Annotated in this window: 102 protein-coding genes, 2 tRNA genes, 2 pseudogenes and 1 riboswitch (2 of these 107 cut by a window edge); of the genes and pseudogenes, 25 read left to right on the plus strand and 81 right to left on the minus strand. The window is 49.9% G+C overall.

The window, feature by feature from the left end:
* From NYE29_RS33445 to NYE29_RS33565, 25 genes and pseudogenes are all read right to left on the minus strand, one after another.
* Nucleotides 1-139: the beginning of a hypothetical protein gene (locus NYE29_RS33445; protein ID WP_340899402.1), read on the minus strand. The gene continues 683 nt to the left of window position 1, outside the view; 139 of the gene's 822 nt are visible here — the first part of the coding sequence; the start codon lies at nt 137-139; its stop codon lies beyond the left edge, outside the window.
* A 364-nt stretch (nt 140-503) separates the two neighbouring features.
* The gene (locus tag NYE29_RS33450; protein ID WP_340899403.1) at nt 504-2,858 is read right to left on the minus strand and encodes a M13-type metalloendopeptidase; all 2,355 of its coding nucleotides are present in this window, start codon (nt 2,856-2,858) and stop codon (nt 504-506) included.
* A gap of 112 nt (nt 2,859-2,970) precedes the next feature.
* Complete coding sequence (locus NYE29_RS33455; RefSeq protein WP_340899404.1) at nt 2,971-3,159, minus strand: hypothetical protein; 189 nt, start codon at nt 3,157-3,159, stop codon at nt 2,971-2,973.
* Nucleotides 3,160-3,180: 21 nt separating this feature from the next.
* The gene (locus NYE29_RS33460) at nt 3,181-3,660 is read right to left on the minus strand and encodes a DUF6985 domain-containing protein (protein ID WP_076110602.1); all 480 of its coding nucleotides are present in this window, start codon (nt 3,658-3,660) and stop codon (nt 3,181-3,183) included.
* Between the two features lie 134 nt (nt 3,661-3,794).
* A complete protein-coding gene (locus NYE29_RS33465) occupies nt 3,795-4,151 on the minus strand; it encodes a hypothetical protein (RefSeq protein WP_076110603.1) in 357 nt (118 codons plus the stop codon).
* Between the two features lie 93 nt (nt 4,152-4,244).
* Nucleotides 4,245-4,424, minus strand: a pseudogene (locus tag NYE29_RS33470) (SMI1/KNR4 family protein); the annotation flags it as partial.
* 220 nt (nt 4,425-4,644) lie between these two features.
* Nucleotides 4,645-5,145: an SMI1/KNR4 family protein gene (locus NYE29_RS33475; protein ID WP_076110604.1), complete on the minus strand. Its 501-nt coding sequence runs from the start codon at nt 5,143-5,145 to the stop codon at nt 4,645-4,647.
* A gap of 407 nt (nt 5,146-5,552) precedes the next feature.
* Complete coding sequence (locus NYE29_RS33480) at nt 5,553-6,017, minus strand: hypothetical protein (RefSeq protein WP_076110605.1); 465 nt, start codon at nt 6,015-6,017, stop codon at nt 5,553-5,555.
* A 17-nt stretch (nt 6,018-6,034) separates the two neighbouring features.
* Nucleotides 6,035-8,659 (minus strand): zincin-like metallopeptidase toxin domain-containing protein, encoded by a 2,625-nt coding sequence (locus NYE29_RS33485; RefSeq protein ID WP_340899407.1) that lies wholly within the window; start codon nt 8,657-8,659, stop codon nt 6,035-6,037.
* A gap of 22 nt (nt 8,660-8,681) precedes the next feature.
* A complete protein-coding gene (locus NYE29_RS33490) occupies nt 8,682-9,167 on the minus strand; it encodes a DUF4280 domain-containing protein (RefSeq protein ID WP_076110607.1) in 486 nt (161 codons plus the stop codon).
* A 69-nt stretch (nt 9,168-9,236) separates the two neighbouring features.
* A complete protein-coding gene (locus NYE29_RS33495) occupies nt 9,237-9,797 on the minus strand; it encodes a hypothetical protein (RefSeq protein ID WP_340899408.1) in 561 nt (186 codons plus the stop codon).
* Nucleotides 9,794-11,032, minus strand: a complete 1,239-nt coding sequence (locus NYE29_RS33500) for a pentapeptide repeat-containing protein (RefSeq protein ID WP_340899409.1) — start codon at nt 11,030-11,032, stop codon at nt 9,794-9,796. The genes NYE29_RS33495 and NYE29_RS33500 overlap by 4 nt, the downstream gene beginning before the upstream one ends.
* A 95-nt stretch (nt 11,033-11,127) precedes the next feature.
* The gene (locus tag NYE29_RS33505) at nt 11,128-12,552 is read right to left on the minus strand and encodes a contractile injection system protein, VgrG/Pvc8 family (protein ID WP_076110610.1); all 1,425 of its coding nucleotides are present in this window, start codon (nt 12,550-12,552) and stop codon (nt 11,128-11,130) included.
* Nucleotides 12,545-13,180 (minus strand): hypothetical protein, encoded by a 636-nt coding sequence (locus NYE29_RS33510; protein WP_340899411.1) that lies wholly within the window; start codon nt 13,178-13,180, stop codon nt 12,545-12,547. Before NYE29_RS33510 ends, NYE29_RS33505 begins: the two co-directional genes overlap by 8 nt.
* A gap of 42 nt (nt 13,181-13,222) precedes the next feature.
* The gene (locus NYE29_RS33515; protein WP_340899413.1) at nt 13,223-13,999 is read right to left on the minus strand and encodes a DNA and RNA helicase; all 777 of its coding nucleotides are present in this window, start codon (nt 13,997-13,999) and stop codon (nt 13,223-13,225) included.
* 30 nt (nt 14,000-14,029) lie between these two features.
* A complete protein-coding gene (locus NYE29_RS33520; RefSeq protein WP_038589071.1) occupies nt 14,030-16,681 on the minus strand; it encodes a molecular chaperone in 2,652 nt (883 codons plus the stop codon).
* Nucleotides 16,682-16,743: 62 nt separating this feature from the next.
* Nucleotides 16,744-17,433 carry a hypothetical protein gene (locus NYE29_RS33525; RefSeq protein ID WP_038589069.1) on the minus strand — a complete coding sequence of 230 codons (690 nt, stop codon included), beginning with the start codon at nt 17,431-17,433 and terminating at the stop codon, nt 16,744-16,746.
* Nucleotides 17,430-18,722, minus strand: coding sequence for a normocyte-binding protein (locus tag NYE29_RS33530; RefSeq protein ID WP_340899417.1), 1,293 nt, complete (start codon nt 18,720-18,722; stop codon nt 17,430-17,432). Before NYE29_RS33530 ends, NYE29_RS33525 begins: the two co-directional genes overlap by 4 nt.
* On the minus strand, nt 18,719-20,515 hold the full coding sequence (locus NYE29_RS33535) for a PP2C family protein-serine/threonine phosphatase (protein WP_340899418.1): 1,797 nt from the start codon (nt 20,513-20,515) through the stop codon (nt 18,719-18,721). Before NYE29_RS33535 ends, NYE29_RS33530 begins: the two co-directional genes overlap by 4 nt.
* A 61-nt stretch (nt 20,516-20,576) precedes the next feature.
* The gene (locus NYE29_RS33540; RefSeq protein WP_340899419.1) at nt 20,577-21,446 is read right to left on the minus strand and encodes a PP2C family protein-serine/threonine phosphatase; all 870 of its coding nucleotides are present in this window, start codon (nt 21,444-21,446) and stop codon (nt 20,577-20,579) included.
* The gene (locus NYE29_RS33545) at nt 21,443-21,976 is read right to left on the minus strand and encodes an FHA domain-containing protein (protein WP_038589064.1); all 534 of its coding nucleotides are present in this window, start codon (nt 21,974-21,976) and stop codon (nt 21,443-21,445) included. The genes NYE29_RS33540 and NYE29_RS33545 overlap by 4 nt, the downstream gene beginning before the upstream one ends.
* A 27-nt stretch (nt 21,977-22,003) precedes the next feature.
* Nucleotides 22,004-22,552 carry an FHA domain-containing protein gene (locus tag NYE29_RS33550; protein ID WP_340899421.1) on the minus strand — a complete coding sequence of 183 codons (549 nt, stop codon included), beginning with the start codon at nt 22,550-22,552 and terminating at the stop codon, nt 22,004-22,006.
* 48 nt (nt 22,553-22,600) lie between these two features.
* Complete coding sequence (locus NYE29_RS33555; RefSeq protein ID WP_076110618.1) at nt 22,601-23,023, minus strand: J domain-containing protein; 423 nt, start codon at nt 23,021-23,023, stop codon at nt 22,601-22,603.
* Nucleotides 23,024-23,148: 125 nt separating this feature from the next.
* Nucleotides 23,149-23,574, minus strand: coding sequence for a hypothetical protein (locus NYE29_RS33560; RefSeq protein ID WP_038589056.1), 426 nt, complete (start codon nt 23,572-23,574; stop codon nt 23,149-23,151).
* Between the two features lie 121 nt (nt 23,575-23,695).
* Nucleotides 23,696-25,864, minus strand: coding sequence for a transcriptional regulator (locus NYE29_RS33565; protein WP_076110619.1), 2,169 nt, complete (start codon nt 25,862-25,864; stop codon nt 23,696-23,698).
* A gap of 396 nt (nt 25,865-26,260) precedes the next feature.
* Between NYE29_RS33565 and NYE29_RS33570 the strand changes: the two genes are divergently transcribed.
* Entirely contained in the window at nt 26,261-28,297 is a 2,037-nt protein-coding gene (locus NYE29_RS33570; protein ID WP_340899884.1) for a vWA domain-containing protein, read from the plus strand.
* A gap of 112 nt (nt 28,298-28,409) precedes the next feature.
* Here NYE29_RS33570 and NYE29_RS33575 read toward each other — a convergent pair whose 3' ends face one another.
* Nucleotides 28,410-29,363: a serine/threonine protein kinase gene (locus NYE29_RS33575; RefSeq protein WP_076110621.1), complete on the minus strand. Its 954-nt coding sequence runs from the start codon at nt 29,361-29,363 to the stop codon at nt 28,410-28,412.
* A gap of 470 nt (nt 29,364-29,833) precedes the next feature.
* On the opposite strand from NYE29_RS33575, the gene NYE29_RS33580 reads away from it, so the two are divergent.
* The 4 genes from NYE29_RS33580 to NYE29_RS33595 are packed head-to-tail and all read left to right on the plus strand — an operon-like array spanning nt 29,834 to nt 33,657.
* Nucleotides 29,834-31,027 carry a serine hydrolase domain-containing protein gene (locus NYE29_RS33580; RefSeq protein WP_340899427.1) on the plus strand — a complete coding sequence of 398 codons (1,194 nt, stop codon included), beginning with the start codon at nt 29,834-29,836 and terminating at the stop codon, nt 31,025-31,027.
* Nucleotides 31,027-31,845 (plus strand): ABC transporter permease, encoded by an 819-nt coding sequence (locus NYE29_RS33585; protein WP_076110623.1) that lies wholly within the window; start codon nt 31,027-31,029, stop codon nt 31,843-31,845. Before NYE29_RS33580 ends, NYE29_RS33585 begins: the two co-directional genes overlap by 1 nt.
* Before the next feature lie 28 nt (nt 31,846-31,873).
* Nucleotides 31,874-32,656, plus strand: a complete 783-nt coding sequence (locus NYE29_RS33590) for an ABC transporter permease (protein ID WP_076110624.1) — start codon at nt 31,874-31,876, stop codon at nt 32,654-32,656.
* Nucleotides 32,656-33,657, plus strand: coding sequence for an ABC transporter ATP-binding protein (locus tag NYE29_RS33595; protein WP_340899428.1), 1,002 nt, complete (start codon nt 32,656-32,658; stop codon nt 33,655-33,657). The genes NYE29_RS33590 and NYE29_RS33595 overlap by 1 nt, the downstream gene beginning before the upstream one ends.
* Nucleotides 33,658-34,099: 442 nt before the next feature.
* Here NYE29_RS33595 and NYE29_RS33600 read toward each other — a convergent pair whose 3' ends face one another.
* Nucleotides 34,100-34,507, minus strand: coding sequence for a calcium-binding protein (locus NYE29_RS33600; RefSeq protein WP_340899430.1), 408 nt, complete (start codon nt 34,505-34,507; stop codon nt 34,100-34,102).
* Nucleotides 34,508-34,561: 54 nt separating this feature from the next.
* The gene (locus tag NYE29_RS33605) at nt 34,562-35,149 is read right to left on the minus strand and encodes an RQC-minor-1 family DNA-binding protein (protein ID WP_340899432.1); all 588 of its coding nucleotides are present in this window, start codon (nt 35,147-35,149) and stop codon (nt 34,562-34,564) included.
* Between the two features lie 167 nt (nt 35,150-35,316).
* Between NYE29_RS33605 and NYE29_RS33610 the strand changes: the two genes are divergently transcribed.
* A complete protein-coding gene (locus tag NYE29_RS33610) occupies nt 35,317-35,880 on the plus strand; it encodes a hypothetical protein (protein WP_076110628.1) in 564 nt (187 codons plus the stop codon).
* Between the two features lie 52 nt (nt 35,881-35,932).
* Nucleotides 35,933-37,237, plus strand: a complete 1,305-nt coding sequence (locus NYE29_RS33615; protein ID WP_340899433.1) for a TerD family protein — start codon at nt 35,933-35,935, stop codon at nt 37,235-37,237.
* Between the two features lie 259 nt (nt 37,238-37,496).
* On the opposite strand, the gene NYE29_RS33620 is transcribed toward NYE29_RS33615, so the two are convergent.
* The 20 genes and pseudogenes from NYE29_RS33620 to nrdR all read right to left on the minus strand — a co-directional run bounded on the left by NYE29_RS33620 (nt 37,497) and on the right by nrdR (nt 59,977).
* Entirely contained in the window at nt 37,497-39,338 is a 1,842-nt protein-coding gene (locus NYE29_RS33620; RefSeq protein WP_340899434.1) for a glycoside hydrolase family 127 protein, read from the minus strand.
* Nucleotides 39,339-39,364: 26 nt separating this feature from the next.
* Nucleotides 39,365-40,195 (minus strand): carbohydrate ABC transporter permease, encoded by an 831-nt coding sequence (locus tag NYE29_RS33625; RefSeq protein WP_076110630.1) that lies wholly within the window; start codon nt 40,193-40,195, stop codon nt 39,365-39,367.
* Nucleotides 40,192-41,079, minus strand: coding sequence for a carbohydrate ABC transporter permease (locus tag NYE29_RS33630; protein ID WP_340899436.1), 888 nt, complete (start codon nt 41,077-41,079; stop codon nt 40,192-40,194). The genes NYE29_RS33625 and NYE29_RS33630 overlap by 4 nt, the downstream gene beginning before the upstream one ends.
* Before the next feature lie 42 nt (nt 41,080-41,121).
* A complete protein-coding gene (locus tag NYE29_RS33635) occupies nt 41,122-42,531 on the minus strand; it encodes an ABC transporter substrate-binding protein (RefSeq protein ID WP_340899438.1) in 1,410 nt (469 codons plus the stop codon).
* Between the two features lie 121 nt (nt 42,532-42,652).
* Entirely contained in the window at nt 42,653-44,425 is a 1,773-nt protein-coding gene (locus NYE29_RS33640; RefSeq protein ID WP_340899440.1) for a sensor histidine kinase, read from the minus strand.
* Entirely contained in the window at nt 44,422-46,017 is a 1,596-nt protein-coding gene (locus NYE29_RS33645) for a response regulator transcription factor (protein WP_340899441.1), read from the minus strand. Before NYE29_RS33645 ends, NYE29_RS33640 begins: the two co-directional genes overlap by 4 nt.
* Nucleotides 46,018-46,170: 153 nt before the next feature.
* Nucleotides 46,171-47,253, minus strand: a complete 1,083-nt coding sequence (locus tag NYE29_RS33650; RefSeq protein ID WP_340899442.1) for a Gfo/Idh/MocA family protein — start codon at nt 47,251-47,253, stop codon at nt 46,171-46,173.
* A gap of 11 nt (nt 47,254-47,264) precedes the next feature.
* A complete protein-coding gene (locus NYE29_RS33655) occupies nt 47,265-48,161 on the minus strand; it encodes an AraC family transcriptional regulator (protein WP_340899443.1) in 897 nt (298 codons plus the stop codon).
* Nucleotides 48,162-48,172: 11 nt separating this feature from the next.
* Nucleotides 48,173-49,177: a Gfo/Idh/MocA family protein gene (locus NYE29_RS33660; RefSeq protein WP_340899444.1), complete on the minus strand. Its 1,005-nt coding sequence runs from the start codon at nt 49,175-49,177 to the stop codon at nt 48,173-48,175.
* Between the two features lie 203 nt (nt 49,178-49,380).
* Entirely contained in the window at nt 49,381-50,844 is a 1,464-nt protein-coding gene (locus NYE29_RS33665) for a glycoside hydrolase family 1 protein (protein ID WP_340899446.1), read from the minus strand.
* Between the two features lie 22 nt (nt 50,845-50,866).
* Complete coding sequence (locus NYE29_RS33670; protein ID WP_340899447.1) at nt 50,867-52,159, minus strand: PTS sugar transporter subunit IIC; 1,293 nt, start codon at nt 52,157-52,159, stop codon at nt 50,867-50,869.
* A 3-nt stretch (nt 52,160-52,162) separates the two neighbouring features.
* Entirely contained in the window at nt 52,163-52,468 is a 306-nt protein-coding gene (locus NYE29_RS33675) for a PTS sugar transporter subunit IIB (RefSeq protein ID WP_038588997.1), read from the minus strand.
* 2 nt (nt 52,469-52,470) lie between these two features.
* Entirely contained in the window at nt 52,471-52,809 is a 339-nt protein-coding gene (locus NYE29_RS33680; protein WP_038588994.1) for a PTS lactose/cellobiose transporter subunit IIA, read from the minus strand.
* A gap of 20 nt (nt 52,810-52,829) precedes the next feature.
* Nucleotides 52,830-54,749 carry a BglG family transcription antiterminator gene (locus tag NYE29_RS33685; RefSeq protein WP_340899448.1) on the minus strand — a complete coding sequence of 640 codons (1,920 nt, stop codon included), beginning with the start codon at nt 54,747-54,749 and terminating at the stop codon, nt 52,830-52,832.
* A 556-nt stretch (nt 54,750-55,305) separates the two neighbouring features.
* Nucleotides 55,306-56,015: pseudogene (locus NYE29_RS33690) on the minus strand (SDR family oxidoreductase).
* Between the two features lie 24 nt (nt 56,016-56,039).
* Entirely contained in the window at nt 56,040-57,203 is a 1,164-nt protein-coding gene (locus NYE29_RS33700; protein WP_340899454.1) for an SMP-30/gluconolactonase/LRE family protein, read from the minus strand.
* A 32-nt stretch (nt 57,204-57,235) separates the two neighbouring features.
* Nucleotides 57,236-58,159, minus strand: coding sequence for a zinc-dependent alcohol dehydrogenase family protein (locus tag NYE29_RS33705; protein WP_340899455.1), 924 nt, complete (start codon nt 58,157-58,159; stop codon nt 57,236-57,238).
* A gap of 1,012 nt (nt 58,160-59,171) precedes the next feature.
* Nucleotides 59,172-59,244 (minus strand) — tRNA-Lys (locus NYE29_RS33710).
* A 10-nt stretch (nt 59,245-59,254) separates the two neighbouring features.
* Nucleotides 59,255-59,330, minus strand: a tRNA-Ala gene (locus NYE29_RS33715).
* A gap of 170 nt (nt 59,331-59,500) precedes the next feature.
* A complete protein-coding gene (gene nrdR / locus NYE29_RS33720) occupies nt 59,501-59,977 on the minus strand; it encodes a transcriptional regulator NrdR (protein ID WP_038599232.1) in 477 nt (158 codons plus the stop codon).
* A 166-nt stretch (nt 59,978-60,143) separates the two neighbouring features.
* Between nrdR and NYE29_RS33725 the strand changes: the two genes are divergently transcribed.
* Nucleotides 60,144-60,362: an alpha/beta-type small acid-soluble spore protein gene (locus NYE29_RS33725; RefSeq protein WP_038588982.1), complete on the plus strand. Its 219-nt coding sequence runs from the start codon at nt 60,144-60,146 to the stop codon at nt 60,360-60,362.
* 89 nt (nt 60,363-60,451) lie between these two features.
* On the opposite strand, the gene NYE29_RS33730 is transcribed toward NYE29_RS33725, so the two are convergent.
* From NYE29_RS33730 to pnpS, 9 genes are all read right to left on the minus strand, one after another.
* Complete coding sequence (locus NYE29_RS33730; protein WP_340899886.1) at nt 60,452-61,015, minus strand: lytic transglycosylase domain-containing protein; 564 nt, start codon at nt 61,013-61,015, stop codon at nt 60,452-60,454.
* On the minus strand, nt 61,015-61,608 hold the full coding sequence (gene coaE, locus NYE29_RS33735; RefSeq protein ID WP_340899456.1) for a dephospho-CoA kinase: 594 nt from the start codon (nt 61,606-61,608) through the stop codon (nt 61,015-61,017). Before coaE ends, NYE29_RS33730 begins: the two co-directional genes overlap by 1 nt.
* Before the next feature lie 9 nt (nt 61,609-61,617).
* Nucleotides 61,618-62,373: a manganese efflux pump gene (locus NYE29_RS33740; protein ID WP_340899457.1), complete on the minus strand. Its 756-nt coding sequence runs from the start codon at nt 62,371-62,373 to the stop codon at nt 61,618-61,620.
* 184 nt (nt 62,374-62,557) lie between these two features.
* A complete protein-coding gene (gene mutM, locus NYE29_RS33745) occupies nt 62,558-63,400 on the minus strand; it encodes a DNA-formamidopyrimidine glycosylase (protein WP_340899458.1) in 843 nt (280 codons plus the stop codon).
* A 51-nt stretch (nt 63,401-63,451) separates the two neighbouring features.
* Nucleotides 63,452-66,115, minus strand: a complete 2,664-nt coding sequence (polA, locus tag NYE29_RS33750; RefSeq protein ID WP_340899460.1) for a DNA polymerase I — start codon at nt 66,113-66,115, stop codon at nt 63,452-63,454.
* A gap of 319 nt (nt 66,116-66,434) precedes the next feature.
* The gene (gene phoU, locus NYE29_RS33755) at nt 66,435-67,094 is read right to left on the minus strand and encodes a phosphate signaling complex protein PhoU (protein WP_076110645.1); all 660 of its coding nucleotides are present in this window, start codon (nt 67,092-67,094) and stop codon (nt 66,435-66,437) included.
* Between the two features lie 68 nt (nt 67,095-67,162).
* Entirely contained in the window at nt 67,163-67,918 is a 756-nt protein-coding gene (gene pstB / locus NYE29_RS33760) for a phosphate ABC transporter ATP-binding protein PstB (RefSeq protein WP_038588967.1), read from the minus strand.
* A 179-nt stretch (nt 67,919-68,097) separates the two neighbouring features.
* Nucleotides 68,098-68,826: a response regulator transcription factor gene (locus tag NYE29_RS33765; RefSeq protein ID WP_038588964.1), complete on the minus strand. Its 729-nt coding sequence runs from the start codon at nt 68,824-68,826 to the stop codon at nt 68,098-68,100.
* Between the two features lie 204 nt (nt 68,827-69,030).
* Nucleotides 69,031-70,824 (minus strand): two-component system histidine kinase PnpS, encoded by a 1,794-nt coding sequence (pnpS, locus tag NYE29_RS33770; RefSeq protein WP_076110647.1) that lies wholly within the window; start codon nt 70,822-70,824, stop codon nt 69,031-69,033.
* 201 nt (nt 70,825-71,025) lie between these two features.
* Between pnpS and NYE29_RS33775 the strand changes: the two genes are divergently transcribed.
* Nucleotides 71,026-72,042 (plus strand): LacI family DNA-binding transcriptional regulator, encoded by a 1,017-nt coding sequence (locus NYE29_RS33775; RefSeq protein ID WP_340899462.1) that lies wholly within the window; start codon nt 71,026-71,028, stop codon nt 72,040-72,042.
* Nucleotides 72,043-72,243: 201 nt separating this feature from the next.
* Here the strand turns inward: NYE29_RS33775 and NYE29_RS33780 are convergent, their stop codons facing one another.
* Together NYE29_RS33780 and NYE29_RS33785 are read right to left on the minus strand one after the other, a co-directional pair.
* Nucleotides 72,244-75,231 (minus strand): carbohydrate binding domain-containing protein, encoded by a 2,988-nt coding sequence (locus tag NYE29_RS33780; protein ID WP_340899463.1) that lies wholly within the window; start codon nt 75,229-75,231, stop codon nt 72,244-72,246.
* A 264-nt stretch (nt 75,232-75,495) separates the two neighbouring features.
* Complete coding sequence (locus tag NYE29_RS33785) at nt 75,496-77,151, minus strand: fumarate hydratase (protein ID WP_340899887.1); 1,656 nt, start codon at nt 77,149-77,151, stop codon at nt 75,496-75,498.
* Nucleotides 77,152-77,256: 105 nt separating this feature from the next.
* Here NYE29_RS33785 and yfbR point away from each other — a divergent pair, with 105 nt between their 5' ends.
* Nucleotides 77,257-77,892 carry a 5'-deoxynucleotidase gene (yfbR, locus tag NYE29_RS33790; RefSeq protein ID WP_038588956.1) on the plus strand — a complete coding sequence of 212 codons (636 nt, stop codon included), beginning with the start codon at nt 77,257-77,259 and terminating at the stop codon, nt 77,890-77,892.
* Between the two features lie 27 nt (nt 77,893-77,919).
* On the opposite strand, the gene thiH is transcribed toward yfbR, so the two are convergent.
* The 5 genes from thiH to NYE29_RS33815 all read right to left on the minus strand — a co-directional run bounded on the left by thiH (nt 77,920) and on the right by NYE29_RS33815 (nt 82,158).
* Nucleotides 77,920-79,077, minus strand: coding sequence for a 2-iminoacetate synthase ThiH (gene thiH / locus NYE29_RS33795; protein WP_340899464.1), 1,158 nt, complete (start codon nt 79,075-79,077; stop codon nt 77,920-77,922).
* A gap of 29 nt (nt 79,078-79,106) precedes the next feature.
* A complete protein-coding gene (locus tag NYE29_RS33800; RefSeq protein ID WP_340899465.1) occupies nt 79,107-79,871 on the minus strand; it encodes a thiazole synthase in 765 nt (254 codons plus the stop codon).
* Between the two features lie 188 nt (nt 79,872-80,059).
* The gene (gene thiS, locus NYE29_RS33805) at nt 80,060-80,263 is read right to left on the minus strand and encodes a sulfur carrier protein ThiS (protein ID WP_076110653.1); all 204 of its coding nucleotides are present in this window, start codon (nt 80,261-80,263) and stop codon (nt 80,060-80,062) included.
* Between the two features lie 52 nt (nt 80,264-80,315).
* Entirely contained in the window at nt 80,316-80,924 is a 609-nt protein-coding gene (locus tag NYE29_RS33810) for a thiamine phosphate synthase (RefSeq protein WP_340899466.1), read from the minus strand.
* Between the two features lie 113 nt (nt 80,925-81,037).
* A riboswitch (TPP riboswitch) is annotated at nt 81,038-81,140 on the minus strand.
* Between the two features lie 148 nt (nt 81,141-81,288).
* Nucleotides 81,289-82,158 (minus strand): SDR family oxidoreductase, encoded by an 870-nt coding sequence (locus tag NYE29_RS33815; protein WP_076110654.1) that lies wholly within the window; start codon nt 82,156-82,158, stop codon nt 81,289-81,291.
* A gap of 256 nt (nt 82,159-82,414) precedes the next feature.
* Here NYE29_RS33815 and NYE29_RS33820 point away from each other — a divergent pair, with 256 nt between their 5' ends.
* On the plus strand, nt 82,415-82,840 hold the full coding sequence (locus NYE29_RS33820) for an NUDIX hydrolase (RefSeq protein ID WP_076110655.1): 426 nt from the start codon (nt 82,415-82,417) through the stop codon (nt 82,838-82,840).
* Between the two features lie 144 nt (nt 82,841-82,984).
* Here the strand turns inward: NYE29_RS33820 and NYE29_RS33825 are convergent, their stop codons facing one another.
* The 4 genes from NYE29_RS33825 to NYE29_RS33840 form a co-directional block, all read right to left on the minus strand.
* The gene (locus tag NYE29_RS33825; protein ID WP_038588945.1) at nt 82,985-83,410 is read right to left on the minus strand and encodes a hypothetical protein; all 426 of its coding nucleotides are present in this window, start codon (nt 83,408-83,410) and stop codon (nt 82,985-82,987) included.
* A 122-nt stretch (nt 83,411-83,532) separates the two neighbouring features.
* Nucleotides 83,533-84,474: a malate dehydrogenase gene (gene mdh, locus NYE29_RS33830; protein ID WP_076110656.1), complete on the minus strand. Its 942-nt coding sequence runs from the start codon at nt 84,472-84,474 to the stop codon at nt 83,533-83,535.
* Between the two features lie 18 nt (nt 84,475-84,492).
* Nucleotides 84,493-85,788: an NADP-dependent isocitrate dehydrogenase gene (gene icd / locus NYE29_RS33835; protein WP_076110657.1), complete on the minus strand. Its 1,296-nt coding sequence runs from the start codon at nt 85,786-85,788 to the stop codon at nt 84,493-84,495.
* 97 nt (nt 85,789-85,885) lie between these two features.
* The gene (locus NYE29_RS33840) at nt 85,886-86,998 is read right to left on the minus strand and encodes a citrate/2-methylcitrate synthase (protein ID WP_076110658.1); all 1,113 of its coding nucleotides are present in this window, start codon (nt 86,996-86,998) and stop codon (nt 85,886-85,888) included.
* A 389-nt stretch (nt 86,999-87,387) separates the two neighbouring features.
* Here NYE29_RS33840 and ytvI point away from each other — a divergent pair, with 389 nt between their 5' ends.
* Nucleotides 87,388-88,503, plus strand: a complete 1,116-nt coding sequence (ytvI, locus tag NYE29_RS33845) for a sporulation integral membrane protein YtvI (RefSeq protein ID WP_076110659.1) — start codon at nt 87,388-87,390, stop codon at nt 88,501-88,503.
* 156 nt (nt 88,504-88,659) lie between these two features.
* Here ytvI and NYE29_RS33850 read toward each other — a convergent pair whose 3' ends face one another.
* Genes NYE29_RS33850 through NYE29_RS33860 form a run of 3 tightly spaced genes read right to left on the minus strand, consistent with a single transcriptional unit; the run spans nt 88,660 to nt 90,816 of the window.
* On the minus strand, nt 88,660-89,058 hold the full coding sequence (locus tag NYE29_RS33850) for an FxsA family protein (RefSeq protein ID WP_076110660.1): 399 nt from the start codon (nt 89,056-89,058) through the stop codon (nt 88,660-88,662).
* Nucleotides 89,055-89,594: an acyl-CoA thioesterase gene (locus NYE29_RS33855; RefSeq protein WP_076110661.1), complete on the minus strand. Its 540-nt coding sequence runs from the start codon at nt 89,592-89,594 to the stop codon at nt 89,055-89,057. Before NYE29_RS33855 ends, NYE29_RS33850 begins: the two co-directional genes overlap by 4 nt.
* 40 nt (nt 89,595-89,634) lie before the next feature.
* Nucleotides 89,635-90,816, minus strand: coding sequence for an MFS transporter (locus NYE29_RS33860; protein WP_076110662.1), 1,182 nt, complete (start codon nt 90,814-90,816; stop codon nt 89,635-89,637).
* Between the two features lie 101 nt (nt 90,817-90,917).
* On the opposite strand from NYE29_RS33860, the gene NYE29_RS33865 reads away from it, so the two are divergent.
* Nucleotides 90,918-91,661: a G1 family glutamic endopeptidase gene (locus NYE29_RS33865; protein ID WP_076110663.1), complete on the plus strand. Its 744-nt coding sequence runs from the start codon at nt 90,918-90,920 to the stop codon at nt 91,659-91,661.
* 133 nt (nt 91,662-91,794) lie between these two features.
* Here the strand turns inward: NYE29_RS33865 and pyk are convergent, their stop codons facing one another.
* The 6 genes from pyk to NYE29_RS33895 form a co-directional block, all read right to left on the minus strand.
* Nucleotides 91,795-93,219: a pyruvate kinase gene (gene pyk, locus NYE29_RS33870; RefSeq protein ID WP_038588922.1), complete on the minus strand. Its 1,425-nt coding sequence runs from the start codon at nt 93,217-93,219 to the stop codon at nt 91,795-91,797.
* A 331-nt stretch (nt 93,220-93,550) separates the two neighbouring features.
* Nucleotides 93,551-94,552 (minus strand): acetyl-CoA carboxylase carboxyltransferase subunit alpha, encoded by a 1,002-nt coding sequence (locus tag NYE29_RS33875; RefSeq protein ID WP_076110664.1) that lies wholly within the window; start codon nt 94,550-94,552, stop codon nt 93,551-93,553.
* A 1-nt stretch (nt 94,553) separates the two neighbouring features.
* On the minus strand, nt 94,554-95,447 hold the full coding sequence (gene accD, locus NYE29_RS33880; protein ID WP_340899468.1) for an acetyl-CoA carboxylase, carboxyltransferase subunit beta: 894 nt from the start codon (nt 95,445-95,447) through the stop codon (nt 94,554-94,556).
* 75 nt (nt 95,448-95,522) lie between these two features.
* Nucleotides 95,523-95,711 (minus strand): hypothetical protein, encoded by a 189-nt coding sequence (locus NYE29_RS33885; protein WP_038588919.1) that lies wholly within the window; start codon nt 95,709-95,711, stop codon nt 95,523-95,525.
* A gap of 145 nt (nt 95,712-95,856) precedes the next feature.
* Nucleotides 95,857-96,357, minus strand: a complete 501-nt coding sequence (locus NYE29_RS33890; RefSeq protein ID WP_076110666.1) for a phosphatidylglycerophosphatase A family protein — start codon at nt 96,355-96,357, stop codon at nt 95,857-95,859.
* Between the two features lie 74 nt (nt 96,358-96,431).
* Nucleotides 96,432-100,160, minus strand: coding sequence for a DNA polymerase III subunit alpha (locus NYE29_RS33895; protein ID WP_340899470.1), 3,729 nt, complete (start codon nt 100,158-100,160; stop codon nt 96,432-96,434).
* A gap of 143 nt (nt 100,161-100,303) precedes the next feature.
* Between NYE29_RS33895 and NYE29_RS33900 the strand changes: the two genes are divergently transcribed.
* From NYE29_RS33900 to NYE29_RS33910, 3 genes are all read left to right on the plus strand, one after another.
* Complete coding sequence (locus NYE29_RS33900; RefSeq protein WP_038588909.1) at nt 100,304-100,627, plus strand: YtrH family sporulation protein; 324 nt, start codon at nt 100,304-100,306, stop codon at nt 100,625-100,627.
* Nucleotides 100,628-100,634: 7 nt separating this feature from the next.
* Nucleotides 100,635-101,138 carry a hypothetical protein gene (locus tag NYE29_RS33905; protein ID WP_038588905.1) on the plus strand — a complete coding sequence of 168 codons (504 nt, stop codon included), beginning with the start codon at nt 100,635-100,637 and terminating at the stop codon, nt 101,136-101,138.
* 96 nt (nt 101,139-101,234) lie between these two features.
* Nucleotides 101,235-101,552 carry a YtpI family protein gene (locus tag NYE29_RS33910; RefSeq protein WP_340899472.1) on the plus strand — a complete coding sequence of 106 codons (318 nt, stop codon included), beginning with the start codon at nt 101,235-101,237 and terminating at the stop codon, nt 101,550-101,552.
* A gap of 127 nt (nt 101,553-101,679) precedes the next feature.
* Here NYE29_RS33910 and NYE29_RS33915 read toward each other — a convergent pair whose 3' ends face one another.
* Both NYE29_RS33915 and NYE29_RS33920 read right to left on the minus strand, forming a co-directional pair.
* The gene (locus tag NYE29_RS33915) at nt 101,680-103,014 is read right to left on the minus strand and encodes a DRTGG domain-containing protein (RefSeq protein WP_340899473.1); all 1,335 of its coding nucleotides are present in this window, start codon (nt 103,012-103,014) and stop codon (nt 101,680-101,682) included.
* 272 nt (nt 103,015-103,286) lie between these two features.
* Nucleotides 103,287-103,568, minus strand: a complete 282-nt coding sequence (locus tag NYE29_RS33920; protein WP_076110670.1) for a hypothetical protein — start codon at nt 103,566-103,568, stop codon at nt 103,287-103,289.
* A 177-nt stretch (nt 103,569-103,745) separates the two neighbouring features.
* Between NYE29_RS33920 and NYE29_RS33925 the strand changes: the two genes are divergently transcribed.
* Entirely contained in the window at nt 103,746-104,321 is a 576-nt protein-coding gene (locus NYE29_RS33925; RefSeq protein ID WP_218642521.1) for a hypothetical protein, read from the plus strand.
* Nucleotides 104,322-104,438: 117 nt separating this feature from the next.
* Here the strand turns inward: NYE29_RS33925 and NYE29_RS33930 are convergent, their stop codons facing one another.
* A complete protein-coding gene (locus NYE29_RS33930) occupies nt 104,439-104,780 on the minus strand; it encodes a YlbF family regulator (protein ID WP_340899474.1) in 342 nt (113 codons plus the stop codon).
* Between the two features lie 260 nt (nt 104,781-105,040).
* On the opposite strand from NYE29_RS33930, the gene NYE29_RS33935 reads away from it, so the two are divergent.
* The 7 genes from NYE29_RS33935 (at nt 105,041) to NYE29_RS33965 (ending at nt 113,330) form a co-directional block, all read left to right on the plus strand.
* A complete protein-coding gene (locus NYE29_RS33935; RefSeq protein WP_340899475.1) occupies nt 105,041-106,042 on the plus strand; it encodes an IS110 family transposase in 1,002 nt (333 codons plus the stop codon).
* 594 nt (nt 106,043-106,636) lie between these two features.
* Nucleotides 106,637-108,004 carry a YheC/YheD family endospore coat-associated protein gene (locus NYE29_RS33940; RefSeq protein WP_076110673.1) on the plus strand — a complete coding sequence of 456 codons (1,368 nt, stop codon included), beginning with the start codon at nt 106,637-106,639 and terminating at the stop codon, nt 108,002-108,004.
* Between the two features lie 10 nt (nt 108,005-108,014).
* Nucleotides 108,015-109,181, plus strand: a complete 1,167-nt coding sequence (locus NYE29_RS33945) for a YheC/YheD family endospore coat-associated protein (RefSeq protein WP_076110674.1) — start codon at nt 108,015-108,017, stop codon at nt 109,179-109,181.
* Between the two features lie 13 nt (nt 109,182-109,194).
* Complete coding sequence (locus NYE29_RS33950; RefSeq protein ID WP_076110675.1) at nt 109,195-110,565, plus strand: YheC/YheD family endospore coat-associated protein; 1,371 nt, start codon at nt 109,195-109,197, stop codon at nt 110,563-110,565.
* Nucleotides 110,562-111,674 carry a YheC/YheD family endospore coat-associated protein gene (locus NYE29_RS33955; protein ID WP_340899479.1) on the plus strand — a complete coding sequence of 371 codons (1,113 nt, stop codon included), beginning with the start codon at nt 110,562-110,564 and terminating at the stop codon, nt 111,672-111,674. Before NYE29_RS33950 ends, NYE29_RS33955 begins: the two co-directional genes overlap by 4 nt.
* Nucleotides 111,675-111,699: 25 nt before the next feature.
* The gene (locus NYE29_RS33960) at nt 111,700-112,218 is read left to right on the plus strand and encodes a hypothetical protein (protein ID WP_038588879.1); all 519 of its coding nucleotides are present in this window, start codon (nt 111,700-111,702) and stop codon (nt 112,216-112,218) included.
* Nucleotides 112,200-113,330 (plus strand): YheC/YheD family endospore coat-associated protein, encoded by a 1,131-nt coding sequence (locus NYE29_RS33965; RefSeq protein WP_076110677.1) that lies wholly within the window; start codon nt 112,200-112,202, stop codon nt 113,328-113,330. The genes NYE29_RS33960 and NYE29_RS33965 overlap by 19 nt, the downstream gene beginning before the upstream one ends.
* A 769-nt stretch (nt 113,331-114,099) precedes the next feature.
* On the opposite strand, the gene NYE29_RS33970 is transcribed toward NYE29_RS33965, so the two are convergent.
* Nucleotides 114,100-114,537, minus strand: a complete 438-nt coding sequence (locus NYE29_RS33970; RefSeq protein ID WP_076110679.1) for a hypothetical protein — start codon at nt 114,535-114,537, stop codon at nt 114,100-114,102.
* 226 nt (nt 114,538-114,763) lie between these two features.
* On the opposite strand from NYE29_RS33970, the gene NYE29_RS33975 reads away from it, so the two are divergent.
* Nucleotides 114,764-115,343 carry the 5' portion of a bleomycin resistance protein gene (locus tag NYE29_RS33975; RefSeq protein ID WP_083675615.1) on the plus strand. The gene runs 143 nt beyond the window's last position, so only the first 580 of its 723 coding nucleotides appear in the window; the start codon lies at nt 114,764-114,766; its stop codon lies beyond the right edge, outside the window.

The raw sequence follows: 115,343 nt of genomic DNA on the forward strand, positions 1-115,343 counted from the left end.
TCTCACTGTTTCCCCATGAGGTTGGTTTAAAATAATCTTTTGTCTCGAAAACATTTAATATACTGTTTATTACATCCATATCTTCTACATCAACACTCGGAAACATGGAGATGCCAAAAATTTTCGGAAATGCACTCATAGTTTCAAATACCTCCAACTCTATTTAAAGCTTCTTCATGTACCTTTCCCCGTCCCCTAAGTTGTAACTAAACTTGGGAATAAACAAGGCCGTAACTGGTTCTGCCAATTGTCACCATTATATCAGCTTGCTTGACATTCTGTTCGATCTGCCGCCGGATACTCTGTCTTATGCTTCATCATGCTATGCTGTTTCTTCAATTCTGCCGTCACAATCTGTACACGTTTTGCCATTTGTTTCATCCTTCTTTGATTTTGGTAAGTAAAAAAGCTCATTCCTACTCATGGTTCAAGTGGGAAAGAGCTTTGGAGAGTCCATCGAGTTTGTGCCAAGTTGTTTAGTGTTTGGTTTGTTGCTTGTAAGTCTACCAGATACTCACACGCTGCTCTGGCGCTACATACATCGTATCTTTTTCTGTAATTCCATAGGTATCATAAAATTCTTTAAAGCTGGCAACTGTGCGATTCACACGAATTTTGTTAGCGGAATGTGTGTCATTGCTAGAAAGATAAGCAACCACTTCCTTACTCATTGTTGTACGCCAAATCGTTGCATAGCCTTCAAAGTAAGCTTTGTAATCAGCATTTTTCGTTTGAGACAATACTTGCAAGGAGGCGGCCATACCACCAAGATCAGCAATATTTTCGCTCACAGTCAAGCTACCATTATTATATACACCAGGAATGACTTCCAGTCCGTTATAATAAGAAATCACTCGCTCCGTTTTTTCTTGGAACTTCTTATAGTCTTCAGGTGTCCACCAGTTTACAGCATTTCCATTTTCATCATAGGAAGAGCCGAGATTATCAAATGCATGGCTGATTTCATGGGCAATCACCATACCAATTGCACCTAAATTTGTTTCGTGCTTCGCATTAATATCATAAAATGGTGCTTGAAGAATACCTGCTGGGAATACAATTTCATTATTGAGTGCGTTGTAATAGGCGTTAACATTGTAAACACTCATTTGCCATTTACTTTTATCCACAGGTTGACCCAATGTTGCTACTTCTGTTTTCCATGATGCTTTGCGAATAGCTACAAAGTTATCAAATAATGTTCCACCCTCTTTAATGGATACGATGGATACGTCTTTAAATCTGTCATCCCATTTATCAGGATAACCGATCTTGTAGGTCATTTTATCTAGCTTCAGCATAGCTTTAGCTTTAGTGGTTTCAGACATCCAGTCGAGCGCTTTAATACGCTCCTTGTACACCGCAATAAATTCCTTCACCATTTTTTCCACGTCTTGCTTCGCTTCAGCTGTAAAATGGCGTTTTGCAAACATTTGACCTAAGTAATCACTCATTACACTTTGTGTTAATTGAATTGCAATTTCATCTTGTGTTTTTTGACCTTGAATACCAAATAGATTAGCTTGGAAATCCAACGATGCTTGTTGCAACTCTTCACTTAATACGCTACTGGTATTAATAAGCCAAATCGCTTGCATATAGTTTTTAAAATCTTGCACATGCTCATCAGTCATTAATTGTGACAGCTTATTGGCTTGCCCCTTGTCCATTACAATTAATTTATCCACGGAACCAAGCTGTAGCTGCTTCAAATAATTAGCCATATCCAGTGAAGGGAACAGCGCATCAAAGTCTTGGATCGTATATGGATTATAATATTTATTTACATCATTCTGGTCTTGAACGTCCATCGTTGCTGCTGCTATTTGCTTCTCAAACTCATACAATGAGTTTGCCTTTTTCTCGGCAACTTCCTTGCTGTCACCAACAAGTTGGTATAACTTGCTCAAATACGAGACATACACTTGTTTTGCTTGAGCATTGTTAGAAACATAACTCGTCTTGTCTAAAATCAAGCCTACACCTGCATAATATAATGCATTAATGTCACTTTTTTTAGCATCTGCCATGATACCAAATGATAAAATAGAGCCAAAGCCGAGCTCTTTCTCCATCTTCAAGCCTACATTCATTACCTCCTGGATTGTAGAAGCTTGATTCAAGGATGCAATATAAGGTGCAATTGGCTTAATTCCCAAAGCATTACGATGCTTCAAATCTTGTGCATTCGTATAAAAGTCTGCAATTTTCTGTTCTACTGATCCTTTAGCATGTGTGTCCTTCACAACTTCTTGCAGCATATCTTTAATTCGTTCTTGATTTTGTTTATCCAATTCGTTAAATGCACCGTTGGTCATTTCTCCAGCATCAATGGTAGATGCATTCAGCCACTTTTTATTTACAAACTCATAATAATCATCACGAGGGTTTGTCCCCTTTAACGCTACCATTCTTTTAACTAGTGCAGTTAATTGTTCAAGTGTAACTTGATCCTTAGCTCCAAGTTTGCCATCCGTATAACCGTTAACGATACCTGTCGCAGCAATTTTAGTCATCTCATCTTGTGCCCACACCGGGATGTCACTAAAGGAAGACGCTGTATTTAAGCTACGCAAATCGTTTCCTTGCGGCTTCGGTAGGTCTGAGAATGCTCTACTTAGCATAATTAATGCTTCGGTACGAGAGACATACTCACCGTCTTTGGTTTTGCCTTGATCATCCCCCTTCAAAATGTCTTCTTTCTTCAAGCCAGGGTTGTAATCATCTGCAACATTTAATAAATAAGTAACAACCTCTTCTCGTGTCATTGCTGCTTTCTCATCCTTAGCCAGTGCATGTGGCGCTAGTGAAGTAAGTATCAAGGATGAAGACAACAAAAATGCTAATAATTTCTTCAAAGCTTCCCCTCCTCGGATAAAATAAAATCTAATTGGTATTATTTTCATATATCATTTTGTTATTACGTGGTGTTCGTTCTGAAGTTTCACTTTGCTATGTGTCAGCATTAAGTTACATATTGGGGAAATCAACAGGCCTGGGCTGGTAACTATATTGCTTCGCTAAAGCCAATAAATCATCTTCTATCCCACGAAGTAAGTCTTCAGTAAATTGGGATATCCAATAGGAAGCCGTAATTGAAGCACCCATTGAATAATCATCCAGCGCAAATTCCACCAATACATCTAGTAATATGTTCATTCGGCACTGGATAGCCCCAGATTATAGGACTATATCCTGGAAGCCTACATCAACTATTTTTTCATCCTCAATTTTCACAGCAAGCCCATGTTCTATTTCCCAAGTGCAATTAAAAAGCAAACCAATTCTTCTAATTCCATTCTTACGTACTCTTCTTATAATCAATTGAGTAGGTTCAACTAATTTGCCCATTTCTTCTTTATTTTCTATAATGGGAGCAATCTTGTCAGCTACATCCTCCCCCACCATATCTCTATACTCCACATAACTTTCTTGATAATAGTCAAAGATTGCATCCTCTATTTTCGTTATCATATTTTCCATATTACCAACAAAATTAATATACGCTTCTTCTTGAGCACCTTGAAACTCACCTTCTTCGTTTCCATCAATACTTAAAATAACGATTCTCTCTTGTCCAAAGATCTTTACCTTCTGCTTTCCACTCCAGTATAAGTCGTATGTAATTCCACCAAATAATTCATGGTTAAGTCCAGCCATTATGTCATTCTCCTAAATTTTACTTAATAGTTGAGATATATTTGAAAAAACCGAGATAAAACGAAGGTAGCGAAAAACAGACCAATCATGGTAACGGAAAAGCGTTATTTAGGTTATAAAATTAAAACATTTCTCTATGCCTTATATGATTCTGATTTAATAAAGTTATCTACTAGAAATTTATCATTTTCACTTAGACTCTCAAAAAGTTCATAGAATTTATCCTTGGCATTTTCATTGTCTAAAAGTGCTAACGTTGCTAAAGCAACGTGTCCCATTTGCCATGGCCCAAGAAATTTATTGTGTTTCAACAGTTCACTGAGTTCAGCTAATCTATCAACTATTCTTTGATTACAATAATTTCTTTCTATCGCTTTAAACATCGCCATAACAACAACTCTATAACTGTAAGCCTTCATACAAACAATTAAATCTTCATTTTGGATTGTATCATTTTCAAGTTCTTTTACTAATTCAGCTATTAAAGCCACTGTTCTTTTCCCTTCTAGGTTTTAGACTAGGCTCGCCTTCCTTCTCAACTTTCCGGCCAGCTTCTTCCAGGTTTGGTAACGTAATCACCTTATTTATGTATAACCCTGAGCGTATTCTGAAACCTCATATGTTTGATTTCTTTCAAAAATAACATCAGTACCAAAAATTATGACACCTTCTTTTGTTTCAAAGCCGTTAGTTAACTTTAGGAGATCCCTAAATACTTTGGGGAATTTAAAACCTATTTCTATCCCAATCTTGTTGATTTCATTTTCATCAACTGGAGGATAAAGATTAAAACTTGCTTAAGATTGTAGATTTGTCATTTAAAGCCTCCTAGTCCAACAAAGAATCTGTATGCTTCCCCAATTACCTCATTACCACTAAAAGTTGGAAACTGGAGGTAACCAAAAATTTGCATACGACATGCATACACCTGTCAAAATATCAGGGTCATTACTCAGAGTGCTATAAAATTCATTTCAATATCAATTAATAACGCGGAAGTTCACCATTATATTTCTTTATCAAAAACTCTGAAAAGGTCTCACTTAATTTCGTGAAGTCATTTTGAATGTAAGACTCATCATAGCTTTCTTCAAAAAAGTAGACGGGAGGATTGTCTCCATCATCAAGATTGAAAAACCAATACATGTATCCTTGATGCCCCATAAAAACAAATTGATTATCACCGATTCTTTTATTAAAATTACATTCTTCTAATAGCTCCAATGCTCCTTCTTTAAATCCATTAAATCTCTCCATATTCCTAATACTATAATCCGAACCACTGAACATCACATAACCCCTGCCAGCGCATTCCATAAACTTCAAATATGCTTCAGGCAATTTTTTGTTATCTGCTAATTGTGTTATTAGTATCATGTCATTTTCATCACAAGGTTTAAGTTCGTTACTATAATGCTCCTTTAGGAAAATTAAAAATGAATCAATATTGTCTTCTTCCAAGTATTGCTTTTTAATATTATTCATCAAATACAACTCCTCTTAATATTTTTGAATTCTTCTTGAAATTGCTTTTATAAACATCATTGTCTCTAAATACACGGTAGGTATTATTTACAGAATTGCCTGTCCCCTTATTAAAAATCTTAAACTCTACTAAGGAAAGATGGTAGTTTATTCCGGTACAATATCCATCGAGGTATCTATTCGTTAAGTTGCGACCGATTTCAAAAACTGTGGAAAAAAAAGATAATAAAAACAGGTCAATCATGGGGTTATCTGACCATAATCGACCTGTTCTAAGTACGCTCTTACGTTATTATCCTTATACTTTCCAAAAATGTGTTATTGATTGATAATGAGTTCCTTCTATACCTACCCACTAAAATCACTACTTAAAAAATAAAATAATAGGATTAAAAATGATTTCAATATTATTCCTCATCATCTTCTAGGTCTTCACCACTCATAATATACTCTATATCTTCATCAGTGAACTCGTTACCTTCTGATACTGGATGTCCATTAGGATCTAACATCCCCATTACCGCTTTATCTCGGTCTGATACCATTATAGTATAATCTTCAAACAAAAATGGATTTGGTGGTAAATCTACAGTAACTCTCCAAGCAGGTCGAATATCATCATTCTCTCTATTTTCTAAATCTACTTTAAACGTATAGGCTTCGTCAAAAAACAAACTTTCTATTTGCTCATTAACCGTCCCATCCAATTCATGTTCTTGATGGTACTTTTTTGCGATTTCAATGGCTTCTTCTGGGGTCGAAACGACATCAATCGGGATTTCTTCTATTTTACGATGATGTCTAGGAAAATCTTTATTTACTGATTCTATCAACTTTTCAAGTTCTTCTTTAGTTCTAATGTATTTTTCCACTTCTGTACTCCTTTCAACTATTTAAATTTTAATCGTAATCTGTTGATATACTCAATTGAATGTTTAATTGACGCATCATCGAACAAATGTTGATTTTTCATTATTTGTTCAAATACATATTCTTCTCTGTCTAGACGACTCAACTTCATATAAGCGTCTTTCCCTATACCCAACCATTGTTCAGCGTGATAACCTTCGTGGTATATATTCACAACCGTAGGGTTTTTCTTTATAAATATCCTCCCTTTTCCATAATCGAATGCCGCTTCGTGATTACCTGTGAGTACCTTCCCTTTTTTATCCATTTTTACAGGTATCCCTAATTGTCCCCATTTCTCCTTGAATTGTTTCACCTGTTTCTTTGTTGCGAGTGTTTCTCCTATATCATTAGTTTGTTTATTTACTTTTCTATAATCATAACTTTCATTAGCTCTCTTATCACCTTCTCCGGTTCCCTTAGAACCCCCACCCTTCCCTTTCTTCAACCTACTCCGGCCCATAAGCATACTCAGGGTAAACACCGCTGCCTTCACAATATTCGAATCTGCATGTTCGCTCAGTGCATCTACCCCGGAGCCCATCGCCAAAGTTGCCAGGTAGTTGACTCCCATTCCACCTGCTAGGTGTAGCACTTTTTTCAGCTTTGAGTGTTTTTCCAGGAGGGTATTCATGCCGCTCTTCAGCTTGCCAGCTAGATCGAACGCGCTCACATTGCTCGCCAGCTTCTTCGCTTTTGTCAGCACTTTCCCTAGACCGGCATTCAGCGCATCCCCTGCGGTATCCGCTATTCTTCCGATCGCCTTCGCGACATCGGCTCCCTTGCTTGCCACGGTTTTGATTGCGCCGTAGGCTTTGCTCGCCTGCCCTGCCAGGTCTATTTTCTGCAGTACTCTCCTGACTTTGTTTCCCAGCTTCACTCCCGTCGGCCCCCAGCCTGCAAAGGGAACTGAAGCACCTACCGAAAGGAGGGCACTCGTATAATCCCCGCGTAGCGCATAGATCCCCGCATTCGCCAAATCTGCGATTTCTCCTACACCCGGGATCAGGCCCGCCACATCCAGCACCGTCTGGCTTACATCCAGCACCTTGCTCCAGAAGCCTTTTTTCTTCTTCTTTGGTTGCTCTTCGGGGGCGGCTTCTTCCGGCACGGCCACTTCGCTCACGAACGGGGCTTCGTATTGCGGCTCCAGGTCTTCCACCTGCACGGGCAGCTTTATGATGCCATTCATCGTCAGGCTGCTTCCCCGCAGGTCCGACATCCCGTCTAGCACCAGACTGCTGTCTCCGCATTGCAGGAACAGAATTTCCTTCGCTTCGATCTCTATACTTTTCTCGCTGTCCAGTACCAAATCCTGCACGGTGTTCATCTGGATGCCGCTATTACTCGTGATCGAGATGCCTCCGTCGTCCAGTGTGATGAACAGGCTCCCTTCGGTCGCAATCAGCGACATCTCCGCATCGGTCATCCGCATCTCTTTCCCGAAGTTCGTTCCCCAGCTCTTGGTCGCCGGATCTGCGGTCTTCGGTGACGGACTGCTGCCCCGCCTCACCGATCCCATCGCGAACGCGTCTTGTTCACGCCCGCTTCCGAAATACACCTGCACCGAATCTCCAGCTTGCGGCATGCAGTAGAAACCTCCACCGTCACTCGCGTAGACCGCGGAGTACGGCATCCAGCTCGCTTCGTGTTCCGCTTGGGTCGCATCCACGTCCAGATGCACTTTTACGGTATCCTTCTTGACCGCCAATATCTTGCCTTCCAGCGAGGCTCCTGCCAGTTCATCGTTGCGGATTTCATTTTCCCGGATCCCGCTGTGGGGACTGAGGGTATACGTATGTATGAGCATGCCCTGCATAAGCCTGCTCTCTGCCGCTGCTACCCGCAGCTCCTGTCCTTGAAATTGTACGGTATCTCCGAGTCCGAACCAGCGCCGCGTCTGTACCCGGTAAGAGGTAAAGTCGGCTTCTCTTACGTCTGCGGCTCCCGCCGACCAGGACATCTTCAGCGCGTGCAGATCTCTTGTTACTGTATAATTCTGATCCTTAAGCTCATGATATCCGCCATCCGGGACACCAAAATACAGCTTCGGCGCATCCGCAGTCACCTCCGGGATCACCACCGCTCCGAACCGGGATGCGATTCGCCGCAGGAACTGCCAATCCGTCTCGCGGTACTGTACCGTCAGCCCTCCCAGCTTCGTGCCGCTGCTCACGTAGTCGATGAGGTCAGACTTTGGGTAGGCTGATAATACCTGACGGATCACGTCCTCACATTCCATCTCGCTATGCTGAAACGAACGAATTCGCGGCTCGATGTCCAGCAGATACGAATAGGAAACAGCCTCCAGTTCCAGGATGTATACCCCCTGAACATCCCGGACACCAACCTCCTGGATGATCCCCTGAAACAGCTTGCGTATTTCTTGGCCCCGTTCACCAGTCTCGATGAGGGAGATATTCTCTCCGTTTGCGGTCATATCGATTTCCCGGTCCTGTTGTTCTTCGGGAAGAACAGCGGTCAGGAACAAGCGTGCATGTCCGCCTGCCTTCCGCTCCATATGTATGCTCTGGATGCTGTGCACGGGATAGGGCGAATGGCACTTGAGGTTCCATGTGCCTGTTGCGGCTTTCACAATGCCCATTGTCTCACTCCTCTCCTTTACATTACCGGATGGCCCCGCCGAACCCGCTCGTCGTCCCCTCCAGGCTCGATCCCCCAAGCTCCTGACCGTCATCCTCGATCACAATCCGTCCCCCATAAACACACTGGTTCACACATGTGCTGAGCAGCGCGGGATGTCCATCCACAAGCACATCTGTTTTTCCGTCCATCCACGAAGTCGAAATCCCCGGAACACACGGCGCCTTCTTCCGCCCTTCAATATCGAGTTTCCCGATCTGGACAGCCGGGTTCAATAAGCTGGTACAATTCCCGAATGGCATAATGTGGATCATCGGGTTCTTGTCCTCCACATTCAGCTGTGCTTTTTCTTTCAGGTGTACGCCGTGGCTGTAAGGGACTTTCAAGCGATTCAGCTGAGTTCCGCATGTACAGCTTAAGATTGCCCCGGCAACCACGTAGCTCGGCTCTGCCCCTCCTCCGTCCTGTTCCACAACATCCGGTCTCGTGATTCCTTTGATTTCTGCCATAGAGCTTCCCTCCTAAATTCAACTGCCTATGTTAGTTGAAGTGCCTACAATAAACGATTTCCATTTGCCTCACACCATCGGCTCCGCTGTTGTCATCTCTACCCGCTGCATACATAACCCGGTAAAGTCCCTGCGCAAAATGGCTTCCGCGAGGGCGAGGTTGATCAGGAACACATTCTCGTGCAGCCGATTATCCACGGCCAGGACAATCGGCCAGATGCAGGTCTGCAAGCAGTCCGCATCTACCTTCAGCCGGGTAAGGCGGCCGCTGCTGTCGAACTGGCTGTCTTCGTTCAGACAGGCAAGCTGCGGTGGAACCAGGAACCAATAGGGGTACAGCTGCTCTCGTTCGGCGTCCATTAGTCCGGCCAGACGGAAGATCAGGCGCGGGGCAAAGGTCTGAAGCAGCTGCTTCAGAGGATCAGACCACAGCGGATAAGGCCGCTCAATGAGGTCCACAGCCACCGGCTGGTGACTGGGCTGCAGCGCAAAATGCAAATTAGCCCGCTCCAGTTCCCGTAAATCCTCCCCCTTCAGCCATTCCGGACGGATGGCTTCTTTTACACCACGCGGTTCAAGTGCCCCCCGCACACGCATGTCCTGTGAGAGCTGGAACCAGTCGTTTCTCATTGCTGTTCCTCCTTCAGCCAATCCGTAATGGCTTCTTCAGTGAACGGAAGTTCCGGCATTTCCGGACGTTCGCTGAGCAAGCTGCACGCGCCCGTGTCCATCTGCACTCCCATTAAGCAGGAGCCTGAGAAGTTCGTTCCACGCAGATCAGCTCCCCGGAAATCCGCATCGGTCAGATCGCACCATCCAAGGATCGCTCCGGTCAGCTTCGCCCCCGTGAATCTTGCACCCCGCAGCTTGGCCAGAACAAATTCAGCCTCGCTTAAGTCTGCTCCGGCAAAGGATACTTCTTGGAAGCCCGGAATCTCCCAATTCCCTGGATCAGGAAGCCCGCAATCCGCCTCCACCCGATGAAATAATGCCCCCACCAGACGACAATTCTCGAAGCTTGCACCGTGCAGCCACCCCTGATTCCATTCCGTATCCGTCAAATCGCAGCCTTCCCAGACTGTACCCACCAGATTGCTCTCTGCGAAGCTGCTACCGCCAAAAGCGCTCTCGCGAAAGGCAGAATAACGAAAATCCATTTCACTGTAATCTCCGCCTGCCAGATCCAGCCGCTCCAGCGCGCCGTATCCGTAAGCACCTTCGATCCGCTCAGCCAGCCATTTCCGAATCTCGGTCTCATCCGTAGGGTCGCTATCCTTGCGGTAGACAGACTCGCTGATATCGAGATACTCGCCCACACGCACTTCAACAATTCCGCATTGCTCCAGCTCACGGAATCCCTCGGTAAGCATCGCCTCCGGCATCGCCGAGCGGAGCAGTGCAATGACATATTGATGCCCATGCTGCGATTCACGCAACAGCAGCTTCTCCAGGTCGGGACGGCTGATACCTCCGGTATACGGGGAACCCGGGCGTTGTCTTTCCTCCTCCAGCAGCAGCTGGAGCTCATCCAGATAGCCGAATGCCCAAGAAGCATCATACTCACCCGCCACAGAAGCAGGATCAAACAGCCACGTCTCATCCGAAGCCTCCACCAGATAGACTCCGTGTCCTTCCTGCAGCCGGGTCCGAAGCATCGAATAGGTGAAATGCCCGATGGCTCCTTTCTCTCCTATGCTCTGCAGCTCCGCCACCTCCCGGCACAGCTTGTCAAAGTGGCGGATGAACGCCTCCTGTAGAGGCTTGCGGTTGGCCTGATACAGCTGCTCCCAATGCAGCAGCACCCGGTTACGGACCGGTTCCACAATTTCTTCCATAAACATCTCCATCACGGCAGTCTGAGCCAACAGCTTCCCCTCCTGTTATCGCTTGCTCCAGTTTAGGCTTTCCTTCATAGCGAAACTAAACCGTTGTTTATAGGATGTTATCTGCACATCTTTGCTTAGTTCGTACGTACTTCAGTTCCGCTTAAAGCAGTCGTGCCGTCCATCTTCAGGCTGCTGTCCTTACAGATCAGGCTGAGCTGATCCTTGGCGGAAATGACAATGCTTTTATCCGCGCTCATCATGATATCTTCCTTAGCATTGAGCTTGATCAGCTTGCTGCTGATAATCTCGATCCCGCCGCCCTCACTAAGCCGGATATAGATCTCTCCGTCCTTGCCGGTCACAATTACCTCATCCGGCGTCATCTTCAGCTCCTTGCCGGCCGGTGTGCGGAAGAACTTGTGGTCAGGGTTGCTCAGCTTGTTGCTCTCGCCTTCTTCGGCATTCTGCCGCACCGAGCTGGTTGCTACCCCTTCTTCCTCCTTGTTCCCCGGAAAATACACCCGAACATGATCGCCCTTCTCCGGCATAACGTACCAGCCGCTGTTGCCTTCTGCCGTGTACACAGATGAATACGGAAAGTCATGCGCCTCTCCTGCCTGCTGCTCCGAATCGATGTAGAGATGAATTTTGAGCTTGTCCTTGTTGATCCCGATTACCTGGCCTTGCAGCGAAACTCCGATAATTTTGTCATTATAAAAAGTGTTCTGGCGAAGTCCATGACGCGAGCTTAAAATATAGCGGTGACGAAGCAGGCCCTTCTTCATTTCAGTGTAAGCTTCGTATACATACAGCAGCTTGCCTTTGAATTCGATCGCATTGCCCAGATCCAGTACCCGGCCCGTCTCGACCTCATAATATATGAAGTCATCCTCGCCTACCTTGGCTGACGTATTCTGCGTAGTGTAACGGAATTTGTCCATTCTTTTGCGAACCCGGTAGTTAAAATCCTGCAGCTTGCCTTTCGAGGAGGTATCGAACACGCCAAAATAGAACTTCGGCGTATCAAAGACCGATGCAGGCATCAGACCGGTACGCAGACGTGAAGCGATCCGCTTCAGAAACTGCCAGTCTGTCTCTTCATACTGGAGCGTGAACTTGCCGATAGCCGCTCCATCCGTTGCCGCGTCCATAATATCAATATTGGAATAACCCTCCGCGATCTGATCCAGAAGCTGCGGGTAAGTCATGCTGTGGTTCTGGAAGGAGCGGCTTTTCTTGCGAATGTCCAGCTCATGGGTATGGGAGACCCCCTCTACTTCAAGGATATGGACACCGCGGTTCACCGACACACTCAAATTCAGAATAAGTCCACTGAACAGCACCCATTTGCCGCCTTCTTCATTCACCTGGGTGATCTCCACCACTGTATTCGATGAGCTCAACCGGACATAGCTGTCCTTCTTCTCTTCATCCACAATACCGGTGAATTTCACATAGGTGTGCTCATTCATTTGTTTCGTAATGGTTAACTCCTGCAGACTGACCAGTTCAAACGGGCTAACCCGCAGATTATCGTAAGATAAGGCTGGTTCACTCATGAGACTCGCCTCCTTCCTTCTGTGGAATGAACTGAATGGATTTCATCATGGCCAGTGCGACCGGCTTCCAGTCATCAAGCTCCTCGTCCGTACAGTTAAAGGTACACATCAGTGCCCGATCCTCAAGTGAAGCGAACAGAATCAGATTATACAGATTGGCATTAACCGCCGGGGTCAAAAATTCACAAGTGGCGACCGGCTTGCCGTTAATGCTGAACTCATGGTCTCCATACCATTTCGTCAGCTTCTGCGTCCGGCGCAGCATCTGGATCATGGCCTGCTTGAAATCGGACAGCTCGTCCTCCGGCAGCGGGTTCATGGTGTGATTGATGGCAATGTTAATTCTGGCATTGGAAGTTGTATATATAACACTGGGTCGATGCTCAGAAGGATATTTCCGCTTTGCCATCTCCTTACTCATGAGCTTTAATGTCTGCGGGAGCAGCATGCGCATCGCACCGTCCAGCAGCTCCGTTTCCACAAAGGTGTGCGGCTCGTCTCCAATCTGCACCACGGGTGCGGTTAAATCCGGTCCAGCCTCTTCCGGAATCACTCCGTAATTATCCGTAGGCTGTCCGCCTGTATTGCCGTTAAGCATGGACACAATCTTCTCATCCCAATGCTCCATCTTCACCCCATCCTTCCAATAGTCGATTGATGCGCAGCCGCTCTACTCCACCAGCATCCGCTGCATACCCCCGTGGGCTTGCCCCTTATGTCCCTGTCCTCCGCGCGCATTTGTGAGAATCCGGTCCAGATAGCGGTGAATCTGCAGGCTCGGATAATCCCGGTATTCCTGTCCCAGCCGGCTCGCAATATAATGCAGGATAACGCTCCGGGCGATGACACCTTCATTCATACACAGCATGCCGAACATCACATCATGCGGATCCGGCGTACCGGTACGCATAAGGCGCTGAGCATAGTCTTGAAGCACAGCCGGAGGAAGGGTGCTGGCACCGGGAGCCGCATAGGGAACCTGCAGCACCTGGAGCGTATTGTATTCGGTGGCCAGATCCGCGAAGCTCTGGTAATCCTTGCGCAATCTGGCCCCTTCCTTCAGCTTGAAGCGGGCGAGCTCCATCTCATGGGAAGCGCTCCCGGACGCCGCATCTTCCAGTGCAAGCGAGGTCTGCCCCAGAGACAGGTCATGACCTGTCTCCAGCTCTGTGAAGCGGAGCTTCAGAACAGTCTCTTGACCTGTGGCCTTATAAGCAATTTCCGCCGGCTCCGTCATCATATAGAGCCGCCTCTCATGCAGAAGTATGCCGGGGCTTACCGATAACCGTTCGGCGTGTACCTCCACCTCTGCCCCAGACACAATTCCATCTGCATAATCCCTGTAGTACAGCTCCCAAAACTGCCGGGGGAAATCACGCAGATCCTCAAGCATCCGGGTCTTTAGAATCCGTCCCTTATGAAACTCAGGGTAAGTATAGGTGAACATTTGCGGCGCTCCTTTCCCAGACTTGCCTTTTTACTTCAGTCCATCAAAAAAGTCCAGTTCCGATGATTCATTCTCATAGGCGAACAGTCTTTTGTGACCCAGCAGCAACTGCTCATCACGGCGGGCGACAGGCAGGACATGGAAACCCCAATGCGAATGATCCGCGAACACGAAGAACTTCGTCTCCCCGTTCATAATGGAATCCGTATCGTCCTGCGGAATCTTCGTACCAAATCGGGACTGGATGTCCTCATAGACCACCTGCTCGTAATTCTCCTTACGATTGACGTATACACATTTCTGCCGCAGGGTTCCGTCGCTGCCGCTCACATACAGCTCGACCTCGGCCGTCTCGAACGGCCGGGAAATGCTGCCCGGCAGACCGTCACTCCGCTCCAGACTGTTAATCAATACCTTCTGCCGGAGGTTATGGGTATACGCGCTGACCGTATAAGGAATGACCGCCGCCTCATGGGTGATTTCCGCTTGAATTGCCCCCGTCTTTCTGGCACTGAGATAGCGGATCGCTCCCCGCAGGCAAGCCAGCTTCAGATCAGGAACACGGCCTTCCGCCGGTTTCTGGCGGAATTCTATACTGCGCCCCGGCACGAACTCCTTCAGCGCTTCCCGGAAAACATCGATCCGGCAGGACTGGCCCGTCAGCTTAATCATCGAATACTGGCCGAGCCTCCCCTCCCGGTAGAACTCCTCCAGGAACTTGCGGACTACATCATAAATATCCGCCTTGATGAGCTGGGTTATCTCCTTGATGTTAAAGACCACATCCGGAAATTCAAATTCATCACGGAGTTCGCCGTTCCGCACTACGGACAGAAACCAGCGCTCCATCGTGGTAATCTGCAAATCGCTGTCCTGTCCGTCCTCAATGGCGGAGTGGAATCGGTTGCGGAGCATGCCGGTCTTGCGGAAGAATTGCTGCTTCATCTCTTCAGCAATCTCCCAGAGGAAATGAAAATTCCCGCGAACCCGCAAATATTCGTCCCGTGAACGATGCTCCCGGTGGGCGTAGGCTGTAGGAATAATCTGCTCCGCCTCCAAATACCGGCGATCGAGCTCCGCATATACACTCTGGACTCCCGCTTCATCGACCTGGCGGAACACATCGGCCCCCGGTGCTGCAATCAGGCTGTCAATATCGGTTGCGGCCCGCCGTCCGGAGTAATAATCCGCGAAGACAATCTTCATGAACTGCATAATTCTGTAAGTGATATTATTGCCGCCGAAATTGGTATCCCCATTCTCGTAGGTGGTGTGGATGTCCAGCTTGTAAGCAATCTGTCCGTCTTCCACAGTAAAGCGGCAGGAGGAAAGGTCGGTTGTGCCCCCGCCGCAATCAATTACCAGAGCTTGATACGGCACGCCCTCCATAAAGGCATTGCGTTCGATACCGTCGGCAATCGTGTTGTAGAGCACTGACATTCCTTCATCGAGGGCATGCTCGCTCTCGATTTCGTATTCGGGCAGAATCTCGCTGAACATCTCAAGGAACTGGGCCTTCATCTTCACAGGAGCGGACAGATGCAGCCGTTTGAACCTGCATTTGAACTGGTGCTCCGCCGTCAGAATTACATGTTCAAGGTAGGCACGCACAATATCCAGACGCGTCACTACAGCTGCATTGCCCTGGGCATCCACTACTTCCTCCTGTTTACTGTAATCGCTGATCCAACGCTTGATCCCGCGGAAGACACTGGCCCGGCTGCTGTAGCCCCCCCTGCGCATGCTCTTCAGTGCTTCATATCCGAATTCGTACAGGATATTGCCGGGTTCTGAGCAATCTGCGATGCTGACTGCTGTCGGGAGCACTTCAATCCAGTCCGTATTCTTAAAGGTTGTATCCGGAAAGGTCACATAATTAATCTCTTCCAGGCGTACACGTCCGTTCAGCAGGTCCTGGCTGCTGGGTTCCTGAATATAGCCTCTATGCAAATAAGCACCCGCCGTCGTATTGGAGGTGCCAAAATCGATGGCAAGCACGGCTTGCGTCTGTTCCAGCTCACGGATGTCCAGATGGGCTAGCGGAATTTTGGTATATTGAATGTTAACAGGCGGCAGCGGCTTGTCCGAATAATAAATCTTGTACAAATACTCCGAGTCACGCTTGCGGAAGAACAATAGACTGTACTGGCGGTTCCTGCTTCTCTCCCATCTCGCTCCACTGTCGGCGGTTAAGTAGAAGGTGCCCGGCACGGCTTCATCCTGCTCCAGATTGAAAATCCCGCACAGCTCCATACTTTCGTTCACCAGCAGTACATTGGAGTCCGTAAGCCCTCCAGCTGCAGTAACGATGTAGCGGTCCAGCCTGTCCACCTTAAGCCCTTCATACAGAATCAGACGTGCGGGAACACTAATCCCGCCATCACTGCTTAACGGCGAGGTCATATGGCGGTTGATCGCCTGCTGAATCCGTTCGAACCCGCCCTTATGCACACGGCCGATACACAGTACATCATCCGCTCCCAGAAATTTCAGGATAATCCGGATCAACTCTTCGCGGTCCGTCTGCGGACCCAGCCCTTCTACCATCCGTTCTTTGTAGCAAATGTTGCGAAGCTGAAAGGTCGTCATGTCCATAAGCTCTGCCCGCGTATATCGGGTGGTTCCCCGAATGCGTTCACGGCTCGCAGCGTCAGGATGCAACCTGTATGTATAACCGTTCATGTTCGTAACCTCCTAGGCGGCTGCTCCCGCAGCATCTGAATCTGCCCTCTCTTCTTGCTCCTTTAATACAAGGCAATGCAATCCTGAACCATCGTGTGATCCACGTCGATAATGCCGAAATGGCGTTTCCAGTAAATCTCCGTTTCGAAGCGTACCGGTAAAAAAAGCTCCAAAATCAGTTCCAGCTTCTCCCTTGTCTCCGGGCGCTCTTCCTCACCGATGTAGAGCAGCAATTCGTCCTTATCCTCACAATTCGCATACAATGTGGAACGCGGGAACATCCGGACCAGCAGTTCCCGCAGAAGATGCACCGCTTCGCCGGTATCGAACAGCCGCAGAACATGCCCGGCGATGACTTCCTGCTCTTCCCGTCCAAACAGCTTCAGCCGCTGCCGGATACGTTCTCCGAAGACCCCCTCCTGCATCTCCCGCAGTGTGAAGCGGATTTGATATTCCCGTTTGTTCATCCCCTGCATCAGGTCCAGTTCAGCCAGGAAATGAATGATCAGATCGAATAAGGTCTCACGCAGTTCGGAATCCTCAGCGTTGTTAGGATCGAACAAGTCTCTGAAAATATCGTAAAAACGATAGTACGGGTTCACCTCAACCTCCTGCTCCACAGCAGCCGCATTGAGATCGGCATGGCTTAGCTCCATATAAGGTGAATACACCTTCGCCGGAACAAAGTGAATGTCGCTCCGCTTCATTCCCGCCCGCCCCGACCGAACCAGCAGATCCCAAATATAGTTCATACCCAGGCTCCTTCACAGCGGTACTCCGGAAAGATTAGCTGAACTTCAGAGACGAGGAAGCTGAGCACATCGTCACTTAGATAGGATCCGGCAAGTGATCGGTCCCTGGCCACAGCTCTGAACAGAAGGCGCATCCGGTACTTATCCGTCTGTACGCGGACCTGGTCGCTGACGAAGCTGTTCAGTTCGTAAGTCAGCGGAATCTCTTGTCCCGGCGGCAGAATCTTAACATCCTCCAGTTCTACCTCTCGCGAAACCTCAAACGCCCCGGTCAAACGGGCAATGCCCCCTTTGGATCGAACCGGACTGCCAGCTTGCCGGATATATCTGCCGATATACCCTTCCTGTCTGCGGTTCGACAAAAGAGGATAATGCATCCGGCCAATTCCAGAATTCATGGGCCTCGTCACCTTCAGCATGGTCCAGGAATCCGATTTATCCAGCGGAGATACAACTGTAATCTCTTCCTCCGAGCGTTTAATATAACGGATATTTGCTTCCTCGCCATCTACAAGATATCCGTGTTCTGTGCCTGTTCTTCTTAGCGGCAGCACATGCTCGTAATTCACCCGGTCAGCCGCCGGAACGGGGAAACCGCCGATCTTCATCTCCATTCTCTGAATATTCCAGATCGGCACCAGATTCATATGTTTATACGGTTCCAATTCCTCCAACTGTATGGAAATCTGCTTCACCGTCTCTTGGTTGTCCCACTCCGAAGCGCAGGATATCAGGATGCAGTCCATAAATTTGTAGGCATAAGGGATGTGGACTGTTTTCCACGGCAGGCTGTTTTTACGGAATATCCGGTACAGTTCTTCAATGCGTTCGGTGTACACTGAGCTCTGCTTCAGCCGGACCGTTATCTCATACCGCCCTCCGCTGGTGATCATCTCACCCTTGAACTGGCGCTTGCTCCGGGCAAGCGAGCGAATCTGCGAGGTATCGCACTGGAGGAACAGCGTACATAACTTCATTTCCTCCTGCTTCGATAGGGCAGCCGCAACTTCAGCCAGATTGATAAACTGCGGCTCTGAATCGCCTGGGACCATGGGGTACAGGAATTCATGCAGTGGATCAAGCTCTTCGCGGGGACAGAGTGACGCATACACATCATGCCGCACCTCCTCCGGCTCCAGTTCATTAAAGACACGCTCCTCAATTTGCCGGTTCAGCGTCTCCTGATATTCCACCAGATTCAGAAATAAACCGGTCATTACATCCTTCAGCATCCGGCGCTGCTCCAGATCCTCCATCTTGTTCAGACGGTCACGAATGATATCTTTCATGGCTGCACCTCCTCTTCAGCGGATTTCTGGACCGTTTCCTCTTTCGGCAGCGCGGCATCCACGCCGCTGCCCGGTTCTGTGCTCGCTGCACCTTTTGCGGCACTTTCCTCTAAACCCTTACCAGCTTCATTATTAGTTGAATCTCCTGTGATACTTCCGTTGTTATCCGTAATTTCATCTGGAGTCACCAGAGGCAAATCCATACCTCCCGTAAGGTCTGCAGCTCCGGCTGCATTCGGGTCTACAGCAGGTACAGGCGGGTTCAATTTCTCTTCCAGCTTGGAGATCTTGCGCTCCATTGCCAGTACCCGTTCCAGCATATCAATACTCTGATAGACCTCTTGTGCTGCTGCGTAAGCATCGAGCGCCCCGCTGTAATCAGCGGCTTCATTGTAACGGTCGCCCTTGGCTTCCAGCTTATCGGCCTGGAGCTGACTTACTTGCCGTTCCACATCCGATTTTTTGGCTTCCGCCGTTTCCAGCTTGGTTGTAATTTCGGCAAGAGCCTCTTTATAAGCGTTCTCCGTGGCGGAGGACCGCGCCCGCAGGTACAGCGTAATGGCGCCGCTGGAGTCTCCGTTCTGGAACTTGAGATCTGCTTCCCGAAGCCAGTCCTGTACCTTCTGGAAGGCGGTCATCTGTCCCAGTCTGTCTTCAATCGCCTGCCGCTTGAAGATACTGTACGGTTCCGACAGTTCCAGCGCTTTGGTATAGCTCGCTTTGGCTTTTACAATATCCCCCTCCTTGAGGTGGGCTTCGCCGTCAACCAGCTTTTGCGCAGCCGCCATTTTATCTGTCAGCAGCTTTTTATGAATCCGGTCCTTGAGCTTGATCGAGTTGTTGCGGCCCAGACTATAGTCGGATACTGCCTTGCCATACTCCTGCTCTGTAACATACACGTCAGCACTCTGTTCGTACTGGAGCATATCGGCAGCTAATTCGGCCTTCTTAGCCGCACTTTTGACCTTATAGAAGATCCCGGCGCCACCTACCAGAAGCACCGTTAATAGAATAATAAGAATGCGTTTGATCCACTTCTTGCGGTTCTTCGGCTCTTCCTGATAGGTCTTATTAGCGTAGATACATGCTGCCGTATAATTGTCTATCCGCATCCGCTGTTTGCTGAGCATGACTTCCTCAAGCGTATCCGCCAGCATGACCGGGTCATTTGCCGCCTGAACAGAATCAATCATCTCCGCGTCCTCGACAGCCTGCCACAAACCGGAGGTGCACATCACCAGCACATCGCCATCTGCCAGCGGAATCTTCCCGGAGACATAAGGCTTCAGCTTGCCCGGCATCCCGGCATATTGCAGCAGATTGCCACGCTCATCATTCGTATCGATCTTGTCCTCGGCAATTTGTCCTTCGTCTGCCATCTGCTGGGCAAGGCTGTGGTCCCGGCTTTTCAAGATCAGGCGCTCCCCGCGAAAATGATACAGTCTCGCATTCCCGGCTGATGCCCATACCATCTTCGTATAATCCGTCACCACAATTAGTATACTGGCCTTCAGACGGACTCTGCGGCTCTCATAATGCAGCCACTCATGGGCAATCCGGATGTAATCGGTCAAACGCCGCCGGGAGAGGGTGGGTTTCTCCAAAAAGCTCTCCAGAATCGTCTGCACAATCATTTCGGCACTGTGAGCCTCTTCATCTGAATCCAATCCATCGGCAATGATATAACAGGCCTTATCCTCCAGCTCAACGCACCCGAAAAAATCCCGGTTAGTCATAAAAGAACCCGATTCGGAGACGAAACTCATTAAAAAATCGCTGTTCTCCTTCCTCATGCGTATCCCCATTTCCCGTATTGATGATTTATGCTATGTACCCGGCGGGACATCTCCTGTTCTACCAACGCCTCTCCACAATAATGACTGTAGCGTTATCCTGATGTACAAGCCTTTTCTCCTCTATCAAATCAATCATGGCCTGAGCAGCATCATAGGGTGACAGCGGCCGGGACAGTATCGTCTCCATTTCCATTTCCGTGAGCGTGTTGTATACCCCGTCGCTGCACAGCATAATCTTGTCCCCCTTATACAGCTGAAAAGGTTCTTCTGCCAGCTCCATGCTCCTGAAATTCTCGGACCCCAAATAATTGACCAGAGTCTTGCGCTGCGGATTGCCTAGCGCCTCCGACTCGGTAATCTCTCCGGACAGATACTGTTCCTGCAGTGTGTTCTCCAGCGTATGCTTATGGTTAACCGGAATCAGAATACCGCTGCGGTATACGAACAACAGGCTGTCCCCTACCGCCCCCCAGTAGAGCATACTACTGCGGATCAGCGCCGCAACCAGCGTGGTTCCCCCCTGCACCCCGTGCAGCTGGTTCATAATTTCTCCATTGGCGTTCATCGCCGCATCACCGAAGAATTCCGGCGGATCGGGGAAGCGCTCCAGTTCCCGAAATTCTTTAACAAAAGTATGGACGGCCGCCGTACTGGCCACCCTTCCCCCGCTTAAACCGCTGATTCCATCCGCGAGCACAGCTAGCAATCCGAAAGGCATATTGACCGTCGCAAAATAGTCATCCTGCTCCTCACGCGCACCGATCGTCTGGCCGTTCCCGATTCCGTCCCCGGAACCGGTACCAGCCTTCGGCATCTTTTGAATGCGATGCCTGAACATAATCAGTGGCCAGATCAGCAATATCCAGACAACAATCATCCAGTATGGGGTCAATGCACTATCATCCAGCAGTTGCTTCAGCATATTCATTGCTGCTGCTCCCATTCAAAGTGAACACCGCACAGGGGAACAAAAATAAACTTGCTGCGTCCCAGCTGAATGACATCATAAGCAGCCAGCTCTACCGGGGAATATACCGCCTCGTTATTGTGATAGGCAAGTCCGGAAGCATCACCGGGCAGCAAGTAGAAATTGCGTTTCTTCGGATCATAGACAATCACCGCATGATTGCGTCTGGAGATCGTATTGTCACCCAGAATGCGCACATGCATCTCTTCCGAGCGGCCGATAAAATTCTTCTCCGCCATAATCCGGTAGTCCTGTCCCATTTGAGCCCCTTCAATACAGACCAGCCAACCCGTCACTGGTTCAATTCCGGTGGCCTCTCCTAAATACGGCATCGTTCTGTCATCTTCGGAGGGACGGGACGCCATAGCAATGGCTGCTCCCTTGCTGCCGGACGGAGCCGGGCTCTCCACGGTAAGATTACAGTAAGGACACGTGTTGCCGTGTCTTCTTGTGCTGAACATATGTCCGTTAGCGCATCTTGTCAGACTCATTCGCTCTCATACCCCCGCATGTGTTGTTCATTTCACCAGAATCCTCGTGTTGGCAATATAAATTAAGTCCCCCGCCTCAAGCAGGCTGGGTTCCTCGATTTCCAATTTAACTGCTTTGCTCTGATTGCTTTTGCGTATACCGACACCGCTGGAGGATTCAATATCCTCTATGTACCATTTGCCGGATGCTTTGTTCAGCACAGCATGCTGGGCGCTGATCAGAGAAGCATAAGGTGTATCTGACAGATCTATATCTGCTTCGCCGTGCCTTGAGCTTTTGCCGATCAGAACACTTGTCTCGCCTTCTATGTACCATTCCTTTACACTTTCACCGTCTTCACTCAGCAGCACCAGCTTTACAACCTTGCTGCCGGGTTTGACCTTATTCTGCACCTTGATCTTTTTGGGTCTTGTTCTGACTGCAATTATGACTACCGACAACAAAAGGATTGCTGCCGCAACCACCTGTGCCCCCCTAACCTTTGCAACCACAAATATGTAATAGAATATTACAGCCGAGATGGCTGTTATCAATAGATCCAGCACCAGGGTCCAGATCGACCTTCCTTGTTTCACTCCCATAACCTCCGCCTTACCGGGCTACGCCCCAGAATGACTGCCGGATCACTTCTTTCGGATTCCAAAATAGCGCTCGAACAGCTCCGATGCTTCCATACTTTTTGCTGGTTCAGAGTGTTTGGGAATATTCCGGTCACTCTGCTTTTTCTGCTGGAAACCAAAAAAACGTTCGAACTGCTCTTCCATATTTCCCGGATCAAAACTGACCCGCTCCTTGCCTGCGGATGGCTTCTCCGGCGGCTCTCCGGATGCCCGGGTTGTACGCGACTGCGACTGATAAGCCGTCCTTGACTCTTCATTACCTAGTACCTTATAGGCCTCATGAACCTGCTTAAACCGCTCGGCGGCCTGCGGATCTCCTCCATTCGTATCGGGATGATACTTTTTGGCCAGCTTCCGGTAAGCTTGCTTCACTTCGGCGGATGATGCATTTGGAGCAATACCAAGCACTTCATAATAATCTGTCAATCGCCTCACCGCTTCCCGTTACGATTTAGAGATAAATAAACATTAAGAGGCGCATAAAGGCCCCTTAATGTTCTGAACATCAGGCAGACACAGCCAGCCCGATGTCCCAGTCCGATTACCTAATATTAGGCCGAAAATCCGCCATCGATTTTGGTAAGTTCGGTTTTGTCTTTCTTTTGTTTGATGTACAGTGTGAACTCACCTACACCTTCGGTGTCCCCGTAACGTTCTGTGTAATCCACAACGAATGCGTTAGGGAAATGGATCTTGCGCACTACTTGGTCTGCTGCAATAACTTCGAGCGTTACCTTGCGGTAGCAGTCCGCTTTTTCAGCAGGAACAATAGACCAGAGCGCCAGCTTGATGGTGTCATCTGCATTATCGCCGTCAGTAGCCGTGATAATTTTACCAGTGATGCGCAGGGTTGCTCCAACATCGGTCGATCTTGCGTTTGAATCATCCGGAGTGTCCGTGTCGTACACAACAGAACGAATATTGTCCATTCCCAGTTCGATTGTTTCTGCACCTTCAACTTTTAAAATAAAGCCCATAAATAAAAAACCTCCTCGAAAAATAGTGTTGAAATATGTATAAAGGCTAGCTCGGATGAACAAGCCTCTGATACCTTAATAAGTTCTTTAATATAATCTTTTATCGTTGTTATATGAATTATCAAGCCTTAACAGCGCTGGTACCCTTGGTTATCATGACCTCAAGATTCTTCACATTGCCGTTGAAGACCAGATCTATATGGCACAGGTTGCTCTTCTCGTCGATAATATAGCTCATATCATCGCCTTCTTGAATGATCGAGTTAACCGATCCGCGTTTGCCCAACCAGCGGCTCTTCTGACTGCTCGGATTGTTGCTGAAGAACTTCACTATGTTCTCATGCTTGAAATCTCCGGTCTGGAAGCGCAGGAAACGTTCGATATAGGTGCTCACCTGTGTTTTGTAAATGGAATCATATCCGTCCTCTGACATAGCCATACTTCTCGATTTATATACGGTAATCCGTTTGATATCCGTATCCTGAAGCTGTGCGTTCTCAGAGGAGAAAATAAATCCGAAGTTCTTGCGGTTAATGGAGTCCTTGATTGTATTCGTGAACCCCGAGATTTCTTTGGTCATCGTTGTTACGGAGCGCAGACTGTTGTCTCCCGCTTCGATATCGAAGCGTACCCCCGGAAATTCCCGGTTTACATTCTTAAAGTTGCTTCTCAGATATTCAGGACATTGATAAGCAGCTACAATACCAGCGGCAACGTAAGCGGCTCCAATATATACGCCTTCGATCCATAACTTCAGAATGTCTTCTTTATCCTTGGACAATTCCACACCGTTCTCGGTCTGCAGCATTCTGCTGTCAATGATAACACCGGACTTCTCCTTAGGAATCACCGTGAAATTCGGTGCACTCGGGATCGCAAATTCACTGTATTCCTTCCGTGTCAATCCTGCACATTTGTCAATGTACTTGTCGATTCCGGCAGTAGCCATACTGCTGAACGTAGTGTCCTCGCCGGACTCGAAACTGAAGAACAACTGAACCTTGTAGTCCTTGATCACTTGCAGCAGCATTGTAAGTGATTCCATGCTGTTGCCATCCTGCTTGACCACTTTGTCGTTTCCGCGAAAACGTTCTCGGCTAACTTTGACCTTGCCGGTTGTCTCTAACTCAACGGAAGGAACAATCCCGAACCAGATCGTATCGGAGAATTCATTTTTCGAGTTCACTGTATTCAAATATGTCTCCAGCCGCGGGATATTGCTGCTCTTCACGAGCATATCCAGCTTGCTGTTGGCAATCAGCATTGAAGGCTGCATGCCTTTGTTTTTAACCGCATACTGGTCGAAGAACATCTTAACACCCAGTATTTTTTCCACTAGCGGCTTAACCGTCTTGACGAAATCATCTTTGGCATTCTTGTAGAATTCCAGGTATGTATTGTAATTCTGTACTTCCAGTGCGGCGTTGACTTCAGCCCGGACCGCCGGAAGCGGACAGAATGTGCGTACTACCAGGTCCTGCACATAAGTAGACGGAGATTCGGACAAAGAGCCGTAATCTTCAGCAAATACCTGTGTGAGGTCTGTATTTGTGCTTTCATCCAGAAGCATCAGGTCGGTACTGTCACTCTTGGGAGCCTCGATGATCTTCAGTTCACCGCTCTCACCGATGGTAAGCTGGCCTACTTGAATCAATTCGGAAGATGTATCTTCCTGGGCCCGGCCGAGCAGCAGCCGAGTCTTGATATCCTCGATGGCCAGAGGCAGCATAGCCATGACATTGTTATAGTTGCGGCTGGCTTCCTCAAACATAATATTCAGTTTATCGCCGACATCCAGTTTTTTGGGATCTCCGTCATCCAGCTTGTCATACTGGCCGTACATGTAGTGAATCTCTTTGCGGACCTGGCGGATATCATCCATAACCTTCTTTGGAGAGATCATGTCCAGCAAATTCTCAAATTTGAAATCAACATTCGTAATCCCTTGGCTTCTTTTCGTATCGATCAGCGTGAACAACATTCGCAGGAAGTCATTGCTCTGATCAATCTTAATCTCCGAAATGGTATCATCCGGAATGCCTTCAGGCTTCTTCAGCGTGTACATTACTTTCTGGTTCGCCGCATTAAAAAAGGAGTAAATGCTCGGTGAAAACTTGTCGAGGAACTCATCAAAATTGTGCACAAGAAGATGCTCATTAATCTCTTTGATCTTATCGTCACTCAAGCTGTCGATACCTTTTACATCCCCGACGATGGTGATCAAATCGAGCTTTTCCGGGTTGATTTCCTCAAAAAGCAAGGTTCGGTTCGTTTGATTGATAATGTCCATTCAGGCAGCATCCCATGTTAAAAAGGGCACATGAGGATGCCTTCCCCCCTCCATTATTTTCTGTTGCCCGGCATGCATTCGTGAGTCTTTGGTTACACCATTCGACTAAATACTGCCATTTGATGCGATAATTTTTAGATTCATGGGACCCATCTTAACCAGTAAAGATAATTTTTGTCAATATAAAGGCATATAGTTCCATTTAATCATTTTTATTACTAACTAGACTTAAAGGACTATTTTGGAATTTTTCCTTATTTTCCCTCAAAGAGCAGCCGATGATAACCTTATCCCAGCATTTTATGGAGCTGCATCAATATCTTTAGGCCTAAACAGATACAAGGGGGGATTCCGCAGCTTATGTACTTTAGATCACTCAGGAAAATTGTAATAGTGATGATACTGATTTCAGGTTGCTTGGCAGGGAACGGCGGGACTTCCAGCTACGCATCGTCCGGCAAGGACTCTACCGCTCCTTCTCCGGCAGGAGGTCTGGATGCCATGTTTGTGCTGGATGTCAGCTACTCCATGAATCAGACGGACAAGGACCGGATAGCCGATGAAGTTATCCGCATGTTCATGGATATGAGCGGGGGGCAAAAAACCAGGCTGGGCTTCGTGGCCTACAACGACCGGATCACTTCTTCTGTCCCGCTCACGGATATTACGTCTTCCGGCGCGCGACAGCAATTACGGAGCAAGATCGACAGCTTGAAGCGGACCGGCTACACGGATCTTGGCCTTGGACTGCGGCGCGGCGCGGAGCTGCTGGAGAAATCCCGGACAAACGGCAGACAACCCTTCCTCATTCTTCTCTCCGACGGAGAGACGGACATTGGGAACAGCTCCGGTAAACGGACGTTTGCTGATTCTGCAAATGATGTGGACAAAGTCATTAACATGGCCCGAAAATCAGGATACCCGATTTACACCGTCGGCCTTAATTATGGAGGCAAGGTCAATTCAAGTGAATTGGAGCGGATCTCAAGTGAGACGGGCGGTACCTCTTTTATTACCGGAAGTGCAGACGATTTGCCTGAAATATTTAACCAGATCTTTGCCAGTCAGATTCAATCCGTACTTACATCCGTAGCAGCCGTTACAGCAAATGGCTCCCTTCAGGAAATCACCGTGGAGATTCCCAATTCCAGCATGGCTGACGCCAATATTATCATGCTGTCGGAGCATCCGGTAACGGAGGCCCAGCTCTATTACAAATCAAGCAATGTAAGCTTCATCCAATCGGATAAATACTCGCTGATGAAAATCGTCAAGCCGGTTAAAGGCAATTTCGTGCTGAAATTCCGCGGACATGCCGGTGATCTTGTCAAAGTCAATCTGCTTGGCAATTACAATATGCGTGCCGAAGCCGCCATATCCGGCGGACAGAAAGCCCTCAAAGGACAAGCCACTGTCTTCGAGGCTGCACTATACGGAATAAACGACGGTTCTAAAGTACAGGATACCGATATTTACAATCGGCTAAAAGCAGAACTGATCGTAACACCCAAAGAAGGCAAAGTTGAACGGATTCCACTAACCAATACGGGAAGCGGCTTTCAGGGCACCTACATATTTCCTAAATCAAATACATACCAATACCATATCCGTGTAGACGGTTCGGATTTCTACAGAGAAGGCAAGACTGCAGTCATCGAGATTAACAATCTGCCGCCGGTCGCTTTGAATAAATCCATTGATTTGTCCAAGGATGACGGAGCTGTTAAGCTTGAATTAACCAGCTACTTCGAAGATCCCAATAAGGATTCGCTTACTTATACTGTGGATACAGAACAAGGAGATCGGAGCCTGGCTCAAGCAGACATCAAAGATGGACAACTCTTATTGTCTTCGCTGCATACAGGAAAGTCCTATCTTTCAGTAACAGCCACTGATGATGAAGGCGCCAAAGTAACCGCCCGAATCCCTGTACACATCACTTCTATGGTAGAAAAGATGCTGCGCATTGGCGTACTTTCCGTACTGTTGCTGATTGCTATTGGACTGTTGTACTGGTTCGTGCTGCGACCTAAGCCAGTATTTCGCGGCAGACTGGAAGGTTATTTCCTAAGTACTGCAAGCGGTACAGATATTCCTGTGACCCACTGGCCGATGACCTCGTTTCAACAGCGCAGGATGAATCTGTCTGAATTGCTTAACATGATGGAGATCCGGGAACATGTTCCGGAAGCGGGGAATATCTGGTTCAAAGCCGGCAAGAATGAGACCTTGATCATCCGGCATGATTCCCGCTGCACAGTCGTACATGGGCGAACCCCTGTGGAGCGTGGCAAGCAGGAAGTGCTTGAATACAATGACCGGCTCTATATTACATTCGAAGATGGTCTGACGGAGATTGAGATTCGTTACAAGGCCATCAAGCCAAAAACTAATATTTATGTAGGCCAGCAGAGGGATTCGGAAGCTATATAAGCTATGGAGAATAACCGGGGGCGTGTGAGTGCTGCTTCCAGGCAAAAGAAAAGTGACCCTCAAGTCAGGATCACTACCGGTTACTGTATGGGACAACCTTTTAGAGGTTGTCCTATTTCTTTCCGGACGACAGATCCATCGCCGCCTTCCCAAGTACTGCTGTACCTTTCCACTTCCATAGAAAAGACTGAACTTGCAGTGCCCTCCTGAACTTGGCGAGTGACGGGCAACGTTGTTCCTGCCGCATAGCCAGGCCCCAATGAACTGTTCGCGACAGCCAGCGGCTGACTTCCGGATTCTTAGTCCTAACCGCAGGAATTTGTTCATCGAACAAGCGCAGCTTCACATCGGCAGGTGCTTCACCGCAGAAGCAGTAATGTAATAGCGCAGCCAGACTGAATATATCAGACATCTCATTATGAGGTGACAATTCAGAGTAAAGTTCCAAGGGAGAGTAGCATGCTGATGTAAAGATTGTCTGCTTCTCCCCTTCCTTAAGCGGAAGACGGACCGCAGACCCGAAATCAATAAGCTTCGGAGTGCCATCCTCCATAATCATAATATTGGAGGGCTTGATATCCCGGTGAATAATGCCTTGAGTATGTATATATTCCAGCGTCTCCACCAACGGCAGCAGGGTATGATTGATGAATAATGCGCGGTCAACCGCTCCACGTGCACTCAGCCACTTATCCAGAGATGTTCCCTGGCAGTACTCCATAATAATATATCCTGTCCCATTAGCTTCCAGATGAGCAAGATACTTCAGAAGATGAGGATGCTTCAATTCAGAAAGAAGCTCCGCCTCCTGCATAAACGAATGCAGAAGCTCATCATATTGGTCCAGGCTATTCCCCAATCGAATTTCAACCGTACGCTTATCAGCTTTTCGCCGGGCCAGCACCGAAGGATAAAACTCCTTAATTGCGACAGGTTTCCCCGTCTCCTTTTCCCTTCCCAAATAGACGATTCCAAGCTCACTGCGTGATATTACTTTTTTGATCTGATAGACACCATTCAGCAATGTGTTACGCGGCAAGGCAGAAGCATTTGATTTTCCGTCCACAGCCAGCCCTCTCTTTTGTTAGAATTCTATTAGACTGCATGTAAATCGAGTGAACATGAATATTGCATTATTCGTATATGATGTTTATCGACCGCTGTTGCTCAATTTTTTAATCAGTCAGCAAAAAATCTATAAATGTTGTCAAAAAGCTTTCGATCCAGCAATGAAACGGCATCTCTACCGGACAAGTCACATATATATTTATACCTTTTTATACATCATTTTTGCAATCTTTTTCTTCTTTGTAAATATCATCCTCTATCGAGTTCTTACACAACACATCACCCGGGTAAGTTTGGTTATATACAAATTTGCCGTTGTAACATCCATTCTCTGGAAATATACTTAAGTGGTATCGTACTGAAAGCTATTGCCATGCAGAGCAGCACGAATAGGCGAGCCCTGTGAAAGCGCTTAGATAGATTAGGTACCCTTGCATGGTGCTAATAATTTCAAGGAGGCATATATGTATGCTGTTTACTCCAGGCAGTACCGACTGTTCACCGGCAGAGGTAGGTTATGATACTTCGAGAACCGGAGTTTTGCACAACCACTTCCAGAACTTGATTGATCAAAATAAGATCCAGGCCGCATCTTACTGCGTCTCAAGGTATGGAAAGACATTTATGCACGGTGCTGCGGGACCGCTTTCGTTCCGGGAAGACAGGACCGAGCCGCTTTTACCGGCAACCGTTCATAATATCGCATCCATTACCAAAGCCGTTACCTCAGTAGCAATGGCCAAGCTTGTTGAGGACGGTATTCTCCGGTTTGACCTTCCTGTCAGCGCGTTCCTGGAGCAGTTTAACGTGGAACCTTTTAACAAAATCGATATCTACAGCCTTCTGACCCATACCTCGGGCCTGTTTCCCGACTGTGCGGGCAGCTTAATCCCCTATCATAAATCTTATTGGCAATTAATTGGTGAATATTTCGAAAAGTATAACCCTGAGAGTGGTGATCCGGACTGGATCACAGCCGCGCTGAGCTGCGGGGTCAATAAAAAAGTCGGCGAGGAATGGCAGTACTGCTCATTTGGCTTCTGCCTGCTCGGAGAAATCATCAAAAAAGTAACTGGCATAACTGCTGAACAGTACATAGAAGAGCAAATCCTGAAGCCTCTTGGCATGAAGGATACCGTTTGGGAACTGACTCCGGAGCTAGCCGGACGCGCCATTATAAGAAACGAGAGACATGAGAAGCGGCTGAATGATCTAATTAACGGTAATCAGCCAGAAGTCTCTCCAGAGGAAAAGCTGTGGGATACAGTCTCCAGCACCGGCGGAGGCCTGGCCTCTACGCCAGCCGATCTCATCCGGTTCGCCAACATGCTCCTGGGCATGGGAACACTGGGCGATACCCGTATCGTCGGCCGCAAAGCGGTTGAAAAGATCACGACCCGCACCCTGTACGGAGTTCCTGATTACTGCTGGGGTGCCGATAACAAGGACCGGAGCTATGGCATTGGACTGGATATGAGGAGAGGCCCCGCCTTCCTCTACTCTCCAACCAGCTATTTTCACGAAGGCGCTGGAGCCTGCTGCATGGCTATCGACCCTACAGAGCAGCTTGCCGCTGTATGGTTTGTGCCTTTTACCGGTGATAATTGGTACGCAGAGGGCCTATATAATGTAACTAATATCATTTGGTCTGGACTCACCTGATGAATAGCCTGCAACGCAAATGGCTCATTTGCCGGACGGTGGCGGAGGTAACCTACAAAGAGTGGAGTGCCTACCGCACTCATTCCATGGTGTCGATTATCGTCGGTCCTGTATATTTTATGGTGCAATATTTTATCTGGACAGCGGTATATGGAGATCATGCTTCGCTCGGCGGTATCAGCCTCCCCCAAATGATCCGCTATTTCGGCGCTACTGCGCTTATCGGTTACCTGGTCATGGATTTTGCCGATTGGAACTTATCCATGCTTGTTCGCACCGGTAAATTCCTTACCTTTCATTTGCGCCCGATTCATCACCGTTCTTTCGCTTTGTTTCAGAAAATCGGGCATCGGTCTCTCGGTTTCCTGTTTGAATTTTCACCCTGCCTTTTGATCTTCATTTTTATTTTTGGAGTTGATATGCGGCCGGCAAGCTTTCCATGGATGCTTCTATCGGTGCTGCTTACCTTTCTAATGATTTTTTATGTGAACTACATGATTGGCCTGACTTCATTTTGGCTTGTCCAGTCAGCTGGAATACGAAGTGCTTTTATGTTGGTGTCGGGTATTTTTTCAGGTGCGCTTATTCCGCTTGATTTTTTTCCGCACTGGCTTCAGGTGATCCAGTTCTTCCTGCCGTTTCAGTACATGGCCTACCTGCCTGCAATGGTTTTTACCGGCCATTACTCACTTGGAGGCGTTGAGCTTTCCATTGAGCAAGCCGTGGGCATACAGGCGGCGGCCTTGTTAGTTACGTTCGGATTGAACGAGCTTGTTCGCCGTCTGGCTATGAAGCAGTTTACCGCTGTCGGCGCGTGAATGACCCCATGAAAGGACAGTTCTTTACATGAAACGGTATCTGGATATTTACAAGCAGTGCATGTATTCTGCTTTGCAGTCGGCTGCGGCCTATCGTATGAATTTCATTATCAGCAGTCTGATCACCCTGGTCGGCAACATTCTGTTTCCGCTGGTGACCCTGCTTATTTACCGGGCAGGCACCAGCTTTCCCGGTTGGAGCTTGTTTGAGGTGTTGTTGATCCAGTCTGTATTCACCATGTCCAGCGGCCTTTCGAGCCTTATTTTCGGCGGCGTTCTCTGGACCACAATGTCGCATGTCCGTGAGGGAAGCTTCGAGGTTATTCTTATGAAACCGCTGAATCCGCTGTTTTTTATTATTGCCACAACATTTTCTACAGAAAGTGTTGGCCTGTTTCTGGGCGGGGTTTCGCTATTCATTTTCTCCGCTATGCATGTCGGCGCCATTCCGGTCCTTTTCTGGCTCCAATTTGCCGGGATGTTTATCGCAGGGACGGCGGTCCTGGCAGGATTATCTCTAATGATGGCCGCTATGTCCTTCAAATGGGTGGGCAACTCGAGAATTTCCGAACTTGCTGACAGTGTGCTGCATATTGGAAAATATCCGCTGCCCATATTTCCGAAGGCTGTACAAGCTCTGGCCACGATGATAATTCCTGTGGGAATGGTAGGCTTCTTCCCTGCTTCCGCTCTTCTAGGACGGGTGCATGCCAGCGATTTCGCTGCTGTTCTGCCCTGCTTTTTATTTCTGGCGGCAGGAGTATGGGTTTACCGGCATATGATCAGATTGTACGAGGGGGTAGGCGGATAATGCCGGTCATTGATGTGAAGCATTTGACTAAAACGTATAAAACCTATAAGCGGGGCGCAGGTATGGGCCAGACCTTTAAGAGCTTCTTCCAGCGCGAAGAGGTCGTGGTCAACGCCGTCAACGATATCAGCTTTGCCATTGGGCAGGGGGAAATCTGCGGTATTCTGGGTCCCAATGGGGCGGGGAAATCAACGGCGATCAAAATGCTCTGCGGCGCGCTTTATCCCACAAGCGGTGAGATTCAAGTTCTTGGTTATTCGCCTGCCCGGGACAGGAAGCGCTATGTCGGCAAAATCGGAGCCGTATTCGGTCAGAAATCCCAATTGATCTGGGATATTCCGCCTATCGACAGCTTCAACATGAACAAGGCAATCTACGGAATCGCCAATCAGGACTTTAAACACCGTCTGGAAGAGCTGACGGGGATGCTGGATATTGCGCATGTGATCGAAAAGCCAACACGAGTGTTGTCCCTTGGCGAACGCATGAAATGCGAATTCGTCATGGCTATGCTGCACCGGCCGGAGGTTTTGTTTCTGGATGAGCCGACCATCGGGCTTGATGTGATCGCCAAGGTCAAAATCCGCGAATTCATTCACCAGATGAACAAGAAACATAATATGACGTGTATTCTGACCACCCATGATCTTGAGGATGTGGAGGAGCTTGCCCACCGGGTCATTGTCATTAACCACGGGGAAAAGGTTTTTGATGAATCGCTTCAGCAGCTGAAGCTTTTTCTGGGGGATAAGAAGAGGGTCAGTTTTACTTTTGCGGAGTCTGTGCACAAAACCATCTTCGACAATGCCTACACCAAAGTGGTCGAGCGACCGTCTGACTTTCAAATTACGCTTGAAGTGGATACGGCGCTTATTTCGATCAGCGATTTTATCGAAGAAATCTCCAGGAAACACCGGTTCTCCGACATTTCGGTCAAGGAACTGCCGATCCAGCAGGTTGTCATGAATATTTATGAGAATGCGGAAGGTGTGCCCGGCTAGCGGTTTGATTCCTGCTGGATCATATTACTGTAAGGTATGGTGAAGGAGTCGTGTGAATCGCTACGGACCGAGGAGCCTTTATTTCCACCAAAAACACTGTTTTGTCTACCTTCCGGACTCAGATGCAGCTAATTGCTGACATTCCGCGTGAAACATGCCTGATGGAGGGGAATAAGTGCAGCACGGTCCGCTAGCATTGCTAAATGTGCCAATTAGAGAAAATAAGGGCTGTGGGGTCCGAAGTTCAACAGAAGGAATTCAGGGACTAGATAGCCTATCGCAGATGCTGGTGTTTGGGGCTTAGCGTTGGATCAGGCGGGTGCGAAGGGCGAACGTCGAAGCTGGTAAATCATCAGGTCCCCGAAACAGCAAAAAAAACGGCCTCTCAGCCGTTTTTTCTGTATGGACTGCCGAAAATTCTATTCCCTCGATAATCTTCCAATCAAAATGAGTATCCCAAATCCGTCCAATATACCCAATCTTCGATTGCCTCTGTAGTATCTTCATCCGGCTCAATCGGCTGCAGTTGAACCAAAGGTACTGCAAATTTACGATTCCGCCATTCTACTTCAACCCACATGCCGTCCAAACATTCGCTCTCTGGCGCCATTTGTATAACGGTAACTTGTTCACCGCTTTTGAGTGGCGATTTAGCCAAAGTTTGATTACATTTCGCCATAAAGGGAAAGTGAATCTTATCCATTAGATAATAGTACCAACCCATTGCTTTTTCTTCCTCGTCATACGCATCTACAATAATTTCCATTACAATCCGTTCTTCCCGCTCAGGTTCTTCCGCTCTGTCATGTGCCTGAGTTTCAAACATTTTAGCTTGATCATCTATTGTCATGTTTGCTCTCCTAAATGTATCAAAGTCGGCGCTCTGCCAGCATACGCTGGCACCTCACTTAATCTGGCCTTCTTTTAGCAAATACTGTATAGCGCTTTGGAGTTCTGCCTGCACCTTCTTGTATTCTATGGCTTGCCAAGCCCTAAGCAGCGGTACGAACCGCGCATTCCCCGTCTCTTTGATCTTCTCAATCAGTAAAAGGATCATTCCGCGATTGCGATCCTTAAGGTTTTCTACATAAGAATAGTCATGCCCGTCCAGCAATGAGCCAAGCTTGAGCAGCAACTCCTCAGCATATGTCTCACGTTCTATAGCCCACCCTTTTTCCGAAAAAACTATCAACGGCAATCTGTCGCTATATTCGATTTCCAGGTATCCCTTACGAATCATCCAGTCTATTCGGTACATAATATCTTCCAGATTCAAATCATGATAATAGCCATAGACGGGGGATAGCTGAAGCTCATGCTTTAGGACACTCTTGTCTTTAGAGCCTTTAAGAATTTTGGCGAGCAGGTTCCTCCCACCAGTCATAATTAGTTCATCAGCAGCACGAAGGATGGCTTTGATCTCTTGGTCCGCCAGAGTGCGAATATCTCCAGAATCCAAATGAACTTTGACTTTCGGGCTTTTTTTGCCCATCACGTATCCTCCTCCCCATTGGGATGTACATGTACTTTTATACATTACCAAATTACTAAATCCGTTGTAAATAATAAAGGGGAAAATCCGCTCTCCCAAGATTCCCCATATTCTGCTATGCTAATATAATCACACAGAACGAAGAAGCAGGAGGCGCAAGTAGAATAATGGATGCATTTCAATATGAGCTTACTTCAGAGACTGCTATCAATCTGAAATATGAATATGGAGGTGAATACTTCACGTTCAGCCTGTATCGGGATGACAGGGGATGGGTTCTTCACCCTTTTGATGGTATGCTGCTGGGGAATCAGACGATGTGCGCTCTTGTAGTACAAGAGTTGTTCAAGCACAAGCCTTTTCAGGTAATGCTGGCGAAAGAAAGTATTCTCTTTTCCGATATACGTTCTACTGTTAACCTCGAGAATGTTAACACTCCGATTGCCGCACGCAATGAGCGGGAGTCACACGATATCCCGGCCGATGACATGATGGAATTTGTTGAGCAGCACACGGTTGAAGAGGTCATTGATTACGAGTGTGGGCTTATCGGAAGCCGCATTTCGTTTTATAAGGAAATCCTGCAGCGTATGTTCATGGACAATCTGGGTCCTTCGGATCCGGAGTTCCAAAAGGTGCAGGATATTGTACGTATTTACGAACATGCCTTGGATAAGCTATCCAGTCTGAACGGTCCGAATCTCGACGCCGGAAGACGTGGCAGATTCTAACCTGCTTCAGGTATTGATCCAGCGCTACTAATCTTTTGAAAGGCTGATTCTAATGACATTTGATCTGATCAAGGGACAAAAATGTAATTTAACGAAAGACGAGCCTCTACTTACCCGTATTATAGTAGGAATGGGCTGGCACAATACCAGATCTGAGGTTGAGGTTGATTTTTCTGCTTTTTTGCTTACGCCGGCCCAGACTGTCTCTAAAGATGAGGATCTTATTTTTTATGGCAATCCTTCTACTTCGAACCAATCCGTAGCAGTATTGCTGTCCGATAAAAGAGCCTATGCGGGGTTAACCGACAACACCCAAATCGCTGTTGAGCTCCGGCAAATTCCTACGGACTACGAACGGATTGCATTTGCACTAACGATTTATGACGGTGAAAAGCGGCAGCAAAACTTCTCGCTACTGGACGATGCGTATTTACGGATTATCAACGCCGCTGATGGAACGGAACTTATCCGCTACAGGCTGGGTAAAGCTTTTTCTGTAGAGACCGCCATTGTCGCCGGAGAAATCTATAGATACAATAATGAATGGAAATTCAGCGCTGTGGGTTCCGGATATGCAGGAGGCTTAGCTGCCTTATGCGAAAGTTATGGAATAAAGGTTAATAACATAGTGCCGTCAGTTCTACCCTCTAGCCCAGTAATTCAATCGCAGCAGTTACCCTTTCCTCTCCCGGAGCTGCGGTCACGGCCTAAGGCGGGCAATTTGCCCCCCTCTTCACCAGCATCACCTCCAGCCCCTCCTCTAGATCTCAATACCATCTTGCTTAAGAAACGCGGGGAGATGATCAATCTCCAGAAAGGGACTGAATCCCTGGGCGAGATACTGATCAATCTCAACTGGTATCAAAAAAAATCATCGGGCTGGTTCGGAAGTAAAGGCATCGACCTTGACCTTGGTTGTCTGTTTGAATTAAAAAATGGCATTAAAGGCTCTGTCCAAGCACTCGGTGAATCCTTCGGAAGCCTGAACAGACCGCCTTATATCTCCTTAGACGGGGATGATCGCACCGGATCTATTGCCACGGGCGAGAATCTGCGGATTAATGGCCATTATCTTTCCGAAATCAGCAGAATTGTTATCTTTGCTTTCATCTATGAGGGAATCACGAACTGGTCGGAGGCTGACGCTGTTGTAACCATCAAGCAGCAGAGCGGACCGGAGATCGAGGTCCGGCTGGATGAGCATAATAACAATAAGGGTATGTGTGCCATCGCCATGATTCGTAATCAGAATGATGATACATTCAGCGTGGAGAGACTCGTAGAATATTTCGGCGGGCACCAGGAATTGGATCAGCATTATAACTGGAATCTAAGATGGGAAGCCGGTAGCAAATAGCGCTCTCCCCAGATGCAAGAGTAAGAGACTTTTTCTAGAAACGCACCCATTTAACTTAATGGATAATAGCCAGTTTTGTATTTTGTTCATATGAGACAACTTGCTTGTCTGTTCCTCTTGCGTAAATCATTCCTTCCGTTTATCGGAAGGAATGAACGTTTACGAAAGACTATGAATGGAGTCTAGCACAACATACGAGTACTAATTGTTAATGCTTCACTCGTCTATGCCCTTCAATGAAGATCAATTCCTTTTCCTCTTAAAAGCTATACAGCCCTTTATCTTCCGCTTTCCGTATCCACACCTGCATGTATCCTGATTCCCTGTTGTCCCAGGCATAATAAGGGATGAATTGACAAGGTCTACCTTCCCCATCCTTGCCTTTCAGAACGGTAACGCCGCCGAGCAGTTCCGGTTGATGATCCACCAGCAACGTCTCATGGGCAGAAAATGAATACGCATCATAGGAAAGCCGGGAATTATCCAACTGCTCCAGGCAATACACGATAGGACCTCGCTGAATGGCAATCCGGCCTTGATTCTCCAGCACCTCCGGCCTCGCCTGAATAATTTCTACTGGCATATCCAGTTCAAGTTCAATCGTATCGTTCTGTGACCAAGCTCGATGAATAGCGATATAACCCCGCTCAGTCAACGCCTCGACTCCCGGCAAGGATTTACCTCTAACCTTAACCTTATAACCCCTGCACCAGCCAGGTATCCGCAAATAAATGCTGAAAAAATCACTTTTATCCGCTTCCACCGCAAGCTCAATTTTACCGTTCCAAGGATATTGAGTGGTTTGCTTGAGCTTAACGCCCAGCCCGCTCTCCATTACGATCTCTGCTTCACCATTCATATATTGATTGACTGCAATGCCCTGACCGGTCTGAGCATATGAATATTGACCAATGGACGGGAGGAACCGTGCCAAATTAGTCGGGCAGCATGAGGTGTCAAACCAAGGCACCCGGTGGTGATCGCCCTTCGAAGCCAGTGGATTAACATAGAAAAACTTGTCTCCGGTCAACGATATTCCTGCCAAAGCGCCATTGTACATTTCCCGCTCCACCACATCCGCATATTTGGCATCTCCAAACAACAGATTCATGCGATGGTTCCAGAAAACCATGGCGATAGCGGCACAAGTCTCACAATAAGCGGATTCATTCGGCAAATCATAATCATGTGTAAATCCTTCATTATGGCGAGATGGACCGATCCCCCCAGTCACATACATATTGCGCTCTACCGTATGTGACCATACCCTATGCAGGGCATCCACAAAATCAGGATCCCCCGATACGTGAACCACGTCCGCCATAGCGGTATATAAATACATCGCCCGGACAGCATGACCAGTCACCCGCCGGGTGTCTCTGACCGGAACATCGTCTTGGCAATACGCAGGTCCCCACTCCTTAGTGTCCCATATTTCTCCAAATCCATGTCCATGTCCACGTTCCTCAAGCAACCATAAGGAGAGCTTCCAATATCGTTGTTCCCGGGTAACACGGTAGAGCTTCACAAGAGCAAGCTCAATTTCCTCATGGCCTTCCACCCAATGGCGTTTGCCTGGACCAAACAGATCGTCATAATGATCCGCCAATTTGCAAGCGACATCAAGAAGCTTACGCTTGCCGGTTGCCTCAAAATAAGCAACCGCTGCCTCGATTAAATGCCCTCCATTGTACATCTCATGCTTCTCCATATCCGTCCATTTGGACTCGGGTGCTTCAAGCGTATAATAAGTGCTCAAATAACCGTCCGATTCCTGGGCTGAGGCTATAAGGTCAATAATCCGGTCCGCTTGCGCTTCCAGCTCCGGGTCCGGCTCCGACATAAGCGAATAGGCAATACCTTCGATGACCTTATATACATCGGAATCATTGAAATAAATGCCTTCAAAAGTCCCTTCTATTAATCCTCCTGCTTTGGCAAAATTCGATATACGCCCTGTCTCCTCACATTTCGTGAGGCAGGCAGGCAGCGTAACCTTTTTCAACACCTCCAGACGCGGACGCCAGAAAACATCCTCAATGATTACATTCGTGAACGGTACACCCTGCCAATTACTTAGCTGTGTTTTAATTTTTGTCATTATGAGGTATCCTCACTTTCCTGTCATTACCCCTTCAGGCCTGATAATGTAATCCCCTCAAGGAAATATCGTTGTCCGATTAGAAATACGATTACACAAGGTAAGACAACTGCTGCTGAAGCCGCCATAAGCAAATCCCACTGCGCAGTGTACGAACCTTGAAACATTTGCAGCCCAAGCGCCAAGGTAAAGAGTTGATCACTTTTTAAATAAATCAGGGGGCCCATGAAATCATTCCAGGAAGCCAGGAAGCTGAACAGTGCAACTACGATAACCGCCGAACGGCTTAGTGGAAGTATAATTCTCATGTATATTTGTAAATAGGTAGCTCCATCCACGAATGCCGCTTCATCAAAGTCCCGTGGAATCGTCAAGTAAAACTGGCGCAATAAAAAAATGTTGAAAATCCCCCCACCGAAATAAGCAGGTACGATTAATGGATAATACGTATCGTAGAAACCAAACATTTTCCAGCCAAGAAAGCTTGGAATAATTGTTACGGCGGCAGGCAGCATCATACTGGTCATTAGAATAGCGAATACTGTGTCCCTGCCCTTCCACACGATCCGTGAAAATCCGAATGCTGCAATGCTGCTCGTTAAGACTGTACCTACAAGAACACTAGCTACAATAATAAGCGTGTTAGTGAAAAAAGTATCGAACGGCAGCACAGTAAGGGCTTTATGGAAGTTCTCCCAATGAAACGGCCTCGGAATCCATTCCGGCGGCATCGTAAATATTTGCGATAAATCCATGAGTGAGCTGCGGATTAACCAGACGAACGGTACAATAAACAAAAGGGAGATGAATATAAGCGCTGCGTAACCTGATCCAAGGGAAAGCTTTGATTGTCTCAAGTACGCTCACCTCCTTCGTAATACACCCATGACTTCGAGGTTTTGAATACAATAAACGTAAAGAACATGATGACGATGAACAGGATCCAGGCCAGAGCGGAGGCATACCCCATTTCGGTATCTCTAAAGCCTGTACGCCAGAGGTAAAATACATAGAACAAGCTTTGGTTATTCGGTCCACCTTCAGTTAAAATATAAGCTTCATTAAACACCTGGAAGGATCCGATAATGGTCATAATGGTATTAAAAAATATCGTCGGTGTAACCATTGGAATCGTAATATGGCGCAGCTTGCTGTACCAGCCTCCACCATCCACATCAATCGCTTCGTAATACTGTTTGGAAATACCTGATAGGCCTGCCAGAAAAATAATCACCGTACTTCCAATTCCCCATAATGTCGTAAGTACAACAGACGGAATAACACTATTCTCCGCATATAACCAGTTGCTGGTTGGTAAATGAAGCCAACTGAGCACGGAATTGATCAGTCCCAGGTCGGGATTCAACAGCCACATCCAGATCATCGCCGATGCCACGGCTGGCACAATGCTGGGAAGATAGATAATCGTCCGAAATATGGCTCTGCCTCGAACGTTCATGTTCAGCAGCAAGGCAATACAAAAAGAAAGAATAATAACGGCCGGCACCCGAAGTACAACGAAATAGAAAGTAACCCCTAACGATTTGAAGAACAGCTCATCTTCACCTGAGAACATTCTCGAAAAATTCTGAAAACCAATAAAGGAAGTTTGCTCCTTGAATACGTTATAGTCCGTCAAGCTAAGCACCAGACTTGCAATCATGGGACCTAGTGTAAAAATAATAAACCCTAGTATAGCCGGAGACGTAAATAATAGTCCATAAAATAGTCCCTTTCGCATAGCTGCCTCCAATCTTCTATAATCAGAACGCCGTCCCTTCGATTATTGTGCGATATCCCGGCGTCCTTGAACTTGTTCTTGGGCTTTCGGCGCTATGGAATCCATTGCTTCTTGCGCGGTCTGTTGACCAAGCCATACTTTATCCAAGGCCGGATTCACGATATCCATTATTTTATTGAAATTTTTCACATAACCCGTTGGTGTCTGATGACTTTTCGTCAATAGCACATCTATAATAGCTTCTTTATAAGCTGAAGGTCTTGCATCCAGGTTCTCCGTCCATTTAGCCAACAATGCCGGGTCCGTATACCAATCCTTGTAGGATGGCATCCATGTGCCTGCAGTGATCATATCAATAGAAGACTCTGGATCAAGCAACGCCTTCAACAACTCCCAAGCCTCCTGCGGATGTTTGGTTGACTTAAAGATAGAGAACATTCCCGCAACAACGGTAGTTACTGGCTCTTTCAGGACTGGCAGTACCCCTACATTAAAGTTAAAATTCGATTGCGCCAAGGCTGCGCTTGCCCATTGCCCATCTATAGCCATCGCTACCTTTTTGGTTTGAAGCGCTACATTCGTCGCCGGTATATTTTTGGCTTGCACGGGTGATGGCGAAACATGGTGTACATTCATTAAATCAGACACCTTCTGCAACGCCTCGACGGCTTCCGGCTGGTTAAGCGCAAACGTCTTCCCATCCTCCGAGATAAAATCACCGCCGTTGGAGTATATAAAGTTGCTGTAGACTCCCCACCAAGTGGAAGCATTAACACCATATTGCTTTATATTTTTAGAATCAAAATCAGCATCCTTTGCCGTTCTGCCTTTCGTATCAACAGTCAGTTGCTTAGCAACATCTACAAACTCATCCCATGTCCATGCTTCCGAGGCTTTAGAAGGCGGAGGTGAAATCCCCGCTTTTTTAAAGATATCTTCGTTATAAAAAAGACCAAAGGATTCCGGACCTGGTCCTATGCCGATCACATTACCAGGCTCAAGAGAATACATAATATTGGGTACCAGTTTGTCTATGCTGATATCCGGGTCTGAGTCCATAAATTCCTGAAGGTTATAGAATTTACCCTGTTCTGCTAATGGAAAAGCAATGGTACCAGACTCCATCATGGCAATATCAGGCACATCATTCCCTGCTACCATTGTTGTCAGCTTCGTATCATAATCTGTTGCAATATGCTGAAGATCAACTTTGACATTTGGAAATTTCGCTTCAAACTTCTTAATCGCTACCTTGTAAGCAGCAACTTCATCGGGTGAACCCCATTCCGAAATGCGCAGCGTAACGGGATCTTTTGATGCTGCATCGCTGGATGCTGAGGGTGACGTGTTATTTTTGCTGCCGGTACCGGATTTCGAGCACGCAGGTAAAATGGTAACCAGCATCATCAACAGAGCCATCAGCACAAATAGCGATTTCCTTTGTCGTGTCATATCTTGAACCCCTCTCAATTTCAATCCCACTTGGTTCATAGCTGCAGTCTATGATGCTTAAATTATAAGGTCTATAATAGCGCTTACATAACCCGAACCTTTTTGGATTGGTGGATTATTATTAGGTATTCAGTGGTAAGGTGATCACTATCATGGTGCCTCTCCCCGGCAAGGAGTTAATGGCCACACCATAGCTGTCACCATAAGTCATTTGAATACGTGCAATGGTATTCTTAATGCCTATCGAAGTGGATTCCTTGTATAAAATCTCATCGATAGTGTCATTACTCATGCCTCTACCATTATCTTCAATGACATAATAGCGTTTTCCGCTGTCGATCCAGCCACGGATGCTGATCATTCCACCTGCTTCTATCTGATCGAAGCCATGCATGACAGCGTTTTCAACAAAAGGTTGAAATAGAAGTCTGGGCATTTTGTACTCGTAAAGCTTCGGTTCAATCTCATAATGTACAGTGAACTTGTCCTCGAAGCGAACGGACATAATATAGAAGTAGTTGTTCATCCACTTGATTTCCTCCGACAAATGAACAGCTCTCCAGTCTTTCCGTGAAGTATAATGCAGCATATTGGATAAATTGACCAGCATTTTGCTTAATTCCTTCTGATTGTTTTCAATAGCCGTCCAGTTCATTACGTTGAGCGTATTATACAGAAAGTGAGGATTCATTTGCATACTCAGTGCTAGAATCTCGGCTTCCTGTTCTTTTAATTTTATCTCGTAATTTTCTATAACCAATAGCCGAATCCGGTCGTTCATCTTATTAAAGCGCTGAAGAAGTATGCCAAACTCATCATTTGTTCCAACATCAACTTGCTTTTGAAAATCCCCTCCACCTACGGATCTCATGGCAGCAAGCAACTTCTTAATGGGCTTAGTAATCCTGCCTGCGATAAAAAAAGCACAAATGAGTGCCACAAGCCCCATAATCGCGGCGAGGAGGATAATAGATGTCTCGATGCTTTGCAGCAAGCTGCCAACCAGTGAGGACTCCGGCATCCATACAATGGATATCCATCCCGTTACTTCCGAACGATCGAAGCAGACGATCACGGCTTTGCCCCCCAGTGTCATACTTCGCGCACCGCTGCTTTCCAGCTGCAGTTCCTCTACCAATGAGTCCGAGAAGGTTTGTGTGATTTTCCCTGGTTCACTGCTTGCAACAACTTTTTGATCCTCATCCAGCACCAGGAAATCCGAGCCTTCGGGGATACTTTCGTCATATAGAGATTTCAAAGCTTCCGCTTTAAAGCTTATTGCTAAAATGGGTCGTTCCACCTGAACATCCATCTTCTCGAGTGTCGTATTGTTCAGCAGAGAGAAATCAAGCAGTCTGGTCGCAGAAAATAAATGGCGGAATTCCAAATTTCCGGACTCTAAGTAGGGCTGATTAAACATATCAACAAAATCATATGTAGGGTACCATACCAATTTCCCGCCTGCCTGCTGTGCCTTACGGTATATATCCGATTGTGTAGGATCTCCTTGCGGCAGCAACTGGCCGAAAGTAAAATAGGAAGTCCACAACTGGTAAGCATACACATCCTCATTGTTGGAAAAATATTTACTTAGTACGGCGGTTAACTGACGGTCTGCTTCAAACAGCTCTACTTCGTTCTGGGGATCCATTTGGTTAAAAATTTTGAATAAATCCTTATCTATGAACATTGCTTGGCTATTCTGATCAATGATCTGCAGCTTAGTGTCCATAATCTCATTATTTTTTCTGACAATCTCATATACATTTTTCTGCGCTTGCTCTGTCACGACCTGCAGGCTGGTTCGATAGAAAAGAGACCCCAAAATGAGGAGTGGAATTCCGATCAGAAAGATATAACTGACAAACAATCGGGATCGAAATGTCATCTTCATTCCTCATTTCTCCTCTGTAGAAGTGAAGTGTGTTTAAACGCTTCGGGTGAGATTCCATTGTATTTCTTAAACACCCTGCAGAAATATTTGGTATCCTGATAACCACACTCTGCGGAGATTTCATATATTCGGAGCTTGTTCGCGGACAGCAGCAATTTAGCCCGCCTCATTCTGGCTTCCGCCACATGATCGGAGAATGTTTTTCCCGTACGGTTTTTAATCAATGTACTAAAATAGGAAGGATTAAAAGAAAAGTGTGCGGCTGCTCGTTCAAGAGACAAATCTTCCTTCAGATTTTCCTGAATCCAACTCAAGCATCCCGTAACGATAATTTCGTTTTTATCCAGCCGTGCCTGTTGTAATGCATAATGAACCTTCTGTAAAGTAACCTCTACAAGCGCAATCAATTCTGTATAAGACCCACAAGCTTGAATTTCCATAATCATCGTATTCGTTAGAAGATCCCCAAGCTGGCGGTCAACGATATTTCCCATCCTGCTTTTAACCTTCATAAGCAGAAGCGAGGCATTTTCTTTTAAAATAATCGGCTCCGTATGCCCATCATCTGAAAGCGCTCTGAGCGCTCCAATGCACATTTCTATAGCCATGTCCGCATCATTTCCCTGCAGAGCTTCAAAGAGTTTCTCCATGTCAAGTGTCATTAGATACTGAGACAGACGCAGCTCATCCTGAAACAGAATCCCTTTCCAGCAGTCATGAAAGTTAAACTTATTTACGGTTTGGGCTGCCCTGTAAGCTTGCGGTGCTTGTTCCAATAATGATTTACATTCCAGCCCTATTCCGTGGGTAAGCTGACCCGTATTCTTCCATTCTGAGGATAGAGCAGAAACGATGGCACGAATCTCATTTCTTTTCTCCGGGGTAAGGGTGGCTTTACGGATAATTGTGACGGCTTGGAATCCATCCTCCAGAAGTACATTCAAAGGAATCGTAACAGCTTCCCCCACTGCCATCCATCCTTGCTCCAGGCTTCGCAGGAAGTTAGCGCTTTCAAAATTGTTATGGCGGCCGGGACGGATTCTGAGCTCTGAGAAAATAACCACACCGCCACCCTGCAGCCAATCATACGTATCCAGTTCATCTCGCTCGAGAGTCGTTAAGCTTCCGTTTAGCCAGGTTAAATGTAAGCGGTTTCTATAAGCTGAGGAGGTATGGTGAAGGCGTAACTTCAACTCCTCTGCTTCCAGGTTCAACATTGATTCTGTGAGCAGCTCCTGCTCTATACGCCGCAATACATCTTCTACCTTCTCTGCCTCTACAGGTTTTAATAGATAGTCATATGCACCATGGCGAACGGCAATCTGGGCATACTCAAACAGATTATAAGCTGACACCATCACAACCTTCGTTTGGAGTTCTTCTTCTTTGAGCTGCTGCAAAAATGTAAGCCCGTCCATATTGGGCATACGGATATCCGTCAGCACGACATCCGGACGTTCCATTCTAACAAGTTCTAACGCGCTGGCCCCGTCTTTTGCAACCAGGACTCGAACGTTAGGACGCAGATTGTTGATTAAATTCGCCATTCCTCGAAGGTGTCTGGGTTCATCATCAGCGACCACTATTTTCATCCTATTCAGCCCCCTGTTCAATTTGGTGAAAGTTTTATTTATTGTAACGGAAAAAAGCGCCTTCATGTAATAAGGCGCCAAAATTCCACTCAGGCTTATTGCAAGCCATTCCCATATTTAAACTATCGTGAATATTGAACAGATCCGTCTCCTTTAATCGAAGTAAACGGCTTTCCCTGTGCGCGCGGATTCATAAAGTGCCTCCAAAATCAAGGGAACTACATATGCCTGCTCAGGTCTTACGACCGGTTCCTTATCCTGATCAACCGCTTCAATCCACTTTCTCATCTCCAGGTCAGGCGCACTTTCCTGTGTGCCATCATAGAATGCTACTCCACCTGCGTTCAGCTCAATCTCATTTTTATATAAGCGGCCATGCTGTTCTCCGTTAATCCGCAGGCCCTCTTTCATATCGGCGCCGGCTTCCGTTCCGCTCAAGCTGCATTTTGCCTCATCAACCTCCAGCGAGTTCAGGGCCCAGCTGGATTCCAGCATGATCGTTGCACCATTCTCCATAACAATCATTCCAAACGCCGAATCCTCCACTTTAAATTTGGCGGGATCCCAGGGTCCCCAGGCATTTGCAGCATTCTCCCGTTGGGACAGCTCATGATATTTGGTTCCCAAGACGACCTTGGGCTGGTAATTGTCCATCATCCATAAGGTCAGATCAAGTGCATGTGTTCCTATATCGATGAGCGGTCCTCCACCCTGCTTCTCCTCATCAAGAAAAACGCCCCAGGTAGGTACTGCTCTTCTTCTGATGGCATGCGCCTTGGCGTAATAAATATGGCCTAATTCTCCTGCTTCGCAGAGCTTTTTCAGAAATAGGCTATCCTCTCTAAAGCGGTTGTTATACCCAACCGTTAGTTTTTTTCCTGTTCGCTTGGCTGCATCGACCATTCTTTTGGCCTCTGCTGCAGTCTTGGCCATCGGCTTCTCACACATGACATGCTTGCCGGCTTCCAGCGCAGCGACAGAGATTTCCGCATGAGACTCATTGGGAGTAAGCACATGAATAATATCAAGTGTGCCATCTTTAAGTAACGTTTGATAATTAGTGTAGACTTTTGCGTCTTTACTTCCATATTGTTGTGCTGCTGCTTCAGCCCGCTCCTGAACGATATCGCAAAACGCAACCATTTCAATATTGTTCAGCTTGCTTAAACTTGGCAGGTGCTTCCCGTTCGCGATTCCACCACACCCGATTATGCCTAACCGATACACTTTACTCATATCTATCATCCTCACTTTATCGTATGTTTCCCGTTTCTATAGGTCGCGGGAGTTATTCCTAACCGCTTGCGAAAAACATTATGCAAATAGTTGGCATTCGTAAAACCTTCAGACTGAGCAATCTGTTCAATCGGCTGGTTGCCCTCCGACAGCTTGCGGCAGACACCTTCCAAACGGATATTCTCAAGAATCTGGGAGAAGGATTGATCAGGATTGACCTTATTAAAAATCCGCTGCAGCTGTCTGGAGCTGATTTTCAGCTTTTCTGCAACATTGTCCAGCGTGACAGCCCCGGAATAATTAGCCCTGATATACTGAATGGCGTATTCATATCTGTAGGTCAGCATATCCCGCACCGGCGCTTCCGCTCTAACCCCTTCCGGATCATACGCTCTTGCTGTTTTTAACAAAATACTGATTACAAACTGTTTGATGGCTGTATAATATCCGGTGAACTTATCCTCACAAGCTTCATAGGCTTCCAGAAAGCAATTCATAGCATGATGCCGGTCATGGATCGGAATGAGGGGGAGTTTCCGCAGTTTGTCGATACATTCCTCCGCTTCTGCTACCTCCCACGGATCCACTTCTGCTCTGCTTTTCTGTCTAATATCAATATGGAGGCAAAGTTCGTCCATGGCTTCTTCCTGGTCTGCCTCCTGGTAATGCATCACACCCGGCCCCGTTAAATAAAGCATACCCTGCGATAATGGGTACTCCTGCTCAGCGAGAATCACTTTTCCTTTACCTTTAGGAATAAAGTGAAACTCAAACTCTGCATGATTATGGAAATCTATGATTTTTCCGGCCGGGAATGAGGTTAAATGGAACCTGAGTACAACAATCTCATAATGTCCCCATTGAACTGTAATATCGAGTCTCTCCAGCAAATCCGACTTTTGAGACATCGTTTGGTAGATCATGCGCTTACGTCTGCTAACGGGATGACCCGTCCTTCTTTTCCCGAGCGATTTGCAGCTTCCATTAATCTGGTCAGTTCTATGGCAGTCTGAACATTATTATCCGCAAAAGTATCACTCTGTATATGATTGACCCATTGATGAAAGGCACTGTCGTGATTATTTTTTATTGGAATCTCCGTCCAGCTATTCGGGGTACCCTCAGGTTTATTCGTCTTAAGAAGTAATTTATCCTCCGGCGTTCCGAAGAGCAGAGTTCCTTCAGTTCCGTGAACCTCGATGGTAAACGGCGAATGGCTGTTCACAAATCCGGCCTCTACCACACCGATCGCCCCCGAAGTAGTAAACAGGGTTGCTACTGCATTGTCCTCCACGTCTTTCCCTGTGATATATCCAAAATTGGCACTTACACCGGTCACACCCTGACCTAAAAATAGGCGGGTTAAATACATAGGATGACATCCCAAGTCGATCAAAGCACCCCCTGAGCATTGTTCCTTATTATAAAAGTGCTCAGGCAGCCAGCCGGCAATGGCCCCATTGTGGGATAAGCGAACTCTGACATACGTTATCTCCCCCAGTAGACCCCGGCTAATCAACTCCATAATGGACAAAGTGTATCCGTCGTTCAATCGAGGCAAGGATACGGTAATTTTCACTTGATTCCGATTTACCTCGGCAATAATATCATCAACTTCCTGCACTGTTGGAGCGATAACCTTCTCGGTAAAGATATGTTTGCCTGCTTTGGCGGCGGCCACTATTACATCCTTATGAATGTTTGTCGGCGCATCCACGATGACAGCGTTAACATCTTCCTGAGCCAGCATATCATCGAGAGACTCGAAGTAAGGAACCTTCAACGTTGCAGCCGCTTCTTGTCCTCTTATCGCGTCTTCGTCCCATACTGCAGCGATAAACGTATCCTCATGCCCCTGCGCTTGCTTAACATAGTCCCAAGCATGTACATGCCAAAAGCTGACTAGACCAATGCCAATGCTCATTTGCTATAACCTCCAACATATAGTATTCTGACATCCCACTATAAGGTAACATATCTGAGTCGCTTTTTTTAATAGGAAAATACGACAAATTATATATAATATTACGACATACTTTCACTGACTTAAACACAGCAAGCGCACAAAAACGCCCCCAGACATTTCTGCCTAGGAACGATTTTTGTATCTTTGCCAGACTTTCCAATTTAATGATTTGTAAGATCGGTCCCTCTGGAGGCGATGACTTTCTTGTACCAATAGAAGCTTTTTTTGCGTATGCGTTCCAGGGAGCCGTTACCTTCATCGTCCTGATCGACGTAGATATAGCCGTAGCGTTTTCGCATCTCTGACGTGGAAGCTGAAATCAGATCAATGCAGCCCCAGCTCGTGTAGCCCAATAGTTCTACACCGTCGGCAATGGCCTCGGCCATCTGCTCGATATGCTGAGCCAGATATTCGATGCGGTAATCGTCCTTGATTGTACCGTCCGCTTCAATAACATCTGCTGCACCAAGACCGTTCTCCACAACAAACAGCGGGATCTGGTAACGGTCGTGCATCTCCTTAAGGGCAACTCGCAGACCGGTCGGATCAATCTGCCAGCCCCAATCTGAAGTCTTAAGGAACGGATTCACCAGACCCGACGACAGATTACCCTCTGTCCGCTCTGTGATACTCTCGTCCGTACTGACCGTTGAGGACATGTAGTAGCTAAAGGAAAGGAAATCAACCAGGTTCTCCTTCAGAACAGCTTCGTCTCCCGGCTCCATCTCAATGCTTACTTCATAATCAGCCAGATGCCGTTTGATGTATGACGGATAATACCCCCTGACCTGAACGTCGGAACAGAACTGGGCCATTTGGTTCTCTCCCTGTGCCTTCAGCACATCCCCGGGATGGCAGGAATACGGATAGATCAGTTTGCGGGCCAGCATGCAGCCTACCTGGAACTCCGGATTAATCTCCCTTGCACGCTTGATAGACAGAGCACTGGCAATGAACTGGTGATGCAGCGCCTGAAACGCAGCCTGCTTCTCATTCTCTTTACCTTCGGTCAGCACACCTCCCCCCAGAAACGGAAAGCGGATTACTGCGTTGATTTCGTTAAAGGTCAGCCAGTACTTCACCTTGTTTTTATAGCGCAGGAAGACCGTATCCGCATAACGGACGAACAGCCCGACCAGTTCGCGTGACTCCCACCCGTTGTAACGGGTAACAAGCTCCACTGGCATCTCGTAGTGCGAGAGCGTAACCAGTGGCTCAATGCCATATCTGTTCAACTCATCAAAAACATCATCATAGAAACGTAATCCCGCTTCATTCGGCTCTTTCTCATCCCCGTTTGGAAATATACGGGGCCAGGAGATCGACATCCGGAACACTTTAAAACCCATTTCTGCGAATAAGGCAATGTCTTCTTTGTAACGGTGATAGAAATCGATCCCTCTGCGTTTGGGGTAATTCCCCTCCTGCTTATCGGAGATAGCGGCAGCAAGCTCCGCTCTGGAGATACTGAGAGCATGCTCAAGAGCTTTGCGTTGTCCCGGCGGAACGTATTTGACCACATCTGCGGTAGACAGCCCTTTGCCGTCCTCACAATACGCGCCTTCAACCTGGTTGGCTGCAACCGCTCCGCCCCACAGGAAATTCTCCGGAAACTGGTTAGGCATCGGATAAGCCTCCCTTATTCATTTAGTTTACTGCGGCCGCCGTCTTAGACTCAGCCTGCTGCTCCAGCTCGTAGGCTTCGAAATCGGCTTTTTTGAAGAATGGATAATAAATTGCAAAGCTTACCCCGATCATTACCAGTTGGAACGCGGATACGCGCCAGCCTCCGTTCATCCAGCCATTAACCAGCACCGGAATACCAAGCGGCACTTGAATACCGTGCAGAACCGGCAGAATTCCGATCGAAGTCAGAAGAATAGCCAATCCGCTGCTCACCAGTGGTGTTAGAATAAACGGAATCATGAAACGCACGTTAAGCACCAGCGGCATCCCGAAGATGACCGGCTCGTTAACTCCAATAATACTTGGAATAATTGCAAGCTTGCCCAGCGTTCTATACCGGGTAGACTTGGCGAACAGCATGGCAATAATCAGGCCAAGCGTTGCACCCGCACCACCAATCAGCACATAGACCGGGAAGAACGGGGAACCGATAATATGAGTGCCTTCTACACCTCTTTGGTAAGCATCCAGATTTTCAAGTCCAAGCGCTACCCAGATTGGGCCTACTACGGAGTAAACCACCAATGTACCGTGAACACCGAAGAACCACAGCAAATGGATTAAGAAAATACAGATCAGCATCGCCCACCACGTACCACCGAGACTCGTTAGCGGCAATTGGATAATGGAAAAGACAAATTCATGCATGTTTCCATATTTCGTCGCTCCGAAAATCGCTGTCAGGATCAGCATCACGAAAACAATAATGAAGCCCGGAGTCAATGCGGCAAAGGATTTCTCAACAGTAGGCGGAACACCCTTTGGCATCTTGATATAGATTTTTTTCTCCAGCAGGTAAGTATACAGTTTTCCGACAATGAGAGCTACGATAATGGCTACGAACAGCCCCTTGGCTCCCAGCCAGGAGTAACCGAAGGCTTTGGTGGCGCCATCGTCCAGAAGCCCCTTTGGAGTAACCAGCAGAAAGCTCATTAGCGCGAGAATTCCTGCCGAGAATCCCTGTTGTTTAAGCTGTACCGCAAAATTGTAAGCGATGGAGAACACCGCATACAGAGCGATTAAATCGGTTGTTATCGAAGCCGGAATCGCAGTGTACGTCTTCAGGCCGGAACTTTCCAGGAAGTTCTGGTAAGGCTCCAGCTTCAAAGCATTAATCAGGGAAAATATCGCACCCAGGATCAATATCGGCATCAAAGCCATCAGCCCGTTGGAAATAGCACTGATATAATTATTTTTCTGAATCTTGGTACTGACTTTCTGGATTTTGACCCTCCATTCTGCCCCGCTTGACATGAACTAAGCCCCCTTCTCCATAAGTTCAATTGCTGTTTCCAGCACTTTATCCCCATCCATCATGCCATAAGCCATCATCTCAATTGTCGTTACCGGGATACTAGGATATTCGGCAGCCAAATCCCCTTCGGCATGGCCCATTTGCGGCCCAAGCATAATAATGTCAAACGGTGCCTGATCAGCAATATCGCTCTCCGCCACAGCATCAATGATAACCTCTATTCCCTTGGCGCGTGCTGCATCCTTCATGCGCTCCACCAGCATACTTGTCGAGAAGCCTCCTGCACAGGCGAGAAGAATCTTTTTCATCTTCAGTTCACCAAACCTTTCAATTGTTGTTCCAGCGCTTTGCGCTCCTTAACTTCTTCAATCAGCTCCACGGCCAGTTCACGAACCGTCAGAGCATTCATCAAGTGGTCCTGTGCATGAATCATCAGCAGCGTGATTTCTGTTTTTTCGCCCCGGCCTTCCGCCTGGATCAGACCCGTTTGGACTTTATGCGCTTTGGTAAGACTCAGTTTCGCGTTCTTGATCATTTCTTCTGCTTCATCAAGGTTCCCTGCGCGTGCTGTGCGTACCGCTTTGAGGCTGAGGCTCCGGGCTTCCCCGCTGCTCGCGATAATCTGCATAATTGTTTGTTCGTAATCCATGGTTTCTTCACTCCTGATATTTATAGTAGGTTCTCTATCTCCATCATAAATTGCTCATAGCTATTCACGGCCAGCAGCCGGTTCCTGCTATCTTCTTTCTCCATCAGGACCAGCAGCAGCTTGCTGATTTCTTTGTGCAGGAACAACTGCCCCGGGCGCAAATTAATCAAAAAGATCAACTGTACCGGCTTTCCCTCATGCAAGAGCTGTTTTTTCAGCACAGTTACATTGATGCAGTCGCGGATGGCGCTCATCCGCATTGGATGTGGACCGGCAATGCCGTTTTTATAAATGGTTGTAAATTTATTCTCCCGAAATAGTACCTGCTCAGGGAAATCCTCAGCGGCATAATGAAAGTCTGTAATCTCACGGCAGCGCTGCTGCAGCAGTTCTTTGTAATCATCCGGCCCGTCCGTATGGAACAGCTCTTTGCGGAATAAGTCCTTGAAATCCATCAGCTTATGGGACGGCTGTGTATGGCCCATCTGCAGCGACAAAATCTCCTTGATCCTCTGAATCTCCTGGTCATCCAGCAGCTGTTTAATATGAATGACCAGTTTCTCATTCATTTCAGTGTCAATCGGCACCGTGGTCAGAATCAGATCAACCGGTCTGCTGCTGATTTCCTTAAGCTCGGTAATGGAAGCTGTGATAACGGACGCCTTGGGAAATACCGCCTCAAGCTTCAGGCGAATGAGTTGTGCGCTGCCTCCACCCGTCGAACAAATAACAGCAATACGTTTGAACTGCTCCAGATTGCGCTGCTGCATCCGTTCAAGATGCGCAGCGAAATGGAGGGCGACATACCCTGCTTCGTCCCGGGACATCTTGAACCCGTATTGCTCTTCAATAATCTCAGCGAACCGGAAAGAGATCACGAACACATTGGCATACTGGCTGTAAACATCCTCTACGAGCGGATTTCCCAACTGAAGATTATAGTAAAGACGGTTCAGTAGCGGGAACATATGCAGAAGCAGCGCTTCCTGCAGGGCATGGTCTTTATTGAAGCCGGTGAGGAACTCCCCATCCAGCCGCTGCAAAATCTCGTTAATACCTTGACGCAGCTGCGATTTGGTCTCGTCTGACATTCGCTCCATAATCGTTTTGCCCGAAATATGCAACGCCAGATAATCCACTTCAACCAGAGGTAACGTTATCTCATAGTTGGACTCGATCCATTTGGCAATTCTCTCTGCTATATCGTGATACAGCGGCTCCGGCTTGCCCAGCATCGCTTGTCCGGGTACGATATAATTATGCTTTGAGACCCGGTATAGGAGAATAAACAGATGGGTGACAATATTATTCAGGAATACATCCGAAATTTTCAGTTCCTTATCCTTCAGCACCTGCAGAAGATAGGCCGTGAGCCTCTCCGTATCAAATTCCCGCCCATAAGCATGGAAATCCTCGGTTTGCTGGAGGGTCTGGCTGGATTGCAGGATAAAATAGGAGAACGCCTTGCGGAAATCCTTCTCGTCCCCCTCAATTTTCATTCCGTAATGGGCACGGCGGGCCAGGCTTAAACGAAACGCGCCCAATCTCTGCTCCACTTCCTTCAAATCAGAAATAATGGTGGATCGGCTGACACCTATCTCCTCTGCCATCTTATCGATTGACCGATAGCTGTCGCTCTGCAGGAGATAGAACAGCAGGTATTGCTGCCGTGACTGCTTATTGTCCAAATCCACCTGATCGCTCTGGAGCAGTCCCTTCTCCCGGTAAATCTGGAATAATTCCGGCTCCTTGATCTCAAGCTGATAGCCTTGACCACGAATCATTCGGATCTGAAACCCGTGCGCTTCTCCGGTCTTGTCGAGCGAACGGATAATATCACGGACCGTCCGTTCGGACAACCCGACCTCCGCAATTAATTCGCCCATCTTAACCGGAACCTTTCTGCTTAATAAAATATTGACGATCGTATATTCCCTCATCGGTCACCCTCGTTTGTGATACTAGTATCGGTGTGAAGCAACTCAGCTGGTTATGGCTCTATCTTACTTGAAAACGTTATCTTAAGAACAGTCTGTATTCTGCAATTTGGAACGGCAAAATTTGAAGGATATCCCCTCAGGAGATTATAAGAGTGTATTTATTCCTGTACTGTATTACGCTCACTTGCTTATAAGATGCCCCTGAGATGTGCTTTTATAAACCGCCTTTTTTTTCGGGAGACAGCCTCATATTGTCCAATGGGGGTCTGTTGCAATAAGTTCGGGTGGGGGTGATTGATCGGGTTAAGGTGCCTAATAGTAAACCAGCTCACTCTAATCCTCTCTGCAAATACTATAGTCAACATGTTCGTAATTAAAATGCTTATTCGGATTGATCGTTTTTCCCTTTAGCAATAAATCTAATGACAATAAATGTCTAGATAATTCATACCCGATGGAAAGAAGCCTTCGCTCTATTTTATTAATCTTATCTAAAAAAACAAAAGATCCGTTGCCAAATTTGGTACGGATCTTTTATTACTATTTGGACATCGTTTTATTTGAACCGCTGGGCTTGCCTTGAAGGCATAATGATTAGTTCCGGAATGCTGACATGCTCAGGCTGCTCCAATGCATAAAGCGCCGCCTCTGCAACATCATCGGGATGTAACGGCAGAACTTTCGAAGCAAACGCTCGTATTTCATCCGCGGAATACCCGGCCACCTGAGAAAATTCCGTTGCCACCGCCCCGGGCTGAATCGTCGTAACGCGAATCCCCTGATTGATTGTCTCCAAACGTAATGCAGACGCTATGGCGTTAACGCCGTATTTGGTAGCGCTGTATGGACCTCCTCCGGCAATCACTTCCTTACCGGCAATGGAGGAGATGATGATGACATCTCCCTTCCCCTGACCCCGCATTGGCGAAAGCCCGTAGTGCAGCGTCAACATTAGGCCGTGTACATTCGTCCTGTACAGCTCCTCCCATCTTTCCAGATCCACTTCTACCAAAGGACTTCGATACCCGAATCCGGCATTGGCAACTATAATATCAAGACGGCCCCAGCGGTTAAACGTTTCATTGACCACATGTGTACTTCCAATCGATCCCGCCGACGTGCCACTACAGTCACATGGGCGCCGCGTTTTACCAGTTTCCTGGCGATCGATGCCCCGATTCCGCTGCTGGCGCCTGTCACCAAGGCCACTTTACCGGTCAGACTCTCCTTCTCATTCCAAGATAGCTCCAAATCATCCAGATTCATTTTGCACCCTCCCAGACTCCAACCTTATTTTGTTAAAAGCACGCGATGAACGCCCTTGCTGCCTCCAGGTGCCGTTCCTATATATAAATATCCGTTATGGCTTGCAGCCGTAGTTACGCCATACACTTTGCCTTCCGGATCATGCCAGCTTCCGATAAGTTCTCCCTGCGGACTGAACTCCGCAGCAAGCCCATGCTTCGCCGGTGCGCTTGCGCCGCTAAGCAGCGACTGCGGCACTTTGGCCATGGTACTGGCCAACCAAGGTTTGCTATGCATCTGATCTACAAAAGAAAGACGAGTCGTGAAGATACCGACCCAGAAATGACCTTGGTCATCACGCGTAATGTTGTCTGGAAAGCCTGCGAGATTGTCTGCGAAAATATCAGATGTACCCTCCTTCGGTCCTTTGAGCCAGTATCTGGTCAACTGATAATGATACGATTCTGCCACAAGCACAAAATCTTCATCCGCGGACAAGGCAACCCCGTTTGCAAAATAGAGGCCTTCTAACAGGACGGTCGTCTTCTTGGTCATTGGATCGTACTTCAGCAAACGTCCATGCGGCTTGTTCTCGGCCATTTCTTTGAAGGTCACGCGACCATAATTCGAAGTATCGGAGAAATAAATGGAGCCGTCCTTGGCAATATCTAGCTCATTAGCTAAATAGATCGGCTTGCCGTCCACTTGATCGGCCAATACCTCTATGTTCCCGGATGGGTTTATAGACAGCAGTCCCCTCTTAACATCCGTAACGATCAAATCGCCTTTGGCATCGAATTTAAGTCCATTAGGCGTTCCTTGGGTGTCTGCAAACAGTTGTGCTTTTTGCGGATTGCCCTCTGCATCGAAAGGAACCCTGTAAATTTTCCCGTCTGAATCTCCTGTATATAGCTGGCCTTCTTTATCGAATGTAATGAATTCCGGGAATTGAGGGGCATCAGTAACTAGCTGAGCCGAACTGAGTTTGTTGTTCTGTTGCCACGGACCCGCTTCCTCAAAAGAGGGAGCCGTCGGTGCGGACCATTTTGCCGGTTTGACCGGTGAAGGATAAAGTAAGAAAACGAGTAATCCTACAACGAGCACCGCAAGCAGTGATAGAACCCATCTGGATATCCTAGCACGCAGTGAGCGTTTAGGCCGATTCACGCTTTCAGTAGATTTAACGGAGTTAACTGGTTTATTGGGCATTAGAGCGCCTCCTGTATCATTTTTGAGAGATTTTAGATTTGGACTACGATTTTACCAAAATATTGCTTTCCTTCAGCCAAGAGCGCGATAGCTTCTCCAATTCGTTCTAGAGGGAATACGCGGTCGATGACGGGATGTAAACGATGATGGGCAATCGCCCGATTCATCTTTTCAAAGTGATCCCGGTTGCCGACTTGACTGCCGCGAACCGTTGCGGCTTTGTGCAAGATGCTGGAGACATCGTATTCCGGGATGGTCAAGCCCGATAAGAACCCGACCATACTCACGGTCCCTCCAGTGCGGAGTGCATTTATGGATTTCCCCATCGTAGCCGCTCCTCCAACATCCAGAACATGGTCGACGCCGCCAGTCAGCTCTAACGCTGCCTTATCCCAATCAGGAACCTCCGAATAGTTGATCGTTTGCCATGCGCCAAGAGCTTTTGCTCGTTCCAGCTTGTCGTTGCTGCTCGACGTGATGATGACTCGTGCTCCGGTCAAAAGCGAGAATTGAAGCCCGAAGATGGAGACACCGCCTGTTCCTTGCAGCAGCACAGTATCACCCGCTTGCAAACCACCGTATTCAATTAGCATGCTCCATGCGGTTAATGCCGCGATCGGCAGGGTGGAGGCCTCCTCATAAGTGAGGTGATCGGGAATAGGGACGACTCCGTCTTCATGCAGAACGACATACTCGGCCGCTACTCCGTTCAACGGACCTCCCAGACTTTCTTCTAACACCCCTGGTCTTGGGTTGCCGCCAATGAAGCGTTGTTGAAAATTACCTGCTACTCGTTGTCCGACCTGAAATCTAGTTACGCCTTGTCCAATGGCTACAATTTCTCCCGCTCCGTCTGATAATGGAATGAAGGGGAATTTAACTTCGATCGGCATTAATCCGCCGAGGACCACTAGATCCCGATAATTGAGAGAAGCTGCCCTCATGCGGATCAGCACCTCCTTAGGACCTGGCTATCCTTCACGCAGACGAAGCATGCTTCCAACAAGCCGAAGACTTTGCTTTCGTGTAATGAAACGCGATAACTGCGCCCTTAGATAATTCTGTACACGCGAATTGCTCTCCAATACCGGAAGAAGCTTCCGTACGAGCGCCTATTTCCCCTTATTTGTCATAGTGGTGCCCTCCTTTTTGATACTATGTTATACTATAGAAACACTGTTACCGAAACTCAGAACTATTTTTCGATTTTTTTGAAAGTTAAGTAAAGCGCATTTTACGGTAACAGTGTTTCCTTTAGGTATCATTGTATCCACACGATTTCAGAAAGTCAATATGATTTTTGAGCCTCCATCGTTTATTGACAAGTGAAGGAAGAACTACTGTATACAATTCCTGGTAACAAAAGTTGAAAACCTACCGAGAAGCTCGCATGCAAAATACTGAAAATCTCCGTAGGAGGACACTTGGAGATGTGCAAGCAGCCTATGTGATAGAGGAGTCGAGTGAATCGTTACGGACCGGGGAGCCTTTATTTCTCCAAGAAACGCTGTTTCGTCTATCTTACGGACTCAGATGCAGTTATTAGCTGATGTTCATATGAAATATTGCCTCATGGAGGGGGATAAGCGCAGTATGGTCCGTTAGCTCTGCAATATATGCTGATTAGCGAAAATAAAGTCTGTGGGGTCCGCAAGGAATTCAGGGTAGCAATGGTTAGTCTGAAGTTGGATTTCGGAGTTAGCGGGCAGCCAGCCAATCGTAACTGGTGGTCGACGTTGGCATACAGCGTTGGGAGTGGCAGTCAGCATTAGCATTTGACGTTTGGGGATTTGGACTAGGCAGTTGGCGTTTACCTTTAACATCTGGGGTTCAGAGGTTGAGCTCCGGATTGGATGCACGAGCGGGCTGTTGCCGTTGGCATTTGCAACTCAGAACCCCCCCACTCTCTGCTTATTTCTCCAACTCCCATAAACGGCAAAAAAACGGCATTTCTGCCGTTCTTTAGGATGGACTCTCAGGGGCTCGAACCCTGGACAAATAGATTAAGAGTCTACTGCTCTACCAACTGAGCTAAGAGTCCATATGAAATTTGGTGGAGCCAAGGGGGATCGAACCCCTGACCTCATCGCTGCCAGCGATGCGCTCTCCCAGCTGAGCTATGGCCCCATGTGGCTGATTTAGAACTACAACTATGTATTCTAAAATCCGGACTGAGCTGTTAGCTCCCATCGCTTCGTCATGTTTAAGTTCCGTAGGCGACTTCTATATAATATAAAAAATCGCCTTCGGTGTCAACACTTTTTCAAAAAAAGTTTTTCGGGGTGCGCAAAATGCTTCTACAACCCCTCAAACTCCTCGGTGTTTTTAGAGAGCAGTCCCTTCAGTTCCTTCATAAACATGTTGATATCCTTGAACTGGCGGTACACGGAGGCGAAGCGGACGTAAGCGACCTCATCGACAGGGTAAAGCTGCTCCATGACCAGCTCGCCGATCTGGCGGCTCTCCACTTCGGCTAAGGCGATGCCGCGCAGCGACTTCTCCACCTCGGAGACAATGGACTCCAGGCGCTCTACGGAGACGGGACGTTTCTCGCAGGCACGGATAAGGCCGCGCAGGATTTTGTCGCGGCTGAATTCTTCGCGGCTGCCGTCTTTTTTGATCACGATCAGCGGAGTTTCTTCAATCATCTCAAAGGTGGTAAACCGCTTGCTGCAGCGCTCACATTCACGCCTGCGCCGGATGGACTTATTCTCGTTGGCCGGACGCGAGTCAAGCACTTTCGTATTCGTGTGATCGCAGTAAGGGCATTTCATAAGCCTTAAGTCACTTCCTTTTGCATTAATGGTCGCTTTCCGGTCCGGCAATACGCCGGCTGCCGGTAAGCTGATTTTATTTCCAGAAAACACCGTTTATTTGTTGTTATGAATATGCCATGTCCGGCACATAATACAGTTACCAACCGATAGGAGGTGAACAGCAATGAGCCAAAACAACAGCTCCAATAACCTGGTAGCTCCAAATTCACGCGGTGCCTTGGAACAACTGAAATATGAAGTTGCCCAAGAACTAGGTATCACGCTCTCCCCAGATGGATACCAAGGCAATAAAACTTCTTACGAAAACGGTTCGATCGGTGGTTACATCACTAAACGTCTTGTAACCCTGGCTGAGCAATCACTGGCAGGTCAATACAAATAACCTGTCCCCATAAGCTTGCCTAAAGAAGTATTAAACGGCCCTCAAGGCTGTTTAATGCTTCTTTTTTCGTACAAATACAGTCTTCTCCCTTAGAACTCGCTGTAAATCTCCGTATACTGGTCGTAATAATAAATGACTCGCTGCACATAATGCCGGGTCTCGCCAAATGGTATATCCTTCACGGAAGCCGCTGTACCGTCCCAATTGCCCTTTTCCAGCCAGCTCTTCACTTTCCCGGGGCCTGCGTTATAGGCCGCGATTACAGCGGTACGGTTGCCATCAAACTGGCGGGAAAGCGATGACAAATACCAGGTTCCAAGCTCAATGTTGGCCGATGGCTCCCTCTTCAATTGTTGCAGTGAGACATCGGGAAGCTTGGCCTTTTCAAGCGCCCACTTCGCCGTATCCGGCATAAGCTGCATGAGTCCCAGTGCGCCTTTTTTGGACTCCCGGCCGGTCTTATAGTTCGTTTCCACCCGGATGATGGCCGCCACAAGGAACGGGTCCATATCGTAGGTGATACTGTGCTCACGAATTTCTGCTTTATAATAAATCGGATAAAACCAGGACATCCAGTTGGTACTCAAGAACAGGATTGCAGTGAATCCAACGAATAACAGGAGCAGCACTCTTTTTTTACGCAGCCATTTCATCATAGGCCCAGCCTGTCCCACAATACGGCAACCTGCTGCTCAGTTTGGGCAAGAGTACCGCTGTTGTCGATGATGTAGTCCGCTCTGTTGCGCTTCAGTTCAATATCCAGTTGGGCATCCAGTCTTCCTTGGGCCTGCTCCAGAGACAGCCCGTTCCGCTCCATCAGCCGGTCCAACTGGACCTCCCGGGGAACATAGACGACCACAATTTGCCCGAAAAGGTTGTCCAGCTCCGATTCATACAGCAGAGGGATATCTACAATAATCAACCGCTGCGGGTCTTCTTGTTCCATTGTGTTCATACGGTTTTTGATTTCCTGGCGAATCGCCGGATGCGTCAACTGATTCAGCGCCTGCCGGGCTTCCGGATCATGAAAAACGATCTCCCCCAGCCTGGTGCGGTTCAATGTTCCATCCGGCAGCAGGATTCCTTCTCCAAAATGCAGCACAGCTGCAGCCAGCACCGGATGTCCCGGGAGCATGACTTCTCTGGCGATGACATCAGCGTCCACGAGTCTTGCTCCCTTTTCCACAAACAGTGCGGACACGGTGCTTTTTCCGGAAGCAATGCCTCCGGTTAAGCCCATAATCATGTACTCACCTCATAATAGCTTCATTATTCCCATTGCAATTAACATTAACGCAGGCAGTACGGCAGCATGCTTCATCCAGTAACGTCCAGACAGCTTAAGGCCTGTTCTCATGCCCAGCAGTAGAAAGGTTCCGCTGAACAGGGCGATCATAAGTGAGGTGGATACCGGACTGAATCCCAGCAGTGCAGCCCCAAGACCCGCTCCGAAAGCATCCAGCGACAGTGCTATTCCGAGCAGCATCGCTTCCATGGAGGAAATGCTCCCGGAGGCGTCCATATCGGCCGAAGACGGCGTACGGAGAATCTGGATGACCACCCCGAGATGGCGGAGCTCCAGTGAAAAGACTGCCGCCTTCTGCGCGTCTTTTTCGATCTCACTCACAGAATCCGCAGTCGTATCTGCAAGGTCAGCAGTTGCAGCCTCCCCCTTGGAAGCCACTCCTGACAGCAGTACCGTTCCTGTCTCCCGTCCTCCCGGACTGTGCTCCTTCTCCTTCTGAATCAGCATCTGGACGAGGGACCAGCAGCCCATCAGGACCAGAATAATCGCGCCGATGCTTGAAGCGGCCTGCGGTGAAATCACCTTCGCCAGCAGTACACCGACCTGCATAGAGACACAAATGACTATCCCCGAGCAAAGCGAGATAATCATAATGGAGAGCAGCGGTATTTTCATTTTGCGGAGTCCATATGTAATGCCTACACCAAAACCGTCCAAGCTCAGGGCAAAAGCCAGCAGCAGCAATGAAAACAAGGGGCTGAGCACCCGCAATCCCTCCCGTGAAGAACCGGCAGCCCGTGCGGAACGTTCCGCGGGCTCCGTTCGCTTTATTGAGCATTCTTCACACAGTATATGGGCGGGACAGACAGTCGGTGCCTCGCTTTTGCAGCAGCATGAACAGCAGTGGTGTATGATGCCTGTAAATCATCTCTTGCTCTAGTGCGATGCCCTACTTAACTGCCGCAGCCAAAGGCTGGCAGCTTGGGCAAATATGAGTGCCCCGGCCGCCTACAACACTCTTCTCAATGAGTGTACCGCAGGTGGCGCAGGGCTGGTCCTTGCGTCCGTAAATGAGCAATTGCTGCTGGTAGCTGCCGCTTTCTCCCTGGCCATTGACATACGACTTCACAGAGGAGCCTCCGGCATTCACCGCCTCAGTCAGCGTTGCCACAATCGCATGATGCAGCTTGTTCAACTGCTCTTCCGTAAGCGCCTTCGCGCTCACCTCAGGGTGAATTCCGGCGCGGTGCAGCGCCTCATCTACATAAATATTGCCGATGCCGACCACATATTCCTGATTCAGCAGCAGCGGCTTGATTTTGGTGTTTTTGCCGGAGACAATTCCCTTGAATCTCTCCACTGTAAAGGAAGGATCAAGCGGTTCCTGCCCCAGCTTGCTCAGCGGCTTAAGAAGAAGATCCTCACCCGGCTGGAATAAATGCATGGTACCAAACTGACGCACATCCGTATAACGCAGCTCGGTGCCGTCGGTGAAATGGAAGATGACATGCGTATGCTTGTCCAGCGGCTCATCTCCCTGGAAAAGACCGTACCGGCCCTCCATCCGCAGATGGGAGACCATTACCAAACCATCAAATACAAAACGCAGAAACTTGCCTCTGCGCTCCACATGAACCACGCTATGGCCTGCCAGCATATGGGCAAAAGCCTGAGTATCGTCCGGACGCTGGATAATCCGCGGCAGCCGGACGGTGACATTCTCTATCTGCTTGCCTTTAATTAATTCATTAAGTGTTCTCTTGACTGTTTCTACTTCCGGCAATTCCGGCATAATAGCTCACCTCTCCTCCATTATACCGGAATTGCCGGGCCTGCGGGGATTCTATTTCGCCTCATACCAGTTACTTCCATAACTTACCTCTGCTTTCAGCGGCACAGAGAGCGTGAGCGCGCCGGCCATAACCTTGGGCAGCAGTTCCTTCATCAGCTCAAGCTCATCTTCCGGCACCTCGAAGACAAGCTCATCGTGCACCTGCAGCAGCATGCGGCTCTTCAACCCGCGCTCATACAGCGCCTTGTCCATATGGACCATAGCCAGCTTGATAATGTCTGCAGCCGTCCCTTGAATTGGGGTATTCATCGCCGTACGTTCGGCAAATGAGCGCAGATTAAAGTTCTTCGCATTGATCTCCGGCAGATAGCGGCGGCGTTCCAGCAGCGTGGTTACATAACCTTGCTTGCGGGCATCAATCACGATATCGTCCATGTAGCGGCGTACACCCTCATATACTTCAAAGTACTGCTCAATAAAATGTGATGCTTCCTTGCGGGAAATCCCCAGGTTCTGCGACAGTCCGTAATCACTGATGCCGTACACAATGCCGAAGTTAACCGCCTTGGCGGACCGGCGCATGTTGCTGTCTACCTGGTCAGCCGTGACTCCGAACACATCCATCGCTGTCTTGGTATGAATATCCATATCATGCAGAAAGGCTTCCTTCATCCGCTCATCACCGGAAATATGTGCCAGCACGCGGAGTTCGATCTGCGAGTAATCTGCCGCCAGAATTGACCAGCCCGGTTCGGACGGTACAAAGACCTTGCGGATCTTGCGGCCTTCCTCCAGCCGGATCGGAATGTTCTGCAGGTTCGGAAATTGGCTGCTAAGCCTTCCTGTTGCGGCAATGGTCTGCCGGTAGAAGGTATGAACCTTACCGGTCACTTCGGAGACTTCTTTGAGCAGCCCCTCTACATAGGTGGACTGGAGCTTGGCGATCGAGCGGTATTGCAGGATCAGACGCACCACATCATGATAAGGGGCCAGTTTCTCCAGCACCTCGGCATCAGTGGAATAGCCTGTTTTGGTCTTCTTGACGACAGGCAGACCCAGCTTCACAAACAGGATTTCCCCGAGCTGCTTAGGCGAATTCAGGTTGAACTCGGTTCCGCATATCTCGTAGATTTCAGCAACCAGCTTGGAAATCTGGGCTTCGAATTCTTTCCCCAGCTCTTTAAGATCTTCTTTATTGACGGCAATTCCCTGTTTTTCCATATCGGCAAGAATGCGCGACAGCGGCATTTCGAGATCTTCGAACAGTCCGGTCATTGCCGTCTCGGTCAGCTCCTGCTGCTGCTTCTCGACGATACCAAGCACGGTAGCGCTTTTGCGCGCCACATGATTGCCGAGGATTTCAAGCTCCGGTATTTTATATTTGGCGCCTTTGCCGAACACCTCTTCATCCGGAGATAAGCGGGGCAGGCCATATTTGGCGGTAAGATCATTCAGGTTCTGATTCGCTTCCGTCGGATCCAGCAGATACGCAGCAAGCTGCACATCATCGGCTGCTCCGGCAAAAGGAATCCCCTGCCAATGCAGCGCCAGGTCGGCGCGGTGCAGATCGTAACCGCTCTTCGGTGCCTTGCTGTCTCCCAGCCAGGCCCGCAGCGGAGCTGCAGCATGGCTCTGCAGCAGTGCAAACGGCACGAAGTAATGCCGCTCCGGCGAAGACAGGCCAAGGCCAATCACTTCTGCACGGTGCGGGTTCTCACCGTTTGATTCCACATGTAGCGCGGAAATGCCCGGGAGAGCGGAGATCAAGTCCTCCAGCTCACTTTCACCGACGATGGTAATATCCAGGACGGCAGCTTCAACCGCTTCAATAGCTCCATCACTGCTGGGCGAATAAGCGCTCAGCGACAGGCGCTCAAGTAGGGATTTGAATTCCAGCTTGGCGAGTGCCGGGCCGGCGGTATCCCCCTTAATTCCGGTGAATTCCATATCCTCCCAGGCATGCTCCAGCGGAACCTCGCGGTAGATCGTTGCCAGCTTCTTACTCATCACAGCACTGTCCGCATGTTCCTCCAGCTTCTCTTTCATCTTGCCCTTCAGCTCGCCGGTTCCGGCCAGCACGCCTTCGACCGAACCGAACTGGTGCAGCAGCTTAAGTGCGGTCTTCTCGCCTACGCCAGGCACTCCGGGAATGTTATCACTGGCATCGCCCATCAGCCCCTTAAGGTCGATGATCTGCTCCGGCGTCAGATCGTATTTCTCGCGGATTTGCTGCGGCCCGTACAGCTCGACTTCTGTAACGCCCTTACGGACCAGTGCCACCGTCGTATACTCAGAGGCCAGCTGCAGCATATCCTTGTCCCCGGACACGATCATTACCTGGCGTCCGGCTTCATCAGCCTCACGCGAGATGCTGCCGATAATATCGTCAGCTTCGTAACCGGAAATCTCAAACTGCGGCACCCCCATATCACGCAGCAGGTCCTTCAGCATCGGAAACTGCTCGGAGAGCTCCGGCGGTGTCTTTTGACGGCCGCCCTTATAATCCTCATACCCTTCATGCCGGAATGTAATCTTCCCGGCATCAAATGCAACGATCAGATGACTCGGCTTATGCTCCTCTATTAAACGCAGCAGCATTGTCGTAAATCCGTATACCGCATTTGTCTGCTGCCCCGCCGTATTCGTCAGCGGCGGCATGGCGAAAAATGCGCGATAAATGATGTTATTTCCATCGATTAGTATCAACTTGTCCACTATAGCACCTCGCCTTTATCTTGCTTACTCCCTACATAGTAACATATGCCCCGCTCAAAAAAGAACCAAGACATCCGAAATGAACTGCGGATTCTACCGGTAAAGCAAGTTCCTGCCTGCTAATTAGAGAAAGCGCCCGAAGTTTATGTATTTAATGTAGGATTTCCATTATTACCCTTGCTAAAACCGCTTAGCTTCTAAATAAAATGAAAAAAGCAGCAAGCCTCCAGTACAGGAGCTTGCTGCTTAGTAGGTACACGCAAAATTCATCCGGAGCTGCTGTACAAGGTCAGCCAGCACCGGCTCTATCGTGCCTTCGTTATTGATTCAGATCCGGGCGTTTGCCTGTTACGAGATAAACCACACTTTCACCGATGTTGGTGGCGTGATCGGCAATCCGCTCGATATAGCGTCCAACCAGCGTCAACAGCATCGCCTGATTCAGCGATTCCGGCTTTTCCACCATATAAGTGTACAGTTCATTAATCGTTGCACTGTACAAATGATCGACCTGGTCGTCATCCTGGGCCATCTTGTACGCCAGATCGGTGTTCTCATCCAGATAGGATTGAATCGCCTCGTCGATCATGACGGCCACAATTTCAGCCATCCGCGGAATATCCACCAGCGGTTTGATCAATTGCTGGCCCTGAATGCGCAGCGTAACCTTCGCAACATCCAGTGCCAAATCACCCATACGCTCCAGATCGCTGGATATTTTGAACGCAACAATAATTCGGCGCAGGTCCTTGGCTACGGGCTGCTGGGTGATAATCAGCCGCGAACCGATTTCCATTATTCTGTCTTCCATGGCATTCAGCCGTAAATCGGCTTTGACGATTTCTTGTGCACGTACGGTGTCAAGAGTCTGCAAAGCTACGATTGCACCTTCCAGAGCATCCGTTACATGCTCGCCCATCTGCTGCAGCAGACTGCGTAGTTCTTCCAGATCTTTATCGAATTCTTTTCTGCGAATCATAATAAAAGCGATCCTCCTCAAAAACGTATGGTCAGCTTGTCATTTCCAGGCACGGGTCCCTGTGGGGGTTAGCCGAAGCGGCCGGATATATAATCTTCTGTGCGGGAGTCCTTTGGATTGGAGAACAACAGTTCTGTATCCGCAGCCTCTACAATTACACCGTTCAGGAAAAACACGGTTTTGCCCGACACCCGGGCCGCCTGATGCATATTATGTGTGACCATAACAATGGTGTACTTATCGCGCAGCTCCTGTACCAGTTCCTCAATCTTCAGTGTGGATACCGGGTCAAGCGCGGAGGTTGCCTCATCCATCAGCAGAATATCCGGTTGTACCGCAAGCGCTCTGGCAATGCAAAGACGCTGCTGCTGTCCACCGGACAGGCTAAGTGCAGATTTCTTCAGAAAATCCTTAACTTCCTCCCAAAGCGCGGATTGCCGCAGACTTTGTTCTACGAGTTCGTCCAGCTCCGCTTTGGCGCGGACGCCATGCAGACGGGGGCCGTAAGCCACATTGTCGTAGATCGACTTGGGAAATGGATTAGGCTGCTGGAATACCATGCCGACCTGCTTGCGCAGGCTCTCCACCTCAACCTCGTCGCTGTAAATATTTTTGCCGCTGATGTTCACTTTACCTTCAATACGTGTTCCGGGAATCATGTCGTTCATACGGTTTAGTGTGCGCAGTAATGTAGATTTACCACAGCCGGAGGGACCGATAAAAGCTGTCACCTGTTTCTCCGGAATCTGCAGATCCACAGCCTTCAGTGCATGAAAAGACTCATAGTAGAGATCAAGTTTCTCTATGTCAATGATGGATTTCATTAGTTTTTGCGTCTCCTTCTCATCATCTTCGTTCCCCATGATAAGCTTTCAGTGTAAATACAGTTGAAGAGAATTGTTAACGCAGTGTAAAATCGGTAACAATCGTCCCGTTTTCACGAAATGCCGGTGATCTTATTATTTCATTTCTTTGTATATTTTAAAAAAAGAACACCGTCATTTCAAATGACAGGCGCTCTTTTCTTGCTAACTACCAGTTTGTAACCTACACCGCGAATCGAATCAATATGGACCGATTCCGGATCAAGCTCCAGTTTCTTGCGCAGTGAGCTGACGTGGACATCCACCGTCCGCTGTCCGCCAATATAATCAAAGCCCCACACGGCATTCATCAAATCATCGCGCGTCAGCACCACGCCCGGCTTGCGAGCCAGATACAGCAGCACCTCAAATTCCTTGGGCCGCAGATTAATGCTGACTCCGCCCAGAGAAACCTCATACCGTTCAGGGTAAATCTCCAGCTGTCCCAGAATAATCGTTGATGCCGATACAACAGCTTCCGGCTGGACTTCTTCGGCAAGTCCGGAGATCCGCCGGAGTACAGCGCTGACCCGGGCAAGCAATTCCGATACACCAAAAGGTTTAGTTATATAATCATCAGCACCGGATTTAAGGCCGCGGACTACATCCTCTTCGGCATTTTTGGCAGTCAGCACGATAACAGGCGTACGGATGCCTTGTCCGCGCAGTTTATCAAGAATATCAATCCCGTTCATTCCCGGAAGCATAAGGTCCAGTACGATCAGGTCAAAAGGTTCTCTAGTCGCACGGTCATATCCTGCCGTTCCATGATCCTCCACCGTCACTTCATAACCTTCCTGCGTCAAATTATAGGACAGCAGCCGTGCCAGCGTCGGTTCGTCTTCAATGACAAGCAATCGTTGTGCCATAGGTTCCCCCGTCTTCATATGTTTTTAAATTTACAAATCAGTTCGCAAGCCCATCATATCACCGGAATGTTAACTCGGTGTAAAATCTTAAAGACTTCTGAATTTTTAAAAAGAATTCAATTCCATAGTAAACCTTGAAGGGCTCACTGGCAAATTTGAAAACGCACTGCCGGGAGCGTGTCCAGCTGTAAACGGGGCTTCATCCTATTCTGCCTGCTCCTGCAGCAGCGGCAATTCCAGAATAAACGAGCTGCCGATGCCGAGATCACTCTCCACCGTAATCGAACCGCGATGCAGCTCCACCAGATGCTTCACGATTGACAATCCGAGGCCGGTTCCGCCAGAGCTTCTCGATCTCGCCTTATCCACCCGGTAAAAGCGTTCAAAAATCCGCGGCAAATCCTTGCGGGGAATGCCCATGCCGGTATCGCTGACGGTAAAGACAACCGTTTCCGTGCCGTCCGCTTTATGGCCGTTGACGACGGTTACTTTCACACTTCCCCCATCATGCGTGTAATTGATTGCATTGGAGAGCAGATTCATAAAGATCTGGCGCAGCTTGTCTTCGTCACCCTCGACGAACAGCTCGTTCGGCACATTTGCACTGAGGCTGATTTTTTTCTTTTCTGCCACTTTGCTGAGCGTCCCCAGTACGGAATCAAAAAATTCAATTAAATGGACAGGAGAGCATTCGAGCTGCACGCGCTTCGATTCGATTTTGGACAATTCCAGAATATCCCCGATTAACCGGTTCAACCGTTCATTCTCATCATAAATAATCTGCAGGAAAGAACGTGCCGTCTTCTCATCCGTAACGCCGCCTCCAAGCAGGGTCTCGGCAAATCCTTTTACCGCAGCCACCGGTGTCTTCAGCTCATGTGAGACGTTGGCCACGAACTCACTGCGCATCTTCTCCAGACGGCGGATTTCCGTCACCTCCTGCAGCAGGAACAACATGCCCCGGTAAGAGCCATCCTGCATCATCGGCACGCCGTCAAGCCGGACGATCCGCTCGGCCGGGTTATAAATGCTCCGCTCCTCGTGGATTGCCTCCTTACGGGTAACTCCCTCGTCAATCAATCGGGTAAGCTCATAATGATGCTTAATTTCCTTGTAGGAATAACCGGCCATTTCACTGTTCTTCACGTCCAGCAGATGTTCCGATGCCCGGTTCAGCAGCGCGATCTCGCCCTCCGCATTGATCATCACAATGCCGCCGGTCATATTATCCAGCACGCTCTGCAGCAAATCCTCGTTGTCACGGATCGTCTTCAGCTGGGTCTGCAGGCTGTCGGCCATGGCATTGATTGCTGTGGCAAGCTGACCGATCTCATCCTTACGCTTCATCGGCACTCGGGCATCATAATCCAGGTCGGTAATACGCCGGGCCACTCGTGTAATCTGCTCCAGCGGAGAGGTCATGCTTGAAGCCACCTTGTAGCTCACCAGGGTTGCTGCAATAAACAGCAGAACCAGTCCCCCGGCCATAATCAGCCAAGCCCGGCTGAGTCCTTCCGTCACCGCGTTCAGCTCCATGGAGAGCCGGATATAACCGTCGAACCCCTGATCCGAGACTACAGCTCCGGCTACATACAGCATTTGCCGGTCGAGTGTATCACTGTAACGGATCGCCCGTCCGATTCCTTCCTTGGCGGCCAGCACTTCCTCCTCACGGGTGGAGTGATTGTCCATTTGCAGCGGATCCTTCTCCGAATCGCCGATAACCTTGCCGTCCTTGGTAATGAAGGTGATCCGTGAATTGGTCAGCTTAGAGATATGCTTGGCCTGCTCCGTATAGAAATTCAATGCGCCGGAGCTGTTCATATCGGCAAACTGAAGCGTTCCGGAGAGCAGCTTTATTTCCCGGGACATGTTTTCCTCCAGGGCCGCAATATGGGAGTCTTTAAACAATTGGGCCATGGTAAGTCCGGCGCCGATCATGGAAATCCCGATCATAGTCATCAGTATAAAAGTAAGCCGGATACGAAACGGTTTCATCTGAAAATCCTCTTCCTTGTCATTATGTCATTGAGAACATCCTACCTCCATTTTGGCTAAAATACCAGTTCTCCAGGCAATTATCAACGCAGTGTAAAAATAGGACAGCATGTGCTTCCAGCAGAGACGTAAAACATTAAGGCTCCACCCGATTTATGGTATTATCATTACAAAACCTGTTAAATTCGAGAGGGAAATCTAATGAAAGTAACGATTTCGGATGTTGCAAAAGCCGCCAATGTCGCCAAGTCTACTGTCTCCAAGGTACTGAACGATTCTCCGAAAATTTCGCAGGACACCAAACGCAGAGTCCGTGAAATTATGAAACAAATGAACTATACCCCGAGCAGCATCGCCACCGGTCTTGCCAGGCAGAGCAGTAATACCGTGGGGCTGCTGGTTGACATGTCCAAAGGAAGCGAATTTCTGAATCAATTCTTCTATAACATTATAGGTGGAATAGAGAGCGTGATCGGTCCGCTGAAATATGAGCTGACCCTCTGCAATGTGCAGCATAATGATGAAGAAGGAGATTTCCTGAACAGACTGGTCTACAATCAGCGTGTCGACGGAATTATCGCTAACAATTCAGTTCTGACGGAAGAACTGTCCGCGCAGCTCGATCAGCTTGGATTTCCCTACATCTCCATTGGCGAAAGCAACGATCCGGCCAGCTGGGTGGATTTCGATAATGAAGCCGGCGGCAGAATGCTGACACGCCACCTGCTGGAGCAGGGCTACTCCCAGCCCGCTTTCATTGGCGGAGAGCCGCATGAGCGAATCTTCACCTCCCGCTTAAACGGCTATCTTAAGGCTTTGAACCAGGCAGGCAGGTCCGCCCCGGAAAGATTAATTGTGAATGGGCAAGCCGACGAGCATGAAGGCTACCGCGCCGCCATGCAGCTTCTGCAGGGTGGTGACCGGCCCGACTGCATCGTATGTATGACCAATTATGTCGCCTTCGGCGTGCTAAGAGCCGCCCGCGAGCTAGGCATCGCAATCCCCGCACAGCTCGGTGTGGCCGCTTTTGATGAATATCCTTTCTCCCGATACACCACACCTCCCCTGACCTCATTGAATATAGATACCTTCAAGCTTGGGGTAACCTCCGGCCAATGGCTGATGGATCTTATCCAGAGCAAAAATACGGGATCACGACAGCTGCTGCTGGAACCGGAGCTTATAGCCCGGGAATCCACGTTAAGACATCTAAGCTAGAAATTGCGCAAGCGGAGACGGCTTTGCCGTCCTCAAAAGGACGGTATCCGGTTCAGAGAGAAATAGAAGGATAATTTATAGTGTGAAGCATATAAATTATATTTGAACATACAACAAGGAGCGGCCTCCCGGGGAGCCGCTCCTTGTTTATAAACATCCATTGGGAAACCGATTAGTGTTGCAGAGATTTAATGGTAGCTGCTATAGATCCTTCCAGCGCTGAACGGTCAGTGTGACTGTCTGCGCTCCGCCTGCCGGTGTCAGTGTCCGGTTGGCGATGTCAGCACCGCCTGTGGCGGTTTCCACGGCAGCCCAGCTTCCGCGGGTGAGCTTATACTGCACAGCAGTTCCTGCAGGCAGGCTGAGCGTAATCGAATATACGCCGTCGCTTCCCTTGGTCAGCTGATAAGCCGGGTCTGCTGCGTTCCAGCTGTTAAAGGAGCCGGTCAGATACACCGGTCCGCTTGCAGGCGTAGTCCCCGGAACACTGACCCGGAACGTTACGCTGTCTGCTTGCGGTTCTCCGGCTGACAGGCTGCCGTTCACCAGACTTGAGCTCCCTGCGCCAAAGTGATAATTATTTCCGCCATTGCTGTCCCATGTGCCGCTGCCATTATTAAAGGCAGCGGTCAGACCCGCAGCGTTGCCCAGCGGAATCGTAAGTACTTTATAACCCGCGTAGGAGGATGATTCCATCTGCACGCCCGGCGTGGTCGTCCAGGTCGTTGAACCGTCCAGCTTGTAATGGATATAGGAATTACTGAAAGCCGCATTCTTATAATAGATCGTCGCCGTATCGCCCACTGGTGTCGCAGTTGGCGTCACTGTTGGCGTTGGTGTTGGTGTTGCTGTTGCTGTCGGCGTTGGTGTTGGCGTCACCGTCGGTGTCGCTGTTGGCGTAGGTGTCACCGTCGGTGTGGCTGTCGGCGTTGGAGTCGGTGTCACCGTTGGTGTAGCTGTCGGCGCCACGGGTCCGCCGGATTGGATATTTCCGGTCGGCGTATAGGTCCAGGTGCCGGTGCCGAAGAAATAGTTGCTGCCACCGTTGCTGTCCCATGTGCCGCTTCCGTTGTTGAAGACGGCCTCAAGCTGGGTGGCAGCGCCGATATTGACAGTTATTTTGTTGTAACCTGCCACCTCGGCTGCCGGTATGGCTACACCAGGTGCCGTCGTCCAGGTCCCTCCGGCCGGACGGTAATGGATATAAGGTGTGGTATAGCCCTGCTTGTAATAAATCGTCACATTGTTCCCCGCAGGTGTGAGAACAAGAGCGGCTAAGCTGAATCCCGACAGGTTGGAAGCAGCATCATAAGCTTTTATTGTATAAGAATAGCTGGTATTACCCGCTAACCCGTTATCCGTATAAGATGTGGTAGAAGTAGTCCCAACCTTGACGCCATTGCGGTAAACCTCATAGCCGGTTACCCCAACGTTGTCCGTGGACGCTGTCCAGCTTACCAGCACACTGGATGCATTTTTGACAGTGGCTGTCACATTGGTTGGCACAGACGGAGGCTCATTTTCTGAAACAGGCTGTGTTTTGGAGTAAACTTTGGCGCTATTTGCGCCCACAGTTACTGTGATTTGCTTGCCCGTTGCTCCTCCCGCTTGCACTGTCACTTTGTCAGACGTATTGAATTGGTTCACCAGAACCGTTCCCGCAGTCAGTGTGCTTTCAGCGCGCAGCGGGATAGTGAGGGTCTGCGAACCGTTTGAGGCATTGCTGAATACAGAGATGACCTCCTGGCCGACATTGGCCCCGGTGTCAATGCGGCGCGAGAATGCATACAGGTTCTGTGCAGACCACATTTCACGCTGGGTGCCGGTACGCAGGGCCGGGTTATTTTTGCGGATTTCATTCAGCTTGGCGATATGCTTGAAGGTGCTCGCGTCTTCATTAAAATAGTTCTGAATCACATTGCCGCCTGAATCCCGTTTCACCATCGACCAGCGGTTCCAGGTATCGGCGATTCCGCCGGTCATAATCTGGCCGTTGCCGTTGCCCTTATTCTGCTCTGTGCCCTGGAAGACCACCGGGGTTCCGCGTACAGTGAAAATAAAGGACAAAGCATTTTGCAGCTTCTCGACGTTTCCTCCGGCTTCCGTCAGGAAACGGTTGCGGTCATGATTATCTATAAAGGTGACCATATGGTTAGCATTTCCATTGTAAAGGGAATCGAGCGCCAGTGTACTTTTGATGTTGGACTCGAAAGACTGGCCATAAGCGAAGCTGTTCAGCACGGAGAAAAACAACGGGAAGTCGAGCATCCCCCATTCCTTGCTGCTGCCTACCCAGCGGGAGACAAATTCGGCATTGCCGTCAAAGTTCTCACCGAAGGTATTGACGCCCAGCAAATCCTCCAGCTCTCCAATGTCCGTAGGCTTCATCAGCTTGGCTGCATCGACACGGGCGCCATCCGCCCCGGTATAATCAAACCAGCCCTTGATAGAACTGAACACAGCCTGCTTGGCCGCCGGAACATCGAAATCGATATCATCCAGCCCGCCGAGATCATGATTCTCCAGGTAGTCCTGAGCCCACTGATCATATCTTCCGTCGGCCAGCGACCAATTGATATCTCCGTTATGATGATACCAGGACGTATTATTAAAAGGGGCTGCCGGCTGCAATGACGGTATATCATAATAAGCCTGACTGCCGAGCATGTAGTCCCCAATATGATTCGGCACCACATCAATAACCACTTTTATTCCCAGAGCATGGGCGCTGTCTACCAGCTCCTTAAGTTTTTCTTTTGTTCCGAAATAAGGGTTGGCAGCATTCGGGTTCTTCACGTTGTATCCATGATAAGCCGTGTTTTTCCCGGTGCCGTTGTTCTCGCGGTTCGTCATTTGTGGCTCAGCGACCGGAGAAATCCAGATTGCCGTATATCCCATGTTATGAATGTAGGGGAGCTTATCAATAACCCCCTGCCAGTCGCCGCCCTTCATGTAACGGAAATCTTCTTCCGAGTTCTCCCCGTAACGGATTGCTGCACCGGTGGCATTATTGGTTGTATCCCCATCATTAAAGCGGTCAACCATAATCTGATAAATCGTATCATTTTCGGTAACGGTGCCTATGCTGGCGGCTTCAACCTGCGACGGCGGGACCACAAATAAATTCATCGTGATCGAAAGAACAATGGACGTGATTAGAACGGGAATAAGCCATGGTTTACGTTTCATTCTCATCTCCCTCTCATAAAAGCGTTTACAAAACCTGTGTTAGACTGTACATGCATTTCCATCACTTGCCTCACTGCATTGCAATTCGGGAAACCGGTTTCCTTCTAGAAGAAATTACCATGCAAACGTATGCCTTGTCAAGAAATTTAAATTTCTTCGTTTTTTCTTCTTAATTCTTCTGAACATCGGCAAAAAAAGAAGCCTCGCTCCAGAGTGAAAATGAAGGTTGGCTTCTGTTATTGTGGTCTTTATCTTCCTGATAACTTATTTGAACACAGGTTCGCGGAACTGGGCCAGCTTGGCTGCAGAATCCTTCTCCACATCAGCATGCAGGCTGTTGCCGTGCGAATCCATCGTTACGATTGCCGCAAAGCCGTCTACCTGCAAATGCCACATCGCCTCAGGGATTCCGAATTCCATAAAGTCGACTGCATTGACCTTCTTGATACATTCGGCATAATATTGCGCGGCTCCGCCGATAGCGTTGAGATATACGCCGCCATGCTCCTGCAGAGCCTTCAGCGTTTTGGGGCCCATTCCGCCTTTGCCGATCACGGCGCGGATGCCGAATTTCTTAATAATATCCCCTTGGTACGGTTCTTCGCGAATGCTTGTAGTCGGCCCTGCCGCTTTTACATGCCAGCCTTCCTCATCCTTCAGCATGACCGGACCGCAGTGATAAATGACTGCACCGTTCAGATCAACCGGCGTTTCGTGGTCCATCAGATATTTATGCAGCGCATCGCGGCCGGTGTGCATTTCCCCGGACAGGATTACCACATCGCCCACCTGCAGGCTGCGGATATCTTCCTCGCTGATCGGCGTCGTCAGCCGGACCTCGCGCGATCCGCCGGCCGTTGCAGGTTGCCCTGCTCCTTCAGCAGCTTCAGCGGCCGGCAAAACAGCCGGAGCCCCTGGAATCGTGGCATCCCCGGGAACGACACCGGACCCGGCAGCACCTGCGGCATGTACAGCTACCGGCTCGGGCGAAGGTACTCCAGCAGCATCAACGGAAATCCCCGTGCCGCTCTCATACAGCCATTCCCTGATCTTGCCGGTCGCAGGATCAACCAACACGCCCTGGCGGCGGAAGGCCCAGCAATTATAGGCCACCGAGACGAAGAAGCTCGCCGGAAGCCGGTTCATCACTCCCACCTTGCAGCCCAGCAGCGTGACTTCGCCGCCGAAACCCATCGTGCCGATGCCCAGCTTGTTGGCATTCTCCATAATATATTCTTCCAGCTTGCCCAGATCCTCTACCGGGTTGATATCCTCCACCTTACGGAACAGCTGCTTCTTGGCCAGCTCATAGCCTGTCGTGCGGTCTCCGCCGATGCCCACACCGATGAAGCCCGCACTGCAGCCCTGTCCCTGTGCCTGATAGACGGCATGGAGAATACATTTGCGGATGCCGTCGAGGTCACGGCCAGCTTTGCCCAGTCCTTCCAGCTCTGCCGGAAGGCTGTATTGGATATTTTTGTTCTCGCAGCCGCCGCCCTTCAGGATGAGCCGGACATCCACGCCCTCTTCCTCCCATTGTTCGAAATGGATTACCGGTGTCCCGGCGCCCAGATTGTCTCCGCTGTTCTCGCCGGTAAGCGAATCTACCGAATTGGGACGCAGCTTGCCGTTTTGGGTCGCCCGGACAATGGCGCTGTGTATATCTTTTTTCATTTCTATCTGATTAACGCCTACAGGTGTATGAATAATAAACGTCGGCATCCCCGTATCCTGACAGATCGGCGATACCTGAAGCTCAGCCATTCCGATATTCTGTGCAATCGTGGTCAAAGCAAGTCCCGAGCGGGTCGCCCTGTCTTCCAGCGCGCGCCCCTTCGCTACCGCCCTGCGCACATCGCCCGGCAAATTTGTGGAGGTCTCTACGATCAGATTATAAATGCTGTCTTCAAAATGCTGCATCTTCATTCAGGACTCCTCTCCATCAGTTCCAGGTTGTCTAAACTCTGTTACAATTAGTTATTATAATATCATATTAATCGGCTCATGAAAGGGGTTGCTTAAAAATTGAACTACCATTTTTCAGCCTATTTGTATCGCCTGCAATATATTCAGCGCTGGAGCCTGATGCGCAGCACCGCCCCGGAGAACGTGGCGCAGCATTCATTCCAGGTAGCCCTGCTGGCCCATATGCTGTGCTCGATCGGCAACGCTCATTTCGGGCGGTCGCTAAATGCCGACCGGGCTGCGGTGATGGCGCTGTTCCACGACGCCTCCGAGGTATTCACCGGCGATATCGCTACGCCGGTGAAGCATAACAACCCGCGGCTGCTGTCAAGCTTCCGCGACATGGAGCGGGCCGCCGCCGAACGTCTGGCGGCGATGATTCCGCCGGAGCTAAGCGCGGTCTACACGCCGCTCCTGCAGCCGCAGGACAGCCCGCCCGGCTCAGAGGATGCCGGGCTGCTGCGCTATGTCAAAGCAGCGGATGTGCTGGACGCCTACCTGAAATGCGTCTGGGAGGTCGCTGCAGGCAACCGCGAGTTCGCCGCTGCCAAAGAGCAGACCGCGACAAAGCTGCGCATACTGGAACTGCCGGAGATGGATTATTTCCTGGCCCATATGGCTCCAGGGTTTGAAATGTCGCTGGACGAGCTGTCCGCTGGCATGAGCAGTGAACCCGGGGCAGATTCGGCAGATTGAATGCAGCATTTGATCGCTTCCAATTTATTAACGCAGGGAGTCCACCTGATGGTGTGGTGTAATCTTTGGTGAATGGAGCGGCTCTGTCAGGATATCCCAGTCCTTGAATACCGGCTGCAGCCCCTTGGCATACAACATTTCTGTAATTTCATGCACTTTGCGGCCATCCGATATTTCAAACTGCGGGGTTCCGCCTTCAAGGGTATGCCCGCCTACCTCGGTGGATACTCCTGCGGACATTTTAGTGATGCCGAGATGGACCAGATGATCGCGTAAAGCTGCCGGTTCCCGCGTGGACAATGAAATGCCCGCACGGGGCAGAAACAGGCGGTAAGCCAGTATGATCTGCACCAGCGCACGGTCGGTTACATCACTTGCCGGATTGAATTCTCCGAGATACGGGCGAAAACGGGGAATCGACAAGCCGATCTCGCACTCCGGGTACTTGTCCTGCAAGTATCTGGCATGCAGGGCAGTTGCCAGAGCCTCCTGGCGCCAATCGTACATCCCCAGCAGGGCACCAATATTCACGGATCGAAACCCGGCGCGGCAGCCGCGTTCGGGCGCATCCAGACGGTTGCGGTAGACTCTCTTCGGACCCTTCACATGCAGCTTTCGATAAGTCTCCTGATGATAGACCTCCTGATACAAGGTAAGACCGTCTACCCCTGCCACCCTCAGTTCATTGTACTCTTCTGTAGAGAGCGGATTAACCTCAATGCTGACAGAAGAAAAATAGTCACGGAGCACCTTCACACACTCCCTCACATAAGTGGCCGGACTTTCACTCCGGGATTCGCCGGTCAAAATCAGAATGTGGCGCAGGCCTGTGGCGGCGATAGTTTCCGCTTCTTGCCTGACCTCCTCCAGTGTCAATTTTTTGCGCGGAAAGTCATAAATCGAGCTAAAGCTGCAATAAGTGCAATGATTCACGCAAAAATCGGCCAAATACATCGGCGTAAACAGCTGCATCACATGCCCGAAGTGCGTACGTGTCAATCTTTGCGCTTTCTGCGCCATTTCCTCCAGGTAAGGCTCCGCCGCGGGAGACAGCAGTGCCATCAGCCCGTCTTCGTCCAGCTGTTCCAATCGTAGCGCCCGCTTCACATCCACCGCAGTATACTGCTTCCATAAAGTCTCGTAAGGAAGCTGCTCTAACCGAATCACCGTATCAAAAAAGCTCATGCTCTTCCTCCCTTCCTTCTCTGCATTGACTAGAACAAAAAGCCGGTCAGCGGCGAAGAGGCCGTTGCCGCCTCCTCCACCGGCCCCAGTCCGGCCAGATAAGCCTTGCGCCCTGCGGTTACCGCCTCACGGAATGCCTCCGCCATCAGAAGCGGATCACGCGCAGTAGCAATTGCCGTGTTCAGCAGCACGGCGGATGCGCCCATTTCCATTGCCTCAGCAGCCTCGGAAGGTCTGCCAATACCGGCGTCAACAATCACCGGAAGATCCACTTCTGCGATCAGAATCCGCAGCAACTCCTTGGTCTGCAGGCCGCGGTTCGAGCCGATGGGCGCACCCAGCGGCATAACAGCGGCAGCTCCGGCTGCCTTGAGCCGGATAGCTGCGGAAAGATCGGGACTCATATACGGAAGTACAACGAAACCCTCTGCAGCCAATATTTCCGTGGCTTTAACTGTCTCCATATTATCGGGCAGCAAATATTTCTGATCATTAATGACCTCGATCTTCACCCAATTGCCCAGCCCTGCCGCCCTGGCCAGTCTGGCAATACGTACCGCTTCTTCAGCTGTGCGCGCGCCGGAGGTATTGGGCAGCAACGTCATATGGGAGGGAATATGCATAACAATGTTGTCGTCACTCTCCGGATCAACCCGGCGAAGAGCCACCGTAATGACCTGAGAACCCGAGCGTGCAATCACTTCGGGAATAAGGGTATTGCGGCTGTATTTCCCGGTTCCGATAAACAGCCTGCTGGATAAAGGGATTCCGCCGATAACGAAAGAATCTTGCATAAAATCGCCTCCTGAGATAGTGGCCCGCTAAAATGCGGAGCTTCTGTTGCTGATACGCCGAGTTTTTATCTTACCTGTTATGTCTTACGTCTTACGTCTTGCCTCTTGCTTCCTACCACTTACCACTTACCACTTACCTCATACCATTTGCCTCTTACTTCTTGCATCCGGCAACACGCACTGGCACTTTAGCCCCCGCCGACAAAGTGGACCAGCTCTACGCGGTCACCTTCGCTCAGCAGCGTATCTCCATAAACGTCCTTGCCGACAATCTCACCATTCAGTTCCACGATAACCAGTCTCCCGGTCCACCCGGACCGGCTTAGCAGATCAGCTACAGTCCGGCAGCTCTCTTCATAGGTCCCGCCTTTTCCATTCACGATCAAATTCATGCTTGCTCACCTCCTTTAACTGGTGCAGGAGCATTATTAAATGGCTTCAAGCTTAGGGTACGGCCTGAACTGCTGATCTGTAGGCTGTAGCGGCGGCCACAGGATCTCCCGCACTGCATATTCCGGACATTACGGCAATTCCGGCAGCCCCGGTCGCCAGAACCTTTCCGGCATTGCCCGGCTCAATTCCGCCTATGGCGATCAGCGGAATGCTGCTGCAGCGGACAGCCTCAGCCAACTGCTGCAATCCGCGCTCCCGCTGCCCCGGCTTGCAGGCCGAGGGAAACACATGCCCGAACAGGCAAAAGTCCGCTTCCTGCCGGCCGGATTCAGCCGCCTCCTCCGGGGCATGCACCGACCTTCCCAATCGCAGCCCCGGTGCTACGCTGCGCGCTGCGGCAGGCGGCAGGCTGTGCCAAGCCAACTGGACCCCGCCCGCCCCTGCGGCCAGAGCAACGTCTATCCGGTCGTTGATCATCAGCTTGGCAGGCGGAACCCCCGCTATAATCAGCTGCTCCGTCAGAGCCATGAGCTCCCGTGCAGACATTGCCTTTTCCCGGAGATGGATATAATCCACTATGAATTGCACAGCAGCAGCCAGCTGAACAAACTGCGCCGGATTCTGCTTTCCATCCGAGATCAAATGTATCTCTTTCAACACGTTCACCTTCTCCTTTTCTTTTGCATTACCGGCAAACACAAAAAAGACCGCCCCCCGTAAAGGAGGCAGTCTGGAATATATACAGGAATACCGGGCCATTCAGCCCCGCTGCAGTTATTCGTTCTCCACTTCCCTACGCTGGTATAAACCAGATCAGGTTCAAAGGGTCCGAACGGGTATGTTCGTCTCAGCCTTGCGGCACCCCTAGTGACAAATTCATATTCAATTACGCTTAACGTTTCATATACTAACATATTATTCCTTGAAGAGCCATCCTTTAAAAGAGGCCTGCATCAAAAAGAGCGAAACCCAAGGTTCCGCTCCAGACTCAAATTATTCATAGCAATGGAATCAGCAGCCGCATTTAGCCGTTTACGACCTCGCCGCCGTTCACATGCATTACCTGTCCGCTTACATAAGATGAATCGTCGGAAGCCAGATACACATAAGCCGGAGCCAGCTCCTCCGGTTGTCCCGGGCGTTTCATTGGCTGCGTGCCGCCGAATTCACTGACTTTCTTCGCGTCAAAGGTCGACGGAATAAGCGGTGTCCAAATCGGTCCCGGCGCTACGGCATTTACCCGGATGCCTTTGTCCGCCAGGTTCATCGACAGCGAACGGGTAAAGCTGAGAATCGCCCCTTTGGTGGACGAATAGTCCAGCAGCTGCGGGCTGCCCCGGTAGGCTGTGATCGAAGTCGTGTTGATGATCGTGGACCCTTTTTTCAGGTGAGGCATGGCTGCCTTGGTCAAATAGAACATCGAAAAAATATTCGTGCGGAACGTCCGCTCCAGCTGCTCGGAGGTAATATCCTCAATCTTCTCCTGCGGATGCTGCTCGGCCGCATTATTAATCAGGATGTCCAGCTTGCCGAGTCCTTCCACCGTCTTATTGATCAGATCCTGGCAGAACGCCTCCACGCCAATATCGCCGGCAATCAGAATGCACTTCCGCCCCTCTTGCTCCACCTGGCGTTTAGTCTCTTCGGCATCGGAATGCTCATTGAGGTAGGAAATAACGACATCCGCACCCTCCTTGGCAAAATGAACGGCAACCGCCCGGCCAATACCGCTGTCTCCTCCTGTAATCAGAGCCGCCTTGCCCAGCAGCTTGCCCGCCGCCTTATAGGCTGAAGTCTCGAACTCCGGCAGCGGATTCATTTCACTTTCAATTCCGGGCTGGCGGTCCTGCACCTGCGGAGGTAGTGTTTTTTTGGTTTGCGTGTTGTCTGGCATGATCCATTCTCCTTTCGCTGTGTACCTGTTGGTTACTCATCGTTTTAGGGTTGGCTCAGGGTGCCTGGTTTATGCACCTGCAGATCATCTCTTCATTTGCTTTACGTTATGTTACTTACCACACCTTGGGTGCGGTCAAACTAAAATGTCAGTCGTTTTTGCCGTGGAAGGCGATATACTTTAGAGAGAAAGCACTAATCCAGCAAATGGAGTTGCGGATTTATGCAGACTCTGCGCAGAGGGGAGAGCACGCAATATGGTCAAACACACTCGCAGCATCATCGTTGCTGTCAAAGGAGTTATTGTACATGGAGGCCGGATTCTGCTTGTTCGGCGTGCGGCAAGAGATTCTGTCGGAGCGGGCACCTGGGAATGTGCGGGCGGGAAAATAGAATTCGGAGAAGACCTGGAGGCGGCTCTGGAAAGGGAGATTTACGAGGAGACCGGACTTGCGGTTACTGTCGGCAATCTGCTGTATGCAACCTCGTTTCTAACCGATCCGGCAAGGCAGCTTGTCATTATCACCTATTTGTGCCGGAGCACTGACCATGCAGTACAGCTGTCCGAAGAGCATTCGGATTATAAATGGTGCAACCGGCTCGAGCTTCAACGCCTGCTTCCGGCGGGAATCCTCGCTGAATTTGAGAAAAGCCATGTTTTCTCCCTGAACGAACTGCTGTAAAGCGTTGTCTGCTACAATCTGTGACAGCGGCATGGCGGGGTGGTACCCGATAGACTTGTCCCGAAGTAATGTCTGCACCCAAAAACCCGCTCTCCTTGCCATTCCGGAGGCGGGCTTTCTGTAGTCTTTCTATGAAGGAGAGTCTTAAATAATGCTGTTGTACACCATAAAAAACACCATTAGCACCAGCGCCACCATGAGCAGCAGGCTTAAGGTACGGATTTTGCCAGTCTCTGCGGATACGTCACGGTTCTCGCGCATGCCGGCTGCGGCAAGACGCAATGGTTTGCTGATGATGCCGCCGAGTGCAAACATCGCAAGCAGCAGGACAACCACCACGATCATCCACGGCACCGAATATTCACCCTTTGTCATCATATAGCCGCCAGTCAGCAGTTGGATGACGAGACCGTACTGGGCGAAGCGGTTGAAGCCGCCGATTGCACTAAGCGTTCCTTCTCTCGCAGGGACGCTCAGCTTCTGGACACGCCCGAGAACAAACGGCAGCACCAGATAAAAGCCCAGCGCCAATGTACCGATCATATGTAGAAAAAACAAAAAGTGACCCATAACATACCTCCTCTATTGTTTTCAGTGATTTTAGTTACACTTCAATTATACATAACCAACAAATAGAAGAAAAGAAAACCCCCATTTTAATTTCTAAAATGGGGGCTCCCGCAGGCTAATGCTCAAATCGTAACTACTGAAGTAACGGCACGTACCGAATCTGCCGACTTATCCAAAGCCGCTTTCTCCTCTGCCGTAAGCTCCAGTTCATATACCTTCTCAATACCGTCCGCACCCAGCAGCGCCGGAATGCCCATGAACAGCCCATCATAGCCGTATTCACCTTCAAGCAGAGCGATTACCGGAATAATCCGCTTCTTGTCCTTCAGGATCGCTTCTGTCATCTGGACCAAGGAAGCCGCTGGCGCATAATAAGCGCTGCCGTTGCCGAGCAGGCTGACAATCTCGCCGCCGCCGACTCGTGTACGCTGTACAATCTCGGCAATACGCTCTGCGGAAATCAGCGTATCAATCGGAATGCCGCCAACGCTGGAGTAGCGTACGAGCGGTACCATATCATCGCCATGTCCACCCAGCACAAAGCCGCGTACATCTTCAACCGAAACGTTAAGCTCTTGGGCGATAAAAGTACAGTAGCGGGCCGTATCCAGCACGCCGGATTGTCCGATTACCCGGTTTTTGGGGAAGCCCAGTGCATTGTAAGCCACATAAGTCATCGCATCTACCGGATTGCTCAATATAATTACGATTGATTCCGGAGCGACACGTTTCACATTTTCGCAGACCGATTTCACAATTCCTGCATTGGTATTCACCAGATCATCGCGGCTCATGCCCGGCTTGCGGGCGATGCCTGCCGTAATAATCACGATATCCGAATCCGCAGCATCCTCATAGCTTGAGGTTCCCGTAATCTGGCTGTCGAACTTCTGCACAGGGCCGGCTTCCAGCATGTCAAGCGCCTTGCCTTTGGTCGGGTTCTCGAGCTGCGGAATATCCAGCAGCACCACGTTGCCGAGTTCCTTCTGGGCAAGCATAAGCGCCGTGGTAGCGCCGGTGAAGCCGGCACCCACGACTGTAATTTTATAACGTTTGATGGCCAAGGGATATCCTCCTACAGGCTACAGATTATTGATAATTTCGTCGGCAAACGCAGAGCATTTCAGCTCTGTTGCGCCTTCCATTTGACGGGCAAAATCATAAGTCACCGTTTTGTTGTTGATCGCGGTGCTCATTCCTTTGTAGATAAGGTCAGCCGCTTCCTGCCAGCCCAAATGCTCCAGCAGCATTACTCCGGAAAGAATGACCGAACCCGGGTTCACAACGTCCTTATCGGCATATTTCGGAGCCGTACCATGTGTTGCTTCAAAGATAGCATGCCCTGTTAAATAGTTGATGTTCGCTCCCGGAGCGATGCCGATGCCGCCGATTTGAGCAGCAAGCGCGTCGGACAAGTAGTCGCCGTTCAAGTTCAGCGTAGCAATCACGTCGAAATCGGTCGGACGGGTCAATACCTGCTGCAGAGCGATGTCGGCAATTGCATCCTTGATGATGATTTTGCCGGCAGCTTCCGCTTCCTTCTGGGCAGCGTTGGCCGCAGCTTCACCATCACGTTCCTTGATGACATCATATTGGTTCCAGGTAAATACTTGGTCGCCGAACTCCTGCTCAGCCACTTCGTAACCCCAGTTCTTAAACGCACCTTCGGTAAATTTCATGATATTGCCCTTATGCACAAGCGTTACGCTCTTCCGTCCATGCTTGATCGCATATTCAACTGCAGCGCGCACGAGGCGCTTCGAGCCTTCGGAAGACACTGGCTTGATGCCGATACCGGAGGTTTCCGGGAAGCGGATTTTGTTCACACCCATTTCCTTCTGCAGGAATTCAATCACTTTCTTGACAGCCTCGGAGCCTTCCTGGTACTCGATACCCGCATAAATGTCTTCTGTATTCTCACGGAAAATAACCATGTCCACCAGCTCCGGATGTTTCACCGGTGAAGGCACGCCATCGAAATAACGCACTGGACGCAAACATACATACAGGTCCAATTCCTGGCGCAACGCCACATTCAAAGAACGGATTCCGCCGCCGATTGGAGTGGTAAGCGGGCCTTTAATAGCTACAATATATTCACGAATGGCTTCCAGCGTATCATTAGGCAGCCATTCACCATATGTATTGAAGGCCTTTTCGCCGGCAAATACTTCATACCAGGCAATTTTCTTTGAACCGCCGTAAGCTTTGGCAACAGCTTCATCAAGCACCCGTTTGGAGGCTTTCCAAATGTCGCGGCCAGTGCCGTCACCCTCAATAAAAGGAATAATCGGATGATTCGGAACCACCAGTTTGCCGTCTTCAATCGTGATTTGTTCGCCTTCTGTCGGCAGATCGTATTTTTCTAGTTTCAACATTTGTGGGGAATCCTCCTAAAAAGTTTAGTTTAGTTTGGTTAGTCACTTGCGTACATTCATTCTACTAGAGGGGTGGAGCGGCCCGCAAGGGCCGCCTTTATCTCTCGTCAACGGGAACGTATTTCTGTTCGGACATCCCTGTGTATTCAGCACGCGGGCGGATGATCCGGTTGTCTACATATTGCTCCAGAATATGCGCTGTCCATCCCGAAGCGCGGCTAATGGCAAAAATCGGCGTAAACAACTCCCGCTCAATGCCAAGCTGTGTGTATACCGAAGCCGAGTAGAAATCCACGTTTGGCTTCAGTCCCTTCTGCCCGGTGATCAGCTCCTCAATCTTGACGGACATATCGTAGAGTGTAGTGTCATTCTTCATGGTGCCCAGCTCGTGGGACATCTTCATCAGATGTTTGGCACGCGGATCCCCATTCTTATAGACACGGTGTCCGAAGCCCATAATTTTCTCACGGCGCTCCAGCTTCCCGCGAATATAGGGCTCCACTGCATCCAGACTGCCGATCTCCTCCAGCATCTTCATTACGGCCTCATTCGCTCCGCCATGCAGCGGACCCTTAAGGGCACCAATCGCAGACGTCACACCGGAATACATATCGGAGAGAGTAGCCACAGTCACGCGGCCGGCAAATGTGGAGGCATTCAGCTCATGGTCCGCATGCAGCACCAGTGCAGCATCCAGTGCCTTGACGGATACGACATCCGGCTGTTTGCCCCATAGCATATAGAGAAAATTCTCTGCGATGGACAAGCCTTCTTTGGGTGCAATGGGCTCCAGACCTTTGCGGATACGCGCCAGCGCAGCCACTATGGTCGGAATCTGCGCCTGAAGCTTCACTGCTTTGATTTCATTCGCTTCACGGCTCATGTCATCCGCCGCTTCATCATAGAGCGCGAGACTTGATACGGCGGAGCGCAGGGCAGCCATCGTGTTCGCTTCTTTGGGATACAGCTTCATTTGTGCAATGACCTGCTCCGGAATCGGTGCAAATGCGCTGAGATCACGTCGCAGAGCCTGCAGCTCAGGCGTAGTAGGCAAATTGCCAAACCACAGCAAATAAGCGGTTTCTTCAAAGGTGGCATTCTCCGCAAGATCATCAATATCAAATCCGCGGTAAGTGAGGACGCCATCCACAATCGAGCTGATTGAAGAAGTTGTGGCGACGATGCCTTCCAGGCCTTTAGTAGCTGTCATAGTATATCTCTCCTTTGCGAACAAGGGTATAAAAGCCATTTCTAACATCGTGAAAACATTTACATTTTAAAGGTTTAAAAACATAAAAAGAAGGCGATAAGACATCCTTAAAGATTGCAACCAACTTTCAGGGTAGAACCTTTAATAATCATACCGGATTTTGACGGTTATGTGAACAACGTGGAAGCTTTGACACGCATCAAATGATTTTATCGGAGAGATAGAAAAAAACTTCCGATCTTCCTGTTTCATGATTGCGCTTTCAGGTTATAGAGTCTGCCCTGTTTTCATGCTTTATGACTTTTGATAGTCTGTAAAATCAATCTATGAATATACATAAGACGAGCAGTTATTTTCATACGGAAGCAGCAATAGTGGAGGGATGAACGATGGACACGCTAGTGTTAAAAAGAGTGCTGCGCGGCCTTTGGGTCGTTCTCGCCGCTACGGGGCTGATGTTGGCCATCTATGTATTGCTTCCGCTGCTCTATCCGCTCCTCCTGGCCTGGCTGCTCGCCTATATCATTCATCCGCTCGTAGTGATCCTGAAAGGCTTTAAGCTTCCGGGCTGGCTCGCCGTCTCGCTCTCGCTGCTGTTCTATATCGGAGGTACGGCCCTTGTACTGACTGCACTGATTACCCGGCTGGTGAAAGAGCTGATTGTGCTGCTGCAGACCTTAGATCTCCATACCGACCAATGGCGGGAGCTGCTGCTGTCGCTGGGCCGCAATGCCAGCATTCAGAATATTATTAACCAAATCAACCAGTTTTACCACGACAACCCGGACTATCATGCCACTATCGACAGCAACATCAGCCGGACTACCGAAACCGTGGGCCACGCCATGACCCAGTTGATCACCGGTTTTTTCAATATGATTCTGAAGCTGATTTCCGCGCTGCCAAGCATGGGAACCATCCTGATTGTGATCGTGCTGGCCGCCTTTTTCCTCAGCACCGGCTGGGATCGCCATAATGCAAAATTAACTTCATTGCTGCCGGCGCCTCTGCTTAGACCGGTCTCCGAGATTTGGAGTGATCTGCGCAAAGCGCTGTCCGGCTATCTGCGGGCCCAGTTAGTGCTGATTTCCGTTACCGGGGTTATCGTCATTATCGGGCTCCTGCTGCTGGGCGTAGACTCCGCCTTTGCCATCGGTCTGACGGTCGGCATCGTTGATTTGGTCCCTTACCTTGGCGTCGGTGTTATATTGCTCCCTTGGGCGCTGTACTCCTATATGACCGGCAACCTGGCTCTGGCCATCGGATTGCTGGTGCTCTATGGGATCATTCTCGTGACCCGCCAGGTGCTTGAGCCCAAGGTGCTCGCAAGCAGCATCGGGCTGGACCCGCTTACCCTGCTGGTCGGCATGTTCGCCGGTCTGCAGCTGTTCGGCATGCTCGGTCTTCTACTGGGTCCTGTTATTCTGGTCATCCTTGACGCCTTCCACCGTGCCGGTGTGTTCCGGGCGCTGCACAGCTATATTGTGAGCGGACGTCTGCATTAGTCCAACTAGGTGTATGGAGTACTGCGGGAACTGTAAAGCAGTTCCTTATAACGAAACAGAGCGGAAGCCGTCTAAGTAGACGGCTTCCGCTCTGTTTCGTTTCCTAGGTTCATGCTATTCGTCTGGTACACAAAGCAGCGCATAGACAGGTTTCTGTTACCTGCGGTAAAAGGTGAAGGTGCCATTTTTCATTTTCTTCTCAATCCATCTAAGCAGAAAAACCCGGTACAGCGGCCGGGTCAGCGGAAACACCAAAGAAAAGCCGATTATATCCGTTACAAAGCCCGGCAGAATCAGCAGCAGGCCGCCGAAAAAAATGCACAAGCCGTCCAGCATCGTCCGTCCGGGCACCTTGCCTTCCTGCATTTGTATTTTGCTGTCCTGCAGTACCTTTTTGCCTTCGAACCGCATCATGAGCAGTCCGATCACTGAAGTAGCCAGAATGAGCAGCAGCGTTTTGGGCGCTCCAAGATAACCAGCGACATAGATGAACCCGAATAATTCCACGGCCGGGATAATAAACAAGGCAGCCCACAGCCATTTGTTCCTGATCATACTGCTCCTCCTTCTTCTTCCCTGAGCGCCCCGGTTATCGCTTGATACAGCTCCGGCAGCGCCCGATCCAGCCTTACCGGCTTCCAGTCCTTGTTCAGCCAGACATGACTGGTAGAACCGCTAACCAGAAGTTCACCCGGAAGAGTCTGGGCAGCAGTCAGCGCGGAAAGCTCTCCGTGTTCCGAAGAACCTTCGCCGCCACTTTCCCCATCCTCCTCAATCCGGCGCACCTCATATTCATACACAACTCTCAAAGCTGAAAAAACCTTAAGCCGCGCATACACGGCGATAAGATCATCATATCGCGCCGGACTTTTAAATTGCAAATCTGCCGCAGTCACAGGAAGAAGCACTCCCATGTTCTCCAGCGAACGGTAGGCGAAGCCGAGCTCGCGGAACATCTCGGTGCGCCCGCTCTCGAACCAGCTTAAATAATTGGCGTGGTACACCACACCCATTTGATCGGTTTCCTGGTAACGCACGCGGAAAGCCGTGCTGTGCCAGCGGCTGGAAAGCACCCGATTACGTGATTCCATAACATATGCTCCTTTCTGTATTAACTTGCGGAAGCGGCAGCTAGACGCCAACTCCGCCCGAGGACATCGTCTTCGGAACGCTGCTCCTTGAGCTTCTGGCTACATAGAAGAGCAGAACTGCCCCGACGGCAGAACTTATCATGCAAGACACATTCATCAGCCCGACACCGCCCTGACTAAGCAGAAATCCATTCAGCAAATTGCCCAGAATCCCCGCAAAACCGGAAAATACGATATTGAAGACACTTTGGCCTGTTGCCTGCATCTCGGATGAGGTAATCTGCGACACATATTCAACAGCAGCAATATAAAAGAGCCCGAATGACAGACCGTGCAGCACCTGCACGCCGATCATCACCGAAGGATGGGGAAAGGCCACCTGAATCCCCCAGCGCAGCACATAGATCAGCGCACCCAGCAGCAGCGTGCGCTCCCGTCCCAGCTTACGGATGACTTTCGAGGCATACAGCATGGAGGGCACGTTGGTCACAGAGGCAAGGAAAAGCGCAATTCCGGCATACCCGGTGGAGCCGCCGACAGATTGGAAGGCCACCACAAAATAGGTGCCGAAAGCTGTCATCGTCTGATTCACCAGGAAGCTGCCCCCTAGAAAAGCCAGGAAGATGCGGTTGCCGAGCAGTTTTTTGACCCCTTGAGCCAGCGATTGGCTCATCATATGATTCTCTTCCGCCTGTCTGGGCAGGGTCAGGGCAAAAATGACGGCAACTGAATTTAAGAGCAGGAACGGGAGCCATATCGTAGAGACTGAAAATCTCTCAACATACTGGCCACCGGCATAGGCCCCTACAGCCGCTCCTATGCTCATCATCAGCCGGATGCTGCCATAGGTGGATCCGGCTCTGTTTGCCGCTGCAATGGCGTAAGAATCGGCGATAGGGGCCTGTGTGGACGAGAAGATCGTGGACACCGTGTATACCATCAGAAGAACAATGAAATATTCCGAACGGTAGAATACGGCCAGCACTGCCGGTACAGCCACACTTAGAATAAGTACAAGACGCGCCTGGTTATACCTGTCAGAGATAAGACCCCATACAGGCTGAATACATATGGCAATAAGTGTTCCCACCGCCATCATCATACCAATTTGGCTGACATCCATTCCGTTATACTTCAGCAACAGCGTCAGATAGGAACCAAACGAGCCGCCGGCAAGTCCCAGGAAGAGATAAAAGCCGCGCAGCTTCAGTAGTTTTTCCATTTGTGCTATATTTCCTCTCCAATCCTTTTTAACAGAATACCCAACCTTTGCAAGACTTCGCCGCATTAAATAGAGCAGAACCTAATAGAGGCGGTGAACAAGTGAGCACAGTTTATAAATTAAAGCGCGGTCGGCCTTGTCTCACGGACAAAACCAACAAGGGTAGAGCTCAAAGCACGGGCTTCGGCTGGACCTCCAGCAACTGGAGCGGATATGCCATCACAGGCAAAAAAGGAGCCTTCCGGGGGATCTCCGGCGAGTGGGTTGTCCCCTATGTCAAGCCCACTTCCAAAGCCAGCTATTCCTCGGCCTGGATCGGAATCGACGGCTTCAAAAACAGCAATCTGATTCAGACCGGCACCGCACATGAGTCTATAAATGGAGTCGTCCGTTACTATCCCTGGTGGGAAATACTGCCGGCAATGGAGACGGTTATTCCTCTCCCGGTCTCTCCCGGAGACCGCATGCGGGCAACGATCGCCAAGATCAGCCGCGGCAAATGGCGCATAACCCTGCGGAATCTCAGCAAGAACTGGATTTTCCGCACCATACAGCATTACACAGGCCCGCAGTCCTCCGCTGAATGGATCATGGAAGCCCCTCAAGTCGGCGGAACTATAGGCGCGCTTGCCCGGGTAACACCCACACGGTTCAGCCGCTGCACGATCAACGGCAAAAGCCCTAAGCTCACTCCAGCCGATGGAGGCATTATGGTACAGAACAAAACCGCAGTTGCCGTCCCTTCAAGCCCCAATTCCGCCGGAGATACTTTTGTAGTTAAACGTGTATATCATAAGGGCTCGCCTCTCGTTAACACAAGAAACCCCATTCTCATACGTTCCTAGTGCTCATTTTGCCCGAAACTCTCAATCCAATATATACATTTGACCCTCGTATATCAAGCAAAAAAAAGCAATGGTGGAATCCACCATTGCTTTTTATGAATAGAACAATCTGCGTTATAGAAGACTCCTAAGCTTAGTCAGCTGGAATGGTGTCTACTTTCACCAGGTTTGTGGAACCGGAACGTCCCAGTGGGATACCCGCTGTAATTACAACAAGATCGCCTGCTTTAACCAGACCGGAATCTTTACCGCCTTTAAGGGCAGTTTGCAGCAATTCGTCTGTCGAAGTAGCTTCTTTACCGAATACAGGAGTTACGCCCCATACGAGAGCCAATTGACGCATAGTTCTTTCTTGAGTAGTCACGGCAATAATTTGCGATTTAGGACGGTATTTGGAAACCACGCGTGCAGTGTGGCCAGTTACAGTCGAAGAAATGATAGCTTTAGCGTTCAGGTCCAGAGCGGAAATCGCTACGGATTGGCTGATGGCTTCAGTAACCGTTGTTTCTTGAGCAATTTGTTGCTTCATGAAGATTTCACGGTGGTTCAGGGCAGATTCAGCTTTCTCAGCAATGCGGGACATTGTGAGAACGGATTCTACCGGATATTTCCCGGCAGCAGTTTCACCGGACAGCATGATTGCATCTGTTCCGTCGAAGATAGCGTTCGCTACGTCACTCGCTTCAGCGCGGGTAGGACGCGGGTTGCGCTGCATGGAATCCAGCATTTGTGTAGCTGTGATTACCGGTTTGCCAGCGATGTTACATTTTTCGATCATCAGCTTTTGAGCCAAAGGCACATCTTCAGCAGGGATTTCCACACCAAGGTCGCCGCGGGCAACCATCAGGCCGTCGGAAGCTGCCAAAATTTCATCAAGGTTGTCAACACCTTGTTGGTTTTCGATTTTGGAGATGATTTGAATATGGGAAGCATTGTGCTTCTCAAGCAGTGCACGGATTTCCAGAACGTCGCTAGCTTTGCGAACGAAGGAAGCGGCGATAAAATCGATGTCCTGTCCGATCCCAAAAACGATATCGTTGGTGTCTTTTTCCGTAATACCCGGCAGGGAGATGGCAACTCCTGGTACGTTAACGCCTTTCTTGCTCTTGATCGTACCGCCGTTAACAATACGGGTCTTGATTTCTGTGCCTTGAATGTCGACAACGGTAAGTCCGATAAGGCCGTCATCGATCAGGATGGTCGAGCCTACTTGAACATCATTAGGCAGGTCGCTGTAAGTGATGGAAATACGGTTTTGGTCACCAAGGATCTCTTCCGTAGTCAATGTCAGATACTCGTCCTGAACCAGTTCAATCGGTTCTACTTCCAGCTTGCCTGTGCGAATCTCCGGTCCTTTGGTGTCGAGCAGGATGGCAACAGTTTTGCCCAGTTCTTTAGATGCCTGACGGATCGTTTTGATCCGGTTGCCGTGCTCTTCAAAATCGCCGTGGGAGAAGTTCAGACGGGCCACATTCATACCAGCCAAGATCAATTTTTTGATATTCTCCAACGATTCACTAGCAGGACCGATCGTACATACAATTTTACTTTTCCGCATTAGGTTTTCCTCCGTTTTTTCGTTCTCTCTGTCTCACTTTTTCCAACTACAAAATCTACTATAAGGCTCTCTGTTTGTATAGGAACTTTATCACATGTACCTTTTACTGCGCCCTAATGAATATTACTGCAACTTGGACACAAAATCAATGTTATAGCCTTCTTTTGCTGTAAATTTAAGTCGAATACATGAAGTTTTAGGGCAAAATAAAAATAACCCTGCGAATGCCGCAGGATTATTTCAATGGTAATAAATGTTTATTCAGGCCAGTCCATATTTTGGACCTGCTGATAGGACTATATGTCTGAAAGTGCAAATGAAACAGAGAGTATTACTCCACGTTCTGCACTTCTTCTTCCGGGTTAACGGCTTCCTGCTGGGCTTCGGAAAACTCGCCAATTTTGCGGAATTTGCGGTAGCGGTCTTCTTTAAGTTCCGCAAAATCAAGGCTGGACAGCTCCTGCAAATGGCGCCATATGACATCCTTGAGCGCAGCGGCAGTAGACTCGTAATCACGGTGTGCGCCGCCCCGCGGTTCAGGAACAATTTCCTCAATCACTTCCATCTCCAGCAGATCGGCGGCGGTGATCTTCATCGCTTCTGCGGCTTGTTCCGCCTTCGAGGCATCCTTCCAGAGAATGGACGCCGCGCCGTTCGGGGAGATCGCTGAATAGATGGCATGCTCCAGCATCAGAACACGGTTGCCTACAGCCATCGCCAACGCTCCTCCGCTTCCGCCTTCACCAATGATGATGCAGATGACCGGCACGCCAAGCTGAGACATCTCATACAGGCTGCTGGCAATCGCTTCGGACTGGCCTCTCTCCTCCGCCGTATTGCCGGGGTAAGCCCCTTTGGTATCGACAAAGGTAACGATTGGACGGCCAAACTTCTCCGCCTGCTTCATCAGGCGGATCGCCTTGCGGAAGCCTTCGGGATGCGCGCTGCCGAAGAAACGCAGAATGTTCTCCTTCGTATCCTTGCCGCGCTGCTGGCCGATCACGGTAACCGGGACGCCGTTCAGCTTGCCGATTCCGCCTACTACAGCCAGATCATCGCCGTACAGACGGTCGCCGTGCAGCTCAATAAAATCAGTAAAGATCAGCCCTATAAGATCAAGCGAAGTCGGACGTCCGTGATGCCGGGCCAGATGCATCTTCTGTGAAGCAGAAATATCGGTATAAATTTCTTCCTCAAGTACGCGGTAACGTTCCTCAAGCCGGGCGATCTCATCGCTGAAATCAATGCCCTTCTCTTCACCGAACTGCTTCAGTTCGGCGATCTTCTTGCGCATTTCTACCAGAGGCATTTCAAAAGGCAACTCTCCCGCCAACCTAAAAGCCCCCTTTCACGTCGTGCAAATCCAAAAGCTTGGTTAGCGTGGACCGTAATTCCTTGCGGTGTACGACCAGATCAAGCTGACCATGCTGAAGGTTGAATTCAGCAGTCTGGAAATCATCCGGAAGCTTCTGGCGAATGGTCTGCTCAATGACAATTCTTCCGGCAAAACCGAATACTGCTCCAGGCTCGGCAATAATAATATCGCCAAGACTGGCAAAACTGGCGGAAACTCCGCCCGTTGTCGGGTCCGTAATGACAGAGATATAGAGCCCTCCGGCTTCGCCAAACCGGGCCAGCGCTGCGCTTGTCTTCGCCATCTGCATCAGACTAAGAATACTCTCCTGCATCCGGGCTCCGCCCGAAGTCGAAAAGATCAGCATCGGGAGCTTCTTCTCCGTAGCTTCTTCTACAGCCCGGGTAATCTTCTCTCCTACAACCGAGCCCATACTGCCGGTGAAGAACTCAAAATTCATCACGGCAACAATCACCGGATGACCGCCAATGGTTCCCTGGCCTGTAAGCACGGCTTCAACCTGTCCAGTTTTGGACTGCTGCTGTTCCAGCTTGGAAGCATAGCCCGGAAACTGCAGCGGGTCTACGGATGCCATTTCACTGTCGAACTCGATAAAGCCTTCCGGATCAAGGATCATTGCGACCCGTTCCGACGCGTTTAGCCGCATATGATAACCGCATGAAGGGCATACTTTCAGATTCTTCTCCAGCTCCTTGCTGTACTGGATCGTTCCGCATTTGCTGCATTTGCTCATTAAGCCCTCGGGAATCTCCCGTTTGGGGCGTTCGCCTTCTACCGGTCCGCCGCTCCGCTCCAGACGTTCTGAAGGAATAGTCGCGTACTTCCGTTTTTTCTGAAATAAATCTTTGAACAAGGGTCGCACCTCTTCAGCCGTTTATTTGCGCATATAGCAGCTTGCCGCTGTCTTGAATGCCATCTTGATGTCTATTCAGGGATGTAAAATTAGATTAAGGACTTCCTGCACTTCCTCCAGTTCTCCTGAAGGAACCAGAATTTCGAACTGCTGCTTGGACATATTGACCGGACGGCACTTTACCATAAACCCTTCTTCCGTAAGCTTGCTCTGAATCATATCCGCCACTCTGGCGGTTGGCGCAATATAGATTACCGTCCACATGCCCTGCAAAGCCTCCCTAATCTCAATTCCCAGCCGTATCCCGTATAATGGAATCATGATAACACAGTTTTCTTTTTTCCCGCAACAGGAGTAAGGCGCAGAAAGCAAGACCAGGGAGCATTATTCACCAAATAATGGGGGTTAATTATTCCGTACCGCTGACATGGGGATACACCTTGGCCCCTTCATGCCGGTGCGCAATTCTGGCGGATGCCGCCGCCGCAATTCCCGCGACAAGATCGTCCAGAAATACATGAATCCCCTGCTCATCATCATTCAGCTTGCCGATGATGCCGAGCTTTATTTTATCCAGATAACCGAAGCCTGTCAGCCCGATCATTCCGTATACGCCGGTGATGCCAAGCGCCAGAGTCTCGTCCGCTCCGTAGAGCGATTCATCCGCTTCCATCACCGCCTGCAGCGGCTGCGGCAGCAGGCCTTTTTCAGCCAATTCATCCAGCGCAACGCCTGTCATCAGTGTGTACTGCACCTCTCGTTTGCCCAGCACCGACTTAACGCTCGATAGACACTCTTCTTCGGTTAAATCCGGATAATACACCGACTGCAAAATATATACGATCTCAGCGATGGACGTTAGTGTGACTCCCCTGCGCTCCAGCAGCTCTGTTGCCATTTGATAGGACATGATGTGATTCCCCTTTCCGCACGGGACAGTTCCCTGTGGTTTCCTAATGTATGCGGAAAAAGGCGGAAATGTTCTTATTTTATTCGGACTGTACCTGCTCCAAGCATCCCCTCGATCGCTGCGAACAGCTCCTGGGACGGCTCAATCCGGTAGCCGTCGCTAAGCGCGAGCAGCTTCTGGTCACGCTCGTAGAACAGCAGGGTGGCTGCAGGGCCGGGATGGGTCTGCAGCAGCGCCTGCAGGCGCGAGAGCAGCGCCGGGTTCTCGGAGTCCGGCGTGATCTTGATAAAGACACGCTGGCTGCTCCCCGCTGCGCCGGAACTCCGGCCAGCGGACTCCACAGCGTCTGCGGCTGCAGGACGCTGGCCTGCCGGTCCCGGCGCTGCGGAGCGCGGGGCTTCCTGCGGCGCCGCTGCTTGCGCGGCAGCGGGCCTTGCGGGCGCAGGCGCGGTAACGCCGCCTGCGGTGCTGCGGGCGGCGCCAGGGCCGCCTGCGCCCGCCCGGGAAGCAGACGCGCCTCCGGGTGCGCCTGCCGTCTGGGTGCGGCCCGCGGCGGACGCGCGGGCGGCAGCTGCGCTGCGGCGCTGCAGCAGGCTGCGAATCGTGTCGGCGCCAAGCGGCGCGACCTCTTCGGCCAGCAGCTTGAAGCCCTCGTCCTCCTGCTGCACCTTGGCGCGCAGGGCCAAGAGCGCACCCTTCTCGATCAGGCTGCGGCTCCGCTTCCACACCTCAGGGAACAGCACGACCTCGCAGCGCTCGATCTGGTCCTCCCATTCGACAAAAGCCATCGCTTTGCCGGATTTTGTCGTAATTTCCTTGAGCGACACAACCATGCCTGCTGTTACGATCTGGCTCTCATCCTCGGCCTCGCCGAGATCCATCAGCCGCTGCATGCCCGGCTCCTCCAGCAGCTCCGCGCTGTCGTCCAGCGGATGGCCGGACAGATACAGCCCGAGCAGCTCGCGCTCCAGCTCCAGCTGCTGGCCGATGGTGAATTTCGGGATATCCGGATAGCGGATTTCCCAGTTCGGCATTTCAATCAGGTCGTCGAACAGCTGGATCTGCAGCTCGTCGCGCTCCTTGCGCCATTTCAGCGCGGCATCGACTGTCTCATCCAGCATCGCAAGCAGCTGTGCCCGGTGGCCTTGCAGACGGTCGAAGGCGCCGGCCTGCAGCAGCGATTCTATCACGCGCTTGTTGCAGACACGGAGATCAACGCGGCGGCAGAAATCCAGCAGGCTGTCGAACGGCCGCTCCTTGCGGACGGCGATGATGTTCTCCACAGCCAGCGTGCCGACATTCTTGACCGCGGCCAGACCAAAACGGATATGGCCGCTGCCTTCTCCCGGCACAGGCGTAAACAGCACGCCGCTCTCGTTGACATCAGGCGGCAATACGCCGATGCCCGTGCGGCGGCATTCCAGCACATATTCGGCCACCTTGCGGTGTGTACCCATTACTGCCGTCAGCATCGCCGACATAAACTGCACAGGATAATGTGCCTTCAGATAAGCCGTCTGGAAGGCCAGCACGCCGTATGCTGCGGCATGGGCGCGCGGGAAGCCGTAATCGGCAAACCTTACAATCATATCATAGACAGCGTTGGCATCGGTCTCCAGATAGCCCAGCCTCAAGCTGCCCTCCACGAAGTGACTTCGCTCTTTATCCAGTGTCTCACGTTTCTTCTTCGACACCGCGCGGCGCAGCAGATCGGCTTCACCAAGCGAGAACCCGGCCATCCGCGAGGCGATTTGCATAATCTGTTCCTGATATACGATGATCCCGTAAGTATCGGCAAGGATCGGCGTCAGATCGGCATGCGGATACTCCACTTCGATTTCGCCGTGCTTTCCGGCAATAAACTTAGGAATAAATTCCATCGGACCCGGGCGGTACAGCGCCAGCACGGAGACTATGTCCTCGAACCCTGAAGGCTTCAGATCCTTCAGCACGCGTCTTACCCCCGCCGACTCCAATTGAAAGACGCCGGTCGTTTCACCCGCACCAAGCATCTCATAGGTTAGCGGATCGTCATCGGGAATGCTGCGGAAATCGGGTGTACTGCCACTCATTTCCTTGATCCAGTTCGTGCAGCGTTCAATAATCGACAAAGTCCGCAGCCCCAGAAAGTCCATCTTGAGCAGTCCGACACTCTCCAGATGCTCCATGGAGTACTGGGTGAGCGCGGTGCTCTCGTTGCCGGCCTGAAGCGGCACAGCATCGGTCAGCGGACCTTTGGAGATGACGACCCCTGCGGCATGTGTGGAAGCATGGCGGGGCATGCCCTCGACCTTCATCGCCATGTCCAGCAGACCTCTGGTCTTCGGATTGCCTTCATACAGCGCCTTAAGATCAGGGCTGCTCTCCAGCGCCCGGGCAATGCTGATGCCGAGCTGGCCAGGAATCAGCTTCGCAGCCTTGTCCACCTCGTTATAGGGCAGGTTCAGCGCCCGGCCCACGTCACGCACGGCCGCCCGCGCTGCCATCGTTCCGAAGGTGATGATCTGCGCCACATGCTCCTGGCCGTATTTATCAACAACATAAGCGATGACCTCATCGCGCCGTTCGTCGCTGAAGTCGATATCAATATCCGGCATCGTGATCCGCTCGGGATTCAGGAAACGCTCGAAGAGCAGATTGTACTTCAGCGGATCGACATCGGTAATCCGCAGACTGTACGCGGTCAGGCTGCCTGCGGAAGATCCGCGGCCCGGTCCGGTAGCGATGCCCTGCCGGTGGCAATAGGCAATGAAGTCCCAGACGATCAGAAAATAATCGCTGAAGCCCATGCTCTCAATGACACCCAGCTCATAGTCGAGCCGGTTCTCGGCTGTTGCCTTTTGCTCCGGCGAGGCCCACAGCGGTGTATCCGCATAACGCTCCTCCAGCCCGCTGCGGCACAGCTCACGCAAATAAGCTGCCGCATCCAGCCCTTCCGGCAGCGGGGAATATTCCGGCAGAATATGGCCCCCGAACGTCAGCTCCAGATTGCATTTCCCGGCAATGGCCCCGGTGTTGAGAATGGCTTCCGGCACATGCGGGAACAGTGCCGCCATTTGCTCGCCGCTTTTGAAAAAGAGCTGGTCCGTCCCGATCTTCAGCCGTTCCTCATCATCCACCGTCTTGCCGGTGCCGATGCAGATCAGCACATCCTGTACCTCGGCATCCTCCTTGGCCAGATAGTGCACATCATTCGTGGCGACCAGCGGAATATCACATTCGGCGGCTAGGGCGATCAGCTTCGGATTCACCCGCTTTTGCTCCGGAATGCCATGATCCTGCAGCTCCAGATAGAAGTCCCCGCCAAAAATCTCTTTATATCTCAGCGCCGCCCGGCGCGCTTCGTCATCGCGCCCATGCAGCAAATGCTGCGGCACCTCGCCCCCCAGGCAGGCGCTGAGGCAGATGATGCCTTCAGCATGCGCGGCCAGGGATTCCATATCGATGCGGGGCTTGTAATGCTGGCCTTCCAGATGGCCGATCGAGATCAGCTTCATCAAATTTTTGTAGCCGGTTTCATCCTTGGCGAGCAGGATCAGGTGGTAGATCGGCTGATCCTTGCGGCTGCCCCGCTCACGCCGCGAGCCGGCAGTCAAATAAGCTTCACAGCCGATGATCGGCTTGATGCCATTAGCCTTGCAAGCTTTATAGAAGGGGATTGCCCCGTACATCACGCCATGATCGGTCAGCGCCAGCGACTTCATGCCGTATTCGCCGGCCCGGCGCACGAGATCGGTAATGCGCGCCGCCCCGTCCAGTAAACTGTATTCGCTGTGCACATGCAAATGCACGTAAGGGCTCATATCCCCACTTCCCTTCAGTCAACAATCAAAACATAAGATGAAACTATTTTATCATATTAAAGGGGGAATCGCCCATAGAATGGAGTAAGAGCACAAGGACAGGCTGAGCTGACGAACAGGCCTGGTCCGGAAAGGGGCCTTGTATGAACGTGTTTTTGAGCAAAGCCGTCCTAGACTTCTTTATTGCCTGCGGCATCGTACTGGGTGGAGCCATGCTGGGCGGAATCGGTGCGGTAGTCTCCCTGCAGCCGCCTACACAGACTATGCTGGATATCGCAGACCGGATTAAAATCTGGGCGCTTGCCGCCGCTGTAGGCGGAACGATTGACCCGATGCGGGTCATTGAGAGCAACATGCTGGGAGGCAACCTCTCCCCCGCCATCAAGCAAATTCTCTATCTAGTATTTGCCTTCCTGGGCGCTCATATGGGCAGCGAGCTGGTCAAATGGGTGTGCGGCAAGGGGTGATGCCGGAATGAGAATTCCCCCGTTCCACCGCTACCGCCGCTTCTCGCAGATTTCCGCCGTTTTTGTACTCGGCATGGTCGCAGGAGCTGTCGCGTACAATGCTATTTTTCATATGGGGTATAATGTGCTCTGGCTGAACAATCAGGATCTTCGTGTGCAGATCGAGCAGTACCGGAAGGATATCCAGACACTCAAAAAATACAACAACACCTCTACCGTCATCCGGGAGATCAAGCTGCGCACAGAGGACAGCAAGGTTAAGGACGGCGCTGCGGCTCTTGATCCCGTAACGACCAAAGAGATTATCAGCAAAATGGTCTCCGACCTTGAACCGATGCGCGGACGCAGCATGTTCGAAATCGACACGGACGGCAAGCTGGCCCGGCTGCTCCTGGACGGTAAAATATACATCGTGCGCGAAAAAGAATACGCGGTCAAAATCCGCACCATGCTCGTCATGGAAGGGGTACTGCAAATCTGGGTGGAAATTAATCCGTATAAGCGCAGCTGAGGTCAATCATGCTACAATAGTGGACAGGTGATATACGGTTACATCATAGGGCAAAACTATCATTTTCCACTACATTGATAAAGGAGCTGCCTGTCCATGATTCTGCTCATCAAGTATGTGCTGTTTGTCCTGCTGGTGGTTTGTATGATCGGTGCCGCCGTGTACAGCTTATCCTCACGCAGAGCGTCAGATCCGATGGAAAAAGGCCGCAAGCGCGCTATTATGAATGTGCTGCTCGGCGCCATGCTGGTGACGCTGTCGCTGATATCGATGTTCCTCTTCCGCGGTTCCACGGTCAATGTCATCGTGGAGGCGGTTTTCCTGGTGATCGGTGCCTTCAACATTTTCTCCGGACTGCGCAGCCACGGATACTACAGCCGGAACAGGAATGAAAATCATTTTACCCGCCATTAGACTGGCGGCATTACCGGCATCCTCAGCATCCTTAAGTGAAACCGGTTCAATTAGAAGACCACCGCTGTATCGTATATGTGTAAAAGACTATCCCGGCGGGATAGTCTTTTTGGTAGAACATGAAGGTTCAGCCGTGGTCGATCGACTGCAGCATCAGCACCGCTTTGGCAACTATTGTGTCATTGTGGGAGATCTCAATTTCCAGCTTGCAGGTCCGGCGGCTGATCTCCAGCAGCCTCGGCAAGACGATAACCGAATGTTCAATCTGCACCGGGCGGATAAAATACGTTGACATATTGTCCAGCACGTAGTCGTTCCCGGTAATGTCCTTAGCCGCCTTGAAGGCGGAAAGCGTCATCAGCGTGGATAACACACCTTCGGAGATGGTACCCAGATCCGTCGCCATTTGCGGTGTGATGAAGCCGTGGAAGAACAGCTTTCCTTCCTCGTCCCGTTCCTCGGCAAAGCCGTTCCAAATCAGGTGGTCGAAAGTCTCCCCGAGCTGCGGCTGATTGCTGACGTCACGCAGGCTCTGCAGTACCTCCCGGCGGGTCAGCGAGCCCACAAGCTTGCGGTTGCGGTCCACGATGGGCAGGAAGTCAATACCCTCCCACATCATGATCTGCGCCGCCGAGGCCAGCGACGTCTGCAGGGCCGCTGTGACTGGGCTGCGGATCATCGCCTTCTCGATGCTGTGCTCCTCGCTGAACTCCTCCACATCCCTGCGGCCGACGATGCCGATAACCCGGTTCCATTCATCCGTAACCGGGAAACGCAGTTCGCCGCTGGTCTGTGACAGCATCCGCAATTCCCCTACGGTGCTTGTGACTTTCAGGGTGTTCAGCCGCGGCTTGTTATCCACGATATCTTCAACCAGCATGATCTTTTTCTTAATCAGCCTGTCAAATATGGCCCGGTTAATCATGGAGGCCACAGTAAACGTATCATGTCTTGAAGAGATCACCGGCAGGTCCAGCTCGTCAGCAAGCGCCTTGACCTCACGGCTTGTCCCGAAGCCCCCCGTCACAAGCACGCCTGCACCCTGCTCCAGCGCAAGCGAATGCACATCATCACGGTTACCCACGATCAGCAGGCTGTCAGCGTCGATATAACGGATCATAGCATCAACCTTCATCGCGCCGATGACATATTTATGGAGATGCTTATTCAGGCCGTTCACTCCGCCGAGCACATGTCCTTCTACTATATCCACTACATCCCCGAAGGTAAGCTGATCGGATATATTCCGCGGCTTCTTCTCAACGCGGACAGTACCGATGCGCTCCTTCGTAATGACAATGCCGAGATTCTCGGCCTCTTTCACTGCACGGTAAGCCGTACCTTCGCTGACCACCATTTCCTTAGCCAGCTTGCGGACGGAAATTTTGGTGCCAACCTTAAGACCTTCAATGTGCTGGAGCAGCTGTTCATGTTTTGTAATGTTATCGCCTTGACCCTCCAACTGTTACACCCCCATAGCCCGATCTGTACTATTCTGTACCTATTATACACGGAGGCAACAGTGGAGTACAACAGCAACGGAAGCTTAGATTTGGCTATATCTGTGAACATATTGCTATACCGGAGCAAGCCTGAAACACACTGCGCCTCAGGCTTCGACTTTACAGCTAAGCAACTACGCAACAACCCCTGCCCCCGCCAAAACGGCGGATGCAGGGGTTGTCCTGACTGCGGAAGAAATTCGGGAACGGGACTACTTTTGGCGGAATTACATCATCTTTCTGCCACACGGGACTCCTCATTCCATTTGCCCTGCCACTGCTCCAGCTTATGCTTGCGGACAGACTCCAGGCGTTTCTGTTTCTCTTCATCCACACCGATTATAAAATGCAAATGTGACGCTATCACCAGAAAGGCAAAAACGCACCAGACCACGCCGAACCCCAGCACCCAGCCAGGCCCGTTCTGAAAGGACAGCTTGGGCAGTGCATAGAGCAGCATGGCCAGTGCCGCCAGCAAATACACACCATGCTTGAACTTGTTTCTTTTCTTCATTACAGACAGCTCCTTCTCTCTTAAAAGGTTGTTCCATGGAATCTATATCTCTACTCTATGAACATGCAGCCGGAATTATGAGACAAGTTGCAAAATACTTCCGGGAAGTAATCTACACCATAGCCTGCACCGTTCTGATATGAGATGATGTTAGCATTACGGGGAGGCGATTCTACATTGAATAACGCATTCAATCATACCGAGTACATAATCCGCAAAAAGGTTTTTTCCATTATGGGCGCTAAGCTGCACATCTACAACAGTTCGGAAGAGCTTGTGCTCTATTCGCAAATGAAAGCCTTCAAACTTAAAGAGGACATTGCACTGTTTACGGACGAGAGTATGGAAAAGGAGCTGTTGCGCATTAAAGCCCGTAATGCGATCGACTTCAGCGCGACCTACGATGTGCATGACTCGGAGACTGGTGAACATATCGGGGCGCTCCGCCGCAAGGGGCTCAAATCGATCCTGAAGGATGAATGGACCATCCTGGATCAGCGGGATACCGAAATCGGGCTAATCAAAGAAAACAGTACACTTATGGCTCTCCTGCGGCGCTTCATCACTCTCATTCCGCAAAAATATAACATTGAGCTTGGGAATACCGTCATTCCTGCCTTCCGGCAAAATTTCAATCCCTTCGTCACCAAAATCATCGCCGACTTCTCCGAGGACCGCAGCGGCCAGCTGGACCGCCGTCTCGGCCTGGCTGCCGGGATTCTGCTCTGTGCGGTGGAAGGCAAGCAGGAGTAATCTTCATCGCTATAAACAACAAACAGGAGGGTGTCCTCTAGCCATCAGGCTAGGAGACACCCTCCTGTTGTTCATACATTGCAGCCACCCCAGGCAGCAGTGTGATCGGATACAGAATTATTGACCGCCGTACATTTGCGACAGGCTGTCGGTGATGATTTTGTTCACGTCCTCGATAACGACACTTAGGCGGCGTTCCGCATCAAACAGGCGACGGATGCCCAGATTCAGGTTCAGCACCTCGAACAGCTTCTCCATCTTCTCCATTTCTTCCTGTGGAGGCATCTCCCCGCTCATCATGCGCTGCTGCAGCTCAATCTGGTTCTGCCGGAAGCTGTCGAGCATCCGTTTGCTTTCCGGATCGGCCTCAATTACCTTCATAGCGCTGGAAATATCCGAAAACTCTGTACTTTCCTTAATGGCTCTCGCCAGTTCATGCGCCTTGTCAATTACGTTCATTATAATTCCTCCTAAATTTTAATGCCCTTGCGGGCACAATGTGTTATGAAAATAGGCTTGAGGTTTAACCGACAAGCATCCTGTACATACCAGATACTAAGCAGGACAGGTGAAGTCGGTAAACTTATTGTGTGTACGACCTCGACTCCTAAATTGAAATACGGCCGTCTTCGAGTACAATGTATTGTTGCCCCGAGCACCTCCATCAAATTTCACTGGATCGGACGGCCCGTAGCCCTGCCAAGAAAGGATGTTTTGTTTTGGATGCTATTCGTCAATGCTGTGCCGGCCTGGATGTTCATCAAGCCACGATTGTCGCCTGTCTTCTCAAAGGACCTTTAGACACCAAACCCACCAAACAGATTCGCGAATTCCCTACCGTCCTCTCCGGTCTTCTCTCCCTCGCCGATTGGCTGGAGCACGAAGGCTGCACCGACGTCGCGATGGAAAGTACCGGGGTCTTTTGGAAACCCGTCTTCAATGTCCTTCAAGATTCCTGTTCCTTGACCGTCGCCAATGCGGCTCATGTCAAGAATATCAAGGGACGCAAGACCGACGTCAAGGATGCGGAGTGGCTGGCCCAGCTTCATCGCTGCGATCTCATTCGCAGCAGCTTTGTGCCGCCTCAAGAGATCCGCAACCTCCGTGATTTGACCCGTTACCGCAAAAAACTCAAAGGCCACGAGGCTTCCGAACGCAATCGCATTCACAAGGTACTTGAGGATGCTAATATCAAACTCTCCAGTTTTGTCTCCGACCTCTTTGGTGTTTCGGGTCGCCTTATGCTTCAAGCCATTGTCAATGGCGAGGTCCTCGAACCTGACGTGATCGCCGACTTGGCTAAAGGCAAGCTTCGCGCCAAACTTCCGGAGTTGACCGCCGCCTTGAACGGGCGCGTTACCAAGCACCACCGCCAAATGATTTCCCATTCCTTGAAGCATCTGGCCTTTCTGGAATCCTCTATTGCTGAACTGGAGGCTGAGATGGACATCGCCTTTGCTCCTCATCTCCCGAAGCTTCAGCTCCTTCAGAGCGTTCCCGGTCTCGGTCCCCATACCGCCAAGATTCTCGTCGCAGAACTCGGGATCGATATGTCTGTGTTCCCGTCCGCTGCCCATCTTGCTTCCTGGGCCGGACTCAGTCCAGGCAGTAACGAAAGCGCCGGTAAAAAAAAAGTTCGGCTACCCTCAAAGGCAACTCCGCACTTCGCAGCGCACTCGTCGAAGCCGCTTGGGCCGCCAGTAAAACCCGAACGTTTTTAGGGGCAAAGTTCTGGGCCCTCGCCCGCAGGCGGGGTAAACCCAAAGCCATTGTTGCCCTCGCTCATAAATTACTCGTCATCGCCTATCACATCTTGAGAACGAATGATCCTTACCGGGAGCTTGGTACCGACTATTTATTTGGGCGAAATGCGATTTCTTCCGAAGATCGTTTAATCCGCCAACTGCAACGACTCGGGTACACCGTTCAGAAGCCGGGGCCCTCCCTATAGCCCTTTTTAAAAGGAGCTTTTTAAGCCTCCCGGGCATCCTATTGCCTTTTTTAGCGGTCACCTCGCAAGGGAGCGATTCGTTTGGACAAGAACCCGTAAAAGTCACTTCGTCTGTCCGCGTTATTTTCCCATCAAAAGTTTTGTAAGCATTGCTTCCTGACTGAGCCTCGTTCAAAACTCGCTTCGGAAGCATCTGCCTAAGTTTTGTAAGCATTGCTTCCTGATTCGCTTCGTTCAAACCCGGCACGGCTTTTTAAAGAATAGGTCAATCACCAAGGGTCAGATGTCTCCATATGATGAATGATATGTAACCCTTAAGATTCATATTGCCGGCATCATGCTGCCTACTGGAAGGAGATCCACGATGTCCAAATTCAAGATCCCGGTCCACACGGTCCACTCGGGCATCCTGCAGGAAAACGCTGTAATGCTGGGCGAAAAATCCATGAAAAAGCTCAAAATACCCGCACACGGAACGATCCGGCTCACGTTCGGCTCTTTCCGGCAGGAGGTCACCGTCATTCCGGTTCCCAAAGCCGACAGTCTGCGCGTAAGCGAAGCGCTGGCACGGAAACTCGGACTGCGGCAACGGCTTTCACTGAACGCTTCATACAGCTCCGGCAGCCGCACCTTGCGGCTCGGACCGCTGATTGGGGTTCTGGTGAGCCGGGACCATCCGGACCGTCCCGAAAGGGTATTCGGCCCGATCACCCTGTTCTGCCGGGAGCTTACCAATGCCTGCCATGCACAAGGCGCCTATGTATATTTCTTTACCCCGGAAGGGCTGGAAACACACAGCTCCTCCATTGAGGGCTGGGTATACGACGAGGGATGGCGGAAGCTGAGTCTGCCTATTGCCGATGTGATTAACAATCGGCTTACGACTCGAAAGGTGGAGAATAAACCTAGCGTACAGCATTTTTTGGCGGATGTAAAATCCCGCTACGGAACTCATTTCTTCAATGAAAAGTTCCTTGACAAGACAGAGGTGTTCGAAGCACTGGCACAGGATGCCGCCCTGCAGCGGTATTTGCCGGAATCGCATGCCCTAACCGGCTTCGCTGTATTAAAAAGAATGTGCAGCAGCTATCCCAGTGTCTTCCTGAAGCCGGTACGCGGCAGCCTTGGAAAAGGCATTCTCCGCATCTCCAAAGATGAGGGGGGCGGCTACCGGCTGCTGTCCACGACACCGCTTGGCACGCGTAAACAAGTCTATCCGACCTTGGCGAAGCTATTTCAATCCATTGCGCCCAAGATGAAAACCACCCGCTACCAGATTCAGCAGGGGCTTCCTCTACTAGAGCTTGGACGGCGTCCGGTAGATTTCCGGGCACTCGTGCAGAAGAACGGCACCGGTAAGTGGGGCGTCACCTCTATAGTTGCCCGTACCGCCGGAAGCAACCATTTTGTCTCCAATCTGGCGCGGGGCGGCACGCTCAGCACTGTCCGCGAGGCCATCGGCAAGAGCGGCCTCTCGTCCGGGACCAAAGAAAGCACACAGCTGCAGCTTCCACGGGCGGCTCTGGCGATAGCCAGGGGTGTGGAAACCTATATCCCCGCGCATTTCGGGGAGCTCGGCATTGACCTTGCCCTGGATCAGTCGGGAAAAGTCTGGCTGCTGGAGGTCAACTCCAAACCGTCCAAAAACGACAACACGCCCCTCAGTGATGTGAAAATCAGACCGTCCGTCAAACAGATGATTCTATATTGCCGCTACTTGGCCGGGTTATAAGGAGGGCATTATGACAGAGACAGCAATGGGGTTCCTTGGCATCATGACGGGCCGCCGCCGCGGGAATCCTCCCATCGCGGAACCGGAGTTCTGCAGTCAGTTATGCCGGGTAGCCCCGCTGTATGATCTGCAGGTGCTTATCTTTCACCCGGAGGGAGTTGCAAGAGACGGCCAATCCATACGCGGCTATATCTGGAATGACGGACAGTGGCAGCCTACCCTGGCAGCTCCGCCCGACATTCTGTATAACCGTTGTCTATACTCAAGCCTGCAGGAAAAAAGATCCGCCGCTTCCGCCCTGGCTGCCTTATCCCGGTCGCTTCCCTGGTCGCGTGGATTACCTGATAAATGGAGCGTCTATGAAATTTTGCGGCGCAGCCGCAGAGCTTCCGCATGGCTGCCCGAGACCAGACTTTACACTGGTACCGGTGATTTGGGCACGATGCTCGCAGAAAGAGAGGACGGCGTTTTTCTGAAGCCAAGGTCCGGTACCCATGGCAAACGCACAATCCATGCAAAGCGCCTAAGCAATAACGAGGGCGGGCGCATAAGCTTAAGAGGTCGTGATGAGGCAAATGTCCCCTTTGAGAAAGGTTTCCGCACGCTGGACGAAGGTCTGGGCTGGATCCATGACTTTATCGGCCCGCGCCGCTATATTATACAGCCTTACCTTCATCTGACCGGCAGCGGAGGACAGCCGTTCGACGTGCGTGTACTAATGCAGAAGAACGGCAGAGGCGTCTGGACGCTTACCGGCATGGCTGTCCGGTTGGGCAGCCGCGGTTCGTTGACCTCGAACCTCCATGGCGGGGGAACAGCGGTTCCTGCCCAGCCCTTCCTGCTTGCAGAATACGGCAAGACGGGAATCGAGCTTATGGAGGAACTTGCAGCAGCATCGGCTTTACTGCCGCCGCTGTTGGAGGAATCATGCGGCAGGCTGGGAGAACTCGGCCTGGACTTCGGTATCGATGAAGGTGGCAGGATCTATCTGCTTGAAGCCAATTCCAAACCAGGGCGCACGGTGTTCCGGTTGACGGGCGACCGCCGGGCTGCTAAGCTCGCCGCCGAGAACCCCCTGCGCTATGCGCGTCATCTGCTGCTGAATTCAGCAGCAAACCGCAAGCCATCTACGCGGCAGTTCCGTTACAAACGGGAGAATGATATCAATGGTTCCTAAGGAGGATTCATAAATGGGTCTCACTTTTTGCAATGTGCATTTCACCAAGCAGCCCCAAAGAGTTGTCTACGTCTCGGGTGAACTGATGAAAAGCCTGAAACTAACCGGCAAGAAAAATATCCGCCTGCGGCTCGGAAAAGATGCCATTCCGGCAACGATCAAGCCGATCAAACGTGCCGGCAAGCATCTGTTCCTCGCCACTGGAGTAAAGAGTGCAATCAAGGTCCCCAAATCAGGCGGCATCTATCTGCGCAACCTGCAGGATGAAGTACAGCTTGGACCGCTGGTCGGTGTATTGTCCGACGGCCCCGGGTCCTCGACGAGCCCCTTCGGGTCCCGCACCGGCTTTATTAAGCAGCTCCTGAGGGAAGGCAGCAACAGATGTTATATTTTCGCCTTCATGCCGCGTGACATCGACTGGCAGCAGGAGCAGGTGAACGGCTTTTTCCTGAATGCAAGCGGCAAATTCGAACGCAAAGTAGTACCGCTGCCGGATGTCGTATATAACCGTCTGCCCAGCCGCAGAGCTGAGGTATCCCCCTATATTAACCAGTTGCGTGAACGGTTTGCGCGCAAGAGAATTCCGTACTTCAACTGGAGCTTTTTCAATAAGGCAGATATCTACCGGCTGCTGGAAAATGACGGGGCAGCAAACCGCTATGTACCGGAAACGCACAGCAACCCTAATCCGGATAAAATGCGGGAGATGCTCGAACGGCATCACTTTGTCTACTACAAACCTTCCGCAGGCAGTCTTGGCCACGGAATCTACCGGCTAACCTACCTGCCAAAGAAAGGCTATTTCGCCCGGTATCGCCGGAGCGGTAAAAATGTGCTGCTGCGGTTTACCAGCTTCGACAGCCTCATGCGCATGCTGCGCGCCCGCCATGGCCAAAGCCTGAGTAATTATGTGGTGCAGCAAGGCATCCGCCTGATCGAAATTGACTCCTGCCCCATTGACTTCCGCTTCCATATGCATAAGAACGGCAGCAATCAATGGGTGGTCGTAGGCATCGGAGCCAAAAAAGCCGGCAGGGGCAGTGTGACCACCCATTTGAAGAACGGGGGCGCCCTGCTGACACCGCAACAGGCCCTGGGCCGCGTATTCGGCGCCAGAGCGGATGAAGTGCTGCAGCGGGCGAAAACAACTGCCGTCAAGCTGGCCGAGTCGCTGGAGACCCAGCACCACCATCTGCTTGGCGAAATCGGCTTTGACCTTGGAATTGACCAGGATGAAGATATCTGGATGTTCGAGGCGAACGCCAAACCGGGACGCTCGATCTTCCGCCATCCTTCCCTGCGCGCTGAGGGCAAAGCTTCCATTGAGCACATCCTGGAGCATTGCCTCTATCTCAGCAAATTCCGCAGGAGGGATGATCTGTGAACAGCCGAATCCCTGACCCGAGCAAACCCGTAATAGCTATACTAACGACCAGTGACAGAGTAAAGCAATTTCGCGGCAACCGCAATAACTTCCGCGATATCATCCGCACCGGCAGAGAAATGGGCTTCCTTGTGTACGTTGTGACTACGCGTGACTTAAAGCTGGAGGAGCGGACGGTGAACGGCTACGTCCCTTCCCCCAGCGGCAAGCTGTGGTACAGCATTCCTGTCCCGCTGCCGCAGGTCATTTATAACCGGATTTCCAATCGTGAAGAAGAAGAAAGAGCACCAGTCGCCCGCAAAATTGCCGAGTGCCTGGAGCATGACCATATCAAGCTCTACAACCCGAGTTTTTTTAATAAATGGGATTTGTTTGAATGGCTGAAGGCATCGCGCGCAACCTCGAAGCATGTGCCCAAAACGAGACGGCTGCGCAGCTCAAACACCCTCATCGCCATGCTGAGTACTCATGACAGCCTCTACCTGAAGCCGGAAAGCGGCAAAGCCGGAAAGGGGATTATGCGGCTTAAATACCGCGAGGATGTAAGCCTGCCCTATAGGCTGCAGATACAGAGCGGCAAAAAGAACGCGACCTACAAAGCGGCCTCCATGGACCGCTTGTGGGCACGGATCAGCAAGGAAAAAAAACAATCCCGTTATATTGTGCAGCAAGCCATTCAGCTCGCAACACACCACGGGCGGCCTTTCGATCTGCGGGTACTCCTGCAGAAGAATAGCCGGGGAGGCTGGGCAGTGACCGGAATCGGTGCAAGGCTGGCCGGCGCCCGGAGCATTACAACCCATGTGCCGCGCGGGGGCAGCATTGAAGAGCCGGCAACCATGCTGGAGGGAACCTTCGGTCCAGAAAGAGCCGCAGCTATTCTCAAGAATGTCCCCACCACCGCGCTGCTGATTGCCCGCCAGATTGAACGGGCCTCCGAAATGATGCTGGGTGAGATGTCCATGGATCTTGGTGTCGATGAGGCCGGTGACCTGTGGTTCTTCGAGGCCAACTCGCGGCCGATGAAATTCGACGAACCGGCCATCCGCAAGCTGTCCCTGGAGCGGATTTTTCAGTACAGCCAGCATTTGGCCCGCATGAACAAGTAGAAACCTGTAAAGGAAGTGACACGCCATGCAGATATCCTCTATCTACGACAGCAGTCCGGGCCAGTGGAATTCCAGATTGGCCGGGCTGCTGGAATTTTTGAGGGAGTACGGGGAGCAGCGGATTACGCTTCGTGCATGCAGGATGCTGGCCCGTCTGACTCCGGAGCAGCTTGCCGAGCCGGGCGTCTCTCTGCTTGTCGCCACCGTACGCGGTCAAAGCGGCCGTCAGCTGGCAGGCGTGAGCTTCGTATCCGGCTACGGCAAAGAAGCCTGTCTTGTTGCTGTCCATCCTCTATACCGGAACAGACATACCGGTACAGCCCTGCTGTCCGGGCAGCTGGAGCGGCTCGGCCGCCTGGAATGCAACGTCGCTACCGACAATACGGCAAGCCTGAAGATGTGCTTTAACAGCGGGCTTGCCGCTGTGGCATTGAAGAGCGGACCTACCGGCAAGCCCACGCTGCTGCTGCGGTCGCCCCAGAGCAGAGGCAGCGTGGAAATTTACCCACAAGAAGGTGAGCTCCTGTGCCAGAACCCGTCTTAGGCATCCTTACACTGTACCTGAACGACGCCAAACAGCTTGAAGAGAAGAGTGTATACAGGAGGATGATTATTGAAGGCAGCCGCATTGGATTGGATGTCTTTGTATTCACCCCCGCAGATGTGAATCCCGGTAAAGAGTTGATCCATGCAATGGTCTACGATCCGGGGAGCGGCAAATGGTCGCGCAAATGGCGGCCATTCCCGAATATGATCTATGACCGCTGCCGGATCCAGCGCAACGCCCGCTTTCAGCAGCTGCTCAAATTCCGCTCCCGCTATAATCATCTTACCTTTCTGAACCGGCCGCTGCGCAATAAATGGACCGTTCACCAGACCTTTTCGCAGAAAAGCCGCTTCCGCCAGCATATGCCGGAAACTTTGCTATATCAGTCTTCCGCCGATCTGCACCGGATGCTGAAATTCAGCCCTGTTGTCTACGTCAAACCGATCAACGGCACCGGTGGACGCGGCATCCTGCGGATTGAACGGCAGCGGGACGGCAAGCAGCTCTTCGATATCCAGGGACGCCGCCAGAACCGGCAGATTATTGCCCCCCGCAAGGTGTCGCTCACCCGTCTGGAGTCCATTGTGCGCCAATGGTGCCTCGGCGGACGCTTCCTGGTCCAGCAGGGCATCCCGCTGCGCCTGCCCAGCGGACGCTACCACGACTACCGCATGCTCGTGCAAAAGAACGGCCAAGGCGTGTGGGAGCTGACCGGCATGGCCGGCCGGGTGGGAGCAGCCCGCAGTGTAACGTCTAACCTTCACGGCGGCGGACATGCGGTACGTGCGGAAGTCCTGCTGAAAGAATGGCTCGGCAGCGAAGAAAAAGCAACCAAGGCCATGAAAACGGCTGAAAAGCTGGGGCTTGAAGGGGCCGCTTTCCTTGAGGACAGCTTCGGCGCTCTGTGCGAGCTGGCGCTGGATCTCGCTATCAACCGCGAGGGAAAGATTTATGTGCTGGAGGTCAATCCCAAGCCGGCCCGCGAAGTGTTCGCCCGTACCGGGGACAGCGCCACTTACCGCAAAGCGATGCTGCGCCCGCTGGAATATGCGATGTGGGTGTATAAGAACAAGAACACGCCGAGTCCGGTGAAGACAACTGATGAGTAAATCTGTTACTCAAAACCAAACAACCGCCTCTCTGAGTGATTCAGAAGGGGCGGTTGTTGTTGCGAAAGTTGAGTTTAATTTCAAAAAAACTATTCAGAGGATTGAGACAATATTTACATATACCCCTGGGTACTCTATGAATGCTAGAAGATGCATATACGAAAAGAATACCACACCTCCCTTTAAATTTATAAAGTATGATAATGCAAACATATATCCTAAGAAATGCATTAGTTGTTTTTTGGAAATTTCAATATCCATAGTGCTATAACAAGAACTAATTGTATTAAAAAGTACGAAAAAGGAAACAAAATCATCAATTCAACAAAGCCATCGTCAAATTTAAAATCAATAAAACCAGATCCAGTGGCCTTATTCTCTTGAATTTTATTTAGGAAGAACAGAATACTAATACTAGGAATAGTACTTATACAAAGCCAAATTAAATTATATCTAAACTTTCTGGTTACTAATGACATCATGCAAGTTACGTACAGTAGAATTATTAGAACAGAATAAACTATAAATATTTGCCTTATCCCTTCTCCCCCCCACTTTCCTACTTTTAAATCCATAATATGAATAACAAATAAATGCAAAATCACAATAAATAGCACTTGTGAAATTGCTCTTATCCTAGTAATAAATTTGTTTTTCAATTATCTACACCTCACAGTTATGCAGTTATGAATCTGATAGATATTCCTGCTGCAACGCAACCATACACTAATCACCATGGTGCTTGAATGGTGCTTGAATGATGCTTGAATTATGATTTAACTTCTTTTCTTATTTTGATGAGATAATATAAAGCCAAAATAAATTGGATTACTAAAATAATCCCAGGAAGCAGAATGAGCATTTCCACCTGATATTTTGGGAATAATTCAATAGAAACGACAACTGCATCCTCACTATCTCCACTAGTTTGTATTGCTTTGAAAAATAACAAAAGTAAAAAATTTGGGAGCGTAGTTAACAGAAACCAGGTGACATCGTACTTAATCCTCTGAGTCCTTATAAACAAAAAGGAATTAATAAAACATAAAAATAGCGGCACAAAGTATACCTTAAATGAGAATTTTAATAATCCTGTCCCCCAGCCCTCTATCCTTATCTCAAGAAAATAAATCAAAATTAGATGTAATCCAACAACTATTAGTACATAAAGAATGGCTTGGAGTAAGGTCTTTATCAATTTCTCCATTTGTCTCCCCTTTTAGGACAAAATCACATACAGATATCACGATCTCCAATAGACTAACAGACTTTGTAGCCTTCAAATAATCCTTAAAGGTGTTGACGGGTTCATTATGTTTTTCATTGAAAAATAAGGAGATATTCGAGTAACCCTTATCATTTGCACGAATGTTGTACTATTAGAGGGTAAGCTGATTTCTTGAAAAACATTAAACTCTCGGGAGGTTCGAAACTTGTCAACAATCAGTAACGGGACAACAATCCCTATATTTCCTTGCAGCGCCATAGACGAACAGCTGAATTTCTATCAAGCATTAGGGTTTGAAATAACTTATCGGCAAGCCAAACCAAACCTTTACGCTTGTGTCCGTCACCGGATTGCGGAATTACATTTTTTTGTGCTCAAAAAACTGGAACCCGCAAACTCTTACAGTATATGCTATGTAAATGTTCCAGACGTGGATGCTGTGTACAACGAATTTTGCGGGAATCTAAAAAAAGCCTATCACAAGGTCCCTTCCAAAGGTTTGCCTAGGATCACCAAGGTCAATAATCTTGCAGAGGATCGGAGATTCAACCTCATCGACCCTGCCGGCAATCGATTGATAATTGGACAAAAGCATGCCTCATCCATGCCAACTGAACAAGAACCTCCGTCAAGATTTGCCACTGCCTTCGAAACCGCATACCAATTGGCCTATGCCAAAGATAAACCCGCTGACGCAGCGAAAGTGCTTGACCTTGTGTTCTCGAAAGATGAAGAAGCAACATTAACACTACAGTACAAAGCTTTTGTATTACGAGCCGATATTG

Source organism: Paenibacillus sp. FSL M7-1046 (assembly GCF_038007405.1).
Taxonomy (GTDB): Bacteria; Bacillota; Bacilli; order Paenibacillales; family Paenibacillaceae; genus Paenibacillus_AQ.

What these genes read in the sequence shown, in the direction of transcription:
- NYE29_RS33475 (WP_076110604.1), bottom strand. Translation starts at nt 5,145, where the DNA reads ATGAATAATATTAAAAAGCAATACTTGGAAGAAGACAATATTGATTCA.
- NYE29_RS33825 (WP_038588945.1), bottom strand. Translation starts at nt 83,410, where the DNA reads ATGGGTCACTTTTTGTTTTTTCTACATATGATCGGTACATTGGCGCTG.
- NYE29_RS33670 (WP_340899447.1), bottom strand. Translation starts at nt 52,159, where the DNA reads ATGTCAAGCGGGGCAGAATGGAGGGTCAAAATCCAGAAAGTCAGTACC.
- nrdR (WP_038599232.1), bottom strand. Translation starts at nt 59,977, where the DNA reads ATGAAATGCCCTTACTGCGATCACACGAATACGAAAGTGCTTGACTCG.
- NYE29_RS33650 (WP_340899442.1), bottom strand. Translation starts at nt 47,253, where the DNA reads ATGAGTAAAGTGTATCGGTTAGGCATAATCGGGTGTGGTGGAATCGCG.
- NYE29_RS33495 (WP_340899408.1), bottom strand. Translation starts at nt 9,797, where the DNA reads ATGAGAAACGACTGGTTCCAGCTCTCACAGGACATGCGTGTGCGGGGG.
- NYE29_RS33680 (WP_038588994.1), bottom strand. Translation starts at nt 52,809, where the DNA reads ATGGATTACGAACAAACAATTATGCAGATTATCGCGAGCAGCGGGGAA.
- thiS (WP_076110653.1), bottom strand. Translation starts at nt 80,263, where the DNA reads ATGAATTTGATCGTGAATGGAAAAGGCGGGACCTATGAAGAGAGCTGC.
- NYE29_RS33585 (WP_076110623.1), top strand. Translation starts at nt 31,027, where the DNA reads ATGAATAGCCTGCAACGCAAATGGCTCATTTGCCGGACGGTGGCGGAG.
- NYE29_RS33685 (WP_340899448.1), bottom strand. Translation starts at nt 54,749, where the DNA reads ATGAGGGAATATACGATCGTCAATATTTTATTAAGCAGAAAGGTTCCG.
- pnpS (WP_076110647.1), bottom strand. Translation starts at nt 70,824, where the DNA reads ATGAAACCGTTTCGTATCCGGCTTACTTTTATACTGATGACTATGATC.
- NYE29_RS33600 (WP_340899430.1), bottom strand. Translation starts at nt 34,507, where the DNA reads ATGACAATAGATGATCAAGCTAAAATGTTTGAAACTCAGGCACATGAC.
- NYE29_RS33630 (WP_340899436.1), bottom strand. Translation starts at nt 41,079, where the DNA reads ATGCGAAAGGGACTATTTTATGGACTATTATTTACGTCTCCGGCTATA.
- NYE29_RS33765 (WP_038588964.1), bottom strand. Translation starts at nt 68,826, where the DNA reads ATGGCACAACGATTGCTTGTCATTGAAGACGAACCGACGCTGGCACGG.
- NYE29_RS33930 (WP_340899474.1), bottom strand. Translation starts at nt 104,780, where the DNA reads ATGAACGTAATTGACAAGGCGCATGAACTGGCGAGAGCCATTAAGGAA.
- NYE29_RS33530 (WP_340899417.1), bottom strand. Translation starts at nt 18,722, where the DNA reads ATGAAAGATATCATTCGTGACCGTCTGAACAAGATGGAGGATCTGGAG.
- NYE29_RS33520 (WP_038589071.1), bottom strand. Translation starts at nt 16,681, where the DNA reads ATGAACGGTTATACATACAGGTTGCATCCTGACGCTGCGAGCCGTGAA.
- NYE29_RS33580 (WP_340899427.1), top strand. Translation starts at nt 29,834, where the DNA reads ATGCTGTTTACTCCAGGCAGTACCGACTGTTCACCGGCAGAGGTAGGT.
- NYE29_RS33950 (WP_076110675.1), top strand. Translation starts at nt 109,195, where the DNA reads ATGGGTCTCACTTTTTGCAATGTGCATTTCACCAAGCAGCCCCAAAGA.
- mutM (WP_340899458.1), bottom strand. Translation starts at nt 63,400, where the DNA reads ATGCCGGAATTGCCGGAAGTAGAAACAGTCAAGAGAACACTTAATGAA.
- NYE29_RS33455 (WP_340899404.1), bottom strand. Translation starts at nt 3,159, where the DNA reads ATGAACATATTACTAGATGTATTGGTGGAATTTGCGCTGGATGATTAT.
- NYE29_RS33960 (WP_038588879.1), top strand. Translation starts at nt 111,700, where the DNA reads ATGCAGATATCCTCTATCTACGACAGCAGTCCGGGCCAGTGGAATTCC.
- NYE29_RS33615 (WP_340899433.1), top strand. Translation starts at nt 35,933, where the DNA reads ATGACATTTGATCTGATCAAGGGACAAAAATGTAATTTAACGAAAGAC.
- NYE29_RS33900 (WP_038588909.1), top strand. Translation starts at nt 100,304, where the DNA reads ATGAACGTGTTTTTGAGCAAAGCCGTCCTAGACTTCTTTATTGCCTGC.
- NYE29_RS33490 (WP_076110607.1), bottom strand. Translation starts at nt 9,167, where the DNA reads ATGGCAGAAATCAAAGGAATCACGAGACCGGATGTTGTGGAACAGGAC.
- NYE29_RS33565 (WP_076110619.1), bottom strand. Translation starts at nt 25,864, where the DNA reads ATGGACATTATCAATCAAACGAACCGAACCTTGCTTTTTGAGGAAATC.
- NYE29_RS33640 (WP_340899440.1), bottom strand. Translation starts at nt 44,425, where the DNA reads ATGAAGATGACATTTCGATCCCGATTGTTTGTCAGTTATATCTTTCTG.
- NYE29_RS33460 (WP_076110602.1), bottom strand. Translation starts at nt 3,660, where the DNA reads ATGGCTGGACTTAACCATGAATTATTTGGTGGAATTACATACGACTTA.
- NYE29_RS33700 (WP_340899454.1), bottom strand. Translation starts at nt 57,203, where the DNA reads ATGCCCAATAAACCAGTTAACTCCGTTAAATCTACTGAAAGCGTGAAT.
- NYE29_RS33940 (WP_076110673.1), top strand. Translation starts at nt 106,637, where the DNA reads ATGTCCAAATTCAAGATCCCGGTCCACACGGTCCACTCGGGCATCCTG.
- NYE29_RS33775 (WP_340899462.1), top strand. Translation starts at nt 71,026, where the DNA reads ATGAAAGTAACGATTTCGGATGTTGCAAAAGCCGCCAATGTCGCCAAG.
- NYE29_RS33535 (WP_340899418.1), bottom strand. Translation starts at nt 20,515, where the DNA reads ATGAGGAAGGAGAACAGCGATTTTTTAATGAGTTTCGTCTCCGAATCG.
- NYE29_RS33820 (WP_076110655.1), top strand. Translation starts at nt 82,415, where the DNA reads ATGGTCAAACACACTCGCAGCATCATCGTTGCTGTCAAAGGAGTTATT.
- NYE29_RS33910 (WP_340899472.1), top strand. Translation starts at nt 101,235, where the DNA reads ATGATTCTGCTCATCAAGTATGTGCTGTTTGTCCTGCTGGTGGTTTGT.
- NYE29_RS33515 (WP_340899413.1), bottom strand. Translation starts at nt 13,999, where the DNA reads ATGTTCACCTATACTTACCCTGAGTTTCATAAGGGACGGATTCTAAAG.
- NYE29_RS33855 (WP_076110661.1), bottom strand. Translation starts at nt 89,594, where the DNA reads ATGGAATCACGTAATCGGGTGCTTTCCAGCCGCTGGCACAGCACGGCT.
- NYE29_RS33645 (WP_340899441.1), bottom strand. Translation starts at nt 46,017, where the DNA reads ATGAAAATAGTGGTCGCTGATGATGAACCCAGACACCTTCGAGGAATG.
- pyk (WP_038588922.1), bottom strand. Translation starts at nt 93,219, where the DNA reads ATGCGGAAAAGTAAAATTGTATGTACGATCGGTCCTGCTAGTGAATCG.
- NYE29_RS33970 (WP_076110679.1), bottom strand. Translation starts at nt 114,537, where the DNA reads ATGGAGAAATTGATAAAGACCTTACTCCAAGCCATTCTTTATGTACTA.
- NYE29_RS33510 (WP_340899411.1), bottom strand. Translation starts at nt 13,180, where the DNA reads ATGGAGCATTGGGATGAGAAGATTGTGTCCATGCTTAACGGCAATACA.
- NYE29_RS33850 (WP_076110660.1), bottom strand. Translation starts at nt 89,058, where the DNA reads ATGATCAGGAACAAATGGCTGTGGGCTGCCTTGTTTATTATCCCGGCC.
- thiH (WP_340899464.1), bottom strand. Translation starts at nt 79,077, where the DNA reads ATGAGCTTTTTTGATACGGTGATTCGGTTAGAGCAGCTTCCTTACGAG.
- NYE29_RS33815 (WP_076110654.1), bottom strand. Translation starts at nt 82,158, where the DNA reads ATGCCAGACAACACGCAAACCAAAAAAACACTACCTCCGCAGGTGCAG.
- NYE29_RS33590 (WP_076110624.1), top strand. Translation starts at nt 31,874, where the DNA reads ATGAAACGGTATCTGGATATTTACAAGCAGTGCATGTATTCTGCTTTG.
- NYE29_RS33665 (WP_340899446.1), bottom strand. Translation starts at nt 50,844, where the DNA reads ATGCCTAACCAGTTTCCGGAGAATTTCCTGTGGGGCGGAGCGGTTGCA.
- ytvI (WP_076110659.1), top strand. Translation starts at nt 87,388, where the DNA reads ATGGACACGCTAGTGTTAAAAAGAGTGCTGCGCGGCCTTTGGGTCGTT.
- NYE29_RS33485 (WP_340899407.1), bottom strand. Translation starts at nt 8,659, where the DNA reads ATGGGCATTGTGAAAGCCGCAACAGGCACATGGAACCTCAAGTGCCAT.
- NYE29_RS33505 (WP_076110610.1), bottom strand. Translation starts at nt 12,552, where the DNA reads ATGAGTGAACCAGCCTTATCTTACGATAATCTGCGGGTTAGCCCGTTT.
- NYE29_RS33885 (WP_038588919.1), bottom strand. Translation starts at nt 95,711, where the DNA reads ATGTGGACGGTAATCTATATTGCGCCAACCGCCAGAGTGGCGGATATG.
- NYE29_RS33890 (WP_076110666.1), bottom strand. Translation starts at nt 96,357, where the DNA reads ATGTCCTATCAAATGGCAACAGAGCTGCTGGAGCGCAGGGGAGTCACA.
- NYE29_RS33660 (WP_340899444.1), bottom strand. Translation starts at nt 49,177, where the DNA reads ATGAGCATTGGCATTGGTCTAGTCAGCTTTTGGCATGTACATGCTTGG.
- NYE29_RS33945 (WP_076110674.1), top strand. Translation starts at nt 108,015, where the DNA reads ATGACAGAGACAGCAATGGGGTTCCTTGGCATCATGACGGGCCGCCGC.
- NYE29_RS33635 (WP_340899438.1), bottom strand. Translation starts at nt 42,531, where the DNA reads ATGACACGACAAAGGAAATCGCTATTTGTGCTGATGGCTCTGTTGATG.
- NYE29_RS33675 (WP_038588997.1), bottom strand. Translation starts at nt 52,468, where the DNA reads ATGAAAAAGATTCTTCTCGCCTGTGCAGGAGGCTTCTCGACAAGTATG.
- NYE29_RS33785 (WP_340899887.1), bottom strand. Translation starts at nt 77,151, where the DNA reads ATGCAGCATTTTGAAGACAGCATTTATAATCTGATCGTAGAGACCTCC.
- NYE29_RS33655 (WP_340899443.1), bottom strand. Translation starts at nt 48,161, where the DNA reads ATGTCTCAAAAGTCGGATTTGCTGGAGAGACTCGATATTACAGTTCAA.
- NYE29_RS33620 (WP_340899434.1), bottom strand. Translation starts at nt 39,338, where the DNA reads ATGACAAAAATTAAAACACAGCTAAGTAATTGGCAGGGTGTACCGTTC.
- NYE29_RS33525 (WP_038589069.1), bottom strand. Translation starts at nt 17,433, where the DNA reads ATGAACTATATTTGGGATCTGCTGGTTCGGTCGGGGCGGGCGGGAATG.
- NYE29_RS33545 (WP_038589064.1), bottom strand. Translation starts at nt 21,976, where the DNA reads ATGAGTCTGACAAGATGCGCTAACGGACATATGTTCAGCACAAGAAGA.
- NYE29_RS33860 (WP_076110662.1), bottom strand. Translation starts at nt 90,816, where the DNA reads ATGGAAAAACTACTGAAGCTGCGCGGCTTTTATCTCTTCCTGGGACTT.
- pstB (WP_038588967.1), bottom strand. Translation starts at nt 67,918, where the DNA reads ATGAAATCCATCATTGACATAGAGAAACTTGATCTCTACTATGAGTCT.
- NYE29_RS33605 (WP_340899432.1), bottom strand. Translation starts at nt 35,149, where the DNA reads ATGGGCAAAAAAAGCCCGAAAGTCAAAGTTCATTTGGATTCTGGAGAT.
- phoU (WP_076110645.1), bottom strand. Translation starts at nt 67,094, where the DNA reads ATGATTCGCAGAAAAGAATTCGATAAAGATCTGGAAGAACTACGCAGT.
- NYE29_RS33540 (WP_340899419.1), bottom strand. Translation starts at nt 21,446, where the DNA reads ATGAATATGCTGAAGCAACTGCTGGATGATAGTGCATTGACCCCATAC.
- NYE29_RS33725 (WP_038588982.1), top strand. Translation starts at nt 60,144, where the DNA reads ATGAGCCAAAACAACAGCTCCAATAACCTGGTAGCTCCAAATTCACGC.
- NYE29_RS33840 (WP_076110658.1), bottom strand. Translation starts at nt 86,998, where the DNA reads ATGACAGCTACTAAAGGCCTGGAAGGCATCGTCGCCACAACTTCTTCA.
- coaE (WP_340899456.1), bottom strand. Translation starts at nt 61,608, where the DNA reads ATGATTATGGGCTTAACCGGAGGCATTGCTTCCGGAAAAAGCACCGTG.
- icd (WP_076110657.1), bottom strand. Translation starts at nt 85,788, where the DNA reads ATGTTGAAACTAGAAAAATACGATCTGCCGACAGAAGGCGAACAAATC.
- NYE29_RS33570 (WP_340899884.1), top strand. Translation starts at nt 26,261, where the DNA reads ATGATACTGATTTCAGGTTGCTTGGCAGGGAACGGCGGGACTTCCAGC.
- NYE29_RS33800 (WP_340899465.1), bottom strand. Translation starts at nt 79,871, where the DNA reads ATGCAAGATTCTTTCGTTATCGGCGGAATCCCTTTATCCAGCAGGCTG.
- NYE29_RS33595 (WP_340899428.1), top strand. Translation starts at nt 32,656, where the DNA reads ATGCCGGTCATTGATGTGAAGCATTTGACTAAAACGTATAAAACCTAT.
- NYE29_RS33895 (WP_340899470.1), bottom strand. Translation starts at nt 100,160, where the DNA reads ATGAGCCCTTACGTGCATTTGCATGTGCACAGCGAATACAGTTTACTG.
- NYE29_RS33780 (WP_340899463.1), bottom strand. Translation starts at nt 75,231, where the DNA reads ATGAAACGTAAACCATGGCTTATTCCCGTTCTAATCACGTCCATTGTT.
- NYE29_RS33730 (WP_340899886.1), bottom strand. Translation starts at nt 61,015, where the DNA reads ATGAAATGGCTGCGTAAAAAAAGAGTGCTGCTCCTGTTATTCGTTGGA.
- NYE29_RS33560 (WP_038589056.1), bottom strand. Translation starts at nt 23,574, where the DNA reads ATGGGCTTTATTTTAAAAGTTGAAGGTGCAGAAACAATCGAACTGGGA.
- NYE29_RS33610 (WP_076110628.1), top strand. Translation starts at nt 35,317, where the DNA reads ATGGATGCATTTCAATATGAGCTTACTTCAGAGACTGCTATCAATCTG.
- NYE29_RS33905 (WP_038588905.1), top strand. Translation starts at nt 100,635, where the DNA reads ATGAGAATTCCCCCGTTCCACCGCTACCGCCGCTTCTCGCAGATTTCC.
- NYE29_RS33920 (WP_076110670.1), bottom strand. Translation starts at nt 103,568, where the DNA reads ATGAAGAAAAGAAACAAGTTCAAGCATGGTGTGTATTTGCTGGCGGCA.